The sequence below is a fragment of the Mesorhizobium sp. B2-5-7 genome (genome assembly GCF_006440875.1).
Lineage (GTDB): Bacteria > Pseudomonadota > Alphaproteobacteria > Rhizobiales > Rhizobiaceae > Mesorhizobium > Mesorhizobium australicum.
In genome coordinates, this window is sequence record NZ_VFUO01000010.1 from 1 (window position 1) to 115,343 (window position 115,343).

The following is a 115,343-nucleotide window of genomic DNA, read 5'->3' on the forward strand; positions in this document are numbered from 1 at the left end:
CCGCTAACCATCGGAACCGGAAGAAACCGGCACGTCATTATCAACCGAAGCGCCTCACCGATTTCCGTGAAGAGCACGTCGCCTTTCTCACGAACACCCAACCGGCGCAGACCGTAACCGCCCAGTGAGCCAGCAATGATCTGCCAGAGGTCTTCCAGGCTTCGCATTTGTGTGGCCAGATCGTTGTCATTGCGTCTGGACGATTTTGCGCTACGCCAGCCGATCTTGCCGATTGCGGTGCGGGGGAACACGACGACAGTGAGGAAATGGTCGTTGCGAAAGAGCTTGCCCGACAGGACACGGCTCTCATACGCCTCGCTCAGACTGCCAGCGAATGCACTTTGAAACTGGCGCGATGCCGGCTCCGGCACATCGTTGTTTCGCACAAGATGGGCGTACAGCGTGACATTGTCGTCGGCGATGTTGCGCAAGAGAGTGTTGAACGCGCGGCAGCGCGAGTTGCGCATCTCAGCGTCTTCCAAATCAAATGGCAGCCCGTTCAGATGTGCCATGGCCATAATCGATCCGTCTTCCAGAAGGACAACCTGGTCGCTCAGATGACCGACATACGGAAGATAGATCTCGCCAGATCTCTCGGTCCTGCCACTGGCGCCAAACATCACACCATTCCTCTTCCGCGCTTCGGCACTCTGATCGGATTCGCGCTGACGCTCGCCCCGCCCCAGACCGACCCATCCACGCTTCTGCCGGCGGTCTGCAAATAGAGAAACGCCACGCTTGCGGCGTTATAGTCACGCTCAACAATCAGCCGTGCTCCGAACCAGAGTGGCACGAGCACGACTTCATAGAGCGGGTTCTTAAGGATGATGATGACGAGTCCCGCCAACATCATGAGCGCTCCGGCCAGCGTCAGCGGCACCCCCAAAAACAGTGCGGGGCGTGTCGCCGCCACATAGAGGGTGCTCACTTCCAGCCGGTCGCTCATCAGCCGGCGCCTATCAGCGCCTTGCCCAGGAAGCTGGCGCCAAACATGATGACGATTCCTCCAACGACACCCGCAACCAGGCCAAGTGAAGCACGACCGAACATCCAGGAGATCCCGATGGCCACGAGTCCGAGCACGGCCAGTGATTGTCCGAAGGGACCAAGTATGAAGGTGCAGATATTCTGGACCATCTTGGCGGGATCCGTCCCTCCGGTCACCTGTGCCGCGGCCGGCCCGCTGGAGAAGACCGTCCACGCCACGCCCGCAGCAGCGGCCGGCGCGTATTCAGCCGCCATTCGCAGCATGGAAAAAGGCGAAGGAACACGCGTTTTAAGCGCACGAAGTATTTTGAGTGGCTTGATCATTGTATCTCCATGTTTCAATCGAATACGAGTTTGTTCGGGTTCGAGGGTTCCCGCTCATCGGCAGCCCGGCTGTCTGTCGGACCGGAGGGATCGGCCCCGGAGCGGTTTGTCTGATAGGAGCCCCAGATGGCCCAGGAATTTTGGCGGGGCTGCTTTTGGTTGGCCTTTTGGTTCAGCTGGAGCAGAGGCGGCACTGCTTTCCGACCCGGTGCCTCAAGGTGTGGCGCATCTTGGGCGGTCGGCTCCTGCGTTGTCTCTGACATGTCCTTTGCGGCCAACTCGACCTTGCGTACATAACCGTTGGCAAAGCCACGCGTGACGTCACCCGTGTTATAGGCCGAGATGGCACGGCGAAGCGCCAGTTGCTGCGCTGGGGCAGTCGTGCCGCCGGCATACCGGCTTTCAAGCAAGTGGGCGGCGGCCGAAAGCGAGGCGCAGGGCTCGAATGCCTTTTCCGGCGTGAGATTGAGCGTGGGAAAGTTGTTGCTGTTTATTTGCATCAATCCAACATCGACGGAATGTTGTGCTTCGAGTCGGTCCTTGATGCCCCGCGTGGCTTGCAGGTGGTCTATCCAGCGAAGCTGCTCACCTGTGGTGTTGTCATGAGCCACCAGCGTTTCAAAGCCACTTTCAATCTTGGCAATCGCGGCAAGGGTGGACGGCGCGACCCAGGGAGCGCATTTGCGCGACAGGCGGTGGAACTCACGGGGCGAAAGTGGCGCGGGCTCGGCTGGGAGTGACATGGATGTCAACAGAACGATGGCCAGCGGCCAAACTGCAATAAACATTCCTATCACCTACCTTTCCAAGCCGCCCGACGGGTTCTGGCCCTGTCCGGAACACGCTTATCGGGGCGGTTTGTTACTGTGTGATGTTCAAGTTCAGCTTTTCGGCTTCAACTGAAACAAAGACCTTGATCGTGGCAGTGTGGGTGAGCATCTTGCGCAAGCACGGGTTGGCGGATCCGATTAGCCAGCAGCGACATGCAAAGGATCTTGGTACGACGAGTCCTGTGCGGGATTGCCCGTCCCGGTCGCCTGTTGCTTTTGGACTGTAATCCGCGGCTTCGGCGGCAGGATGGTGATGGAATCTTCTGCCAAGGTCGAATCAAGGAGAAAATGGAGGCTAGTCCAGGCTGCGGATGCCGTGGGTCGGTCCAGCGAGAGGACCGAAGAAGGCGCCGGTGCCCACGTTGCGGTATGCTGCCAGCTCTTTAAGAGACAGCCATGCGCGGCCCCGCACGGGCAGGTCCATCGCGCGAGCTCGTCTGCGCTGGCTGGATGGGGCTGTCCGCGGGGCGCGGAAACGCAGCAGCGCAGCCCATCTTGGTGCGAGCCTGATTCAGCTGTTCGGCGAGCCGCACCCCATTTGGCGGCGTCCGAGGCCGCTGCCGAGAATAGTGACCAGCTCAAAGGGAGGTGTCGCGTTCAACTGATAAATGCTAGCTCGGAACCGTAACCGCAACCGACCTGCCGGTCGCGCGGACCAGGGTTTGGAACGCCGGGCCCCTCCCCCCGGAAGAACTCGCTTGGAAGGAGACATACCATGGCCCAAGGCTACAGCAGCGACACGGCCGCTCTTGCGCCACCGCCTCTGCGATCAATCAAACGCCGCGCTCCGCCACCGCTTCGGAGCCCGGACGCACGAGCGGCAGGATTTCGAGTTGATGCAGCTCCGCCGTCGCCAGAACCGCGGCGACTCAAGGACACGTCAGGAAACTGGGCGTCCGTGCCGTCGAAGTCGAGTGCTGTTGCCGGGCCTGCAGGTGAGCTCGAGCTTGAGCTGAAGGATCCCACGGCAGGGTCATGCCGGCGACTGGACCTGGTCTCCTGGTCACGGACTGACTTGATGCGGTCATTTGGCTGTGGATGAAAGACCATGACGAGCAACGGCCTCACATTGGCCGCACGCAACGGCGCGTGGCAGCGGGGGCAGCTGTGGTGGGTCGATCCAGAAGGTTGCCGGGCAACAGCTTTGGAATCAAGGGGATTCAAGATTGAAGGTGAGCCGTTGAAACATGTTCTTGTCATTGACGATGATGCCGCAATGCGACGCCTCATCGCCGAGTATCTCATGATGCATGCCTTGAAGGTGACTGCAGTCAACGATAGCAAGCAGTTCAACCACGTCCTATCTCATGAGCCGGTCGACCTTGTGGTCGTTGACCTCAACCTGGGCCGTGAGGATGGGCTTGCGATCGTCCGCAAGCTGGCGACAAAATCGGATTTGCCTATCATAGTGATCAGCGGCGACCGGCTCGATGAGGCCGAAAAAGTCGTTGCACTGGAGCTCGGCGCAACCGATTTCATTCCCAAGCCTTTCGGCCTGCGCGAGTTCCTGGCCCGCATTCGCGTAGCGCTACGCCAGCGCATTTCCAGTCCGCGAACGAAAGATCATCGCTCATTCCGGTTTGGAGCTTGGAAGCTCAGCGTCAAACAGCGGCGGCTGATCTGTGCAGAGCGTGGCGAGGTCAAGCTTACCGCATGTGAGTTCAATCTCCTGATCGCGTTCCTGGAGAACCCCCGCAGCGTACTATCCAGAGAACGGCTTTTGCTCGCGAGCCGTGTGCGTGGTGAAGAGGTCTACGATCGAAGTATCGATGTCCTGATCTTGCGCTTGCGCCGGAAGCTCGAGGCTGATGCGGCCAATCCTCGCCTGGTCAAGACGAGTCGTGGTGCGGGGTACTTCTTCAACGCTGACGTGGACGTTAGCTACGGAGGCACCTTGGCCGCGTGACAGGGGCGATTCTGGCGATTGCTGACAAGGAGGCTGATCAAGCCAAAGCGGTGTTCTCAGGCCACGGCCTTTAGCTCGGCGCCGGGGTACAGGCCAAAGGCGTAGGTCGTCGATCTGGCTGTTGGGATGGCTGTTGACGATGCTGGTGAGGACGGCGGCGAGATAGCCGAGTGGCTGGACACCATTGAGCTTGCGGGTCTCAGCGATGCAATCACCGCCCCTTATTTCGGCACCGCAGTTCGAGCCAGCGAAGCGCGCGTTCTTGTCGTTTGAGCCCGATCGCACGGATTGAGCGCTCGACGGTGTTGCTGTCGATCGCGATGCGACCCTCCCAACGAAGCGCGAGAGACCCAATTTGAGAAGTGTGTATCGCCTGTCGAGCGTAAGCGCCTCGCCGATCGCCTATGGATTTGGGCTTGACGTTTTCCGGAATCGCCAGGGCATGAGTTCCTCGATCTGGCTCTGCGGATGGCCGTTGATGATGGCGTCGAGAGTTTCGGCGAGGTAGGCAACGGGATTGACGTCGTTGAGCCTGCAGGTGGCCACGACGGATGAGAGCTGTGCCCAGTTTTCGGCCGCAACTTCATGGCCAGCAAACAGAGCATTTTTTCTGGTCGCGCATACTGGACGGATGGCGTTTTCGACTGGGTTGGTGTCGGGCTGGAGCCGGCCGTCGTCGAGGAAGCGGGTGAGCCCCTCCCAGTGAGCGAGCCCATAGCGGGTGTCTTCCGCCAACCTGGAGCCGGAGGAGATCATCGACAGTTGCTTTTCGAACCATGTTTCAGGGCGGCGATGATCGGCGCGGAATAATCCTGTCGAGCGGCAAGCCGGACTTGAGGCGATGCCGCGCACTGGTGGCTCGATGGCGTAGAGCGCCGCGATCTGGCGTATCGCCGCTTCGGCGATCGGGGACTTGGTGTTACGCGCCAGCTTCACAAACCGTCGGCGCAGGCGGCTCCAGCAATGGACGAGCAGCCACGGTCGTTGCGGCCGTTCCAGGCATCTCAGCCGGTCATAGCCCTCATAGGCGTCAATGAACAGGCGATCCGCGTCAGACAGATGCCTGGGCTTCGGCTTAAGATGGAAGCAGGCCCGGCCTGCCCAATTGCCCAGTGTGGCGCGATCCAGTTGGATGCCCCTGGCGGGCGTAGATTTCGGCCTGCCGGTAGAACGGCAAATGACCACCGAACTTGGCGACGATGACCTGGGCGATTAGCGCCTCGGTCGGCAGGCCGCCGGACACGATATGCTCGGGCGCATGCGCCTGCACGACCGCGCTCGAGCAGCGCCGGCAAGCGTATTTCGGGCGGCGCCTGACCAGCACGCGCAACTGCGCCGGGATCGCGTCGAGCCGCTCGCTGACATCCTCGCCGATCCTTAGCCATCTCGCCGCAGCCGCAGGGGCACAGCGTGCTCTGGGCTCGATGATCCGTTCCACTCGCGGCAGATGAGCCGGCAAGTGACCACGGTTGCGCGGGCGTGAACCGGACGCGCCGTCCGAACGACCCTGGATGACCCGCTGCGCCCTTTCCTGCGCGGCGTCGAGCACGCCCTGCGCGATCTCCACGTCTTCGAGCGGCAGGTGGTATTGATCGGGATGCAGCTTCTCGGACCTGGCGCCGAACTTCTCGTGATTGAGCTGACCGACGATGGTCTCCAGGCGACGCCGCGCCTCTTCGGATTTAGCCAAGGCAGCCTGGCGCTCGGCCAGGGTCGCTTGCGCCGATTTCGGTGGCCTCATCGTCCGCTGAGGCGCCGACGATTCATCCACCATCAGCGGCGCGAACATCGGCGCCATGCTTTCTGGCAGTGCCAGTTGTCCCTGACGAAGGCGACGCCGCCAATCGGTGGGTCGCGCCATGCTTGCGGGCGACCGCCGCCACCTGCACCTCCGGCATCAGGCTCTCGGCGGCAATCCGGGCTCTGTCGGCCTCCGAGCGCACCCGCCGTCCCGTCCGACCGTCCAGAACCTCGAGCCGGCCTGCGCAGCCAGCTGTTGGGACGTGGTCGCCAAAAGAGCTGTTCTGCTTCATCGCGGCCATCGAGCTCAACGCCCCGCGTCGGAGCGCTCTCTGCTTCTGTAGGAAGTCATGAGGTCCGCTCGGGCTTGATCGGGGTCTTGCCTGATGGACGACGTGTTTGCTGCACGCGCTTGCCGCTCCGTGCTGAGGATTTGCGGATTTTCAGTCCTCTGCCTCTTCGCCGGTGTCAACAGCGCTGTGTAGTGTTCATTGTTTATGATGACTCCCCCGCTGTTCACGCGGTTGCTCCTTTCAAGTGCACTCGTCAGCTCGGCCTGGACGTGGCGAGTCCTGCTCACGTGCCGTTCAAACGAGGCTGGCGCGACTTGTCGGGCTTGCTGCGCTTGCAACACCGCGTGTCGCACCTGCGACCCGGCTGCTCCAAACACTTCCGCGGGGCTTGCAACCTCGTGGGGCAAGCGCCCCTGCCACAGTCGGTTTTGCAGCGCCTGCCGATCGGGGACGAGGGCCTCGAGGTGCAGCGGCCGCTGCGGGTCTGGCAAGTCCTGGTTCGCCAATCTCTCAACCAGGGAGCGCGTGCCGTCCACCACGAACACGCCGCAATCAACACCGTTGTTCTGCAGGGCCATGGCGGGTGTCACCACGGTGGTCACGTCCAGTCTGGCTGCGAGCTCTCGTGCAGGCGCGTCATTGTATGGCAGTCCATCGCGACGACGGATGGAGTCGTAGTGATAGGCAACCGCTTTATCCCGGTCGCTGCGATCTACGAGCAGCAGCGACCAATGCTCGTTGCGTCCATCATTCCCCGCCGCAGCCATGGGATCGCCACTGTTCACAGGCAGGAACACGAAGTCGGCTGCGACGTCGTTTTGATGATAGATGGACAGCACTATGGGGTCCGGGTCCCGGTCGTGACGGCGCAGTTGCTGGGAGACCAAGGAATCCACAAGCCGCGTTCGGGCGGCGAGTGCTGGGTGGTGCATCTGCAGGCTCTGCGCCAGCAACTGGTAATCCCTGCTGATATGGGCGTCACCCAGCAGGTCGGGGCCGAGCACCGCCCCTTCGGGGAGGTTGAACGAGCCTGACGGAAGGGCTGCGATGTGTGCCTCGGAGGAGGTGGTCAGATCGACCAACGGAACACCGCGATAGGTGTCCGACTGCGTCGCTGGCAAGGCGGGTTCTGGAGCCCTTGCCGGTACTGCTGCCGCTGCAGCTTCCCTCATCGCACCGCGATGGACGAGCCAAACGGCGTTGCCGCCCTCCGGCGTCAGGGCGGTGTAGCCGTGACCTTTGATATCGAAGTTCCATTCCGGCTTGTCGGCATCCGGCAAGAGGCCATGGTGATTCAGCAAAGGGAGCATCGCCTCTGGGAGGCGTTGAGTCCCATGGGAGAAGCCGTCGGGGACTGCGGACGAAAGGTCTATAAAGTCCTCGATCGCCGCGGGGGGCGCCTCAGACCTTGCGGAGGGCGCGGCCCGCTGCGTCCTTCTGATGGGCTCGGCCCCTGTGCCTGGAACGGGTATCCCAGCCAAGGGCAATTCACCGAACTGCTGCATGGGGGGCTGCATTGGCACGCGGCCGCCTGAATTGCCGATTTGGCTCGGCTGCTGCTGAAAGGCGACGACTTGCGGCGTATTCAGGGCCGTCAGCCTCTCCGCTGGCCACAGCGCTGTGGAATGTTCATTGTTGGTGGCGACCCACCGGGGTGGCCGGTGGGCGCCCTGATCAAGCGCATCCGGCAAGGGCTGTATCTGCTGTTGGCTGGCAGCTAGGACTGGCGGAGCGGCGGCCTGAACTCCGGCCCATCCAGAGTTTGCGAAAGCGTCCGACATGCTTGTGTTGAGGTTATCCCGTCCAGCGGGCGTGCTTGGGTTGTTGAAAAAAGACGAGGCGGCTTGATCATTCTGCCCTTCCTGGAGCGCGCCGTGCAACCCCTGCTCGATTCGCACAAGCGCCTCTGTATTGGTTGGCACCACGTCGGCTCGATCATCGAACAGCGATAGGTTCGCCTTGGCAAGCGCGTATGAGTCCGCTTTGCGAATCCGCTCTAGCGCGTGGCTGAGATAGCGATCGTTTGGGTACAAGCTCTCGGCGATTTTCGCCCGCTCATTGTGATCCAGCCCAGTGATCGTCTGACCCTGTTTGTTAAGCGCCGCAGAAAATTTGCGAAGACTACGACTATAGATAACACGGGTGCTTGAAGCCAACCCGCTGTCACCGGCCGCTTTTTCCAGGAGGTGCGCGTCCGCCTTTGCGGGCACCGGCCGGTCAGCAACTGAATAGTCCGGCTCATGATACGCACGCAGGACGTTCAACGCCGTCTTCATATCAGGGTAGTCCGGAAAGAAAGTATCGAGGTGGTCGACCAGGGATTGGTGATTTGTTAGATCATTCGCTTGGCCGCGCTCGCCGAAATGATTCGCTAATCGGCGAAGCGAATAAGCGTGAGCTTGAAGCCTACTCTTGCTATAGCCTTGCTGAGAAGCCGCAGCCTGGGCGATCGCCTTATCAATAACGTTCCAGTGTTCGTCGGACACATGGCGATAGCTGGGGTCACGACGTACTCGAGGCGCGACAGGAGCCGGATTGGAGCGGCGCGGCGCGGCCACGTGCTGCTCAATGCCCACTTGCCGGGCCGGACCCGCATCAGGCAAGCGGCCATCGCGGTCCGAGGAAGAGAGCATCGCCTGTGGGACGCGTTGAGTTCCATGGGAGACGCCTTTGGGGAGGGCGAACGAGACGGTTATGGAGCTCCCGATCGCAGCGGAGGGCGCTTCAAATTTTGCGGAGGGCGCGGCCTGCACATGCATCCTTCTGATGTGTTCGGCCCTTGCGCCTTGAACGGGTAGCCCTGCCAATGGCAATTCAGCCAACCGCTGCATGAGGGGCTGCATCGGCACGCGGCCGCCCGAATGGCCGATTTGGCTCGGCTGCTGGTGAAGGGCGACGGCTTGCCGCGCATTCAGGGCCGCCAGCCTCTCCGCTGGCCACAGCGCTGTGAAATGTTCACCATTGACGATGACCAACTGTGGCCGGTGGTTGCCCTGGTCAAGCGCATCCGACAAGGGTCGGATCTGCTGTTGGCTGGCTGTTACGATTGGCTGAGCGGCTTGATCATCCTGCTCTTGGTGAAGCACGTCGCGGAGCCCCTGTTCCACTCGCAGAACGGCCCCTTCATTGTGCGCCTCGTCGGCTCGATCATCGAACATCGGCCGGAACGCCTCGGCCACTTGCTGCGCCACGCTCACTCGCCGGGCCTCGCCCGCTTGCCGCCCTTCCAAGCCGGCGTCCTGCGGCAAAGCTGTTGCACGGGATGGATTTTTTCGCGGGTCCACACTAGCCTCACATCAAACGGTATCGTTAAATTCCTGCGCCAATCCACGCGGCGGCTCATCGAGTCGAAAGTCTGTGGAGAGTTCCTCCTCTGCTTCCGTCAACGGTGCCGGCTCCGGGAGGGCGCCTGTCTGGCCTTCAAAGATGCGTTTCAGAATGCGGTCCGAAAAATATCGCACCTTCCTCAATTGCAATGGTGGCAGACCTTTGATGAGAACGATCTCGTAGTCGTCGTCGAGCAGCCGAACCTGTTCGGGACGCAACAGCGGTGCACCTTGATGCGAATTCTGAATGTTCCAGTCGAATCTTCGCGCCTGGCTGTAGGAAATCGATTTGGCTTCAAACGTGTATTCACCGATGGCTTTGGAAATGTAGTTCGGGGTCTCATCATCGGCCGTTGCCATGAACACTTGCAGGCCGGTATTGCTGAGAAAATTCTGCTTGCCAGCCTCTCCATAAGCCCCTGTCAGTGCCGAAAGGCTTTGGATGATGAGCATGAAACGCCCCTTGTAGCCCGCGATAGTCGTAATTGCGGTCTCGATCGCCTCCAGCTTACCCAAGTGCTTGAACTCATCGAGCAGGAAGAGAACCTCGTGCTTTTCCTCCGGGCGGGGCAGCGACCGCTGTAGAATTGAAACGATTTGCTGAAAAAACAAGCGTATCAGAGGCGCGATCACCTCAAGGTCGTTTGGACCAACACAAAGATAGATGCACGTTCGGCGACGGCGAAGATCATAGACCGAAAAGTCCGAGCGACTTGTGGCCGCCTTAACAGCGGGATCCGCCCAGAGATTGAGCCCGCCATCGCCGAGCACGGAAGTGTAGGAGGTCAGGATTTTTGTGTCGTTCCCGGCCATGTCGTCGAAGATGCGTTGAGCCTCTTTGTTTCGCGTCTCCATGGCGAGTTGCGCGAAGAGCTTAAACTTTTCCCCCGGCTGGGCGAAGAGATCATAGACGGCGCCGATTGTCGGCGTGCCCCGCTCGATGCAGGCAAGGATCCCCGCGACAAAGATATCTCGCGCGCCGCTGACGAAACCTTCCGCGCCTTCCCCCTTGGCCGTAATCAGGTTTGCGGCCAAGCGGCGGGCTTCGGTGAATTGGAGCTGTGGAGGCAGCGCAATAAGGTCCAACAGTGGATTGTAGCAGTTCGTGCGCCGCTCCGAATCCAGCGGCGCGAATTTGAACACGTCATCGCCTGCGGCTTTGCGCGCCCTCGAGGTGAGCTCGAAGAGCTCCCCCTTGACGTCCAGAGCTATCACTGAGCCTTTGAATGTAAGTAGCGTTGGAATGACTACGCCGACGCCCTTGCCAGCGCGGGTCGGTGCAACGATGAGGCTGTGAGGCTGCTCGCCATTGGTCAGGTAGTAACCAGGCCAGAAAGGGCCACTCGTCTTCCCAAATACCGGTCCTTTCACGCCACGGTATCGTCGCAGATATCCGGTGCGTCGCATTTCATCCACTCGAGCCCAACGAGCCGTCCCGTGGTGTTCGAGCTTGCGGCGCAATACGACCTGCTGAATCAGCAAGACGACCGCGGATGTCGAGAGCACGATAGCCGCGCCCCGATAGAAGACGGGGGTTGCGAAACCCAGATAGAAGGGCGTCTCAAACCAAAAGGCACGGACATCAAACGCCATCAAGGCCTCGCCGCCACCGCCGTGGAGGAAGGTTGCGTACAGACTTGCCGCACAGAACCCCACGGCGAGCGAGCAGGCGATGCTAACGGCTATGTTGGGGGTCGTCGTTTTGGTTGAAGGCATTGTTCCATTGCCTGCCGCAGCTCATGGTGCGGCTTCAGACACCGAACCGACGTCGTGATGTCGCCGCTCGACAGATCGATGCCGAGGCGGGTGGCGCAATGGTTGCATCGCACCACCCGGCAGACGTGGTTTTTTGAAAGTTACACAAGTTAGTGCGTCAACGGCCAGCGACTTGGAAACAGCCAGGCCGTGAACGCAATTCGGGAGAGAAAGCGTCTACTGTTGCCGAGATCTCAACGGCCCCCGCGATCCCTGTTCCTGGTGGACTCCTGCAGGTCCGCTCGGGCCTGACTGTAGCTGCGGTTTATGGCCTGCCCTACTAGACCACCCCGCTGCAGCTGTTCATAGGAGATTTGCGTGCCTGTCGCATGAACCGCAGCCTCAAGGCCTGCTATGTGGGCGTCCAGATCCGCATGCCGTTCCTCTGCATGCTGCGGCGGAGGCATTTGCCGCAAGAGGGGTTCCAGGCCGGGAACTGCGTGAGCTTGGGCCTGCTGATTTGGATCCATCTGGTGATACGCCTGGATAATTGCATTCTGTGCCACCATCCTGATGTTGCCGTTCGGATCAGACATCAATTCAACGGCTTGATCAAGAATGCGAGATTGGTTTTCGTTATTGAACTTGCCGAAGTTGGGCGCAACGTTAAGAGCTCCGAGAGCTTGCGAGGCCGGATCCATGTTGCCAATGCGATTGACAACAGCATCTTGCATGTGTGGCGTTAGGTAATTGGCTATATTGCTGACCGCTCTGACTTGCTCCAATGCAACGTTGTCCGGCCGGTACCCCAATTCGGATGTCAGCTTCCAAGTCAGCTCGACGGCTGATCGTCCGAGCTGATTGCCCCGCCTTTCAAATTTTGCGAGTTCAGTTTCTTGCCCGGGTTGAGTACCCCGAATGGCTGTTCGCGCTTCCTTCCCGAGGCCTTTGAAGCCTGCAAGGTTTCGCGCTGTATCGCGCGGGTTAGCGGTTACCAGCCGTTCTGCTACCTGCGTTAATGGCCCCTCTGTAAGGGACAGGATGGTAGAGGGTTCCCTGGCTTGTTCCCTGGCTTGGGATGAACTTGCAGCTGCGCGTGCCCGTTTGTTATCGCGATCCATTGCTCGGTCTCCAAAGTCGTTATTCTACGCATGAGGTTATCACCCAAGCCTGACCTGCTGAACCGATATGGTGTTACAGTTGTAGTCTGGCAGAAGGTTCCAGTCTCGTCCCAGCCAAGATGACGAGGCTGGCATCAAATGCCGTGAGTGACTTCTGCCAAAGCGCATGAATGGTACGCCCCGGCTCTGTCGCCTCCTCCTTCCGGTCGTTGCAAGAGCCCGGGGTGATATCCTCGCGGCAGCTTCTCCTTTGAGCGCAGGGTGGATGATCGAGCGTTGCTACAACGACCACCGCCCGCTCCGGCTGATCAGCCGCGGCCCGGCAATTTGCGCGGCCGCCAATAGCACCACCGCGCTTTGCCACCATCCGGCCTTCCTGCTGCAGGCTCATGGCAATCTCGCGACGGGGCCGGTGACAGGCGAGGTGCAAAGGACGGGCGGGAAAAATCGCGCTGGCGGGCAGCGCGGCATCGCACAATGCCGCCCCTTCTCGGCCCGGCCGCCTGTCGCCTATGAGTGCCCGGCGTTAGCCCCAGCCGCTGGCGAGTCAACCGTCAGCTGGGCGACAGCGACATGTTCAACGCCTTCGTGCCCGGGGTTTTCTCAACGGGAGGTCGCCTGGCGCAGTCACCCCGGAACGGACGGCCTATTCAGCGCCAGCTCCGCAGCAACATGACCAGCTGCAATGGCCACGCAGCCTTGCGCTCCAACCGCATTGATGCAGGCGCACCATCGACATTACTTGCTTTGGCTGCAACATCCCCTCTCCTTCCCCGCCCCACGACGATGCAGGACTCAGGAAAACTTCAGTTACGCAAAGACGGTCAGTTTCTTCAGCTGCACCTCGATCGGATGCAAGGGGATAAAGGAGGGTTCAAGTGGCGCCGAAGCGCAGACGCGATGGCATGACTCGCGCACGCAGCCGTCCTGGCCGACAGGCCTGTTCTTGGGCACAAGCTCGAATTGAGCGCCTTATCAAGGCTCAAGGAGTTTTCAGGTTACCGTCGCGATCGCGGCGCTATTACGCTCTGAGCACGCACACTTCCGCGCGATGCGAAGGCAAACGATACGCTAACTGTCACGCCTGACGGAGTGAATCCGACCGCCATCAAGTATTCTCCAGCGTGCATGTGCAACACGGTGTTTGTTACTCTTTTTGCCGATGGCCCTCGCCTCGTCGCCGAGCCGGCTCTGTGCTCGTGGTCGCAACTTCAGGTCCCACGCCCTAGGCCAGCCAGGACGTCAGTGTCGGCTGTGGAACAATGTCGGGTTCGGATGGCATGGGCGGCCCACAACGGTTTAGTCAGAGGCTTTTTCTCTTGGCACACTTAGTGCGGCAGATGATCCACAAACGCTGCATGGATCCGCGATACAAGGAGAGCAATCGCAGGGACGAACATGAGAGGGATACATTGCGTGGCCCGCGCCTTCGATCCTGCAAAGCTGCATTTCACATCCTGGGCGGGCGACCGCACGTGGAGAGCAACATCGACGGTCAGCGTGTTTTCACGTGGGGAAGTCCGGGACGCGGTTCCAACTTATTTCGGCCTATGGGAATAGTGAGCCGATCTGCAGCCAGAGCCGAGGCGCAGCGACCGAGATCTAACAGGATCACTGCAAGTCGATGAGATCGTAGGATAATCAGGCACGGTTGAAGACACCAACTATTATAGGAGCATCGACAGCGCCGACCGGTATGCAGGCTTGCTTTCTGACTAGCGTCAGTTTGCTACTTTGAATGAGTCGCACACTAAAGCATCGTAGAGCTGGCCTAAGTCGCCTCAAGCCGATGCGCGCCGCAAACCATTATTGCTGTGCAGGTGTTTGCAGCCCTGTGCGATTGGGAGACCGCCTCGCCATGAAGTGGACCAGCTTACTTCTGCTGAGCACATTCAGGCTCGGACCTGTGTCCCGCAAGAAGAGGGTGGTTCGATCCGGCACTGACCCTAGGGCGGGGGGCTTGTTGAGCCGGTGCCGGACCGAACCGTCTAGGGCAACGCCGGCTATGTCGTGGGAAATTGTGGCTTCGGCGCGGCTAAACCGTGGCGGAAATGTGTCGACGATTCACCGTTTCCAACACGCGCGTTGAAAACGTGACTGGACGTTTCGGAAAGCGCCTAGCGCTGCTGGGTTTGGCGGGAGCTGTGCAGATGGGAGGCTATCCTGGCTGTGAAAATTAGTCGCCCGGTCAGTGTGGCCGGATTTCAGGAAGGGAAAAGCGCGCAAAGTCAATTCGGCGGGACGCGGGGCGACACACAATCGCAAGCCAGCAGGCGCGGCTCGGCTGCGAGGAGTTCGGCCATCTCCTTCTGAAGGCTCAACAGAGGACAGATCAGTCAGGACATGCGGATCCGAAGCAGAAGTCATGCGCTTCAATCTTGCGGCGTTAGAGACGCCCGCGATTTTCATGACCGGGCAAGGCCGCTTTCATGACCGGGCAAGGCCGCGCCGTTTGTCAGCGATGCCGGAATGTCGGGAGTACTAGGTGAGGCGAGCGCCGCTCGAGAAAATGGAAGCCGCCGCAGGTCATCAGTGCCTTCAAACCAGCTGGCGCGCTTTGACCAGTTCGGAAAGCGGCGCCAACAGCCAAGTCTTCTATCCGCCGGTACAGCGCCAGAACGCCGCCGGCACCTGTTACGCGGGCGTGGCGACGATCGCAGCAGTCGCAGTGGACACCGCCTCAGGGGGACGTGAAGCTCCTTTCGCATCATTCCATCCTCGAAGGCGGCACCAAATCGTGCCGGAACTCGTCTCGTGTCAGCTCCAAGGCAGCCTGGCCATGGGCGTCGGCCACGCCCTGCTCGAGGCTTTGCCGCTCTATGAGGACGGACCCGACCGGAACTGGAACCGGTATTGCCTGCCGCATGCCAGGGATGTCGGGGTCTGGACACAGACATCGGAGGTGCGACTTCCTGCACGAATATCTCAACCTTACGGGATCGCGGCTTGGCTGCGGCCAAGGCATCTGCCACGCGTGCGCGATCATTCTCGAGGACCCGGAAGGACGTTACCGTCAGATCCGCAGCTGCATCACCGCAGCGCATTTCTTCGATGGCAAGTCCGTCCGCACATAAGAAGGGCATGCCGAACGCGACGCGAATGGCGATGTCGTCCGGCTCTCCGCGATAAGGCCTTCGTCGAACGTTTTTCATTCCAGTGCGGCTATTGCACTCCGGGCTTTGTCACCGGTGCAACCGTGCTGGTTGAGCGTCTCAAAGAGAAGCCGGTCCACAGGGCGGATGTCGAAAGCACGATCGAGCAGGCGCTTGCGCCGTTGTCGTTGCACTGGTTAGGTCCGTTACCATGAGGCGGTCCGTCACGTGATCCTGAGCACGCCCGGCCTGGTACAGACTGAAATCCGGCGATGAAGCGTTCCTCGATTGGCCTGCGGCACGCATCTGGTCGACTTGCAGCGCCTGATCGGCTGCCGCACGGTTTGCAGAGTCAACGAATTCCCTCGAAGTGAGCAAAGCTCTTCCTTGGCTCAGTTCGTACGCACTTGAACCGCCTGTGTGACCCGTTCGATGGCACTAGCTCCTGTCAGCGAGAGGATTGGAGTTTCTGACCGAATTGTCTCTCGTCACATTGATTGGGAAGAACAGTTAAGATCGGCTATGGACAATCTGGACGCTTTGACCCATCCAAATTATGCTGCGGCCTGCCTGTCGATAACGAAAGTCTGGCATTGAGCTTTTGGAACGGACCAGGGCTGCCGCAGGTCTTCGAGCCGTCCTGCATGGGCGAATGGGAGTCCCGGGTCAGGCGACTGCGGAAGGTGGCCAAGTCATTGCCGCCTTCGCCCAGAAGCGCGGAAGGCGGCTATACTCAGATTGGCCGATACATCAAAACCCGACCCTTCGGAATTAACTGCAGCAAATAGTCGAAATCACTGACGTTGCCCGTTAGAACGGAAAATCCCATTTTCTGCGCATGCAGGAACAGCACGCAGTCTTGAAGCGCCCGAAGCTTGGAATCATGCTTGTAGCCCTGGAGGCGACACAGCATTCCTGAGAGAAGGGCGGCTCGGCCCAAGACATCGGGATCTGGTGCAAAAACCCGATGGGACGGCATGTCCTTGATCATGCTCCCGATCTGCTTGACAGCTTTACTCGTGCCCGAGTGTTTCGGATCAAGCACGCCTACAGTGTGCATCAGCTCCTGGATCGCTACGGTGCTATGGTTGACCTGCCTGACATCGAGGAGGTCGGCAACTGCGTCAGGCGCCCGGCCTTGCAAACCGTCGATATAGACGCAGGTGTCCAGCAGCAGTTCTTGCCCCGCCCCGCCGAGGTTGCCGATGATCGGCAGCTCCGTGTCGGGGCGGCGGCTCAAGGTTTTTTGAGGATCAAATCGCGACCACCTTAAGGCCGCACCAAAGTCGAAATCGGCCAATTCAGAATCCGAGCTTCAGCGTCGGATCCACAGTCCCCCGTGTTTTCCTGAAGGTCTCGGCGAAGTTGTCTTCCAGAGCCACATTGGCCAATGCAAATTCGACGAGCTCGGTATCAGACGTCAATCCGGTTCGAGCCTTGGCTTTCTTGATTAGATTAGCACTCACCCGCCCCGCAATCCTGCCGTCCTTCTCAGCGCGCAGGCCAGATTCTTCCGCCCTCTGCAGGACCGCGTTAATCCTGGCCAATCGACGCATCTGCAATTTCTCAGCCAGCTTGGGATGGGTTCTCGTCCGCTTGCCCACTGGCCCTTGGCCGCGACGCATCCGTACAGCTGTCTTCGTCATAGGGGTTCCCTCAGGTCCGTTTAACAAAAATGGATTCTAGACAACATAGCAGGCAAGGTGAATTTTTCAAATGCACCAAGACAAAGGGCGGTTGTTGGCACCCGGAATTGCGTGCTGAAGCTCTCCAAAAGGAGGGATGTCACGAAGTAGGGATGTCACCGCTGCAATCGACCGAAACAGCCACTCAGGTACAATTTTTCCGGCATTAGATGCTATGGGGGTGGAAAGCCGCTTTGGGCCCCTCACGCCCGAACGATTGTTCACGGTGGATCACCTCCACGAAAGTATCCACAATTGGCGACGTTTGCGAAATATTATCGCTGCCGCGGCGCCAAAATACCACGTAGTCGTATCTCGCTGACGGCTCAAAAGGAACGATTTTCACATCAAACATTTGATATTGCTGTGCAACAAATTCATTATCTATTGCAATACCTATACCATATGCGACAAAGGAAGCATCCAAGCCTATTGTGTCCGAATGAACCTTCGGCAATAAAGGAAGTTCTCTCCGCCCGTATGTCAATAGGCCCAATTTGTTAGAAGTGTATTCTCTCTCTAGAACGATAAGGGGCTCCCCTGAGAGGTCGTCAACAGTTATGATGTCCTTTTCAGCAAGGCGATGGTCGGGTTGCAACACGCAGACACTCTTGCTTTCGGCGACTATCTTCCACTCAAAGAAGCGTTCATCTAACGGCAGTCGGGAAATCCCGATATCGGCCTCTCCCGTCACAACGCTTTGTGCTATCTCGTCGTATCGCTGGGCCCTATAATGAAATTCTAGAGTCGAATCTAGATTATTTAGCGCAAGAATTATTTTGGGGATGAGTCTCAACGAGAATATATGCGGTGCGGCAATCGTCAGGAGGTTTCGCTTGGCGCTGAAAGAATCGGTGATTTCCCTCTCGATGTGGCCGAGGGTCTCAAAGTATCTGTCTATGCGGTTGTAAATTTCGATGGCGCGCGTGGTTGGAACAAGGCCGCGGGGATCTCGCGCAAAAAGCTTCTCACCAACAGCTTCTTCAAACAACTTGAGATGCTGGCTTACGGCCGACTGGGTAATCCCGAGTTCTCGGGCGGCCCGCCTCGTAGAACCGGTCCTCATGATCTCCCGAAAAATCTGAGCGGACCTGAACCCAGCCTTGCTGTTTCGGCCGGAAATCTCTTCCATTGCCTTTGTCCGAATTGGTGGCCGCAGGGCCAGAGCTCCGTTTGGCCGCTATATCAGTAAAATTAATAGGGTGTCACAAAAACTTAATAAATTGACCATTTTCCCGATTCTCCCCATCGTCTGGCGTAACAAAACCAGTGGATCAGACGCATCAGAGAGAACGCTGACATGACGCATGCAGCAACACCCATCCCCTGGCAGAGCGGATAGTTCACAATCGAACACAGGGGACACAGCTCTAAAAATTGCGGACTATAACGTTAGAAAAGCACATATGCGGCATTCGTATTTCCGTGCCTCTGGCAGGAACTGTTCCGACCCCAGCTCGGACGTTGCGCACCCGCAACCAACTACCCGCGCTTGTCGTAAATCCGCACGGCCGATCCTTACCGGATCAAGGAACTAGCCAACACTTTCTCCGCAGTCGATCGGTTGCCACAAAAAGTGGCCGCTAATGACATTTGCCCATACAGGGGTTGATACTCAATCATGCCTTCGCCGTTCACCCTCGCCCTCACCGGACAGTCCCTCATCTACCACGATATTCGGCATGTATCGGACGACGGCTTCGCCACGATCAAAGAACTGATCCGGCAAGCCGATGCCTCATTCACGAATTTAGAAACCACGATTCTCGGCCGGCATGGTGGGTGGCCGATGAAAGGCACCTATTTCCAGTGCTCTCCACCTGTCGTGTTGGATAATTTGAAGGATATTGGCTTTAGCGCACTGGCTCTTTCCAATAATCATGCGTTCGATCTTGGGCCCGCAGGAGTGCTTTCGACACTTGAGGAAGTAGACGAGCGTGAGTTTCTGCGTGCAGGAATTGGCGTTGACGCCAGTGACGCGAGCAAAGCCGGCATCAAGCAACTCGGCAAGAGGAAGGTCGCCCTCATCGCGATGGATGCCGGACCAGGGCCAGCCACAATGTACGCTGACAATGCGGCAGGTACCCGTCCCGCTCGACCGGGGGTGAACAAACTCGATGTCTCGCGGGTATTCGAGGTTGACGATGAGAAATTCGCGAACCTGCGTTCCATTCAGGAAACGTTTTTAAGCAACTCTATGGAGCGCGGAACCTACACGCAGCCGGACGATCCTCGCGAACTGACATCGTCCGATGAAATCGACTTTTACGGAACCATTTTTCGCCGATCCTCCGAGAACTGCCGAAGGATCATCTTCAACGAGCAAAGTTTACGAGGTCAGCTCGCCGCAATCCGGAAGGCCTCGTTGGCCGGTGCCTTTGTCATCGCCTATCTTCATCATCATCATTGGGAACCAGATTGGCGCGAGGTTCCCGAATGGGTTCAATTCTTCGCGCGATCCTGCATTGATGCGGGAGCGAATGCGTTCGCCAGCCACGGCGCACCGGTGCTGCAGCCGATCGAAATCTACCGCGGGGCTCCGATCTTCTACGGATTGGGAAATTTCCTGTTTCATCTACCCGAAGGTGAGGACGAATGGAGTTCACCAGATATCTGGAAAAGTATCGTCGCGACGTGCAGCTTCGATGGCAACAACCACTTGGAGTCAATCGACCTCGCTCCAATCGTGATTGGAGGGGAGCAGCGGCTGAGCAGCAACAGGTATCATGAGCGTCTTGTGCCCGTGCCCGCATCAAAAGAGCTGGCTGGTTCAATGCTCGAAGACCTATCTCGACGCTCGCAAAAGTATGGAACCGAAATAGTGCTGGAAGATGCTCGCGTTCTTCTGCCAAAAGCTAATTCCCGCAGCGTCGAGGTCGCCGCCAACAGGTAGCGTCGTCCATGCACGTCAACCTGGCCCGCATCCTGATGATCGTGTCGTATAGTGCCAATGCACTGATGACGGGGCGCCCCCTTACAGCCGAACGGTTCCAAATGCGCATTTGGACAATGAGGAGAACCGAACATGCATAACGATGGGCTGGGCGTCTATGAAATCGCCCGGCGCGTGGACACCAAGAGCGCCGACTACTGTGCGCTCAGCGACCGCATCTGGGCCATGCCGGAACTCGCCTTCGAGGAGCATCGCGCGGTCGCCGAGCAGATCGCCTTGCTGGAGCACGAGGGCTTTCGCATTACCAAAAAGCTCTGCGGCATGGCCACTGCCTTCGTGGCGGAACATGGAAGCGGTAGCCCAACAGTCGGTTTTCTGGGGGAGTTCGATGCGCTGCCGGCTCTCGGGCAAGTTTCGGGCATTACCGAGCGCATGCCTACCACGGAGGGCGCATCTGGGCATGGTTGCGGGCACAATCTTCTCGGTTCCGGATCTGCGCTCGCAGCCGTGGCCTTGAAGGATGCGCTTGCATCGGGCGCCATCGCGGGCACGGTGCGCTATTACGGCTGCCCGGCGGAAGAGAGCGGATCGGGCAAGACTTTCATGGCACGGGCCGGTCTCTTCGATGATCTCGATGCCGCCTTCTGCTGGCATCCAAACGTCGTCAACGAGGTGCAGTCCACCTCGTTTCTCGCGTGCATTCAGGCTAGCTTCCGCTTCACGGGTCAGGCGTCGCATGCGGCGGTTTCTCCCCATCTTGGCCGCAGCGCGCTCGACGCGGTGGAGCTGATGAATGTGGGCGTAAATTACATGCGCGAGCACATGGCCTCGGATGCGCGCGTCCACTATGCCGTTACGAATACGGGTGGCGATGCGCCGAACGTGGTACAGGCTTTTGCGGAATCACTCTACCTGGTGCGTTCGCCGCATTTGCCGGATGCAGAGCACCTGTTCCAGCGCGTCAAGAAGATCGCCGATGGCGCCGCGCTGATGACGGAAACCACCGTTGAGGTGCAGATCATGGATGCAAACTCGAACGTTCTGCCTAACAAAGTGCTGCAGGAGGTTATGTACGAAAACATGAGTCGCCTCGGCGGCCCGGGCTTCGACGATACGGATTATGCCTTCGCCGAACAACTGCGGAAGAACGCGTTTACGAACGAGGAGATTGTGGCGAGCGTTGCGCTCTACGACCGTTCGCTGGCGAGCCAGGTGCTGCATGACGGGCTACTTCCCATTCCTGCGCGCGAAGGGATGATGATGGGCAGCACTGACGTCGGCGACGTGAGCTGGATCGTGCCCACGGTTCAGTGCAGCACTGCCTGCTTCGCTATAGGTACGCCGTTCCACACTTGGCAGCTCGTCACGCAAGGGAATCTGCCAGCAGCCCATAAAGGAATGGTGCTCGCGGCGAAAGCAATGGCGACCACCGCGGCAGATTGCCTGCGCAATCCCGATCTTATCGCCCGGGCAAAAGCGGAATTGAAGGAGCGTACTGGCGGGCGACGCTACATTTGCCCAATTCCGCCCGAGATCACGGTCGACAACTTGCGCGGTAAGGCAGCGGCTTTTGCATAGGTGCAAGAAGACCTTACGCTCGGCGGCCTCGCTTGCAGAGTTTCATTATCTGGCGGACAACGCTCCGTCACAGTTGGGTTCATCAAGTTCCGCGAATGGCGTCGCAATGACATCGACTGTCTGCTGCGCCCCGGGGGTTAGCAGAACAGGGAACCGCAGCGCGTTCAAGCGATGAATGTCCCCAGGCCTTTCCTTCTCTGCGCTCGCGCAAATGGTCCGTATTGAAGTAGCGGTTCGCCTCGGCCACCTCTCATGAATTTCTCACCCCAGCTCTGCGCCAAGCTTCGAGTTTTTGGTTTTCCGCTTGGCGAACCACAGCGCTAGGCTAAGTCGTGCACATGCTATCCGTTGGGGCCGCACTTCCTGAACGCGCCCTGAGGGCCGGATGGCCGTCGGAGACCGCGAACTCGACATTGGCAAGTCCGCGCTGCTTGAGCCCTGTCGTGAACCCGCGCCTGTAATGGTGCTGTCACTCCCGTAGCCAGCTCGACCACCAGCACCTAGCGCAGCCCCCAGTCCATTCTGATCGCCCACAGCACCGCCTGGCTGGATGACCCGGCCAGGCGGGCCCGAAGCGCCGCGTCCATAATGAGGAACAAGCAAGGTGTCGGCAAGCCGTCGCTCAAAGATGCTTGCAGGCTGCTGATCAGGCCTGCCAGGCAGCAGCCCTGCATCGCGGAGCGTCATCCAGCCATTTGCCTGCCTCGTGTGTGTGGCCATATCAGTAAAATTAATAGGGTGTCACAAAAACTTAATAAATTGACGGTTTTGGCGATTCCTCGCATCGTTTCGCATGCAAACAAGCAATAAAAAGCGGTTGGGAAAAACGTCAGAACCTATGTGCGCGTTAACGTCTATTGCGACGGTGCAGAGCAAAAAGGCGGCGTCCCGGGAGGCCTGCTACGAGATCGACCTCGGCGCGATCAGGCACAATTACCGTCAGCTGCGTAGGCATCTTCCCCGGACAGTGAAGATTTTCGCCTGCTTAAAGCGCAATGGATATGGCTGTGGAGCGGGACCTGTCGCCCGCACACTGGCAACAGAGGGGGCTGACGGCTTTGCTGTCGCAACCTTGCCCGATGCTATGGCCATCCGGGAAATGGGCATCGATCTCCCGGTTTTGCTTTATCCCGGTCCCCTACCGACATCGGCGAAAACAATTGAAGCGCTCGGACTCACCGTTACCGTTTCCAGCCTCAATGAGCTGGAGTCCTGGCGCGCCGCCATGAGCGTCACCCGTATTTTCGTCAAGGCGGATCTCGGGTTCTTCAGGGCTGGGGCCACGCCGCAGGAGATAGGCCGGCTTCTCGCAGCCGCGCACGTCTGCAACGACGTTGAAGTACAGGGGCTCTACGCCCATCTCAGCGAGCTGCCCACATCAGTGACTTCGGATGCTAGCGAGCAATTTTCCCGCCTGCAGCGGATTCTACAGGATGCCGAGGCGTCCGGCACCCGTCCCCCGATCATTATGATGTCGAGTACTGCCGGTGTGCTTCGGCATCCCGCGATGGATCTCGATGCCGTCGATCCCGGGGCCCTGTTTATCGGTCTTCCCGAGACGGATCGACCCATGCGGGCCGTCACCCTGCGGCCGGCGCTCAAGGCCATTTCGACATGCCTCGTTTCCGTCAAGCGGATCGACGCTTCTCTCGGTCCTATACCAGACATACCCGGTTTTCGGTCGGGAATGACCATCGGCGTCCTAGGTATGGGGTGGGGGGATGGCCTTCCGCGTCACGTGCCAGCCCAGGCCGAGGCGCTGGTGAGGGGGCAGCGCGCGCGCCTGCTCCCTCCCGCGCATCTCGAGCACCTGCGCATCGATCTGACGGACGTGCCTGATGCAAGATTTGGCGACCAAGTGCTCCTGCTCGGACAGCAAGCGCACCAGACCATCACTCACGAGGAAGTCGCCGCTCAATGGGGCACGGACCTCATCGGTCTCTATGCCCAGCTCCGCGACCACATCCCGCGCGTCTATGTCTGAGACATTGGCGCAGAAATAGAGGAAACGAAATGAAGGCGCTCAGAACAGTGCTGTTGGTCTCGCCCTTTCATGTTGTGCTCGGCGATACAGGCGCACAGCAATGACGGCCACGATCATGGCAATTCCTCGCCACGCGGTGACGGACACGGCCGCGGAGGCGATCCATGTCGAGGACTTGCACAAGAAGTTTGGCGCCCTTCATGTGTTGAAGGGGGTCTCGCTATCTGCGCGCGACGGCGATGTGGTGGCGATTATCGGGGGCAGCGGCTCCGGCAAATCCACTTTACTTCGCTGCATCAACTGCCTGGAAAACCCCACCAGCGGCGTTATCAGGGTGAACGGCGAGGAAATACGTCTCAAGCCTGACGGAAATGGCAGCACCCTCCCGGCGGACCGAAAGCAGATTGAACGTGTACGTTCCCGGCTCGGCATGGTCTTTCAGAGCTTCAATCTCTGGACCCACATGACCTTGATCGAAAATGTGATCGAGGTTCCGGTCCATGTGCTTGGCGTCAAGCGTGAAATGGCGATCATCGAAGCCGAGAAACTGCTTGCGAGAGTGGGGCTTCTGGAAAAACGGCACGTATACCCGGCATTTTTATCCGGCGGACAGCAGCAGCGCGGCGCGATCGCGCGCGCTCTCGCGGTCCAGCCACGCGTGATGCTCTTCGACGAACCGACTTCATCACTCGATCCCGAACTCATCGGTGAGGTTCTGGGCGTAATCGGCGATTTGGCCCGCGAAGGTCGCACCATGATCCTGGTCACGCATGAAATGAAATTTGCCCGCGAGGTCGCGACCCGCGTGGTATTTCTCCACGAGGGCCGCGTCGAGGAAGAAGGGCCACCAGACGCAATCTTCGGATCTCCGAAATCGGAGCGGCTTCAACAATTCATCCGCAGAGTGGGCTAGCGCCTGAAAAACAGACTAAACCATCTGACTTATAGGGGAAAACAATGAGAATACTTTCCAAATTGACGGCCGCAGCGGCAATCTTCTGCGCATCTACTTTGATGGCGCAAGCTGAACAGGTGAAGGTCGGAATCGCGGCCGAGCCCTACCCTCCATTCTCGTCCCTGGACGCCTCTGGAAAATGGGTCGGCTGGGAAATTGAGATCATTGATGCGATCTGCGCCGAGGCAAAACTCGATTGTGTCATCACTCCGGTCGCCTGGGACGGGATCATTCCTTCCCTGACGTCAAAGAAAATCGATGTCATCATGAGTTCGATGTCAATCACAGAGAAGCGCAAGAAGACGATCGATTTCTCCGACAAGTACTATAGCGATAACGGGTACACGATTGCCGGTCCCAAGGGCGTTGCAGTGGATCCTACCCCTGAGGGCCTCAAGGGCAGGATCCTCGGTATTCAGGTCTCGACCAATGCCGAGGTCTATGCCAGCAAGCATTTCAAAGACAGCTTGGCCGAGATGAAGACGTACCAGACACAGGATGAGGCCAACCAGGACTTGGTCGCCGGCAGGATCGACGCCATTCTGGCTAGCCCGCTTACCATTGATCAATTCATGAAGACTGACCAGGGTAAGGCCTGCTGCGAGATAAAGGGCAAGGTTGCCAATGACCCCGAGATTTTCGCGCCGGGCGCGGGCGCGGGTCTGCGCAAGGGAGACACCATGCTCAAGGAAAAGATAAACGCCGCAATCAAGGGGATTCGCGCGAACGGGAAGTACAATGAAATTACGAAAAAGTACTTCTCATTCGACATTTACGGCGAATGACAGACGAAATTCTCCTGTTACGTAGACCCTCGAAATACTTCTGCCTGTTGAGTCGGAGGCAGGCGGCCTCCTTCGTCACGCACCAGTGAACGGCAGGCTCTTGGCGAGGGTCAATCCTCAAGGTGGAGGCGTTCTTGACCGATTCTGTCTTTTTGTCGCTGGCGCAGACCAGCATGTTCGAGTTGCTTGCACCTACGCCGCCTGGCTGGGGCGGAAATCTGGTTCGCGGATTCATTAATTCAATTGGGATCGGTGTCGGCGCATTCGCCTTGGGATTGGTTATTGGCATTGGCGGTGCTTTTGGCAAGCTTTACGGCGGACCTGTGCGCCGCGACTTGCTTCAAGTCTACACCACCCTCATCCGCGCGGTACCGGAACTTGTGCTAATTCTGCTTATCTATTTCGCGGTTCCGGACCTGATCAACCGCCTCCTGGAAACTCTCGGTTACGGACGGATCGACGTCAGCGGGCCGATGGCAGGCATCGTTGCGCTCGGCTTCGTACAGGGCGCGTACGCAACGGAGGTGCTGCGCGGCGCGATCCTCGCGGTGCCGCAAGGCCAAATCGAGGCCGGGCGAGCCTTTGGTATGAACCCAAGGATGCTGATGCGACGCATTACTCTGCCGGCGATGCTGCCCTTCGCGATCCCGGGTCTCGCAAATCTCTGGCTGGTTGCGTTCAAAGGCACAGCACTTCTGGCCGTTGTGGGCTTCAATGAACTGACTCTGGAAACACGGCAGGCTGCGGGCACTACAAAGGCCTATTTCACCTTCTTCATGGCCGCTGGCGTGCTTTATCTACTGCTCACTTTGATCTCCAACGTCCTCATCGGACGGGTCGAGCATTGGGCAAGGCGCGGCCGGCAGCCGATAGCGGAGAGCCGCTGATGGCCTATTTCACGACTGTTGCGGCAAACTGCCGCCCATTCGCACGGTTGGAGCCACACCGCGTCGTATTGATCGTGATCGGCCTTGTCTTGATCACCGCAGCAGCCGTCTTCATGCGTTGGGACTGGTTGGCCGACTACTACATGCTTGCGATTGCTGGTTTATGGCGTTCGATCTGGATCCTCATCGTGACCTGCGTCTTCGGCTTCGTTCTGGCATTGCCACTTGGGCTCGCTCAAGTAGTGGGCCCTAGTTGGCTCAGTCTTCCAGCGAAAGCTTTCTGCACCGTCATTCGAGGCACACCGTTGCTTCTGCAAATTTGGCTGCTCTATTACGGGCTTGGCTCGCTCTTCCCGCAATATCCATGGATTCGCGAATCCGATATCTGGCCTCTCGTTCGCCAGGCGTGGCCATACGCTGTACTGGCTCTAACGCTGTCCTTCGCAGGCTATGTAGGCGAGGTTATGCGCGGTGCTTTTGCCGGCGTGCCGAGCGGCCAGCTCGAGGCGGGACGCGCTTTCGGTATGAACCGCTGGAAGCTTTTTCGCCGGGTCTGGTTGCCGCAGGCAATCCACAAGGCGTTGCCCACGTTGGCCGGTGAAACAGTAATGCAACTCAAATCGACACCGCTCGTCGCTACTATCACGGTTGTCGACCTTTATGCAGTTTCAGCTCGCGTTCGCCAGGATACATTGGTGATATACGAGCCATTGCTTCTGCTTGCATTGACATACATGGTTCTCACGGGATTGCTCGTATGGATTTTCAGCCGTATCGAGGCTCGCATCCCGGTTCGAGTGGGGTGACGCGCCGAACCAGCGCGCTGCCAGCAGCAATAGGGAGCGGCGACATGCTGTGTAGGATCGTTGGCGCGGCGGTCCAGGACGGGGCCGGACGCATGGGCTGTGATATGGGACCGAGCGCGTTGCGCGCCGCGGGACTCGCGCAGGCGCTGACGGAACTCGGCCATGAAGTGGAGGACGCAGGGGCGGTCGCGCCCGGACCGCTTCCGCCCGTGGCGCATGAGAACCTCGGCCTGAAGGCGCTGCCGCAGGTCTCGGCGTGGACCGGAGCGATCGCCGAAGCTGCCTATGCGGCGAGCCGAGAAGCAATGCCGATCTTTCTCGGCGGCGATCACAGTATCTCTGCCGGCACGCTGTCCGGAGTTGCCCGTCGTGCCAAGGAGTTGGGCCGGCCGCTCTTCGTGCTTTGGCTGGATGCCCACCCGGACTTTCACACGCTCGACACTACGGTCAGCGGCAACTTGCACGGCGTCCCGCTCGCCTACGCCAGCGGGCAAAAAGGCTTTCACGGCTATTTCCCAGACCTGCCAGCTGCGGTCGATCCGGCGCGCATCTGCACGCTTGGTGTGCGCAGCGTCGATCCGGCCGAGCGTGAGGCGCTGAAACTCGCCGGGGTGACAGTCCACGACATGCGCATGATCGACGAGCACGGGATCGCTCCTCTGCTACGCGCTTTTCTCCAGCGCATCCTGGCTGAGGACGGCATGCTTCATGTCAGCCTGGACGTCGATTTCCTAGACCCGTCAATCGCCCCGGCCGTGGGCACGACCGTGCCGGGCGGGGCGACCTTCCGCGAGGCGCATCTGGTGATGGAGATGCTGCACGATTCCGGCCTCGTCACCAGCCTCGATCTCGTCGAGCTCAACCCCTTCCTCGACGAGCGCGGCCGCACCGCGATCCTGATGGTCGACCTCACCGCCAGTCTAATGGGCCGCCGCATCATGGACCGCCCGACAAGGAACCACTGAACCATGCCCGAGAAGCTAAACATCGTTCCCTTCGTGAGCGTGGACAATATGATGAAGCTGGTTCTGACGATCGGCGTGGAGCGCTTCCTGACCGACCTCGCCGGCTATATCGAGGAAGACTTCGGCCGCTGGGAGCTGTTCGACAAGACGCCGCGTGTGGCGTCCCACAGCGTGGACGGCGTCATCGAGCTGATGCCGACGAGCGACGGCGAAACCTACGGCTTCAAATATGTCAACGGCCATCCCAAGAACACGCGCTCCGGCCGCCAGACCGTCACCGCCTTCGGCGTTCTGGCCGATGTCGGAAGCGGCTATCCAATGCTGCTCACGGAGATGACCATCCTCACCGCGCTCCGCACCGCGGCCATGTCGGCGGTCGCGGCGAAGCATCTCGCGCCGAAGGGCGTTCGCACCATGGCGATCATCGGCAACGGCGCACAGTCCGAGTTCCAGGCGATCGCCTTCAAGGCCATCGTCGGCGTCGATCGACTGCGCCTCTACGACGTCGATCCTGCTGCCACGCGCCGCTGCGCGAAGAACCTCGCCGGCATCGGCCTGGACATCACCGCCTGCGCCTCCTCGCAGGAGGCCGTGGAAGGCGCCGATATCATTACCACCGTCACCGCCGACAAGCAGTGTGCCACCATCCTTACAGACAACATGGTTGGCCCCGGCGTCCACATCAACGCGGTCGGCGGCGACTGTCCAGGCAAGACCGAACTGCACCGCGACATTCTTCTGCGCTCCGACATCTTCGTGGAATACGCCCCACAGACCCGCATCGAAGGCGAAATCCAACAGCTCGCGCCCGAGCACTTGGTGGTCGAGCTCTGGCAGGTGATCGCCGGCAACGAGCCCGGCCGCCGCGACGAGCGCCAAATCACTTTGTTCGATTCCGTGGGCTTCGCGATCGAGGATTTTTCGGCCCTGCGCTATGTGCGCGACCGCCTCAAGGACACCGGACTCTACGAAGAACTCGATCTCCTCGCCGACCCGGATGAACCCCGCGACTTGTACGGCATGATCCTGCGCGCCGCCCAACCGGCTCCAGTGCGGCTGAGCGGTGCATTGGGATGAGCAAAGTATCCATGCAGGCGCCGAGGGCCGTCGTGATGATCCGCCCTCATCACTTCACGCCGAATCCGGTCACTGCGGCAGACAATACGTTCCAGGTGCGCGATGAAACGCGGAAGCCGGATGATCTGGTCGCTCTGGCATATCAAGAAGCCACGCGTATGGCGGACGGCCTCGCTGAGGCCGGGATCACTGTCCACCTCTATGAGGATGAGTCGGCCGCAACACCCGACTCCGTCTTTCCGAACAACTGGTTTTCGACCCATTCTGGCGGGCATGTCGCGATCTATCCGATGTACTCGGAGAATCGAAGGCAAGAGCGCCGGACCGACATCATCGAGATGCTCAAGGCTGAGTACCGGGTTCAGGATGTCATCGATTATTCCGGCCTCGAGAAGGACGGGGTCTTCCTCGAAGGGACCGGTGCGATGGTGCTCGACCACATTGCCCGTGTCGCCTACGTGGTGCGTTCCAACAGGGCAAACGAGGTTGCGCTCGAACGGTTCTGCACGCACTTCAATTTCGAGCCAATGATCTTTGACGCAGTCGATCGCAGCGGCAAGGCGGTCTATCACACCAATGTCCTGATGTGCGTCGGCACCGATTTCGCGTTGTTAGGGGCGCAGTCGATCCCTGATCCCTGGCGGCGGCGGGAAGTCGTCGCGAGGTTGGAGGAAACCGGTCGTCAGATCGTGGAGCTTTCGATCGAGCAGATCGAAGACTTCGCCGGCAATGCCATTGAACTGGAGGGCACGGATGGTCGCATTGTTGCCATTTCCGGGCGAGCACATGCGGCGCTGCAGGCGAAGCAGATATCGGCAATCGAGCAGTCCGCGCGACTATTGCCGTTCGATGTCTCGACAATCGAACTCGCGGGTGGATCGGTCCGGTGCATGCTTGCAGGGATTCACCTGTCGAAGCGCAGGGCGCAGCCCGCACAGACGTCATTCACCGCCCAAGCAAGCCGCACAGCGAAACACTACTGACAAATAGGATTGGAAATGTCGCAAACCAGATCGGTCTATCAGTTCAACTCGGCAATCGTTCGCGAACCCTCGATCTCGGTCGTCAACGGCCTACGCGCCGATGATCGGGGCGGTCCTACCTATGAAGGCGTCAAGGGCGAGCACGACGCATACGTTGCGGCCTTGCGGCATGCAGGTGTCGAAGTGAGCGTCCTGCCGTCTCTTGAGGCCTTTCCAGACTCCCTGTTTGTCGAAGACCCGGCGCTCGTTTTCACCGGGGGCGCCATCCTGCTCCGTCCCGGCACGCCAAGCCGGGTCGCCGAGACCGCGGAGATCGCGCCGATCCTGCGCGATATGTTCGACACCGTGCTAGAACTCCCTACCCCGGGACAAGCGGACGGCGGGGATATCATGTACACCCCAAATAGCGTCCTGATAGGCCTTTCCGATCGCACCGACAAGGCCGGGGCAGAGGCCCTTGTCTCCTGTATCGAGCAACTCGGCGGGAAGGCCCAGATTGCCGAGACTCCGAAAGGCGTTCTGCATTTCAAGACGGCCTCCTCGCTGCTCGACGATGAAACCGTGATTTCGACCGCTGCCCTCGCGAAGGCTTCCGTATTCAAGGAATTCCGCCAGTTCATCGTCCCGGAAGGCGAAGAGCCTGCGGCGAACGTGCTGCGCGTCAACGACATCGTCATGGTCAGCGCGGGCTACCCGCGCACGATTGAGATGCTCGAAAAGGCGAGTTACAAGGTCGTGCCTCTGAAGACCGCCGAGATCGAGAGGATCGATGCCGGGCTTTCCTGTATGTCGCTGCGCTGGTACCGGGATTGCAGGTAGGTCATTCAACCCCCCTTGTTACCCCAGACGTCTAGACGACAAACAGAACTCGTGCTTTCCCCTCGATCGTGATTGTCGCGCCGCCACGCTTTCTCTCCGGGTAAAGCGACGGAGTATTCGGCGACACGCTCGAGGCTCGGGGCGACTACCAGCTAAGGAACTCAGGCCGAAAGATGACCGTGTCGGGGATTCGACAAATCGGCACTGAGTTCAGGTACCCGGCGCATTCCCAAAACTGGTGCAGACTCACGCACTCTTTGTAGGCGACGGAATTGGCAGGCCGGGTCTCTAGCGCTTGCGTGCCTTGGCACCATTCTTGCTGCTTCCCCTTCGCAAGCTGCAACACTCATTCGCTCGTCTCAGAGGATTGACAGGCAGCCCTACAATGCGCGCGACGCCCTCGATCGCTGTTCGCGATGAGATCGTTGGCTTTTATTCACCCACCATAGGGGTTTAGAGGGTATTAAAAATGCACGAAATCCCATCCCGCGCTCACGCAGATTCCCAGGTTCCCAACTGGCATTTCAGAATGATGCGCGACTCCGCACGAAATGCAGCAATAGAGGCGGCCATTGCATCCTGTAATCTCAGAGGAAAGACCGTCGTGGAAATCGGGACCGGGGCTGGCCTTCCGGCGATGCTCTTCGCCAGGCATGGCGCCCGAAAGGTATTCACATGCGAGATGGATGAGCGAATTGCTGAGGCGGCGCGGGAGATTATCCGGAACAACGATTTGCAGGATCGCATCGCGGTGATTGCAAAGTCCTCAAGGCAAGCAATTCTGGACGGCGACCTTCCTTCGGCGCCTGACATAATTTTTACGGAAACATTGGATTCTGGGGTAGTTGGTGAGGGATATGAATCGATAGCGGAAGACATCCGCCAAATCGCCAGTCCTGCTACAGTAGTGATGCCATATCGGATTCAGCAATTCGGGTTCCTCTGCACCGACGTGCAAGCCTTTGAGGAAAATTCCGTCTTTAACCAATGCGGATTTGATCTTTCGGGATTTAACCTGTTTGCTGAACGTTCATATTTCTCGGTGATCCAGACGCTACACGATCCGGTATGTCTCTCGCCAACCGTGCTTTTCAGGAGCTATGATTATCTAGACCCAAGCGCTCTGGACCCGGTAGAACACCAAGTTACCGTTCACAGTTCTGGCCTCTGCCATGGAATGACCTCATATTTTGTCGCCCAATTTGGGAAATTTCTCATCTCTTCTAGGGAGCGGAAGAGTCATTGGCGAACGGCTTTTCACCCTCTACGAGTACCTATGCCGGTCGAATCTGGGCGGAGATATTATTTGAGAGGCGATAAATCTGGGTCGATCGATTTGGTTTCGACATGAAGTTCAGGGCAAGCGACAAGCGGCTCTTGGTTCATGTGTGAAGGTTCTGCTGACAGGGCGGCTGCAGGGGGGCTGGTGATGCTAACGTTACCTGATCCCCCGTGAGCACAGGCCATCACGATCCAGTATTGAATATACGACCTCTGACCGGACCTTTTACCGGGCAGACTCGGCTACCGCTCCGCCTGTTTGGGTCGCATGCTGATAACGGGTCAACATGCTGGGATTGTCGGCGATGCAGGCGCCGGTCGCTTCTCCGGTGTCGAGCTCAATCAGTGCTTCAACGCGGAGGATGCTGACGCGGGAGATCAAAGCGATCACCCCATGTTGGCGACAACGTGATCATTGCCCGGGACCGGCAAGCTCGACCAGGCGATACCGGTCAACGCGTGAGTAACTCATGTGCACATCCAATTTTGAGGTCTGCGGACTAAGTCTAACACTCCTTGCGCAGATTGTTAATTAATGTCCAGAGTGTGTTGTTTCCAAGTCGCGACCTATATTTGATTTTAGCTTAACTTTTACATTAGTACTTATTGTGATGTGATATAACTATGGCGAAGCCGGCCTGCCTCGGATGCGTCTAGTGACGGAGCCATGCGCGAAGTACCGGAGCTGTGCGTCGAACAATTCACTTGGGAAGAGCGGAATGGAACAGCGGGTGGGAGACTTTTTCAAGGACTGCGATAAGGCACCACGATTGAATGAAATGGCCGATTTCTTTTCGGCGACCGCAGCAGGGCGATCAGGAGCCCCGATCAAAGTTCCGAGCGTTGATGCGCGCCTTTTCCAAGGGGATGCGTCGCTGCAAAGCTTCACCGGCGCGCATCGCCAGATCTGGGGCCGCTTCGACCCTCACTATCATGCCAGCATTCCTTATCGTCTTGAGGAGGAGGTTCGAGTTGGCGATGCCTTCTTGCGATATGCAGACGCTATCGCGGATGAGACCCTCCCGGCTCGGTTCTATCTGCTGGGGGCCGCCGAAGGCACACTCGCTCGAACGCTTGCCCAGCTGGGTAACGGCAAGATTCAGACCCTTTCATGCAGTCCCAATAAGGAAAACGAGGAAAGCTTCTTTCTGCACGGACGGCCCGCGCATGCAACATTCTTCCTCGGCCCATTTCATCACTTGACCCGGAGCCGAATGGTTGGGACGTTGGCGCTCAGGCACTTTGCCGACGGATTCGACATCATCTTGGAGGACACCACATTTCAAATGTATTCGCCCAATCGAAAGGCGCAGATTGGCTTTGTGAAACGTCACTTGAAAGACGGTGGGATATTCTTCTTCTTCGAAAAATTTCGGCAAGACGACGACATCTCATACTTGAGCCGGGAGCTCCAGAAAGACTACGGATATAAAGCGCGCTTCTTCACTCAGGATGATATCAAAAAGAAAACTGAATCCATTCTTAAGCAAATGAACCTCAATGAGACGACGCTATCTGAAATGTCAGAGTCGGTGGCCGCGCACTTCAAATACGGATGCGTGACATGGAATTCTGGCAATTTCTACACACTTGCCGCTAGCAACAACGCGGACAATCTTCGGCGTGTAATTTCGGCGATGGCCCCACCCTGCATTCCAAATGAATACGTCTATACAGAAACCCCGGCTTCGCTGCCGGGATTGGCCTTCGAACCCCCGCCGTTCCGCCGCCTGGCAGCGTCCGGAAGCTGAGCGAAGCCGGCCAACGACCAACGCGTCCTAAAATGCCATTGTTACGACCAGTACATTCTTGGCCAGTGGCTTGCCTCCAATATCGGCAGGTACTCGTATTTCATGTCCGCGACATGGCTCGCGCTTCTTGAAACCAACAGCGTACAGACAGTCACCTCATTACTTTGTCGGGAAGGATGATCCAATTGTTACCAGCGGCGCAGTCGGCTTTATTGCGGTTCCCGTCGATCGGCCAGCGCGCATCCAAACCCTTGCAACGGGGTTTGGATTGGTTGTGTATGGTTTGACTGCACTTGCCGGCGATACGCTGTTGCCCTCGGCCGGGCTCCCGTATTTCGGAGTTGTCATCGTCGTGGTTTGGACAGTCGGTATTCTCATCTGTCCACCAAGCAAAACGGTAGCCCAACAGCCCACCGGATGACGTGTTATGAAATCGCCATCTCCAAAACCCGTCGCTGAAGCATTGGTTTGGCTTATGCCACACATCTCGCGTTACTCGACGCTTCCGACACGTGCGTATGCGCATGCCGCTTATGACGCTAAGCCCGCCGCCGCCGATCCTGTCCGTATGCATGCTCTAGAGCAGATGGAGTTACGACTTGCAGATTGTGCCTCTCGTCTGGGCTATGGGCATCAGCAGATTGAAAAACTCGGTGCACAGCTTCGAAGCCGACCGGTCATTCAGACCGGCCCACACTGTTACCTGGCTTTTGAACCCGATGCGTTCTACACGCATATCTTTAGTGCCATGGGGCTGCGCTCCCATAAAGACAGCTGGTATGTGACTCATTCGAGTTCAACTGTAAAATTCCAAGAAAGCGACAAGAAAGGCCCCGGTTGGCTGCGGCTTGGAGGTCAGCACTTCAATCTCTTCGGGCTGTCAAACAGAAAAATGGGTCGACTCAGTGTTTGCGGACGTCATGCGCCGCAGCGCTTTGCTCTGACGAGCGCCAAACAGACGAGGATCGCGAGCCAACTGGCCGCGCAATTGAAAAGAGCCCTGCCCGATGATGAGTTTCTCTCGGCCGCCGATGCTATCAAGACAGCCAATCAGAGCCTCTGGCGCCGTTTCTTCGCATCGGATCTACAGTTGTTGCAGTTCGATGATTTGGACGTGGGCGACCTAGTCGCCCAGCATCTTCGCGACCCGTCATCGTGGCTTTCGTCAACGCTGTTTGGACCAAGCTCTTTTGCGAAGAGGCTGCTCAATCATTTCGTGTCGTTTGATTGCGGCCAATGGGCCGGCTGGGCAAAGACGACAACCGACTTCTTTTGGCATTTTTTAGGGGGGCGCATATTTCCCCTGCGGCTGCGCGATGGCCTGTTTTTGAACGAAAGCGGGACCTTCTCTGTACAGTGCGCACCTGACGCGCTTCTCCAATCGTTGAACGAGCATGAAATCATACCCAGTATGCTCCTGTCATTCTTTGTAACATCGATACTCCCTGGAGTGCGGGTGCTCGGCGGCAGTCGCCAGATCGTTTACTATCCGATTATGCGCTATGCCTTGCTGTCTACTCTCTCTGAGTTTCCGTCACCTGCAAATAGTAGCTTGTCCGTCTCGCTGGGGTCTGACCAAGAGCCGAGTCTGTGGGGGCATCGCACGATCTCGCCGGGTCGAATCGATCCGTTCAGTCTTATGACCCAGCTTGGCTGCGATTTTGGGCGGTTAATCGACTGCTATGGCGAGATACCTTTGAGGGAGGCATGGGGCAGCTTGCCAGCATTCGCCGGCGATCCCCTCTGGCAAACGTTGTGCAAACGGCTTGCAAAGGAAACAGCATTGGAGGATCGCCCCATTTGGCTCGCTGGCGCTCAGCAGCCAGAACAGGATGTAATTGGACCCTCCCGTTGATCTGTGAGCGCGAAGCTGACGCCGTTCAGATTTGGTCATTTCACTGAAGGCATGGACATCGCTGTTGGGCCTTCCATCGCCGATGCGCTTTGAAGACCTGTGCGAGCCATGCGTGCGCATTGGCGATTGCCGACGGCCGAATTATGCTGACAGCACTTTCCGATCGAAGTGGCCTTCGGCGTCAGGTGGTCAAGTGCTTGCAGGAAGCCAGCGAGGTCGTTCGGCGCGCGATCGAGTTGTTAAGGCATCGGAGTTCGTGAGCCGCGCTTGTTCGCTGATGCACGTTCGCGCTTCGCGCTGCTGACTCCTACAGACCATATTGCGAATAGGTAGAACCGATCATAGACTCTTATGCCGCCAAGCTCGCTTGTTCCGCTCACATCAACCTCACGGTCGTTTCAATGAGGCTCTGCCAGGCTTTATCACCCGCCCGGGGGGGGGTTGCCTTACATTAGTTGGAGATAACTCATTTTATAGACCGGTCGTCGCTCGGCGGTAAACAGAGATATGACGTTTGGACTGTTCGGTGAACGCACCTCCTGCCCAATCTCCCCAACGCTCCGCCAGCTTGAGCCCTACGCATTCGGCCATGGTATCGAGTTCCTGATGATAGACGTAACGAACGCGATTGGGCAATCGTTTGACCGACGTACCAGAAAACCAGAGGAGGGTTGAGACCAATTTTTGGGTTAGCGGATCGTGCACATCAGCAGCGATGATCGTATTCTCATGATCCACAACGAGCGTGGAAATTTTCTGGCCGTTGACGAAACCATCCAAGGGCGGCACGCCTACATCTATCACCAAATTCCCTCCATCATCTAACGCCTCCACGGCAGATCGGAGGCAAGCTATTTGCGCTTCGCGCGTGACGGCCTGCGTGAATGTATTCCAAACGCAATACACCAAGTTGTAGCGGTGCTCCGATCTAAATCTTGAAATATCTGCCTTCCAAAACTTAATCAGGCCAGTACGCTTGGCGAGAAGGTTCAACATGCTGTCCGAATTGTCGATACCTTCGACCTTGACGCCTCGCTCGCTCAACGGCACCGCCACGCGTCCGTCGCCAATGCCGAGTTCAAGAGCACTCCCTCCGCTGGAAAATCGCTGAAGAAAGGCGACAGTCTCGCCGACCTCATCATTCTTACCTCGCAGCAATGTAAGTAGCTCATACATTGCCGACCAATTTTCGTCGTAGATGAATTCGTCAGCCATTTCTCCTCCTGTGAGATTGATTTAAAGATTTTAGCAATTACTTCGTATGCAATCGGCTCGGAAATAACGCCGCTCGTTCCGCAACAGGAAATGGTCGAAGGGTGTCGCTCTGGTCGGGCTCCGGACATCGAACGGCTCCGTTGCGGAATGAACGCCGATTCAAAATGCAAGAGCCAAGCCAATTCAAAGAGTCGGTTTAGTTCACTATATTGGCTCTTAGTCTCCGCTTCTGTCTGTTTGCAACGACACGGCTTTGTCAGGGTTCCGACAAAAGATCAGACGATTCTGGTCGCGAAAGGCGCCTCTGAGGGACACCGCGTGCGGGGAGTGGCAACTCTGGCCTGACCTTTACGTCATCACAAACGTTTTGGCCCATAACGAGGCGGTTCCTTTGAAGTCGCCGTGCCGAAGATACATCCATAGTCCCCGGCGGATTCCGATTTCAGCCGTGAGCACTTGCTCAAAAGCTTCGGTTGCACTTTGCGACTGTTCCCCATCGAGGTGCGGATCGCAGGGTTAAATCCTGCTTCCGAGAGCCGGGGGCAAGGACTCGAACCGCGTCCCAGTCTCCTGGCCCGTTCCTGGCTTGGACGAAATCGTTCTGGAGCGGCCGTGCTGCCACGGCCGTAGTGAATTCGGCCCGAGTGTTCTTGCGCCCAGTTTCCCTCTCACGAGGTCGTTTCGACGTATCCCGAATCCACCAGGAATCTCAGGGTGTAGTGATGGACTCCAAGGAAGGGGGGCGGCCTCCGTCATCGTCATGACGCCCTCCGGGTGCGGGGCCTGCGCCGCTGTGACGCGCCTCCAGCCCACGAGCACGGCACCCAGCCCGTGCCTGCCCTCCAGGAGTCCTGCGGGGGGCATTTTCCTGCAACCTCAGCACCACTCCGCTTGAATCGGCGGGTCGGGCCGGCGCAGCGCCGCACGAGATCGTCGAGGTTCGCCTTCATAAAGCGTCTGCTACAATAGACCGCTGTATTGATTGCGCTGCCCGCGAGATTGCAGCAGGCAGGTCCAGCCACCTCCGGCGAGGTCACGGCCGGGATATCAGCGGCCTCTTCGTCTGCTGCGACAGCCAATCCAATGACATGATGCATCAGGAACACGTCCACGAAGTACGCAGCGTCGTCCCGTGAAATCGGCAACATGTCTGCGGTGATTTCATTATGGATATAGGACTCGGCATCCCAAAGGGTGCGAGTCAGCTTCTCGTTGGCGGGCTCAATGCGCTTATGGCTCTTTCGAGCGCGGTGTTGGCGGCCTCGATAAGGACAGTACGGTCGGCCCCGGCGACTGGCAGGGACGCAATAACGGCATGGGAATGCATGACGAACTTTTCATTCTGGAGTGGCGGTCTCTTGCCTCAGCATTTCGGTCGCCATCCCGACGCTGGTTTTTGTGGGGTGGCTCGTCGAAGCGCCGGCGCCACCTTGTGCTCACATGCGCGGCCGCAGGATACGCGAGAATTCGGCAGATTTAATCAAAGAGCACGGCAGCGCCAGGGACAGAACGGTGTCGGCACAGTAGGCGAAAGGGCGATCTCGAGCTTTAGCTCCCCGCACGAAGCGGTCTGGAACCAAGCCTGATCTCCGGAGCCGCCGTCGCGCGTCCCGCCATGCGCAGGCGCGCGCAGTCCGCAAGGGCTTGAGCGGAGCGTCCCTTGCGGACGAGCACGGCTGGGCGAGAGACAGAGCGCGTCGGAGGCAGCGGGTTCAGGCGCCTGATCCTTGGTGAGTCCAGAGCGTCTTCTTTGGTCGACCGCTCGGCCGAAACGCCGTTCCTGGGGTGGCAACCTGGCCCTACCATCTCGAAAGCAGGGAGCTAACGGGATAGGCCTTCCGGTTTAGGCACGCGTTGTCTGGTCGGCGGATAGATGAGTGTTCTGATGTCTGCTAAGATCGAAACCAAGAGTCGAGGGGGCGACAATGGTTGAAGTGTTCCGCGGAAGGGGCGGTAAACTCGAACACGAAGGGGCCGCGCTCGGTAGAATCCATGCGCAGGCAAATCACCGGAAGGCGTTGGGGTACTGGCTCGGGTTCTTGAAGGGCGTGATGGCCAGCGAGCGGGTCGAGAGCGCGGAGATGCCGCCACTCAGGGTCGAAGCTGAGCAGTTCCTGTCCCTTCTTCACGACGACGATGCTGCCGAGCTCATTCGCGATCTGGATGTGTGGGGTAACGCGCCCGAAGAGATCTACGCCATCCTTGAAACAATAGTCGGCATACGCTCGCGGGAGTTTATCGCCGCTGACGAGAAGGACGAAGTCAACGAGTTCTACGGGTTCTGTGCCGGTATCGCCTGCGACAACTCCATCACGCCCGCAGAGGTCGAAAGACTGCTGTCCAGGTTGGACTCGAGTGTGGTCCTGCAGAGAGACAGCCGCGTGGCGTCTCTCGGAGAAACTGCCAGAAGGTCTATTTCTGACCGTCGCATAACCGCCGAGGAGGCAGAAGACATATGCGGGTGGATTGCCCATCTTGTCGGCGACAGCGCGACAGATACGGGGCTGCCTACCTTCGGCAATGTGGGTGTCATTGACGGCGCCTTGGAGGATGCAAGCCGGCTCGTAATTCCGAGTCGGATGTTCGTCCTCACGGGAAAATTCGCCATTGGCCCGCGAAAGGTAATCGCTGAGATGATTTGCGAACGCGGCGGTGATTGGAAGGAAACCGTCTGCGGCCAGACCGACTACCTCGTCGTCGCGGCCGAAGCGTCTCGGGACTGGAAGCACAGCCATGAAGGCACGAAGATCATAAGGGCAATGGAGCTTCGCGAAAAGGGAGGTCGGCCGGATCTGGTTCTTGAACCGATGCTGGCCAAAGCGTTGGATTTCTGACCGCCTCCATCCGGCGAAGGAAAACCTATTATCTTGGAGGTGCGGCTTCAGAGCATGGTCGCGTCGGAGGCGCGGAGCCTGAATACCCGAGCCTTAGTGGATCCTGATACGGGTCTGGGCGCTCGCCACCTTTCTTGACAGTTTTTAAGGCGGGCAGCGGCCGCACCTGCACGAACAATATCTCCCACAGCATCGCGGCACGGTCGTATCTCCCACAGCATCGCGGCACGGTCGTGCTTCACTGGTTCACCCGAAGCAAAAGCGAGGCTCGATGTGCGCCGATGCTATGCTATTTCTCCGTCATGCCGAGATGACCCGTTCGCATCGCGGCCGCTCTCTCGCCTGCACTTGCCCAGATCGACCGCATAGTGACGGAGACAGACGCTCCTTTCACTCAGGTCGTCCGAACGAGCTTCGATGACGTGATGACCACGCTCGCCGCGATCGCCGACGACTGGGGGGTCCCGTCGATGCCGTCACGACGGCGGTAATAGAACTTCGTTCTCCATTGAGATGAGGCTTCAAGGGCTAGATGAATTGTAGTCTTCGTGCTACATAACGGACCAATCTGTAGCGCGAAGGTGACATAATGCCCACTCCACACAACCCTCCGGCTGCGGTGCGGCGCGTGCTGCGCAAGCTTGGGGCTGACATTCATGATGCCCGTCGACGCCGACGGCTGCCGATGGCGGTGGTAGCCGAGCGCGCCTTCACTTCTCGCTCGACTCTGCAAAGGGTCGAAGCCGGGGACACCAACGTCAGCGTCGGCATCTATGCCGGCGTCCTGCAGGCCCTCGGCCTCCTTGAGGGCCTGGGCCAGGTCGCCGACATCAGCAACGACAGCGTCGGTCAGGCGCTCGCCAGTGCCGACCTGCCCAAGCATGTCCACCTCCAGCGGCCAACCGGATCGTCGCGCGATGGCTGACTTCGAGGTCCATATCGATTTGGACGGCCGCACACGCCCGATCGGACTGGCGAGGAGCAATCGCGTCCGGGGAACCGAGACCATCCTCTTCGAGTATGACGGAGCATGGCTTGAGGATCCGGACCGCTTCTCGCTAGAGCCAGCTCTTGCTTTGACCCGCGGAGCCTTCGCCCCCCCTGCAGGTCTTGTGACTTTCGGCTCCATCGGCGACTCAGCGCCGGATACCTGGGGCCGGCGCCTCATGCAGCGCGCCGAACGCCGCCTCGCCGACCAAGAAGGCCGCGCGGTTCGCACGCTTGTAGAAAGCGACTACCTGCTCAGCGTCGCCGACGAGACGCGACTTGGCGCCCTCCGCTTCCGCTGGGTCGGCGAAGAGATTTTCCAAGCGCCGATCCGCACGGGCGTTCCTGCTTTAATCGAGCTTGGCCGTTTGCTCCAGATCACCGAACGATCCTCCGAGACGAGGAAACGGATGAAGACTTGCAGCTCATCTTTGCCCCAGGCTCCTCCCTGGGCGGTGCCCGACCGAAGGCCTCGGTTATCGACCAACATGGTCACCTCTCCATAGCGAAATTCCCGAAGGAGACCGACGACTACAGTATGGAGACCTGGGAACAGATCGCGCTGCGGCTGGCCGGCCAGGCAGGTATTGCCACGCCTCAACACGAGCTGATCGAGGTCGCCGGCAAGCCAGTCATGTTGTCGCGACGCTTCGATCGTGACGGTGCGAGCCGCATCCCGTTCCTGTCGGCGATGGCGATGATGGGCGCCAAGGACGGTGAGCGCGGCAGCTATCCGGAGATCGTCGATGCCCTTGCTCAACACGGCGCCCAGGGGAAGACGGACGCGCATGCCCTCTATCGGCGGGTCGTCTTCAATGTGCTGGTTTCCAATGTCGACGACCACCTCCGCAATCACGGTTTCCTATGGCTGGGAAAGGCGGGGTGGTCTCTCTCGCCGGCATACGACCTCAATCCCGTCCCGACAGATCTCAAGGCCCGGGTGCTGACGACGAACATCGATCTCGATGAGGGCACCTGTTCGCTCGATCTGCTTGAACGCGTCGATATTTTTCGCGCTCACCCTGCCGCAGGCCCGCGCGATTATCAAAGAGGTCGCGACCGTGACAGCGACCTGGCGCGATACAGCCAAGGCGGTCGGCGCTCGATCGGCGGAAATCAGCCGAATGGCCAGCGCTTTCGAGCATGACGATCCCAAGCTGGCGCTGGCGCTATGACGAGGACCTTCCTCCACAATTTCGATCCGCCAACATTCAGCCCTGTCGCGGGCGCGACCGTCGACCTCGACGTCTCGGAGATCGAGGACGCCGGGATTCGCGAAGTGTTGCAGACGCCAGGGGCTGCATATGGCGCGTGGTCTATCCTGGACGCGCTGTTGACGCCAACCGGCGCGGGTACGCCCTTCATCTTCCGGGAACCGCTTGGGCAAGCCCGCGAGGTGAAGGTCGCGCTATCCGGCTTGTTCGGCCGCTTCGTTGCCCGCGCCTATCTGGAACGCTACTTCAACCTTTCGATCTTCGCGCATCTCGGCAGCCGCATCATCGACCTCGATCGCCGCCGGCAGGTCAAAGTCACGCGCTTGTCCCGCGGCGATCTGCCCGACTGGATCGCCTGCGCATCCGACCTGTCCTCCTTGACCGTGGCCGAAGCGAAAGGTTGCCACGATAATGGCGGCCCGGCCAAAGCGTTGAACCGCGCCTGGGCTCAGGCCGGACGGATAGATATCACCGCTGGAGGCCGCAAGATCACAGTGAAGCGCATTGCCATCGCGACCCGCTGGGGGATGGCGGCGCCAAATCCGACGGACGCCCACCTCTCAGTCCGCGATCCGATCGATGAAGGCGAGCCGATCAAGCCGGAGGAGAAAGACGCGCTCTTCATCGGGCTTCTCCGCCTCCATATCGCCAATCTCATCAAGTCGCTTGGGCACGCTGAGCTAGCCAGTGCGCTTCGCGGCCTCACACACCAGCCGTTCGCGCGAAGACTCCAAGGGGATCTCCAACGCGCCCGAGCGCTGCTGGATGCCACGTTGGTGAGAGAGCTGGAAAAGGCCACGACCATGGGCGGACTGATCGGAGGGATCGTCACCCGTGCCGGACCCGTCGCTGACACCGACGTTGCGCCCGCCGATCAGGAGGCGCTCGCTCGCCTCAATCTCCGGCCGGTCTTCGTCGGCATCGAGCGCGATCTCATCCGTGCCGCTATCGACGCGGAGCTGCAAACCGTTCGCATCCGCCTGACGCAGATAGGGGGTCCCGATGATTTTTCTCGGCCTGACCGCGCTGGCGGCTGGATCATCCCGATCGGTGAGGAGCGACGCATCAGAGGAGGCAACTGATCCGGTGACCACCGAACATGAGCATCGTGGGGAAACGGCCGGCGACACCAGACACGGCACGATTAGGCAGAAAGATGGAACGCAGGAGACTGAACGCGGCCACGCCGCGCTGATGCCCACTATCACCACCGACAGGGGACGAAAATTCAGATCGTCTGCCGAAACGTATTCGGCCCCGTCCGGTAGTGTCGTATACCGATACGCTGGGGAAGGCCGCGCCTTGAGGCCAAAATGGCGGCCGCCCGGGTTCAGGCTAGATACGAAGCCTCGGAGGCTGACATCAGTTATCCGAGGAGTTGTATCGCCAGGCCCCGCTCTCTCCGCCATATTATCAATAAAATCAAAAACTTAGAGTAAACTTCCGGAATTTACCCGCCAAAACGCCCATCATGCGGGATGCTATTGATTTAGACGGCATGAGACATCCGGCCGGGGTGTCCCATCGAAAAATACGATTCGGCGCGATCCCACCAATGGCTCAACCTGGATGCAATCCGATTTGGGCTGCTGGGACTAGCCGCTCTTGCCACAAGGACCACGACGATCTGCTGCGCCCCGGTTCGTGTTGTCACCGGCGTAGAGCGGGAGGACAAATTCGGACTCGACCACTCCGGTGAGGTCGCGCAACTCCTTCCCAGGTTTGTTCTCTTGGGCGCTTCTTGAAGACTTTATCGCAGGCACGCCTAGTGAAGATGCGGGTTGCTCCTCGACTACGAACGCCATGCGCTCGCGCCCCGTGTAAATGCTGGGGCGTAAGGGGACCATGAGCGTTTGCGATCAACTTCTGCCCTGCAGAGCCCGAGATTTTCGATCTCAAGCCCTTTCATCGCATCGCCTGTATAGGTCTACGCCGCGGGCTTCTCGATAGGCACCAGGAACGGCCATTGCGGTGGCCAGCGTCCGAGGCGAATTAAACGACGGAACCGGGGTTTGCGCTGCGCCAAAAGCAGGCGTGACGGTCCGCGTGTCAGAATTCCATGGCCTGTCTTGCGTTCTCCGAAACTGGGAACAACTTGAGACTGCCGCTGGCATCTACTGGCCGTTTCAACCGGCGGACATGCCGAAAACGCCAGCCAAAGGCTTCGCCTGGCATAGGGCCAGGCACCATATGCTCCGACCTGAGACGGCTCCAGCTGGCATGGGTGAACAGTTCGACGTTCACCAGCTCGGCCACGCCGACGAACCCACCCAAGTAGCTTGCGTCGATATCGGGATATCGAAACAGGGCTTCCAGCTCCGGCTTCTTGCCGGTGTGCAAGATCAACGGCCCCCGGAAGTCGGTCGGCCAGCTTCTCACTTCGATGGTTTTGCGGCCCAGCAAAATCAGTTCCGCCCAGGGCTGCTTGATGCTGAGTGCTACAAGAAAATTCGGTAGGCCGATAATGGTCATCAAGGCACCGGAAACGTCTCGATCAACTCGCGGGCGAAGCGTTGCTCGATGTCAAAAATCTCTGCCATCGTCAGCTTGCCCTGGGAATGTGTAACCGCCTCTCGCACGATCTGCGGCGCTTCGAACGCGAAGCGCTCGGGTCCATAGGACGATGCGGTGAGCTTTCGTGCCCATGCCAGATAAGCGTCGATATGGATACGCGCATCGCCGTCAGTGAAGTGCGGGTCCTTTTTGGATGTCAGATCGACCGCGTGCGGGACATCTCGGCCGCGCAAAGCGGTTCTGCGCACCGCGCAGGGAATGCAAAGTCCGCATGGTTGACCGATGCGCTTGGTAATGGCGCCGAGCACCTGGCGCGACGCCAGGTTCCAACAGGTCTCGGTTTCGAGGATGGCCTTATCGAACCGCTTGGCACCAAGATGCGCCTTCATCGCCTCGGCGGCTTCGCGTTTGGTTGTGGTCAAAAACGGGTTCTGAACCGACAACGGTTCGCCGAAGAGGTTTGAGAACAGACCGCTCGCCAAGGTGTGCAGCATGGGATGTGCATGGCGGGTCATCCGATAGGTCGCCGCCGGTGGCATCGCGATCGCCAAAGGGCCGTTTTCGAACTGGAGCAACGTCGTGGCGCCATAGGAACGCGCGACCAACGCGCCGAGCGCAAGGAACAGGAAAGAGCGATATTGAAACTGCCCGCCGATGCGTCGTCGTCCATTGGACCACGTGCATCCTACCTGGACATGGCGTTTGAAAGCGAATTGATCGGCCAACTCCGTTTGCCTTGCCTTGGCGCCATAAAAGGAAGCGAGCGCAGCGTCGGTGTCGTTGCGGCGCAGCCAGTCCAGCCCGCTGGTGCTGTCGAGGCCCGCCGAAAACAACGCGGTGGTCTGAACGCGATCTGTGTGTGAGCCATTCAACGAAAGCCGATCGAGCGCGTTCGAGGTCTTTCGCTTGGAGACCGCGAACGTCCATTCAGCGTTGCCCAATAAGCGCAGGATCGCCGTTAGGGCTGCATGGGTTGCGGTCGTCCATGCTGAGGGTTCGCGCACCGAAACAGCCACCTTTACCGATCGAACGCGCTGGCTCGAAATACGCTTGGGAATATAGCGCTCCACTTCCCAGACGAGGCGCGCCACTTCCAGGAGATCAAGCGCTCGGGGATCGAGCCCAAGCGGACCGAGGCCGGCCGCGTTGTGCCACTGGATGCTTGCAAGGTCGAGGTCGATGACCTGTGTCTCCCGCCGCGGCGCCTTGACGATCTCGATATGGGCGGGAATGGTCCGAGGCGTGCTCATCATCCGATTACCAGTTTCGAATAGTTGGCACCTATGGTCGCCAGCAGATCGCCGCTGGCAGCCTTGCGGGTGCGGACGAATTTCTCCTCAAAGCGTTGCTGGATAGCGGCGGCGATCGTATTGGCGGCGCGCTCGACCGACAACTCCGACGCCCCGAGGTCTATGCAGGATTCACCGACAATGCTTTTGGCAATGATTTGCCCGAGAAAGCCGCGACGAATGTCATTCGGGTCGGCGAAGCGGGTCCGATCGAAGGCCACTTCTACCGCTGCCGCATCGCCTCGTTCGGCCACCGCCAGGTTATCGCCCGCAAGGGCGGTTGCAAGAAACGAGCGAAACGCCAGACCGACGCGGTCGATATGCCTTTCATCGACGGCGTCGCCATGCTCGCGCAAAGCTTGGTCAATCGCCACGTCGCAATAGGCGGTGATCGATCCTGAACCTTTGGCAACGCCGCTCTGATCCAAGATGCCAGACCATCTTTGCCCTTGCATTGCCCTGCTGAGTTCTATCAACCTGTCGAGCAGTGTGGTCGCAAAGGGGTCTTGAAATAGCCCCGCCATGAAGCCCGCGCGTCCTCGTTCGCGTAGCAATGCATTGATCTCGCGCGTTAGTCGTGCCTGATCGCCGTCGGCCGTCAGCATTCGTGCGATGTCGCGCAGATACGTGATGGCCCGCAACAGGGAACCGCCCGATCCTGCCGACCCGGCGCCTCCGCCGCCGAGCGAGCCGCTGCCGCCCCCAAATCCCCCCGTTCCCATTCAGATCCTCCCTTGCCAGATTTCTTCGGCGGTCCCCCGCTTCCACGGCTCGGGCACCTTGGCGGCCAGGGGGGATTCTAGAAAAGCGGCCCAAACCGTCCCCCCGGACGCGGTGAGGACATCCAGGCCGGCATGGGTTTTTGCCGCGCGCTGCGCGTCTTCGTCTCCTGTCAGCCCTGGCAGGCGTCTGATGTCGGCCACATTGTCCTTGAGCAGCTCGATCGCGGTCTCGCGATCCGGCGCGCCCCTTGCTGCCAGACAATCCGCGCAATCTATGCGGTTCCTTATGACAACCCGTTGCGCCCAGGCATGCTCGAACAAGCGCAATGTCCGAAGCCTGGCGCGCGCATCGTCCCAACTGAACCGGCGATGACCGGTGCGCATCTCGTTCCAAGCCAACCTGTCCGCCGCGATGGCTGCGAGAAGCGGATAGCGGCGTTGCGCCTCGCCATCGGACAGTCCGGCTAGAATAAGGGCAGCGGTCTGATCGTCATTGGCGGCCTCCGCGATGCGTGCCCTAGTGTAGCGAAGTTCCATTTCCACTTCAGCAAGGTGAAGCGCTCGGGCCACCTCGAGGCCCTGCTGAACAAGTGCTTCGGCGCGGTCGCGGATAACCGGATCGAGCGGACGCATGGCTGGATCGAGAACGCATTCGGCAGCATTGCGGCTGGCCGCCGCAAAGAGGTGCCCGAAGATTGGATTCGCGAAGGCTGAGGGCCCGACCTCCTTGAGGATCGTGTCATAGACCGCAAGCGCGCCATCATAGTCATGATCAAAATACTGGCTGATGCGGGCAAGGTTGTTGCGATACTGTGACAACTGGACGGCGGCATCGGCGATACCAGCGTCGACGGCCGCCTGGGCTTCGGCCACCGCTGCCGCAGCCTCGCGGCGCATCGCTTGTTGCGCTGGCGGTTGCGTGGCGTCAGCCTTGAAACACTCCGACAACATCGCATGTTTTCGCGCCTTTTCGACAGGCGTGGAAAAGTTACGGCCGCTAAGCATGGTGCGGACCAGTGCGAATTGCTGCAAGACAATGGCGGCTTCGCAGATTGAGAACCACGGGGCGGCGGCGAGCTCGTCGACCAAGACGCGGCTTTGCGTTGCTTGATCAAACAGTCGTGCCCGATCCGAGATCGACCAGCCAGCGCCAGCCGCAAGCCAAGCGGCATTGATCGCTTCTGCGGCCTGACTTCCCTCTCTTAGTGAAGCATAGTGACGAACAACTTCGACCAGCGCGCCGAAATCGTGCTCTACCGGCCGATCAAGCAGCATTGTTATGCAGGAGCGATGGGCTGCATCAACTGTTTCGGACGGCAACAATCGCAGCATGGTGCGCCGAACCGTCTCTGCAAGCACCCGTTGTCCTGCAACGCGTACGCAAAAGGGATCGAGCCGGGTAAGTCGGGCTGCTTCCACGCCAGTTATGCGCCCGACATCACCCATGGCCAGCGCCCGCTCGGAGACGCTCAGGATAGCCGACACCAATGGCTCCGCGCGCACCGCGGCTTCGATCTCTTCGTTGGCCATGTCCATCATAAGCTGATCGATCGCCCATTGCCGGGCCGCGTCAGGGACAGCGGAACCTGCGACTACCACCGAACTCAGCGCCGCCGCAGTCACAAGCACGTCCCATGCGACCGCTGAATCGGGAACTTCCCCCAGCAAAACGACAATGTCGGGGATTGCAAGGAGTCGGGCAAGCCCGTTTAGACCTGTGTCCCGAATGGCGGCAATTGCCTGGGCGATCTCGCGATCATGGTGCCGGGGGTCAAGCTGGCGAAAGGCGTCCTCAGCCCACAACCGCAGGCGTTGATCAAAAGTCGCGCCTGAGCGTGGCAAAACCGGAACGACCGGCCGACCTGTATCACGACGCAGGGCTGCGCCAACTGAAAGCAGCCGCGCGCGCGATCCCGGATCGATTGACGCGGAACCGGTTACCGCAAAATATCGACCGGGCCGGGTCCAGGTGCGGGCGAGCGCCGACGACGTCTCATCGATCGGAGCCACCCCGTTTGCAAGCGCGGGAAGTTCGTTGGCGCCTGACAAAAGACGCACTGCCACCCAGGACGCCGGAAACGCTGGCTCGTCACCCCAGCTGACGGCGTCCACGGGCTCGCTAAGCGACCAGACGGCGGGCGCGGCGTAGTCCATCCGGCCGTCAGAGATCACATCGGCGTTGAGAGCCGCAGCACGGCTAACGGCGGCCGCCACCTCCAAAGGCTCTCCCGATGCGAAAGATCCCAAAAGCGCCTCGATCATGATGCGTGCCGCGCGCACGCGGATACGCGAGCGCATGGCGAGGACCGAAATACCCCCGCTTTGGCGCAGCGCTGTTAGCGCCGCACCTCCCTCGACACTTTGGGAGGTCTGCTCATCATGTTCGCCGAGTGAGCAGGCCCAGAAAATCCAGAACGGCGGCGCCGAATGAGGTGTTGGAAACAATCGTTGCGCTAGCGCGGAAACGGCCATCCAGCCGTCGTCGCCATCTGCCGTGCGCAGTTGCGGCGCGGGTGCCCTTTGCCCGATGCCGAAGAAGATGACCACATTCGGCCTCAACGTCCGTGCCAGCGCCACTGCTGCGTCGAGGTCATCAGCGCGAAGCTGGAGCAGGTCGTATTCGTCGATACGGCCGCTCGCGGTAGCGGCTGCCGCAAGGGTTTCAGCAAGGAAATCATGGGCTGCTTGCGGGTCAAAAGCGCGTTCGGGTCCTGGATGCCCGACCAATGCAAGCACTCTCATACGTTCCGGCACCGCCGCGAACCCGAAGCTGCGATCATCATCGACAGTCCGCACGGGCGCGAGCTTGTGGCGGTTGAGCGGACTGATTTCCGCCTGGAACGCTTCCCACGGGACGGCGGATTCCCTGGCGCCCGCGCCGATCCTTAAGAAGAGCGGTTCGCGATCCTCAAACATGCGTTCGTCGAGCGCCGCGGCAATCTCGCCTGCTGGAAAAGCAGACCTGAGTGCCAATCTGGAATCTCGCGACCAAAGGTCGAACGGGCGGTCCAGGAATGGCAGCCGCAACCAGGGAAGCCCAATGTCGCGATCCGGACCTGCACCCGTCAATCGAATGAAGCGCCGAAAAAGGTTTGACGGGGAGGAAGCTTCAGCGAGCTTCACGAACCCCACCAGGTGCGAATCTGGCGTATCAGGCTCGCCTCGTCCGCGCCTCCCAGATGCTTCTCCTCAGTCTGTCCCACGACCTGTGTGAGGAGTGCGAACGAACTGGCTCCGTAGGCCAGCGCTTCCTGAGCGGTTCCGGCATGAGCCGCTATCGACGCGACCGCACCGATGATCGCCAACAACACCACACTGAACCAATAGTAGCTTGATTTGATATATGACGGCGTCGACTCAAAGCGCTTGCGAATGGCCTTGATGATATCCGGCAGAATGCCGCCGACGGCGCCCAGCGCTGCTGTCTCGATGATCCCCATAAGCTCCCTCCCAGCTAAACATCCTCTACTATATCTTCGGCACTCTGACCAGCAATTTAAGTCTCAGTGGCGCTGTGTATTAATGCTGTGTCTTTCCGCGAATAGAAGCGACCGAACCTGACTCCACTATATTCTCACATGGCTCGAAGCGCCGTTTCAGCGTCTTCCGCTGATTAGATCGAGGACAACCACCTCGATCAGTGGCTGGCGCGCCTCGGGAATCGCGGCCTTCAACATTTCTTTCATCTCTTGGGCGCTCGCGGGCGCGGGAAGCCCGTTGGGCCTGGCCTTCAATCGCCTACCGCTCGCCGAGGGCATATTGCCGAACCACAGGACGCAGTAGATGCCGCGTTGTTCGGAGCGCCAGTCGACGAGATATTGAACATCGAGCTGGTCGGTCGCCGCATCCCAGACATTCGGGTGCCACTGACCTTTGACCTCGATGGGCAATTGCATCGTGCCGCGCGCGAAGGCGAGATCCGCCCGCTTGGTCTGAGGCATGTCCGCCTCCGTAATCCGCTGGATATCGTAGCGGGCCAATTCCGGTCCGATCATCGCCGCCAGCCGGTCGCGGCAGCGGTTCTCGTCGCGCGGAACGCCAGCATCCGTCCAGAATTCTACAACCGTATCGAGATCATCACCGGCGAGCTTGCGCCGCGCGATGTCCATCTCTTCCAGCACTATCGCCTTCAAGTCTTCGATATTGCCGGGCGGTCCGTCGTCGAGGAGCGCTGTCAAATCGCTCGGCGCCAGCCCTGAAAAATCCTCTTCCGCCCGCTTCTGCCGCTGTTCTGCTGCCATGTGCCGGATCAGCTCGGCATAGCCGTCATTGGATCCGGCAACGAGGCGCGCCATGGCTTGGCTTGCTTCGACGCTGGTGTCGCCAGCGATCAGACCAAGCAGGGAGCGCAGAAAGTCAGTTGCGTCATAGTCGTTTGTGTCGCCCGAGCCGACGCCGTTGAGCACTGCGTAGGGCCAATGCCCACGAAACTCGGTAATGATCCATTCCGCCTGTGCGACCGACAGCGGCATCATACCGCCGCCCCGCTCGAATTGGATTCGGTTGCGCAGGAACCAGATGAACCTAGGATGACCTGCACCGATCGTGTTGAGATCCGGCCTCACCAACTCAAAACGCACCAGCACATCAATTGCAAGCCACGACAGCATATGATCGAAATTGCGAAACACCATCGCGGCGCGCGCCTCTGCGATATCGCGCAGTGCATCGACCGCGCCAGCCTGGGTCAGGCAGTCGACCAGCCCTACTTCGACCTGCTCGGGAACGTTGGGAAACGCCGTCAGCCATTCAGCGGCCAGCGCAGCTCCGGTCGCCTGCCAGGCAGGATCGTGGGCGAGCTTGTAGAGCCCGCTGACATGATCGCTGCCGGCTGCCAACGCCGGTTCCATCCAGAGCCGCGCGAATGCGATGCGGGATTCGGCAGTGGGGATGACCTCGGCCTCCAGCGCGGCTTGCAGCCGCTCCTGTTCATTCTCAACGCTCCAGCCGTGATCGTCGTAGCTGAGCAGCAGGGCCGCCAGTTTGAGAGAACCCGGAAGGTCGGCCAAGCTCTTCCCGGTGCGCAGACGCTCATAAAGTCCGGCCATGATCGGGCCGCTGTAGTTATAGAACGTCCCATGTGCGAAACCCTCAGCGATTTCAGCGGCGGTGGGCAGATCGGGGCGATGAAGAACGGCCTCGAATCCGGTCAGTGCGTCGTCACCCAGCGCCGGTCCAAGGAGGCTGACCAGACGCTCGGCCGGCGGCAGGTCATTCGGCAAATCGCGGGATGACATGCCAAGATAGGCTTCGGCGGGCTCGAAGATTGCCGTGAGTCCGCCGGAGCGCAGATCGTCGCGCACCTTTTCCAACTGGTGGCGTACCACTTCGAAGGCCGCCTTCTGCTCGCGCACCCAAATGGCTTCCTTCTTGTCGTGACGGACCTTCCAGGCGGGCTTCTTGGGATTTTCGAGCTTGCGCAGGAACCTAGCCAGTTGCTTGTCGCCGCGCCGGAACGCTTCCGCGGCCAGCCGCACATTGGGATCGAGCCCGCTTGGGCCCCTGGCAATCTGCAACAAGTCCTTCCAATCTTCACGCAGGCCAGCGTCTTTTGTGTCGCCTTCGGCCAAGCGAGCGAGCGCGCAGACAATGTCGCCTGGTCGTGTTGTGAGCCCGACCAAACGGTGTTGTAAATGGTGCTCGGTCGCCCACAGGCTATCCTTGCGGCGGTCAGTCGCAAGAACGTGCTCCTGGACCGCGCGTCGCAACGCATCGTGCGTCGACAATCGGTCGGCCAGGCTCTGGTATTCTTCACGATGGGAGCGATGGGACCGTTCAATGATCTTGAGCCAGCGCCACAGCGCAGGAGCTTGGGCCGGTCCGGTAATGCCTTTATCAATTGCCTGGACGATCAGCTGAGCCACGATGTCTGCTACTTCGCCGGCCTGCCGCCAATCGTCGTTGGTCAAGAGTTCCGCATATTCGGCGATCAAATCCAGTATTCCGGCCAGTCGTGCCGTAGCTATCGTGTCGAACAGGCGCCGATATGGGCGGATTGTGTGGACGCGCCGATCCCTGCGGCGTGGCAGCGGACAACTTGTTAAGCCTAATTCGCCGAACAATGTTGCGACCAGCACCGCGTCTGGCACATCGCCCTCAATGGCTTGGATCAGCTTGCGCGCAAGGCGCGAGGTGTCGCCGCCCTGATCAGCCAAAGCTGCCACCGTCGCCTGCCACCAGGCGCGGTCGCGATATGGCATGAGGGCGTCCGCCGCGTCGGCGCGCTCGGCGTAAAAGCGCTCTCTCGACAGGACGATTACTTCGAGCGTGTCGGCCAGCTCGGCGGCCAGGGATGTGCCCTTCAATCCTTCTATCAAGAGCGAACGCAGATGCACACTGCTCGTTGCCGCCGCGATGATATCTTTGATCTTGGGCTTGAGGGCCGCGATCATCAGGCCCGCCGCCGTCTTGATGTCCCAATCGGCCGACCGGAAATACGGATCGTCGTGAGCGAGCCTGCGCAGCGCCTCGAAAAGACAATCGGCCAGATGCGGGGTCAGCGCAGCGGTCTCCCCATAGCGAAGCACACCGTAGGGGTCTTCGGCGATGATCCGCTCGGCCATTGGCGGGCTATGGTAGCCAAGCCAGGCATGAATGCCGCGCAGACTTGCGGAAACGCCGCCGCTGCCCTGCAATTGTGCCAGAACGCGGCGCTGCGTCCGCGGAGTGGTGGCCTGTCGCGAGAGCCAACGTGCGCCGAGATACTCTGCGATGACGCGGTGAATAAGTTTGGCCCGCGAAGGACCAACGCTGTGAAATAGCTTGCAGGAAAAAATCGCCCGCGCGGCCTTGGCGCTCGGCAGCTTTTCCAAATCTGACAGTCGCAGATCACCTTGCTGAACCTGCGATGCGCCCGCAGCGCTCGCAGCTTCAGCGCCCGAAAACAAAAGGCCAGCAGCAATTGCCCCTGCAGCATCAAGCGCTTCATCCTGAGTGAGTTGGGCCAATCCCATATTCTGGCGATCCGGATCGTGCTCAGGCCAGACCAATGTACAGACGCGCTCGAACAAGGCAGCCCGCGTCCCCGGCAATTGCACGTCGGTCTCGGCGACCCGTCCAGTCAGGCCAAGCGTCAAGGGATTTCGATAAAGCTCTTCCAATCCGTGTAAGGCGAGATGGTCGAGCACATGGTTGGGATCCACGGTTGAATACCGCGCAACGAGATAGGCGCGCGCTTCTGAACGGTTGAAGGGTTCGAGCGTCAGCACAATGGGATCGGCACCGTAGAGTTGGCGCAGGTCCGTTATGCTGCGCGCCTGCCATTCGCGCGAGCGGCACGAGAGGATGAACGGCGGCGAACCGGCCTCTTCGAGCTGGGCGAGGATTGCATCGACGGCGTCGCCCTCGCGCTTGGACATGGCCTCGTCGAGGCCATCAATCAAAATCGGCTTGCCCATCGCCACCAGCTTGGCCGGGTTCTTGCTGTTGATGAACCGGATCGCGGTCACCGGTTCAACGATTAACTGCCGTCCGAGCTCGCGCATGAGCTCGCTCTTGCCCATGCCAGGCTCGCCAAGAACGATCTTGTTACCGGCAAGAGCGAGAAGCCCCGGCTCATCAACCCCGGGGTCGAGTTTGGAAGTATCGCTGATCGTCAGCCGGCGCTTGAAATAGGCCGCGGCCGCATCTTTTGCAGAGGGCTGGGGAAAACCGCTTGTCATCTAAAGTTTCCTGCGGAGAAATTTCAGCTTCAAAATCACCATGAGTCGCCCTGACGTCAGTGACGCATAGCAGGCTGCCGTTGTCGACGCTTTCGCGTTAGCAGGCCCTAATGTTGGGCCGCAAAAAGGCCGTTTCCGCAGCTTAATTGTACCATAAATAGGTCGCAAAGTTATTTTTCGTCCTATTTATGAGACTCCGTGACGAGCAATGGCTTGTCAGAGGGATTTTTGCGCTATAAATGGAGCGCAAAGCGGTAAAAAGTACCATTAATGGAACATGATCATGGCTAAGCCCGCATCGAGGTCTTATTCGCGTTATAGCCGCGACGCCGCGCTGCTCCTAGGGCAACTCATCCGGCGCGCACGCATCGAGCGTCGCATAACTGTCGAGGAGCTCGGTGAGCGTGCCGGTCTATCGCGTGGTCTCGTCCACCGTATTGAACGGGGCGACCTCGGCTGCGCTATCGGCGCTGTCTTCGAGGCCGCGGCCGTCGTGGGAGTAAGGCTGTTCGATAGCGACCTGGCAACGTTTGCCCAGCACATAGCGGCGAACACCGCAACGCTGACGCTTCTTCCCCAGGCCGTACGCACGTCAACCGGTCCGGTGAAAGATGACTTCTGAAAACGCACCCCGCGAGGCTTTTGTCTGGATTTGGCTGCCACAAGCGACGGAGCCGGTTGTTGCCGGACTGTTGACGCGTGACGGCGACAAGCTGCTATTCAATTATGGCCGTTCCTACCTGGCCCGCGAAGACGCGATCGCGATCTACGACCCCGAATTGCCGCTGAAGGCAGGCGGATTGCCGCTGTCGCCTGGTCTTTCGATGCCCAACAGCATTCGCGACGCAGCGCCTGATGCCTGGGGCCGGCGCGTCATCATCAACCTTATCCTGGGCAAAAAGGGCAACGCGATCGATCCCGCGGCGCTGGACGAGCTCACTTACCTGTTGGAGTCTGGATCTGACCGCATAGGCGCGCTCGATTTCCAGGCGTCGCCCAGCAGATACGTTCCACGCCAATCGCGAAGCGCATCGCTGGAGGAGCTTTTGAGCGCTGCCGCCCGCGTCGAAGAGGGTGTGCCGCTGACGTCCGAGCTGGACCAGGCCTTGTTTCATGGAAGCTCCATCGGCGGAGCCCGGCCGAAAGCACTGATCGCCGACGCGGATGCAAAATTCATCGCGAAATTCTCCTCTCAAGGCGACGTCTACAGCGTGGTAAAGGCTGAGTTCATCGCCATGCGGCTTGCCGGCATGGTCGGGATCAATGCGGCACCGGTGCGCCTGACACAGACCGTAGGGAAGGATGTCCTGCTCATCACCCGTTTCGACCGGCAAAAGTCAGGCGATCAATGGCGCCGCCGCAGCATGGTTTCTGCACTGACGATGCTCGGCCTCGATGAGATGATGGCGCGCTATGCCAGCTATGAAGATCTGGCGCCGATCATCCGCCATCGCTTTAGCGATCCAAAGAAAACGCTGAAGGAGCTGTATTCGCGGGTAGTCTTCAATATCCTTTGCGGCAACACGGACGACCATGCCCGCAATCATGCCGCATTTTGGAATGGCTCCGAGCTGGAGCTGACCCCTGCCTACGACATCTGCCCGCAGGCGCGCGCCGGCAACGAGGCGGGCCAAGCGATGTTGATCCTCGGCAACAACCGATCAAGCCAGGTTGCGGTCTGCCTTCAGGCACATGCGGTGTTCCAGTTGTCTAAAGAGGACGCCACCGCGATCGCGGCGGCACAGATCACAACGATCCGCGATCAGTGGGATCGCGTCTGCGAGGAAGCCAATCTTAGCGTCATTGATCGTCAGTTGTTTTGGCGAAGGCAGATCCTCAACCCCTTCGCGCTCGAGGGCGCTCCAGAAAGCCTGAGAGCCCTGCTTCAGTAGAGCAAATTCGCCGTCGCGCGGAGTTCGCAAGACCCGCGATCCGATCAGTGTTGACACGACCCCCGCCTTGACTTCTCACAAGCCTAGCGACGATCGGGCGGCGCGGATTTGAATTGGTCCGTTGCGGTTAAGGCAAAATCGGTTGGTAGCTGCAGTCCGAGCGAGGATGTCAATCGCCTCGGCAGCATGGTCCGCCAGAATTCGCTCTGTTGATCGAGCGATGCCGTATCGCGCTCCAGGTGAAGCTTTGGGCAAGCCCCCCAGCACAGCGGCAGAAAGGAGCATGTGCTGCACTTTTCGTTGCGTGTCGGATCGAACCCGTCCCACCATTGTTCCTGCGTGGCTTGTTGTGCGGTGGATTCTCGATCGAGTTGTCCGACAGCGCGGTGCGGTTCGGTAACCTGGAGGCCGCAATTGTACAGGGATCCATCAGCGCCGATGACGATCGAATCCTCGGCAATCGCAGCACACACGGATCTTCTTGGGTGGGGGTAGCGATCCAATGCGGCTGTCTTGTCGAGATAGATTTCTGGGACGATGGCGCGCACGACATCCCTGGCGGCCTCGAATTCCGCATAAGCCAGCTCAGTCTTGCGGATGAAATCGACCTCGGTTGAGTAAGGCGTCAGTTTAGCGATCTGCAGCGTTGCCTTTGACCCCTTCTCGAACCAGCCGTTTGTCATCCCGAATTCGGCGAGCAAAACGAGATCCGCACTGTTCTTCGTACCCAGGTTGAAACGGATATCAACGGTCACATCCCGTTTGAGAGCTTCAATCAGTCTGATAGCGCCCTGAAACTGATCCTCGCCGGAAAATCCGCGACGGTAGCGCCGTACCTTGTTATGGGATTTGCCAAATCCGTCGAAGGTGACCTGAACGCGCTCAATCATGTGGATGCGGGCGAAAGCCAAGGGATCGCCAGGCCACAGTGTGCCGTTGGTCAAGATCGACGCTGAGTACCGCCGTCCCAACTGATTGCAGAGTGCCTGGAGCCGTGACGATGCCTTTTCCAGAAAGGCCCGATTCAACATCGGCTCGCCGCCATACCAATCAATGTGTAGGGCTGGCTTGCCGGAAGCAGTCAGAATGTTTTCAACGCGCTCGACGATCTTATCGACATTGCCAAACTCAAGCGTGGATTCGTCCCGCTTCTGAAAACAGTAGAAGCACCCTAGATTGCAATTGTTGGTCGTAGTGATGGTCACAATGATTGGGGACTCTGCCTTGGTCTGCAGGAAGAGCTCCCGAATTTGCTTTATTTCGTCGAACCCCGGCTCAACAACAAATCCACCGCTCAGCAAGGATTGCGACAGCGCTTCCCCTAGATTGGTGAGATCGATTTTTGCGGGGTGCCTGCAAAGAGCGAAGCCGAGATCGGCAGCATCGCTCCCCGCAAAATGACGCGACGCTCCCGTTCGCGCATTGTAAAGAATGATACTGCCGGTCTTTGTAGGGATCGAGAAATTGTAGCGTGATGTGGAGTACATGGCACGCTGCCAACCGTCAGCTCTGCTCGATCAGGGCCACGCAGTAGGTTGCGTCATAGCCGCAAAGTGTCGCAAGCGGCTTTGAATTGCCCTTTTCGTCGGAAACGCTGACTTCAACCTGCTCTATGGTTACGCCCGGCTTGACCTTGATTGTAGGCTCGCGGTCAGCAGATTCGATGAGAGTAATCTTCGTCATGACTTACGATCCCTCCTCGTGAAGACCCACACCCGCATAGTCTGCCCGAACTGGCGACTTGGCAAGTAAAATCGAGTCGCGCTAATTTCGCGATGCAGAGCCCCGGACGGCTAATGCTTCGTGGATCGTCGAAGATTGTTAGCCGCGGAAGAAATCGGTCACATTGGCTCGGGGTGAGCGAGCCGTTTCCGCGCCAGCGGCCCCCGCAATGACCTTTTGCAGGATTAGCGGGGTCAAGAGCCCGATCTGGAATGCAGTCAATGCTTGCGCCTGACTGCCAAAATTCAACCAAGTGAAAGCGCCGGATACAAATATCATCAGCGCTGTGATAATCCAGTAGAGTGCACTTTTCAGGTATTCTGGAAATCGCGGATTTGTCCTTAGGCCATACCAATGAACAAGCTCAGCGACGAACCCTCCGAAAATACCAACCAGGAAAACGCCGAGCGCAGTGGTCAAAGCTACTCCGCCGCTCATGATCAATCCTCCAGCGATGTGCATCCTTCCGGAAGCGTTTGTAGTATAGCTGCCGATCGCTTTTCCAGCCCTATCTACATGAGTTCACGGTCTCGGCTTCGCTATTCTGTGGAGGGAGCCTCCGCGCTGGCCAATGCGATCGCCGTTCTGGCTTCCAGCGATGCCCCCACAGGGCTTTACGACGAGAACCTTACCCGCAAGTCGCTTGAAGCGATGTTTCGAGAGATTGGCGCGAGTGAAGAAGTCGGAGGCTGCGAACTCATCCTGGTCCTTTCGGGTCATGGTGACCAGAGCACGGACCAGACCTGGTTCTGCACCTATGAGGCTAATCCTGACCAAATAGACCTCACCGGCGCCGGGCTTGCCGATCTTGTCATGCTTGCCAGACCGGCGAAGGTCTCGGCGGTTTTTGACTTTTGCCATGCCGGCGGCGTTGCGAAGGACTTTCGGGCAGCGCTATCGGGTCGACTTGGCGACGACAACATCCTGGTCCTCTCCGGCGCCACTTCGCAGCAATTGGCTTACGAGCACCCTGCTCTCGGCCGAGGCCTGTTCACGATTGCCCTGCACGAAGCGCTCGTAGACAAGCGGCTCTTTGCACTGGCCGCAATGCCCGGGACCGCTACGCAGCCGTCGCCCGGGGGATCGGCGTCGAGCGACCTGGCGCGGCTCTTTGTTTTCGCGAGGGAGCGTACCGAGCAACTTGCCTACCTCTTCGCCGGCGGTCGCAGGCAGTCGCCGGAGCTTTGTGGCTCCGGCCATCTTGCGCTCGAATGGTCCGACAAGACCATTGGGCCGCCCTTAGCCCCCGAACCCAGACGAGCCTTGGCTGGAAGGGTACGGCGCGTTTTCGGTTGGAGTGCAGCGCTTGTAGTCGCCATCTGCATGCTCCTGTACTTCCTGCAATATCACATCGCCGTGCAGCCGAACGGCTGGATCGAGGTACGCCCCGGCCCGCCATGGATGTCCTCATTGCTTCCGAGCGCGATGGGATCGGGAGTGCAGTTGGCGATTGCCGCCGACGATCTCGAACCTGCTTCGCCGCGTTGGGACGAGCAACGCATCAAGGCGCGGACAGCCCTGATGCGCGGCGGTGTAGGTGGGCTTGTCAGTCACCCGATAGGCGACCAGGAAAACTGGGAATTCCGGCTATCGTCCGAATTGTCTAAGGACGCCGGTCGACGGCTGCATTTTGTCTCTTCGCGCAGCGGTGTGATTGACGTCTGTGATTCCAAGGACGTCAAGCGCGACCGATTGTGGGATTACCAGTTTGCGCTCGAAGCTGCGCTGCTTGATCGAGCGCGGTCTTGCCCCGCGACATATTTCCTTTTGAACGGTCCAGAAATCGATGATCTCTACAACGTCGACGACGTGCGAACGGTCGCCGACTATGGCCTATCGGAGCTTTCCGATCAGGCTGTGCGGACTTACCTCGCCGGGCTTGCCCTGGCTTTTGGTGAGCTCCGGGACGAGGACGCGCGGCGACGCTCGTTGGAGGCCGCTATCCTGTTGACCTCCGTTCGGGCAGAACGCGACGTTGTCAGACCATCGGACTGGCTCGCCTTTCTACGGTTCGTCGAGGATGTGGCGGGAAGTCCCAAACTCACCTTGGCGCCGAACGCCGCGGTCTTTCCACGCTTGGCCAGGTGCGCGGCGAGTTGGTGCGAGCTTTCGACAAAAATCGTCGAATACTTCGCTGCTGGCCCGCAAGCGTCGGGCATGGGCAACGGAGCCGGAATGATGATGTGGTTGATGGCAAAGGACTCCGAAAGACAAGCCGCAGAGGGCTCCGCCACCAGCTCCTGGTCACTTCCACCAATATTGCTGCTCGCCCGCCGCGGCGAACTTAACGGACGTGATCTCGATCTGATCATTCGGCGATACGGCTTGCTCGTTATCAACCACGACATGTTCTGGGTGGACCCGACCTGGTTGCCACGTTTCGCGCGCGTGCTTCCGCTAAGCGAGGAGTGGAGCACACCGTTGTGGGGTTGTGTACTTGGCACGTCTGGTAAAAATTCGTCCTGCTTGCCGATTGATGCCAGCCTTGCTGCGCGCGTGCTAGCGGCTCAAGGTCGCTTCCTCAGTGCCGAGGCGTTAGCTCAATTGGTCCTTCGACTGGACAACGGCATCAAGCAAGACCGTGATGTCGCGGCATACGCGTCCGAGATGGTAGACCTAGCATGTTGGACGCCCATGCCAGATCGATGGGTTTCAGGGTTGGAAAAAGGCGTTGAGTACGACATTCAGATAGCACCGCCACGCAGCGCCGATCCGCTTACCGGGGTCCAAATCGTTGAGGTGACGGATGTGTCAGTCGCGCAGGCGCTGTCGGCGGCTTTGAGGAGCGATCATGGGAGTTCGCCAGCAACGATCAACCTCCTCGTAAGGTACGCCTCCAACCACTTCTCTTACGCAGGCCTTGATGTCCTTTATCGCGCGCTGGCGCACAAACTGCGACCGACGGGCGACCCAAGCGGATTCGACCTTGTGCGCTCGCTCCAGGACTTCGCACCGGACGCACAAGCAAGAGCGGTCCTTTTGCGGGCCCTGTCAATTACAAGACCGCGCAGTCTGCTTACCGACGCGCGCATCGCGGATGGATCGGTCTTCTGGCGTCTCGATGCGGTTCTTGCCGCGCGCCGCCAACTTGGCGACTACCAATTTGAAGAAGACCAATATTGCGAGTAGCAACGGCGACGATTTTGGCCGCGCGCCAGCCGAAGGAGCTTCATCCCATAGGGATCTGGCTCGCCCCGGTTTCTCCCAGTCAAAGCGATAATGCATCAGTCATAAGGAACAACGAATGCCATTGCTCTTCTGCAACATTGCATGGATGAACCACTATGCCGGCAGGGATCCGAACGATCCTCCGAAAGGCGGCGGCGGGTTTCCAGTTCTGGAAGGCTTTTGCGGTGAGGAGTTGAACTTCGTTGCCTGTGAAGATGGGTATGTCTACGGCCACTTCGAAACCATCAAGGGCGAAGAGGATCGGCAGGTCAACATCCAGCGCCTTGGGGCCGGTCCCGAGGACGACTTCCTCGATGGCGTCGATATAGTCTGGACGGCTCCGACACAGGGGAGCGATCCGCGCTGTGTGGTCGGTTGGTACCGAAACGCGCGCATCTACCGTCATCGACAAAAATTCAACGGCCAATTCCCATCGGTGCGGCACGTGGAGGATGAAATCACCAGCTTCCGTGTCAAGGCCAGGATCAAGGACGTCAGGCTGTTGCCTTCATCGGAACGACGCATGAAGCTTGAGCGAGGTCCCGGTTGGAGCGGCCAGGTCAGTTGGTGGTACGCGGAAGATACGAAAAACCGCAATGCGCGCGATTTTGTCCGGTCTGTCAGAAAACTTCTTGAGGGCGAGCGTGAAACTAGGCGCCCGTCGTCGGCAACCCGCAGAAAACGACGAGCTGGGGAAGCTGCATCCAATGCGTATTCGCGTTATGTGGAAAAATATGAAGCCGTGGTCCATCCCCGCCACAACAGATTGCAAAGACGGTTCGAAGCCTATCTTAAGGATCGGTTTCCTGGCGTGACCTTCCCGGCCACCTTCTGCGACGACTTAAGGTACGTAGCTGACAAGCGAGATGAGGTCATGGTTGAGATCAAACCAACCGAACCGTCGACCCTTAGGTTCGCGATTCGAACAGCCATTGGGCAACTTCTTGACTATCGGCAGCACCAGCGGTGGAACGGCAAACAGTTGATAGTTGTAGAGACTGAAGTGACGAACGCTGATGATCGAGCGCTGGCGTTCGACAACGGTTTCGGCCTAGCGTGGCCGATCAAGGATGGCGGTTTCGCATTTGCTTGGCCACCCAAGCGTCGGCAGGCTGTCATTTAATCAGCAAGGTTCACGCCGGGGACACTGCCAGCCGCATTTTGGAGTGTGCCGGCGCGGCGACAAGCTGGTTCACGTTTATCACCCCAAACGCAGCAAAAGCGATATCGGGCAAGATGCGAAGGGTTTGTCCAGAAAGAGGCCAGACACGCTGCTTATGCCAAACTCATGGATGCCATCTTGGCGCCAAAGCGGTTGTCATCTCTGGGCAAGCAATCCCAAGCGCCTGCCAAAGCGCCGACGTCAGCGCGGGGTCATCAACGGAACCGCGCTTTCGTCGAGGGACAATGGCGTACAAGACGGAAGCACCGAAATGACCGCGATAGCGACCAAAGGCAGTGCGGTGCTGGAGAAAGTTCGTGACCCTGAGACGGTTTAACAGGGCGGCCGAAGGAGCATCAGCATAGCGCCGACGCAAGGCGGGATGCGGGACCGACAGCCCCCGGCGAGGGGCGCCAAATGAAACGCCGCCAATGCCGACTCGCCGACCCATCTTTGGTTCGACCGAGCAATTCTACATGTGCGCATCGCTCCCATTGGCTTCTGCAAATGACCGCGCTGCTTTCACCAACCATCACACAGCCTGCGCGCACAAGTACGGCAGAGGCCGACTAGGTCGGCCTTAGGGGATAGACCGCACCTTTAGGAGGTTCTGGCTGCCGCGATTGGCGCGCGCTCAAACTTGCACTACATATTCACCCTTGGGCAATTGCGTATCATCAGGAGAATATATTTTGAGCGAGGAAAAAGAAGCTGAGCAAGCCGATCTGGTCGGACTGACCGCGGATATCGTCTCGGCATACGTTGCCAAAAATGCCCTGCCAGTGACCGGTCTCCCAGATCTCATCAGTCTAGTTCATTCGACACTGTCGGGCATCGGTCATCCAACGGCAGCCCAAGAGCCGATCGCGCAGCCTGCGGTCAATCCAAAGAGATCGGTGACGCCTGACTTCATCATTTGCTTGGAGGATGGGAAAAAGTTCAAGTCGCTGAAGCGCCACCTCAGTGTTCATTACGGGCTGACGCCTGAGCAATACCGTGAAAAGTGGGGGCTGGCGCGAGAGTACCCGATGGTCGCGCCGAATTACGCGGCCCAACGCTCTGCATTGGCAAAGTCCAGCGGGCTTGGGCGGAAGCCGGGGGCCAAGGCGACGCAAAAGGCAACGACCAAGCGAACATCACCGCGCCGTTAGCGCTACGCGAACGGTCTTGATAGGCCGCAACGAAAATTTTGCGGCCCGCGGGACCAATCGCTTCAGAAGGTGCGCAGACGTGCAGGTGGCGCTCGCCTGGTGAACGCTTGGGCCCATTTCAGGTCAAATCACAGGCAGCTTCTTTTCGCCCTTGAATATGTCGTGATCGTCCGGTGCCGCCTGGCTCCAACTTGCGTCCGGATCGGCGAAGAACATTTGTCGCTTGTGACACTTGGCATTGTCGTCGGCATAGTAGGCGATGAGCCATTTGCCCGATGGATCAAGTATCCCAACCTTGGCTTCGCCACCCAACTTTTCGATCTTGTTGATGATGTCGCGAGAGTAGAAGTGGCGAAATATCCGGTCAAACTCTGTCAGGTAGATATCAGCGACCCGGGTGTCGCCGCGGATCAACAGCATGTTCTCGTCATTTGCGGTAAGGGAGCCTCCGGAAAAATTCGCCGATCCTGTGCAGATCAGCGGATCCTGAGATAGAGGATCGATCAGCAGGAATTTGGTGTGGATGAAAAAGACGAATCCATCGCCGCTCTGGCGTTCCAGTTCCTCATCGAGAAACCAACTTTCGATCTTGAAATGAGGTATCGGCACGATCTTGGTGACTTTTTTTCCCGTGGCGCTACGCCCAGTCCGCTCTTCAACTTCCATCTTCTCTTTGCCAAGGATGGCGCCGTACGAGAATTGCAGATCGGCTGGATTCTCCTGCTGTGCCTTTTCGATTGCCTCGGTCGGAGGCCGCTCGAGCAAAATGAACCGCATCGACGGCCCTTTCGCGGCCATGGGCGCCAGAATCTTGGGATCGACGGAAAAGGCACCCGTAAACATGGAGGACGTTTTTGCGTCCGCGATACGCGCGCCGTACCAATCGAGCATTCGCGTGCTGGTGCGCGGTGAAAACACAAGCGTGACGCCAGGACCGACAAGATTGGCTGGGTTGGGGGTCAGACCGACAGCTGCAACCGTTGCGTGGTCGTCATCGGGATCGCTGGTGAGACCGGTCCAGAATTTAAAATAGGTTTTTGCAACCCCGGCATCGGTCACCTTATGTCCGACGTTCGTCTGCCCCAGAAAGCCGGAGGGCGTGAAGTTGGTCGAGCCTGTCCAGACCGAGACAGGGTCGGTCCCGCCAGCAAGACGCACGATGAACTTGTTGTGGGGGATTTTGGTTTTCGTGCGCCGAAACAGTATCGTGCGGTTGCCAACCTTCTCCGCTAGCCCAGCCAGTTCTGCGTTCGCGTTGTTGACCTTTGTGTCGTGGAACACTATGCGTACGTCGACGCCACGGTCGATAGCAGCCTTCAACTCCTTCGCGAAGCGCAAATATGTGAACTCATAGGCCGCCACGCGCAGCCCATCGCCCGCGGGTGTCTCCCGAATATGGGCGATACACGCTTCAAGCAGGCCGCGCGACAACCACGCGACCTCCTTGTTTTCCGGATCGTTATACTCGTCGTCGCCGAGCGCCTTGTTGCCGAACTTTTCGGCGAAGGCCTGGCTGGCGATGGCACCACGATTGAACCAGATACCATGTCTGCCGTCGTCTTCTGCCTCGGTGGTAATGTCGATACTTGCGGTATGGCGGGCTTCAAGCGCACCCGGCTCGCCGAACATGGCCGAGACTTCAAATTCATATCTGGTCTGCGGATTGGCCTGATAGTCGCTCCACATAAAGCTTTGAATCGGATGCTCGTTCGTGAAGAACCGCGGTATCTTGCCATCCTCCGCAGCCTTGACGCCCTGCGGGAACAGCTTCTCGAATATCTTCAGTCCTGTCAGCCACGACCATTCACCACCATTGACGCGGCGTCGAAACGCGAAGCCTCTCAACCCCCGCGCATCCGCCTTGGACAGATCCAGCGCCAGCAACACGACGCGTGTCCCCGCAATGGCGTGCACTTTCAACTTGCCGTTATCGGATGCCCCCATTTTCCGCATTCTTCCCTCCTCATGGCAATGCTGAACGGGATTATCTCTCCCAAACCATGACATTGAATTTCAAGTTCTGAATGGAATCAATCATGCTTATGGCAAAAATTTGTGGCATGTGACCACATGTTAGTTAGCCAGATACTTGATGGCGCAGAATATGGCGACACTACAGCGGGCTCACACTTCAACGTCAGCAATAATTGCCGCCGCTCGGCATGGGTGGTGGCGGGCAAATTTTCATTGCGGTTGCGCCGAAACAGGTTTGTGCGTGCGATTGCCGGTTCTTTCCGGAAGGAACGACGATCGATGAAGGCACAGATTCAGGCCAACTATGAAGAGCGCCTCGGGCGCTATGCCGCGCTTGTCCATGGGAACAACCCACCGGGTCTGGTGATCAAGCTGGCAACGTATTCGTCCCTATTGAAACAATGCGAAGAGCACGGGGACAGGCTCTGGCGAATAGAACCACTACTTTACCAGATCATGCGCTCGATCGAAGTCGATCTCCATCTTGCCACTGCCAAGCTGCTTGAAAGTCCAAGGCGCAGCGACCGCAGCTTATTCAGGTTCCTCGAGTTTTGCCTCGACAACCAGATGCACATCGCCTGGAAATCGGGGACACCATCTCCAAGCCTGATCAAGGAACAGCTCAATGAGCTGGAAGCCCACAGGACGACGATTGCGATGATCATGGGCCGGCGGGACAAGTTCTTCGCGCATCTCGATAAGCGCTATTTCAGTGATCCGAATGCCATCTACGCCGACTACCCCTTGGACGAGTCCGCTGTAGTCGCTCTGGTGAATTGCGTGATCGGCATCATTTCATATCACCAACGAAACCTTGATGGTGCCATGGCCTTCCATGTCGGTGAGTTCTACCAGATCGCAGTCGAAAATATCGTGCGCAATCTCGAAGCTGGGCGAAAAGTGAATTTTCCGGGCCAGTTGGACTGAGAGCGATCGGCTCGACGCCAATGACGCCTGGGGCGGATTTCAAGAAGGCGCTCAAAATCATGACATTCGGAAAAGTACCGCACCTATCCGCGTATCTTTGACTACGAGGCAATGGCCAAAATTGCTTCGGAGGTGAACTCCTACCTGGTGGCCGACATCGCCCACATCAGCGGCCTCGTTGTCGCAGGAGTGCACCCCAATCCTGTAGGCCATTGCGATGTGGTCACCAGCACCTCTCACAAATCGATACGCGGTCCCCGCGGTGGCTTCATACTGTCAAGGAATGAAGACCGCTATCAGGCACTCTATCATTCCAAGAGCAAACACAATCTGGCCAAACGCATAGACCGTGCCGTGTTCCCTCTCCTGCAGGGCGGACCGCACATGAATACGATTGCAGCGCTAGCTGTCGCTCTGCACGAAGCAGGGAATCCGTCGTTCCGAGTGTACGGTCAGCAGATCGTCAACAACGCCAAGGCTCTGGCCCAGGCGCTTCTGGAGCGAGGTTATGAACTCGTCACGGGGGGCACTGACAATCACATGCTGATCCTTGATCTACGGGACCGGCCGCTGTCCGGGAAAGCCTATGCCGAGCGCTTGTCGCAAGCAGGTATCATCACGAATTTCAACATGGTGCCGGGCGACCGGCGGCATCCCGCGCTCACCAGCGGCATTCGGTTAGGCACGCCAGCAGTGACGGCCGACTTCTGCGCTGCGTTCGACGTACCTGGCATCTCCGACAGATAAGATGGCCGGATCAGCTGTCACATTTAATTCCAACGTTTGAAGCGAGGATATTCCATGACCAGACAATTCGTGTTCTCCTCCGAATCCGTCGGCGCGGGACATCCCGACAAGATGGCCGACAATATCTCAGATGGCGTCCTCGATGCGATTCTTCGCAAGGATCCTCAGGCTCGCGTTGCTTGTGAAGCGTTGGTGAAGTCAGGGATGGTCGTTCTGGCTGGCGAGATCACCAGCCACGCGCAGATCGACTACAGCCAAGTTGCCCGCGATATCATTTTGGACATTGGATATGACGACGATGCGATCGGCTTTGACGGGCCGTCGTTGCGCGGTGATCTTGGCCCTGACCGAGCAGTCGCCTGACATCAGCCAGGGGGTCGACGAGGGACGAGGGCAGGATCTCGAGCAGGGAGCGGGAGATCAGGGCCTCATGTTCGGGTACGCATGCAACGAGACCGAAACATTAATGCCTTTGCCAATCCAACTTGCTCACGATTTGACGAAAAAACAGGCAGAGGTGCGCCAAACTGGACGCCTTGGCTGGCTCCGCCCGGACGTTAAATCTCAGGTGTCCGTCCGCTATGAAGGTTTGCGACCGGTAGCGCTCGATACCATAGTCCTGTCGACGCAGCATGATGATGAGGTCTCACAGGCCACCGTCCGCGAAGGCGTCATTGAGGAGATCATAAGGCCGGTCTTGCCCCATGACCTGGATACGACGGGAATAAGGTTCCTGGTCAATCCAACCGGCCGGTTCGTGGTCGGCGGGCCGCGAGGCGATTGCGGGCTTACCGGCCGCAAGATCATCGTCGATTCCTACGGCGGCATGGGGCGTCACGGCGGCGGTGCCTTTTCGGGCAAGGACCCGTCCAAGGTTGATCGGTCGGCCGCCTATGCCGCGCGGTACGTCGCAAAAAACGTCGTTGCCAGCGGACTTGCGGAGGTGTGCGAGGTTCAGCTTGCTTACGCGATCGGTGTGGCCGCACCGGTCTCAGTCCTCATCAATACATTCGGAATCGCAAAGATTGATGAAAAACGGATCGAACGCGCCGTCCTTGAGCTTTTCGATCTCCGGCCGAAAGGCATCATCAAGGCGCTGGATCTCTTACGGCCGATTTACCGCAAGACCGCGACATACGGACACTTCGGCCGCGAAGAGCCGGAGTTCACCTGGGAAAAGACGGACAGAGCTGACGACCTGTCGCGTGAGGCAGGACCCGCAGCTGCTTGATGCGTCGGTATTGGATCCTTTCGGCAAAGGACGACCCATTCCACACTCGAAAGAAACACCCCGGGCCGGCGTGGCAAGAAGCCGGCTCGGGTTTTTGGCGGAGATTTTGATGCCGGATTATGACGTGCTTTGCATCGGCAATGCCATTGTCGACATCATTGCCCAGTGCGACGAGGAATTCCTGGAGACCAACGGCATCATCAAGGGCGCGATGAACCTCATCGACACCCACCGCGCCGAACTGCTCTACAGCCGCATGGGCCCGGCGATCGAAGCCTCCGGCGGCAGCGCCGGCAACACGGCGGCCGGCGTCGCCAGCTTTGGCGGCCGCGCCGCCTTCTTCGGCAAGGTCTCCAACGATGCGCTGGGCGAAATCTACGCGCACGACATCCATGCACAGGGCGTCGCCTTCGACACCACGCCGCTCAAGGGCGAGCCGCCGACGGCGCGGTCGATGATCTTCGTCACCCCTGACGGCGAGCGTTCGATGAACACCTATCTCGGCGCCTGCGTCGAGCTTGGGCCGGAGGATGTCGAGGCCGATAAGGCTTCTGGCGCCAAGGTCACCTATTTCGAAGGCTATCTGTGGGACCCGCCGCGCGCCAAGGAAGCGATCCGCCAGACGGCGAAGCTGGCGCACGCGGCAGGCCGCGAAGTGTCGATGACGCTGTCGGATTCGTTCTGCGTCGACCGCTACCGCGACGAATTCCTCGAGCTGATGCGTTCGGGCACGGTCGACATCGTCTTTGCCAACAGCCACGAGATCAAATCGCTCTACCAGACATCCTCGTTCGACGAGGCGCTGGCGCAGATCCGCAAGGATTGCCAGATCGCCGCCGTGACCCGCTCGGAAAAAGGCTCCGTGATCGTGCGCGGCGACGAGACGGTGGTGATCAAGGCGACCGCCATCAAGGAACTGGTCGACACGACGGGCGCCGGCGATCTCTATGCCGCCGGCTTCCTGCATGGCTACACGCAAGGCCGCGACCTGCAGACCTGCGGCGACCTTGGCTCACTGGCGGCCGGCTTGGTGATCCAGCAGATCGGCCCCAGGCCTCGGCAGAATCTGTGCCGCGAGGCTGAGCAGGCGGGGTTGTTGTAGGGGGCATATCGGCAAGGTGCTGCCGGGCATCTCCCCCTCAAGGGACCCTCAAGGGGGGAGATCGGCTGTACCTATGGAAACATTATCTCGGCTGGGCTGTCGAATGCTTCGGCCTCGCTTCTACCGGCGTGGAGGACGCGACCCAAATTCACAGCATATGTGCTACTCGGAGTTCAATGATCATCGATTCTATCGCTGAACTGGACGCGGACGTCATCTCGATCGAGACGTCGCGCTCCAAAATGGAACTGCTAGACGCCTTCACGAAGTCCTAATATCCGAACGAAATCGGTCCTGGCGTCTACGACATTCACTCACCACGTGTCCCAGAAGTCGGCGAGATTTTGCATCTCGCCCAACTTGCCCGCGAGCGACTGTCGGATAGCCAACTGTGGGTCAATCCGGACTGTGGTCTCAAAACAAGGAAATGGGAGGAGATCCGCCCTGCCCTCATCAACATGGTCGCTGCAGCAGGGGCGCTGCGGGAGAAGGCCCAGGCGCAGGCCGCTGGGTCCCTGTGACGGCAAATATGTGACCAGCGGGCTTCGCGGATAATTTGAGGCAGAAAGGACGCCATCGAGAAGCCGCGCGCAGGTCGGTAGACACGAGGGGGGCTCGGCATTGTCGTCCAGCCGAAGGCCCGCTGGACGACTGAGCGGCGGGGCTATCTGGGAAGCCGCTTCTGGTCAGAGGACGGATGATCTAGAGCACGAGGTGGGAGAAGGCGGCTTCGTCCATGAGCTTCTGGCTCTGACACAGCCAGCGGTCAGCAGACACTTCACCGAGGGGCACGTTTGCGGATGCCGCCTGTGCGTCCGCACTATTGAGATATCGCGGTGAGATCGACCATCGAGAGCATCGTGTAGAGTGATTGCGCCGCATGTGGCGGACATCGACAACATAGCCCGAGCCGCAAGCTACTCTCATTCCTCATCGTTTGAATTGAAACTTCGCTGCATCTGGCGCGGCGCTTGCTCGGTTTCCGCTGAGGTTCGCTGGAACTGGATCTTCACGCGCCGCTCGCGGTGGAGTGTTGCTTCGACACCATGGCAGCCTCGACATACCCATCGGTCCAGAAATCTCAGCTGTGCTCTCCGAACCCCACCTTTCCGTTGTGCGGCTACCAGAGGAGAGGCGAGAGTGGAATCAAACCAAGGTGTAAGGAGCATCTGATGTCGAACATGATGAAGGCGCTGGTGAAAGCCAAGGCCGAACCGGGCATCTGGATGGAAGAGGTGCCGGTGCCGGAGATCGGCCCCAACGACGTGCTGATCAAGATCAAAAAGACGGCGATCTGCGGCACAGACGTGCATATCTACAATTGGGACCAGTGGGCGCAAAAGACGGTGCCGGTGCCGATGGTTACCGGCCATGAATTCGTCGGCACCGTCGCCGATTTCGGCGCGGCGGTCACCGAATACAAGCTCGGCCAGCGCGTGTCGGGCGAAGGCCACACCGTCTGCGGTCATTGTCGCAACTGCCGTGCCGGGCGAGGGCATCTCTGCCGCAATACGCTCGGCGTCGGCGTCAACCGGCCGGGTGCCTTCGGCGAGTATCTGGCGATCCCGCAGCACAATGTCGTGCCGATCCCCGATGATGTGCCCTACGAGATCGCCGCGATCTTCGATCCGCTGGGCAATGCCGTTCACACCGCTTTGTCATTCGATCTGGTCGGCGAGGACGTGCTGGTCACCGGCGCCGGGCCGATCGGCATCATGGGCGCGCTCGTCGCCCAATGCGTCGGCGCGCGAAAAGTGGTCATCACCGACATCAATCCGGTGCGGCTGGCGCTTGCCAAAAAACTCGGCGTCCAGCATGTCGTGGATGCTTCGAAGGAAAAGCTGCGCGATGTCATGCCGGCACTCGGCATGACCGAGGGTTTTGATGTCGGCCTCGAAATGTCGGGCGCAGCCCCCGCCTTCCGCGACATGATCGACACCATGAACAATGGTGGCAAGATCGCCATTCTGGGCATCGCGCCGACCGGCTTCGAGATCGACTGGAACAAGGTCATCTTCAAGATGCTGCATCTCAAGGGCATCTACGGCCGCGAGATGTTCGAGACCTGGTACAAGATGATCGCGCTTGTGCAGGGCCCGCTGGATGTTTCCGGCCTGATCACCCACCGCATCGGAATCGACGATTTTCAGGCCGGCTTCGATGCGATGCGCAGCGGTAGTTCGGGCAAGGTGGTGATGGACTGGTGAGGCGATTGGCCGGCCTAATGCTGACGGACAGCGCCCTGGCCTGCCGAAGATCTCCAAGAGCGGGAGCATGGCTGGTGCAAAACCATGGCTCCTGCCATCAACGTGCGACGCTCAATCGCGCCGCGACCTATCACGGCCCAATCGGACGGCAGCGCCTGTGGCAATTCGCCAGATGGGTCAAGGAACGCTCACTGGCTCCGACGCGATCACCTGTTTCGCAATGCCTAGGATCGAGGTCGAGGTGTTGTGGGCGTTTCAGTTGGCAAGACGGGATTTGTGATCTCCGGTCGCTTTCCGGTCACCGAATGAAGGTAGGCACCGATCCGATCGATTTCGATTTGCGCTAGCTCTTGGCCAAGCTGGGTGGTGCCCATGATGGCGACCGCCTCGCTCAGGTCCCAGACCTTGTCCGAATGAAAGTATACCGCGGTGATTGCTACGTTGCGCAGCGATGGCACGCGGAAAACATAGGATCATCTGGTACATTGGTGACGGCAAATCGTCCCTTGTCGTTCTCCGGCAGGATGTCGGCGCCAGGCTACTCTACGAGGCCGAATGGATAATAGCCTTCCCCACCGGAATGGCAGGAGGAGCAGTCCTTTTCCATAAAAAGGGCCAAGCCCTGTTTCGCTTCGGGATCAATGGGGGTGTCATCGCCATTGAGGTAGGCGTCGAAGGGGGCCGGCGCGACCAGTGTCGCCTCGTAGGCTGCGAGTGCAATGGCCACGTTTTCGAGGGTGATGGGATCGGCTTGCTCCGGGAAAGCAGATTGGAACAACTCCACATATTGCGGCATCGATTTGAACGTCTCGACCACTCGATGCGGTGTGTTGGCCATTTCGACACCGGCCTGTATCGGCCCTTTGGCCTGAGCTTTCAGGTCTTCGGCGCGACCGTCCCAAAAATGTGATTTGTTGAAGACAGAGTTAAACACCGTCGGCGCGTCGCGCTGCCCCTTCTGCCAACCATGGCCAATCGAAGTTTCACGATTGTCGTCGCCCCGGTGGCCAGGTTGTGGCACGAAGTGCAGGAGAAAACGCCTGGGGACGAGAGGCGTGGATCGAAGTACAGCGCCTTGCCGAGGGCAACCTTCTCCGGTGTGCTTGGGTTGTTGGTGACTGCCAGTATGGATGGCAAGGGCTTGAAGATGGCCAGTGCCGTTTCCCTGAGGTCTGGCGGAAGGGACTGCTCAGCAAAGCTGTGGCCGCCACAAGCGCAACAGCCACCGCCAGGCAATAGAATTTTCATAGATAGAGTCCGACTATGTGCACGGAAACCATTCTCCACATGCGGCCTGCGAACGCCCTGCGCTAGATCCGTGGATCAAGGGAATGGTGCCTGTCGACCAAGATGATCGAGCGGCGAAAATAGTGACTGCGATTTATCCCCGACGGCCCCCGATACCAACAGTGGCGGGCGCGCAATCGCTATTTGTTCGCTGAGGGCTTGGTCGGTTCTGTTGCCTGTCGCCCCACGCTGGCGCAACGCCGACCTGTTTCGTACGCGCAAGGTCTTCCAGGTGCACGGCTCTTGGTGCTTACAATTTTTCTGCGTCGTCCTCTCGCAACTCAACCGACAAGATCGCGACTGAACGGCGGATACCGGGCGCTTATGGACGGCGATTTCCGAGGAGATCAGCGTCGCGACAGCTTGTAACTGGCGCTATAGACCTCGATGTTGGACGAGCACCGAACAATCCTGTCGCGAGATTTGTTGCGTTCGTCGGAAATCATCACTAGAAGGCCACGCTCCGCAGACCAATCCACTGGAGAGTTTCATGCCAGAAGAAGACTTCGAAAACGCCAACAACCTCATCGACCTTACCGCGGATGTTGTCTCAGCCTATGTTTCCAACAATCCCGTCCCGGTGGGGGAGTTGCCTGCCCTGATCGGCCAAGTGCACGAAGCTTTGAAACGCACGGCGGCCGGTCGCGTCTCCGCACAAGAGCCGACGGCGTTGACGCCGGCCGTCCCGATCAGAAAATCGGTGACGCCGGACTACATTATTTCCCTTGAGGACGGCAAGAAATTCAAATCGCTAAAGCGCCATCTGTCGACCCATTACGGGCTGACACCCGATGAATATCGCGCCAAATGGGGTCTGCCGGCGGACTATCCCATGGTCGCGCCGAACTATGCGGCTGCGCGCTCTGCCCTGGCCAAGACAATGGGACTTGGGCGCAAACCGAAAGAGCCTGAAGTCTCGGCGCCCGAGAAGCGGTCTAGAAAGAAGGTACCAGCGTGACTTCCTCAATCCAGACCCGTTGAGGGGCTGGCAGCTCGATCGGCATGATGCGAGCGAAACATAGAAAGGCGGGATCAAATCCCGCCTTTTCCTTGCAGGGCGTGATTACACGCGCGAAGCGGAATGGAATTGACATAGCGCAGGGACACAGGAGACCGCGGCGGTAAAAGGACCAACTTTTCAGCTTGGGACGGAAACTGTTGCAGACCTCTATCCTGAAAGAATATCGCGAGGCTCTCCTGCCTTGGTACACCATCTATCCGACTGTGCCGGAGTTCACCGCCACCGTCAGGCCCGAAAGCTATCAGGAATGGCTAAGAGGTCTGCCGGCTGACGATCCGGTGTCTCTCTATCTCCACATTCCGTTCTGCCGATCGATTTGCTGGTATTGCGGCTTCCCAACCACGATTGCCCGCAATCAGGGTCCGATCCTCGATTATCTGGCCGTTCTGCGTGACGAGATCCGTTTGGTCTGGCAGCAAGTGCAGCAGGGGCTCGTCGTGAACGACGTGCATTTCGGCGGTGGAACCCCGACCCTGATCGGAGCAGCGGAGTTCTTGGCCATGATCCAACTCCTGCGCCGCCGCTTCGCGTTCAGGGAGTCCGCGACAATCGCCGTCGAAATTGACCCGCGCACCTTCACGGCCGAGATTGCCGAAGCAATGGGAGCAGCCAATGTGAGCCGCGCGAGTCTCGGAGTGCAGAGCTTTGATCCGATTGTTCAAAAAGCGATAAACCGCGTCCAGAGCGAGGCGCAGACGGCCGCTGCCGTCGAAGAGCTGCGCCGGCATGGGGTAAGCGGCATCAACGTCGATCTCATTTTCGGTCTTCCGAATCAGACAGTAGAGTCCTGCGTCCAGACTGCGGCGGCAACTGTCGCCATGCGCCCCAACCGGCTTGCGGTGTTCGGCTACGCGCACATTCCATCGGTGATAAAGAATCAGCGCCTGATCGAGACGACTGCGCTGCCGGACAGCGTCGCCCGCGCCGAACAGGCTGCGGCCGTGGCCGAGACGCTGGTCGCCGCCGGCTACCAAGAGATCGGCCTCGACCATTTCGCCTTGCCGGACGACGAACTTACGCTGGCGCAGACCAGTGGTCGGCTACGGCGTAACTCGCTGGGTTACTCGGCCGACACCTGCAAAACCCTGATCGGTTTCGGCGCGTCGGCTATCGGGCGGGTCGGCGAGGGTTACGTCCAGAACGAGGTAACACGTGAGTCCTACAGCCGGCACATAGCAGCTGGCCGTTTGGCGACGTCAAAAGGCTACCGGCTCACAGACGACGACCGCGTGCGAGCCGTGATCATAGAGCGGCTGATGTGCGATTTGCGGGCCGATGTGCCGGCAATTTGTGCGGCCTTTGGATTCGATCCAACTCGCCTTCTCGATTCGGCTGCTGAACGCTTGGCGAAGCTGGCTGAGGATGGGATAGTGGACATTGAAAACGGTTTCATCCGGGTGCGGCAGGAGCATCGTTTCGTAGTTCGCGCTGTTGCTGCCGCATTCGATGCTTTTCTCGACCGGGTTGTTCCACAGCACAGCCAATCAGCGTGAGGTGCCAAAGCGATAAGCTCGTGCCGAACGGCAAGCTCCTAAAACCGCCGCAGGCCCCGGTCACGGCGCCCCCTGCGCGGATTGAAGTGTTTGACGGTCCCGAATGGACGAGCGTGTCGCCGATAACGCGACACAGTCATCGATGGTGACTTGTTTTGCGAGATGCCCGGCCGGTCGACGTCTTGTGCTTATGAATACTACTTTCGCAGGCAAGAAAACTGAGCGAAAACGACAAGATCGTCGGCGCGATGATCTCGTGGACGCGCGGCACGGTCGTGTCTTCTCATCAGTGATGAGGATCAACAGTTTTGGAGTTATGGGCAGAAACTACCCTAGCCTTAGCTAATAGCAACGTGGGAGGACCCGAGAATTCTAAAGCCATCAATATCCGCCAACGCAGCCAGCGCCGGGTGCGTCAAAACATGGCCAGCGACATCGATGACATATTTATGGGTGTCCAGCCGCTCGCATGTCGGACGCTCATAGACATTGAGAACGGCTAAATTATCCTTCGAGAACATGTTCAGGACACAACTGAGATTGCTCTGAAACGCGGAGGTGAAGTGTCGTCCGGTCAAATCCTGTCGGCGCAGGGGTCCTGCCCCCGAGCACCCACCACCGCTTAACGTTATGCAGCCCTTCTTCAATTCCTGTTCGCAATATCTGCAGATTGTACAGCTTGGCACCAAGCGCAGGACCAAATGCCGCTGTCGAGGGCGAGGCTTAGCGACTAAAGATGTCGCTCCCTTACGGCTCTCTCGCTCGACATTGGGCATGTTCTCGTCGAGCGACCCGGCCACCTCCTGCAAGGCTACGGCGTGGCCAAGCACCTTAGTGACTCATCGAGAAACTCGCATCCTTGCTGGCCATCAGGCTATAGCTCAAGACCTTCGGGTACTCGGCGATGACCCTGGGAGACCTCAAGCGCAGGACTTGGTCGAGGTAGAGAGTGGTTCCGACCAGAGAGGTCGTAGCTGGAACGCATGCAACGTCGACGCAGCCATTCTCATATGCTTCGAACAATCCGTCGTTGAACGGAACGAGTTCAACTTGGTCGCCAAAGAGGTCTAGCGAGGCTTGATGTGTCCAGGTCCCCTCAGGGCCAATGTACCCTACCCGCTTGATCGCGGAGGTGTCGACCGCTGGAGGCTGGCTGAATTGCTGGTTCATTTCCTCGGCACGCTCGATCGATAATGCGTCAGAGCCCTCATTCATGAAAATCACACGCACGGGTTCATGACCGAAAATATAGCATTGATCGGTGGAAGCGAGCGGACCCACAAGAAGCTCGCAGCTTGGTCTCGTTGTCCAGATTCGTTCTGATGCGCGCGGTCGCCGTCGGCATCTGCTACGTGAGAATCTACAGCAGAAAAAATAAGAGGGCTGGGACCCGCCCCTCCTCACTTGCAAACATCTTATTTCAGTAGAACTTGGCAGCTTCCCGCAAACCGCCGCCCGGTCAGCGGGAGATCCGTTTCTTGCCCGCTCCTATGGCGCGGTCAGTGGCACTTCTGCCCGGCTCTTGCCGGGCAGAGGCAGAAAAAGATCAGCCAGCTTTGCTGAGACTGCCTGCGGAGGACTTGCCGGTACGGCGGTCCTGTTCGACCTCGTAGTTGATCTTCTGGCCCTCATTAAGGGTCGAAAGGCCCGCTCGTTCGACAGCGGAAATGTGAACGAAAACGTCCTGACCTCCGTTGTCAGGCTGGATAAAACCGAATCCCTTGGTGCTGTTGAACCACTTCACCGTTCCAGTCGCCATAGTCGTATTCCTTTGTAACCATTCAATGTAGGCAGGCCATAGGCCAGGTCCGCTTCATATCTGAGATTTTAGGGGCAGCAAAAGCGAAAATAGCAAAAGCCCCGGTCAAATCGCAAATCGGCTCGCAAGCTCCATCATGACCGCCTCTCGCGGAAGCGTCTCCCCGCGCTGGCGTTCCGAATGGCAAAACAAGTCCTGCAACGCTCCGGTAAATTCCAGACCGCGTCTATCGCTGTTTGGAGTCGTGTTAGGGGACCAGCGATCGGCCGATGTGGGCAGGAGTACGCGGACGACCAGCAACTACAGGCGCGCGCTAACGCCACGATATTGGACATCTCCGAAGGGTAGCTCACCTAGCCACCTTTTTAAGCGGCGAGGGCTTCCCATTTCGGGCGGTGTAAGATGTCCGACAATGTCGGATACGTCACATAGCTGAGTCCGACAATCACATCGCCGAAACGGGGTTTTCTCATTTGGCACGGTTCGTGCGCAGTCATCGCAAACACGTCACGAGCCGAGGAGAGTCATCCAATGATCCCCAAAAAAATACCGTCTCACGTTTCCCAGATTAGCTCAAAGATGACGCTCGTGTCAGGCCTCGAAACATGTTGATGCCTCATCTGGCTCGGGGCTACCCACCGCTCCACTATCTCCCACTAAAGGGACGAGCACGCAGCACCCTCAACATAAGGGACAACTCACTTTGCCTCAAAACTTGCCCATCGGCCGGTCACCAAGAGACGCCGTCAGCAAACCTTCAGTCTGGCTCTTTTTGCGACCGCGCTGGCCTTCGTGAGCACCGCTCCGGTTCTGGCGGCTACCGATGACATCAAGGCGACGGCCAATCACGTCGCCGGCGAGTTTGACCGCGCGGTGGCCGAGATCGGTGGCTCGCACGACGCCTTCACCTCCTATGACTATACTGCCTACCACCCTGGCGCGCGCCGGTCAGATCAGCCAGCCAAGAGGTAACTAAGATGGACGTGCAAGAAACCAAGACAGCATGCCGGGACGCCTTCGCCGAACTGGCGTCGCCAGCGTGCATCCACGACCCGTATCCGTTTATGCGGTGGTAGCGCGAGCACGATCCGGTGCATCGCGCGGCCTCGGGCCTCTTTCTGTTGAGCCGCCACGCCGACATTTACTGGGCGCTCACGGCCACGGGCGATGCATTTCGGGGACCGGCGCCTGGCGAACTGGCGCGCTATTTCCCGCGTGCGGCGACCAGCCTGTCCCTCAATCTAATGGCGTCCACGATAGCGATGAAGGACCCACCGACGCATACGCGTCTGCGCCGGCTGATCTCTCGCGATTTCACCATGCGCCAGATCGACAACCTGCGGCCGAGCATCGCGCGCATCGTCGCAGCGCGCCTGGACGGCATGGCGCCCGCGCTGGAGCGCGGGGAGGCGGTGGATCTGCATCGGGAATTCGCGCTGGCCTTGCCCATGCTGGTCTTCGCCGAACTGTTCGGCCTGCCCCAGGACGACATGTTCGGGCTCGCCGCCGGCATCGGCGCCATTGTGGAAGGCCTGAGCCCGCACGCCAGCGATCCCCAGCTCGCCGCGGCGGACGCAGGCAGCGCCAGGGTGCAGGCCTACTTCGGCGACCTCATACAGCGCAAGCGCACCGATCCCCGCCATGACATCGTGTCGATGCTGGTCGGCGCACACGACGACGATGCCGACACGCTATCGGATGCAGAGTTGATCAGCATGCTGTGGGGCATGCTGCTGGGCGGCTTCACCACCACTGCTGCGGCCATCGACCACGCGGTCCTGGCGATGCTGGCTTATCCCGAACAGCGGCATTGGCTGCAGGGAGACGCCGTGGAGGTGAAGGCATTCGTCGAAGAAGTCCTGCGCCGCGACGCGCCCGTCCTGTTCAGCGCCACTCCGCGTATCGCCCAGCGCGACATCGAACTGGGCGGCGTGGTGATCCCGAAGAACGCGGACGTTCGCGTGCTGATCGCGGCCGGCAATCGCGACCCGGACGCCTTCGCCGATCCCGACCGCTTCGATGCCGTGCGGTTCTACGGCACCAATCCGGGCATGTCGACCGACGGGAAGATCATGCTCAGCTTCGGCCACGGCATCCACTTCTGCCCCGGTGCGCAACTGGCCCGGATGCAGTTGGCCGAGAGCCTGCCGCGGATCCAGGCGCGCTTCCCCACGCTGGCATTGGCCGAGCAGCCGACCCGGGAGCCCTCCGCGTTCCTTAGGACGTTCCTCGCGCTGCCGGTGCGGCTGAATGCGCAGGCAGGGGGCTGAGATGCGCGTCGTGGTCGACCAGGATCTGTGCGGAACCACCGGGCAGTGCGTGCTTACGCTGCCGGGCACCTTTCGCCAGCGCGAACCGGACGGCGTGGCTGAAGTGTGCGTGGCGACGGTCCCGCAGGCGTTGCACGTCGCCGTGCGGCTCGCGGCCAGCCAGTGCCCGGTCGCCGCCATTCGGGTCATCGAAAGCGACGCTGGCGATGACGAGCGCGCCAGCGCCGACGCTGCGCCTTCTCGGCGGAACCCGAGCGGCATGCCGCGAAAGACCAACAATCCAGAAGGACACGATGGGACGGTTTGAAGGCAAGGTGGCCGTGGTGACCGGCGCCAGCGCCGGCATCGGCAAGGCATGCGCCCTCGCCATCGCGCCGAGGGCGGCAGAGTGGTGGTGGCCGACATTGATGGCTCGGCGACCATCGCCTGCACCGCGCAGATCACGGCCGAAGCGGGCCACGCGCTGGCCCTGGCCATGGACATCGCCGATGCGCAGGCGGTGGCAGCGCTGTTCCAGACGGCGGAGCGGCATTTCGGTGAGGTCGGCTGCGTGAACAACGCGAGCTATGCATCTGACCCCGCGCGAGCGCGCGATGCTCGACCTGGATCTGGCGGTCTGGATCAGACCATGGCGACCAATCTGCGCGGCACGCTGCTCTGCTGCCGGCAGGCCATCCGACGGCTGATCGCCCGCGGCGGTGGCGCGATCGTCAACATGTCGTCGTGCCAGGGCTCAGCGGTGACACCGCCCAGACGTCCTACCCCGCGTCGAAGGCGGCGATGAACATGCTGTCGGCCTCGCACGCCATGCTGGCGCATGTGCGGACGTACGCCGACGGTGGCAACAGCCGCGCCGCGCGGCCTGCCGGCGACACCGTCGAAGCGGCCGCGGCGCCGCGCTGCTGATGGAGCTGATGAACATGCTGCTCAACCCGCTGAACCGTCGCCACCGGCTGCGGCACGACATCCCGGTCGTGCCCGGCGCTTTCCCCCTGGTCGGGCATCTTCCCGCCATCATCTGCGACCTGCCGCGCCTGCTGCGGCGCGCGGAACGGACGCTGGGCAGCTACTTCTGGCTGGATTTCGGCCCTGCCGGACACCTGATGACCTGCATGGATCCGGACGCGTTCGCACTGCTTCGGCACAAGGACGTGTCCTCGGCGCTGATCGAAGGGATCGCGCCCGAATTGCTTGGTGGAACGATGGTCGCCCAGGACGGCGGCGCGCACCGGCAGGCGCGCGATGCGATCAAGCCGGCGTTCCTGCCCAAGGGGCTGACCCAGGCCGGCATCGGCGACCTGTTCGAGCCCGTCATCCGGGCGCGTGTGCAGGCGTGGCGCGACCGCGGCGACGTAGCCATCCTGCGTGAAACCGGCGACCTGATGCTAAAGCTCATCTTCCGCCTCATGGGAGTCCCCGCGCAGGACCTGCCGGGATGGCATCGCAAGTACCGGCACCTGGTGCAGTTGATCGTCGCGCCCCCGATCGACCTGCCCGGACTGCCCTTGCGGCGCGGCCGCGCCGCCCGCGACTGGATCGACGCGCAGTTGCGCCAGTTCATCCGCGACGCGCGCGCGCATGCCGCGCGCACCGGGTTGATCAAGGACATGGTGAGCGCCTTCGATCGCAGCGACGATGCGCTCTCCGATGACGTCCTGGTCGCCAATATCCGCTTGCTGCTGCTTGGCGGTCACGAGACCACCGCCTCGACGATGGCCTGGATGGTGATCGAGCTGGCGCGGCAGCCTGTGCTGTGGGACGCCCTGGTCGAAGAGGCGCAACGCGTGGGCGCGGTGCCGACCCGGCACGCGGACCTAGCGCAGTGTCCGGTCGCCGAGGCGCTGTTCCGCGAGACGCTGCGCCTGCATCCGGCGGTCACGCTCCTGCCGCGTCAAGCGCTGCAGGAATTGCAACTCGGCCAATGGCGCATTCCCGCGGGTACCCATCTGTGCATCCCGCTGCTGCATTTCTCGACCTCGGCGCTGCTGCACGAGGCGCCTGATCAGTTCCGCCTGGCGCGATGGCTGCAACGCACGGACCCGATCCGGCCGGTGGACATGCTGCAGTTCGGTACCGGCCCACACGTCTGCATCGGCTACCACCTGGTATGGCTGGAACTAGTGCAGTTCTGCATCGCCTTGGCCCTGACCATGCACAAGGCCGGGGTGCGGCCGCGGTTGCTGAGCGACGTCGAAAAAGGCCGGCGCTATTACCCGACCGCAAATCCGTCCATGAAAATCCGCATCGGATTCTCATGAGCTGGCATCGCATGCCCCGTGTGGCGAGGCAGCGGCGAGCGACGCGCAGCATTGCTGCACTCGGCGCGCGCGCTCGGTGCGACGCCGGCAACAGCGCGGCGGTCGCCGCTCTCCGAGGCCGTCTCCTGTCAGGCACAAGGACATGAACAACATGCAAGCCGGTTCCAAGCCACATGACGACCGAACTGGCGTTTCCGCGATCGGGGGATTGGGCGCGCAGGCGCGCGGCGCATCCGGCAGGCTGCTGCCGGAGATCTGGATGCAGGACGGCGCAAAGGGGGTCGAACAGGCGCTGGCGCGTCTTCTGTGCGCCGAAGACGATGGCGAGACCGAGCTGATGGCGGCGATGCGCTACGCCACCTTGCATGGCGGGAAGCGCACGCGCGCCTTGCTCTGTCTGGCTGCCGGCGCACTGGCCGATACGCCGGCGCACGTGCTCGAGGACGTCGGCGCCGCCATCGAGATGATCCACGCCTGTACCCTGGTCCACGACGACCTGCCCGCGATGGACAACGACGTGCTTCGCCGCGGCCTTCCGACTGTGCACGTCAAGTTCGGCGAAGCCACTGCGATCCTGGTCGGCGATGCGCTGCAGGCGCACGCCTTCCTCACCCTGGCGAGCCTGGATGCGCCGGGCGACAACCGTATCGCGCTCGTGCACGAACTGGCACAGGCGGTGTCCGCCGAGGGTGCCGCAGGCGGGCAGGCCAAGGATCTGTCGCTGGTCGGAAAGCATGTCGAGCTGGACAGGATCGTGGCGATGCACCGGATGAAGAGCGGAGCGCTGGTGCGCGCGTCCGTTCGCATGGGCGCGCTATGCGCCATCACGGAGGATGCCGCGCACGCCGCGCTGTACAGTGCGCTCGATCGCTACAGCGCCTGTTTCGGCCTGGCGCTGCAGGTGGTTGACGACATTCTCGACGCGACAGCGGATGCCGCGACGCTGGGCAAGACACCCGGCAAGGACGCTGCGGCGCAGAAGCCGACCTGCGCGTCGATCATGGGGCTGCAAGCAGCGCGCCAGTTTGCGCTGGATCTGTTGCGCGACGCCGGGGAGGCCATCGCCCCGCTGGGGCCGCGTGCGGAACCGTTGGCGCAGATGCTGCAGCGGGCCACCGCGTATCTGTTAAAGCACGCGCCATGCGCATGAGGCGCCCCGTCCGCATGGAGTCGCCCCTGTGCCGCGCGATCGGCCGGCGACAGCGGTGGATGCTGCACTCTGTCCGAGTCCGCGGCGCCGATCGCAGCGGTTGCCCAGCACGGCCGTGTCACGCGGCGCGCGGCGCTAGCCTATTGGGCGAACCGACGCCAGCCGCGCGTCGCCGCGCCGGAGCAGGGCGGCCGTCCGGCGCTGCCCACGCGCCTGGCCGCGACGGGCCTGCGGCGACGTGCGCGGCGTCTGCCCGATCTTGGTTCTCGTCAACCTTCTGCAGAAGGAACATCCCGCGTGAACGCGCTGTCCGAACAGATCCTTTCCGAATTGCGCCACTTGCTGAGCGAGATGAGCGACGGCGGCAGCGTCGGTCCGTCCGTCTACGACACGGCGCGAGCGCTGCAGTTCCACGGCAACGTCACCGGTCGGCAGGACGCATACGCCTGGCTGATCGCGCAGCAACAGGCCGATGGCGGATGGGGAAGCGCGGACTTCCCGCTGTTTCGCCATGCGCCCACGTGGGCGGCGTTGCTGGCATTGCAGCGCGCTGACCCTCTTCCCGGCGCTGCCGACGCAGTCCAGGCTGCAACCCGGTTCCTCGAACGCCAACCCGATCCCTACGCGCATGCGGTGCCGGAAGACGCGCCGATCGGCGCGGAGCTGATCCTGCCGCAGTTGTGCGGCGAGGCCGCATCCTTGCTGGGCAGCATGGCGTTTCCGCGCCACCCGGCGCTGTTGCCGTTGCGGCAAGCCTGCCTGGTCAAGCTGGGGGCGGTGGCGACGTTGCCGAGCGGCCATCCATTGCTGCACTCCTGGGAAGCCTGGGGGACGTCGCCGACCACCGCATGCCCGGATGAAGACGGCAGCATCGGCATCAGTCCGGCGGCCACCGCCGCGTGGCGTGCGCACGCCGTGACACAAGGGAGCAGGCCGCAGGTCGGGTGCGCCGACGCGTATCTGCAGGCGGCATCGCGGGCGACGCGCAGCTGCATCGAAGGTGTCGTTCCCAGCGTCTGGCCGATCAATGTGTTTGAGCCATGCTGGTCGCTGTACACCCTGCATCTGGCCGGGCTGTTCGCGCATCCCGCGCTCGCCGAGGCGATGCGCGTGATCGTCGCGCAGCTCGACGCCCGCCTGGGCGTGCGCGGTCTGGGCCCGGCCTTGCACTTCGCGGCCGATGCGGACGACACCGCCGTTGCGTTGTGCGTCCTGCGCCTTGCAGGCCGCGACCCGGCGGTCGATGCGTTGCGCCATTTCGAAATCGGCGAGCTGTTCGTCACCTTTCCCGGCGAGCGCAATGCCTCAGTGTCGACCAACATACATGCCCTGCATGCATTGCGACTATTGGGAAAGCCCGACGCCGGCACCGGCGCCTACGTCGAGGCCAATCGCAACCCACACGGTCTATGGGACAACGAAAAATGGCACGTTTCGTGGCTGTATCCCACCGCGCATGCGGTCGCTGCGCTGGCGCAAGGCAAGCCCCAGTGGCGCGACGAGCGCGCGCTAGCGGCGCTGCTGCAGGCGCAGCGTGACGACGGCGGCTGGGGCGCCGGTCGCGCGTCCACATTCGAGGAAACCGCCTATGCGCTGTTCGCGTTGCACGTGATGGACGGGAGCGAAGAGCCGACAGAGCGCCGGCGCATCGCGCAGGCGGTGGGGCGTGCGCTGGAGTGGATGCTCGCCCGCCATGCGGCGCATGCCTTACCGCAGACGCCGCTGTGGATCGGCAAGGAACTGTATTGCCCCATCCGGGTCGTGCGCGTGGCCGAACTCGCCGGGTTGTGGCTGGCGCTTCATTGGGGGCGGCGCGTCCTGGCCGGGGGAGCAGGAGCGTCGCCATGATCCAGACCGAACGGGCGTTGCAGCAGGTGCTGGAGTGGGGGCGTTCCCTGACCGGGTTCGCCGACGAGCATGCGATGGAAGCGGTCAGGGGCGGCCAGTACATCCTGCAGCGCATCCACCCGAGCCTGCGTGAGACCAGCGCCCGCACCGGCCGCGATCCGCAGGACGAAATGCTGATCGTGACGTTCTATCGCGAACTGGCGCTGCGCTGGAGGCCGATGGACTCATCGTCCATCTCAATCCGCTGCAGGAAGCGGTACAGCCGGAGGGCGACAGCGACTGGCGCGGCGTCCTGGCGCAGATCGCTCGCGCCGCGCGTTGCGTGGGCGTGCCGATCGTGGCCAAGGAAGTGGGGTCGGGCCTGTCCGCCTCGGTGGCCTGTGTGCTCGTCGAGGCGGGCGTGGCGGTGATCGATGTCGCCGGCGCCGGCGGCACCTGTTGGGCCGCGGTGGAGGGCGAGCGCGCCCGCGATGCCGCCGACCGTGCAGTGGCGCTGGCCTTCGCCGATTGGGGGATTCCGACCCCGGCCAGCGTGCAGGCGGTACGTCGGGCGCTGCCGGCGGTGAAGCTGATCGCGTCGGGCGGAATCCGCGACGGCGTCGACGTGGCCAAGGCCATTCGCCTGGGCGCGGACATCGCTGGGCAGGCGGCCGGCGTGCTGCGCGCGGCGACGGTGTCCACCGAGGCGGTTGTCGCGCATTTCGAGATCGTCATCCGCCAGTTGGCCGTCGCCTGTTTCTGCACCGGCTCGGCCGATCTGGCGGCATTACGTCAGGCGCGCTTGTTGCCCTCGGCGCATCTGCCCGCCGGTTGATGCGGGCGTCGTCCGCACGTGGCGGCGGGGCACCTAGAAGGCCGCTGAAATACCTACGCCAGCCCGATCCGGCTTATGGTCAATGAAGCGCGAATACGTGCACATCCAACTTAAGAGACGGCAGGAAGCCGCCGCGTCGCAGGAAGGAGCCGGGTAATCTTCGCCGCCCTGCCCTGTCGGTTCATTCAGCGGTGGCGGCGCACACTGCCACCTGCCCGAACGGAGATTGGCTCCGGCAAGAGCTTTTTCCGCTGCGAAGTGGCGAGCGACGCGGAAGCATGATTGGGAACGCGAACACTCGGCGACGAAAATCCTGAAGCAGCGGGCGAGCATTCATTGTCCCTTTCCTAGGCAGTTAGCAGCAGCAGCAGTCCTAGGGCCAACGCGATGGGACCCAAGAGAAGGCAGGCCGGAACAACGCTCCTTCCAATGCAATTGCGAATTTTGGACGTTTGCTTTGGCCGCATTCTGACGACGGTTTCCTGTCAAGCGACGCACGCGTGGGCGGCGCATTCAGACATTGAATGGTGATGGCTCGAACGAAGTTCTCGTTGTACTGACCCTTCCGAGCCCGCCGCCGATAAAAAAGCGCGATCTGAGCCGACGGATTTGCAAGCAGACACGGGCCCCCTCGCCCCCTTCGGATGCTGCCAGCCGGTGATGGCCACGAGTGCTGTCTAGGTTAGCAAGATCCTCTTCCATGCTCCCGACGGATTGTGGCCAGGTAGCGCGATTTACGCTTGGTCATGCACTCAGGACTTGAAGATCCTGCACTCAGGATATGACAGTGCATCCTTGGCATCGCGGGCGCATGAATAAGGCGGGATTTCGATGATGAGGGCCGCAGCGGGCATTGGCAGTTCGCTCGTGCTGATCATATTTCATCCACGAAGAATAACACCACTAGGCCAATCTCGAGGCTACAGTGGAACAATCCTAAGACAGGGCTTCCAGACATTGTAGGTGACGCATCGCTTTATCCTTAGCCCCCTGCGCCGGCACCACCCACACGCGCGAAGCTACGCGGTCGAAGTGCGTTTCGACGGTTGCCCATCGACTCGACGCCATCTGACCCGCCGTCTTCCCTCTAATCAAACGGAGGTGCCTTTGCTCCGCTTCAGGCTTGGTCAGTACGGCTTGGCGCGGTTGCCATTCGGCGATCCCAACCTCTAAGTTCCCGGCGGCCGGTGCAGCACCGACGATGGTCGCATAAAGAGAAAGTGCCGTGATCAAGATGACGTTCATAACTTGCCTCTAATCGGTTGTTATAATCACCGCCCTTCTGGCACGCGCACCTGACGGCAGCCTGAAAGCCGCCGGAACATTTGCGCTACGGCGTTCAGCCTATTGTCAGGTTCCGTCAATAGGGCACGAACCCTGCCCAATTATTGGAGCTCGGCATGCGAATTTTGCTCATTGAAGACAGCGAGGACTTTGGCAGCGCTGTACGAGAACATATGATAGCTGATGGCCACGCGGTTGAATGGGCCAAGGACCTGTCCGAAGCGCGGTATCACGCAAGTGGGATTCCCTACGGGCTTGTTCTGCTCGATATTAACCTGCCAGACGGTAACGGCCTGGACTACTTGCGGGAGATGAGGAAGGGGCGTGATTCGACACCCGTCATCATCGTGACAGCTCGCCATACGGTCGAGGACCGCATCGAGGGGCTCAATGCTGGTGCCGCCGACTACTTGGTCAAGCCGTTCGATCCCCGCGAACTTTCCGCGCGCATTCATGCCGTGGCGCGTAGTCACGGGAACTTCCCGAAGCCATATTCTGTCGGGGCGCTGTCCATAAACGCGGCTGAGCGGCGCGTCGCCCTCGACGGGCAGCCGGTCAACCTGACTGCACGCGAATGGGCGATTCTCGACTGCGTTCTATCCCGACCCGGAGCGGTAGTTTTGAAGAGGAAGATCGAGGAAGAACTCCTTTCCTTAGGTTCGGAAAGTGAGAGCAATACCGTGGAGGTTTATGTTAGCCGGCTCCGCAAGAAGATCGGCAGGGACCGAATAGCGACACTGCGTGGCTTGGGGTACAGTTTCGTGGAAGAATCACGGAACGGCCTCGGAGACCCTGTCGATCTTGTCCAAAAGGTTCGGTCAGTCGTTGATGACTTCTTGAAAAAGCCGTGGTTTGCCGGACGGCTAATCCTTGACGTCGACGGCTGCCCCGCCTGGGAGTGCAAAGCAGACCACGCCGTTAGAATTCCCGTCGTGCTTCGATGCCTCATCGACAACGCACTCACACATGGACTGCCCGATATCCCGACGACAGTTTCCGTCAGAGCTGATGGAACCATCGCCATTGTAAACGCAGGACCGGTGGTGCCCCTCCCAGACCTTGACGAGATAACAGAGCGTTTTGTGCGTCTGGCGACTCGGGCAACTGTCCCAGGCCAGGGTCTACCCGTCGCTAATTATGTTATCAAGAAGGTCGGTGGCAGCCTTGAACTTGCCTCGCCTGCCACGGGTCGCGGGGATGGTTTTGAGGCGATTATTCGAATCCCTCGATGACCCTGGTTTGCTGCAGCGACCAGGTTGGGCGTAGGAAGCATTGTACGCTGCTGGGCAACGGGAATGTCAAACAGGGGCGGTAACCAAACCCGCGGTGGGCCGGCTCGCCAGAGGAAGGCAGCTTTGGCGGGGCACACCACATCCCAATCCACTGGCGTGAGACAAGCATGCCACGGCCCCGCCCCAAGCCAACCCGTTCGGCAGAGCTCGGCGCTTCCTTGAGCTAATCATAGTCTTCCATATGGCTGTTGCCGGAGAACCGAAGACGGCTTGCTGAAATGATCCAGTTGTTCCAGACCTCGGCCTTTAGCCCTAGTCAGCACCGGCGCGCCGGTTTCCCAGATCAATTTGCTGACACGATTGCCCCCTTCGTCATAGACAAACTCGTTGCCCTTCGGCCAGGTGTAGCCAACGCCACCAAGAAACACGACGCTCCTGTCGGGCACTGAATAGATGGTCGAATGCGCCGCCATTTGTGCAGAACGTGCCGAAAGCAAGAATAGCAAATGATGATGTGCAGCGATTCATGGGGCCGCCTCCTCAGGATAGCCGTTGGTGATCTCTCGTTGAACGACGGCGGCTCTCAGCGACCGTTCGCAGACGTTGTTTGTCGCGGCGACCATTCCTGGGCATTGGTGCAAAGACGTTGAACTCCGATGCGATGTTCAGGACGGCTTAGTCATTGCCCTTTGCCCGGTGCGTTGCATAGCACCGCGCGGGCCGCCCACTACCGCGTTGCCGGGCCATATTGAGATTTGGCCCGGCACGAGAGGCGGCACTCGTGGCCAGAGAGGTTGCACCGGCGGCCAGCCCTGTCAAAATGCCGAAGTTGGTGATCCGGCAGGACGCCTATGCTTTTCCCGCTCGTTGGCGAGGTAGCGGTCCAAATAGTGCATGTTAGCCGCACCTGAAACCACTCGTTTGCCGACAACGACCGCCGGCCCGCCGTGGATGGACAGCTTCTTGGCGAGCGCGGAATTGTGCTTGACGGTGTTTACGATTCCGGGGTCCTTGATGTCCCGCTTGAGTCGCTCAACGTCGAGGCCCTCGTCTCGTGCGATATCCAAAATGTCGGATCCGCTGAGCCGGAGGCTAGTAGCCATTAGGCGGTGATGGAACGCCTCAAATTTTCCCTGTTTGCTGGCGGCGAGCACCGCCCGTGCAGCAAATTTGGAACCCGGTCTCGTGCTCGAATAAGGTATGTAGTAAACCTTCAGCTCGGGATCATGCTTGAGGGCTTGCTGGATCGTACGGTCTACCGCGCGGCGCTGCGGGTCGTTGGAGTCCAAAAATACGGCGATATGGTGGTCGCCATTTGGGTTGCCAGCAGTTGGCGCAGCTGGGTCGTTGAAGAGTGCGTCGTGCCGGTCTGAAATGACCTTCTCCCTATCCTTGCGGAGCTGGCTATTGTATTCGTGCTGGAGCACTAAGTGTGTGACAGTTGGACCATATTTCGCCAGCAGGGAAACCAGCAGCAGTAGGGCTGAAAGGGCGATCCGGCCGGCTTTTAGATTAATCATGGGGAGTTCCAATTAACGGTGAATGGCAGGGCAGTAACAGCCGGCTTGTGACACCCGGACCTGACAGCAGCCTGACAACCTCAGGACATTTGCGTCACGCGGCGTTGAGCGTAGAGTCACGTTCAGAAAGACTCCGCCCTCGAACTGTCGCCCGGCCCCCCTGATGCCACTACGCTCGTCGAAGACGGCAAGGATCTTGGCCGCGGCTGTACGCGAACTTACGATGGTGGCCACGCGGTCGATTGGGCCAAGGTCCTGTCCAAAGCGCGGTTTCGCGGGCCCAGCGCTAGCCACGCGGTCGGCGATCCTTCTGTCGTGAATTTTACTCATGCTGCCGGCGAGCGCCGCCATGCCCCGGTGACGCCGACGATATCACCTTAAGCGGCAAGCGCTTCCCGTAAACTGGCGTTCGATGTCGGACAATGTCGGATCGGCAACATAGCAGAATCCGATTACTCACGTTGCCGAGACGAGTTTCTTGTTTGGCACGGCATGTGCGCGATCCCGCAAACGCCTCACAGACTAAAGAGAAGTCATCCGATGATCACCCACCAAAGAATGCCCTCACATTGATTCACTCAAGATGACGCTCGCGTCTGGCCTCGCAAAATACTGATGGCTCAGTTGGCCCTGCGCTGCCCACCGATCCAGTTTGTCCCGCAAGGGCGTCGAGGACGCAGCATCGGCAAAATGAGGGGCAACTCCTTTGCCTCGAACTTTGCGCATCGCCCGGCAACTACAAGCTAGGCGGTCGATGAACCTTCGGTCTGGCGCTTCGGTTATGGCGGCCAGCGATGACATCAAGGCGACGAATTTTCTGCTCGACAAAGGCATGGAAGTGGTCCTAGTCCCCGATCACCGCGCGCCAACTATCACCCATATGGTGCGGTACAAGATCGGCAGCGCCGACGAGCCCGCCCGGGAAATTCGGCGAACGGGCATTTCCTCGAGCATCTGATTGGCGGCGGCGATCAATCATGCCGCCGGCGAGTTGGACCGCCCGGCGGTCGATATCGGCGGATCGCTGCATGCTTCCAGCTCTCACGCCTGTACCGCCGCGCGGTGTTGCAGCTCGGCGCGCCACATGGCGATGGCGACGGGCCGTGCGCAATGTAATGACATTCGACCGGTTCTGACCCGCTCGGGAAAGGATGGCATTCGAGATGAACTCGCTGGCATTGTCGCTGGCGAGGAGCCGGCCCAATTCCCGGGCAGTCAACTGCCCTCGACCGTGCCGATTAGCGCGCCTTTGCCATGCCGGCGGATTAGCGTGGCCGACCTTACTTCGGCGTGACGCAAGCAATTTCTGCACCAGACGCGCAAGGTATGCCACTCCCTCAAACCGCTCAGCGGCACCTCTAGTCTATGCCGGCATGTAGGCTGCTCCCATCGCGACGGCGTGCGGCAACTCTTCTGGGTCTTGACCCTGTCGGCGATATTATCCGACCGAGGCCAAAAACCTCGCGGCTGTACGCGAACTTACGATGGTGGCGACGCGGTCGATTGGCCAAGGTCCTGTCCGAAGCGCGGTGTTGCGGGCCCAGCGCTAGCCACGCGGTCGGCGATCCTTCTGTCGTGAATTTTACTCATGCTGCCGGCGAGCGCCGCTATGCCCCGGTACGACGATATCACCTTAAGCGGCAAGCGCTTCCCTTAAACTGGCGTTCGATGTCGGACAATGTTGGATCGGCAACATAGCAGAGTCCGATTACTCACGTTGCCGAGACGAGTTTCCTGTTTGGCACGGCATGTGCGATCCCGCAAACGCCTCACAGACTAAAGAGAAGTCATCCGATGATCACCCACCAAAGAATGCGCTCACATTGATTCACTCAAGATGACGCTCGCGTCAGGTCTCGCAAAATACTGATGGCTCAGCTGGCCCTGCGCTGCCCACGCATCCATTTTGTCCCGCAAGTGCGTCGAGGACGCAGCATCGGCGAAATGAGGGGCAACTCACACTTCGCCTCGAACTTTGCCCATCGCCGGTAACGTGGAACTTCGGTCTGGCTGGGTGCACAAGGCCACATTTTGCGACGGCGCTGACCTTCGCGACCACCGCTTCGGTTCTGGCGGTCACCAATGACAGAGCCGGTCGATCGCAGCCCGGGCCAGCTTCTCTCCGGAATGAGCGTCAACGAGCGCGACTCTGCGGCAGGCAAAATGTCAGGTTCACTACAACCTATATCTGAGCACCGTCGAGGTTTTCAAAGCAAACGGCGCTTATTGGGCGCTGAGGTGTTGGCACGGCCTTTGCAAATTGGAGGTGGCAACATCGAGCGAGGTGTTTCGCCTTGTTGCCGGACAGCGAAGTCAAAGCTTCGGAAGGTTTCAGCGGGAAGGAACTCAAAGGATAATTGCGTTCTCTCTGCCGGCAAGGATGAAGAGAACGAGCACGGTAGCATACGCGGTTGATTACGTTGGCGTAATTTACTGCACAATTTTTCTTGTCTTTTGGTTACCCATCTCTCGATGAGAGCATAAACAGAAGAGAAAACAATGAGTGCTGAAGGTAAAAAGAGACGCGGTGTATCTGGCCTCTCAAATGCGCGGAATATTGCATTCCGCTATGGTGGTAGGCCTTCAAACTACAGTTTGGCGATAGGGCACACGACTCATCCGCGTCTGGGCGGTTCGCTGTTCCTCAACGCTATGATCCTGGGGCAAATGCTGCCAGGATTTAACCCAAGTGAACGTATGTTGAAGGCTGCGGACGCTTGTATTGAGGTATGCCCCGCTCTTGGTGCGCCTTTCCACTGAAAGAAGCCGAGAAACCGCAAATGACTTGGCAGATGGTATGAACCCAATTGTAGGCGGGCTGTGCCGCCCTTCGTCTTTGGCATCGTCCGTCTTGTACTCCCAGAAATGGAACAGTGATTGGCTTCCATAACAACAACATCGGACCGTCCGGCGTCGAGATAGCCTGCCTGGCGCCTCGCAATCGCCGTATCGACGTCGGCGGTGAAATAGCTCTCCTCGCCAAAGAGATCGAGGAGGATCTGGCGGGGATAGATCGCAAACAGCGCGAACTTCGGTGGCATCAACTGTCCCGTGCAGCCATGCCTCCATTCGGCCCGCGGCGCGGCGCGTAGGTTGTTGAACAGCGACAGCCATTCCTTCTACCCGTTCCTTGGTCGCTAGCGTCAACTATGCGCTCTCTCGGCCTCGAGCTCGCGGCGGCAGGTATTGCCGATTGCGCCACGGCGCCGCCTGCCTTGGGCAACTGGGCGAACCCGTTGCGCGACTTCACCCGATGTTCTCGATTAGCGAGGGTGAGAGAGCGGCCACATCGTCGCCGGTTCATGATGGCGCGCAGGTCTTCCCGGCTTGCGCTCATCGGCGATTTGTCTTTGCGGCGTGGTGACGCCGCCGTCCGGCGACGATGTCGAAAGTGTCTGGACTGCCGTTTTTGGGACCAACAGCGACTGGAGGATGCTGCGCCGGCGGATGGACGGCACGACATCGGATATGTCCGGCGCCCGCTTGCCGTCTCGCACGTCGAAAGGTGACAAGGTGAGCTCGCCAACGCCAATATAAGCGAGTTGCATGTGATGGACTCCGCCTCCGTCCGAACCTCTGCCAGACCGCCGAGGGAGCCGGTTGCGCCAAGTAGCGCAGGTTATCCGTCAGGCCACTGAGGGATGCCGAGACTGCTGATGGCTTCGGCATCCAAGATGTGACCTTCACTGTGGGCCCCTGCGGCGTAGACGCAGAGCGGAAGAGCGCCACGTAATACCTGCGCTTGGGCAAGCCCATATCCACTGTTCGGTTTGTCTCCTAATGAGACCACCAACCAGACTAAAGCCTTGAGCAATTCGACCTTTCAAATTCGGGGATGGTCTACTAGCTGTCTGGCGGAGGCCCTATAAGGAACCCGCAGGTGCGGAATAGACCGACACCCGCCCGACAACTCATCCGCCGCGTTTAAGAGGAACCCGGTATGCCCCTATGCCTACCGATGATCCGCCACCTGAAATCCCCGGACCTGTTTGGCGCCATCGATCGCTTGCCGGCGCTTGGCGCGCCGGCTAGCGAGCGCACATTCGAAGTCATCAATCCATCGAGCGGCGAAGTGCTGGCGGTGCTTCCCGACATGGGTGTGGAAGAAACGCGCGCTGCGATCGAGAAGGCTTACCTGGCGCAGCCAGGATGGGCGGGGCTGGCCGCCCGAGAACGCAGTGACGCTTTGTGGCGTTGGCATCAGCTGATCATTGACCACACCGACGATCTTGCCGCGATACTCACTGCAGAGATGGGCAAGCCCGTTGCCGAAGCCAAGTCGGAGGTTTCGCACGCGGCCGCGTATCTGCAATGGTACGCCGAAGAGGCCAATCGCATCTATGGCGAGACGATCCCCGCGCCGTCGACAGACCGTCGCATGCTGGTGATCAAGCAGCCGATCGGTGTGGTCGGCACGATTACGCCTTGGAATTTCCCGGCGTCGATGGTGGCGCGCAAGATCTCGCCAGCCCTGGCGGCGGGCTGCGCGATCGTGCTTAAGCCTGCTGAACAGACGCCGCTTGTGGCAGGTGCAATGTTCGCCCTCGCGCACCAGGCCGGCTTTCCCGAAGGCGTCGTCAACCTAGTTTATGCATCTGAAGGTGATGACGTCGGACGCGAACTTTGCTCTAATCCCAAGGTTCGAAAGATCAGCTTCACAGGCTCGACCGAGGTTGGCCGGCTGCTCATGCGCCAGTGCTCGGACCAGATCAAGAAGGTCAGTCTCGAGCTCGGCGGCAATGCCCCTTTCATCGTCTTCGACGACGCCGACATCGACGCTGCGGTTGACGGCGCGATCCAGGCGAAGTTCCGCAACGCCGGCCAGACTTGCGTTTCAGCGAACCGGCTTTACGTCCAATCGAGCGTTCACGATGAATTCGTCGAAAAGTTCGTGGAGAAAGCCCGGTCCTTGTCGGTCGGCGACGGCTTCGCTCCGGCAGTGGACGTCGGACCGCTCATCGACTTGCATGCTTTGGCCAAGATCGAGTCCCACATCGCAGATGCCGTTGCCAAGGGTGGGACAATTCGATGCGGGGGCGAACGTATTGGCAAGGATGGGACCTTCTTCAAACCGACAGTCCTCACTGAAATTTCCAGCAGCATGGCGGTTGCGCAAGAGGAGACTTTCGGGCCACTGGCTCCGATCATTCAATTCACCGATGCGGATCAGGTAGTGCGTGAGGCCAACGACACGATCTACGGCCTCGCCGCCTATTTCTATGCCTCCAATCTGAAGCGTGTCTGGCGCGTTGCCGAGGCGTTGGAATACGGCATGGTTGGCATCAACACGGGGCGTATGTCTTCGGAAGCGGCGCCCTTTGGTGGCATCAAGCAGTCCGGCATTGGGCGAGAGGGTTCCCGCCACGGGCTCGAAGACTACCTCGAAATGAAATACCTCTGCATGGGCGGCATCTGATCTCTATGGGATGGGCCGCCTCAGGCGCAGAATGAACCAAAGGGATGATCGAACGCTTTGGCGAACCTTCTTCCGGCTGGTTTCGGGTCGTTCACCGCGCCCCTGGCCTGCGCGCCTTAAGTGAGATCTAGACGCCGTGCTACGTGAACCGCCTCTACAGCGACGAGGCAAGGTGCCACAAGCGGACGGCAGGTTGCGCATCCTGATCCAAGCGCGGCACGTCTCGCCAGGCTTGTGGTTCGCTGGGAACTAGAGACGCATTGTCCATCAGCTGCGTTGACGCAGCGAAGTCGGCAGCCGACGGCGCAGGGCGTCGGCACGGCGAGCGGTGCGCCCGACACGTTTACGCCGCAACCTCCTTATTGCCGCACGGCCAACTGGGCGCCCTTCGCGCATCGCTCTCAATCGGTACAGTCGCCGGCATTCTCGCCTGGAGAAGATCAGTGACACAAGCCGTGCTCAGGCCGTGCATGCACGAAAGACATCGAGGGTTGATATCCAATGATCACAGCGCATCTGCTCGACATGGACGGAGTCCTGGTCCGCGGCGGCCAACCGATTGCTGGCTCGGTCGGCTATGTGGCCGGGCTAATCGCCACGGGTGAGCCGTTTCAGATCTTCACCAACAACTCGCGCTTCACACCCGAAGATCATGCCGAGCGTCTAAGAGCGGTTGGCTTCGCCGTGCAGCCAGAGCACATCTACACATCGGCGCTCGCCACTGCGCGGTTCATGGAACTGCAAAAGCCCGGATCATCTGCCTATGTCATCGGCGACCACGGTCTGGTTGAGGCTCTGCGGCAGGCAGGCTGCCGGATAACGGAGTTTTCGCCCGAGTTCGTGGTCCTCGGGGATACAATTTCGTACCACTATGAGCAGATCGCAACTGGCGCCGAGCTTGTGGCGAAGGGAGCGCGTTTTCTCGCCACCAATCCAGATGCGACTGGCCCGACCGAACGAGGCTCCCATCCGGCGTGCGGGGCAGTCGCAGCACTAATAGAGAAGGCCACCGGCCGTCAGCCCTATTTCGTCGGGAAGCCGAACCCGTTCATGATGCGCAATGCGCTCGACCGGCTGGGAGTGCGAGCTGTCGATACCATCATGGTCGGGGACCGCATGGATACCGACGTGCTCGCAGGGCTGGAATCGGGCCTGAAAACAGCCCTTGTGCTTACTGGAGTGACCAAACTGGCTGACATAGAGCGGTTTCCATTCAGACCGGATTACGTGGTCGATTGCCTTGCGGATCTGGGCCAGATCATCTGAACCAACAAGCCGAAGGCACCCCGACACCAAGCCTGAACGTGCTCCCTCTACGTTCCGGGCCGTCAACCCAGCGCAATCTGGTGGAAAGCTGGCCGCAAAAGAAGTGATAAGCATGACAAGTTAGTCGAACTACACCCACGTAGCCATGCCGGCGGTCTGCCGTTGCTGGGAAGAACTGGCTCGGCCGCTGCGTATAGCGTATACCCGACGCGGCAGCTTTTTTCTCCGTTGCGTACTCGACATTGTCACCTGTGGAACATTCGAACGTGCCTCTCGGCATCGACTGACGGGTTGAACCAGAGCGCACCTGTAAGGTCTTTCCCCGCCAAGTGGGACCGGGCGAACTGACGTTCTGGATCCGAACTGTTCGCCGGCTGATGTACGGGGCGGACCGTCACTTTTCAAAAAAGGAAATCCCTGTACCCTCCATGCATGAGGGCGCGGCCACGAGAGACAGCGCGGCGAATGCGGTCGCGCAGATGATCGCGAGGATCCCTCCAGTCGGCATGGACGCGCTGTTGACCAATCAGCGCTTCGGCGAGCTCGCGATGTGACGCCCCAGCAAGTGAGCCGTCGAGCGCACGAAGAACGAAGGTCAAACGAGGACCCCGCTTTTCTGGCGGGAATAAGCGGGCAGGAAGCTGTTGACCCACATTTAGACGATTGAGGGACTCGATCGCCCTAAGACGGTGCTTCGAAAGGGTCTCGGGCCAGATGGCCTCGGTACGGAGGCAAACGGGGTGCAAGATATCCGCGCCAGAGACGGCGAGTTGGAGCGTGTGCTTGGTATCCCGAAGAAGAACATGCTGGCCCTTGTCGGGGGCTAGCAGAACCGTCGAACGGCACGGCAATGCCGAGAGCTCGAACGGCGCTGTGCCCGACCACGCGGACAGCTGTTCTGCAATGACCGGCAGCACATGAGCGCACCATAGCGGAGACCAGAATACGACCGAATTGCGCCCATGAGACTCGGCGAAACAGAACACCCCAGCGTGACAGTTCGCAGGCCACGGTGACCACATTGAGAAAAGGTCGGTACGACAAAGTATTGGCCTGCCGGCTTGCTGTGGTCACATCAGGCTGGAATGCTGGATTCCGGCGTAAGAACTCCCAGGCCCATTCGCGCGGCGTCAGAGCTGAGGTGTAATCGTATGATCTTTCATCGCGCCAATCAGCCCCATCGGCGCCATTCACGAGAACTGCAGGCATCATTTTGCTCCCCTGCCAGCCCCCAGGCAGGTCGAAACATCATGCCGGTTGGCAAAGCACCGGCGCAGGGGCCACCAGACCTCGACGAATGCGTTTCGTCGAAGCTGTTGCGGTCGGCACCGTTCAGGGCCGAACACGCCGGCAAATAGCGGCGACATGACCGAACCAGCGCAGCCAGCACGGCCCGAGCTGGCCAAGTGAGTTGGCTCGCCGCCAGTGGCCGGTTCCTGCGCCGCATTCCTGACGTTCCTTGAAGACCGCGTGCCGCAGCGGTGGGTTTCTAGTTGATTGTGCGCAGGTCGTCGTAGCGCCAGCGATATAAGCTTGGCCATGGAGGTCTCCTGGGGGAAGTTCCCCGCCATTGGAGACCAAGATTCACGCTAGGGCATCCTGTATAGTTGTACAGGTGAAGGCGACTGCTCAGAGGACCGAAAAACAGACCGGCGAGGCCCGCAATCGCTTCTTGGGTGGTGCTCACGCCGGGGTTTTCAGAGCGCTGTGGAATGCAGCGGCTGAGCTTCGCTTGCCCCTGGATGCCGCTGATTTCCGAGGCAGACTTGTCCCCACTGCCCTTGGTCCGGGTGTACTGTCAAGCGAAGTAAGGATTCGGCTCCTTGGGCGAAACGAAGACTGATCTCATCTGCTTGCGGTTTCGTGGTCTCGAGGCCGTCGCAAGGCCGGAGTGACGCTTTTCGCGACGTCGGGAGCTGTGACCGCGGATGGTGATCACCGAAGCGGGCGAGCAAGGCGTTTGCTGTCACGCAATCGCGAAACACAGCTGCGCGCCCACCGAGCGGTCGGAGGTGGGCCTATGCCAAGGGCGTCGTTCTCCATTTCTGCGCAAGTACGCAACCTCATTGTGTGACTTAAGATAAATCTTCGTGAAAATGGATGCGCCTCTCGGCGGGTTTTATCAGCCTTCTGCATTTCTGAAACAATATTTTTGCAGAGATTTACCAGAATTTTATCCAAGTAATGAGTATTCTTGGAATCAAGCTGCACGTTCCATCTAGGAACCATACTGCACCTTCTTTAGGTGCCCCTAACTTTAAGTTTTTAGAAACAAGGCATCTGCTTATGCACATCTTAGAAACGCCACACCTATTCCTGAGGCCGCCGTCGCATAGCGACGAGCTTCTTTTGCATGGCCTTCGTAGCGATCCGTTCGTGGTTAACGCCAGGGGTGGACTCGCTCCGACGATTGAGCAGTCGAAAGCTGCACTATTTGAGTTCATTAATCATTGGCAGAACAATCGTTTCGGCTTATGGATGCTGTTCGTCAAAGATCCAGACCAAGGCAACAAATTCGCTGGCTACTGTGGGTTGGCTCGCAGCGGCCTGTACCTTCCAGAAGATCCGAATAATGTTGAAATAGTAACTTGTCTCAACCTTGCGGCTTCGGGAAAGGGGATAGCAGTCGAGGCCGGCAGGGCGGTTGTCCAATTTGCTTTTGAATATTTAAAACTGGAGAAAGTGACTTCATTCGTTCGACCAACGAACATACGTTCGCTTCGTAAGAACATTAAGATAGGATTTTTCTATGTTCGCGACCGTATACATGACAACAATACAATGAGATATTTAGAGGTTTACCCAGAAACAGCCGTAAAAGCTGATCAATTACTTTTTTTCGATGACGCAAAATAGACTTTATGCCGAACAGTAGCGCTGCGACCGAGTCGGCATTTCGGTGTTCGCTTAACCTCGAAGGACTTGGGAACGTGCTTCATACCGACGTGTCCGCGGGCAAGCCGTTGCGAAGAACGGGTTGAATGGGATTGAGTGCTCCCGTGCAGCCTGGGCCGGCCTCTGGACCTTTTCAGCCAATGCCGGCGCTGAGCGCACCAGACCTCGATAGAGGCATTTCGTCGAACCGTGTGCCATCGGCACTGTCGAGAGTAGAAGGCGCGCGCACCACGCATCCAGGCCGTCGCATCCGCATAGCGGCAGCCACCCCGGCCTGTGCAGGCCAACGCAATTGATTTCAAGTCCGTGATCGGCTCGTGAGACCCGTGCCAGATTTTCCTTGAGGGGCAGTGGGCGCCGCGGTGGATTGCACGCTGGTTATGGGCAAGTTGTCATAGCGCTAGCGCTATAAGGTCAGTGATCGGGAGGTCTCCTGGGGGAATTTTCTCTCATGGACTCTACCGCCCCTCCTGAACCCGCGTATCGCATATCGGACGGCGGCCCGACATCACCCCAACCTGCCTTGGCGACCAGTCCACTGCATTCGCCCGAACAGCTTGCTGGCTTGATCGACAGACTTCAAGAATCCAATCAAGGGGACGGTGCAGGCCGAGATTGCGGTAGAGCTTGGGCAACCCTCAGATCGCCCAAGCGGCGTCCAATTCCTTGCCTGGCTCCGGTTTTTGCCGCCGGCGGGGTCTAAACCCACAGGTGGCAGCCGGTCTTCGTCGCTCACTCGTCCATCGCATCATGGTGGCCGCCATTGACTCGCATACGCGAAGCCTTCCGGAGCGAAGATGTCGGCGGCCAACCAAATTCCTTGTGAGCTGCACGGTGTCAGCTATCGGGCCTGAGTTGATCCGGTGATTACGCGGTGCACTCGTTGTCGCATTCGCGACGATGTCTGACATCTGACACGGCGCTGTCAGAGCGATCGCATTGTTCCGTAAGGGCTTCCGAGTTGGCACGAGAGCTGCGGTCCTATGTGCAGGAGCACTGCGACGCCACCGGTTGGGAAGAACTCATCCATGATCACGCTTTTCGAACATGCGGACACCGCCGCAAACATTGGGCCGTCTCGAGCGGACGAGAGCCCTTCCGCTTTCATTTCTCAGGTCTTTCGGTCATGAGCGAATTCGATTTTCGCCCAACGCTGAATGCGCCCGACGATGACCCCCATCTTTGGCTCGAAGATGTAGAAGGCGAACGGGCACTTGCGTGGACCGCCAGCCAGTCGGCAAAGACCCTGAAGCACTTCGCGGGAACGCAGTTCGAGCGCGACCGGGCGGCGCTTAGAGTGATGTTCGACCGTTTCGACAGGATTCCGCTCGTCACGCGCCGCGGTCAGTACCTCTATAATTTCTGGCAAGATGCCGGAAACCCGCGCGGGTTGTGGCGCCGGACCACCCTTGCCGCTTACATGAATGCGGATCCCCAGTGGGAGCTACTGGTCGATCTGGACGCCCTGGCCGCTAGCGACGGAGAAGACTGGGTCTGGGGCGGCGCGTCGATCGAGCCTGAGACGCGCGAAAGAGCCGTCTTGCGCCTGTCGCGCGGGGGCAGCGACGCGGTCGTGCATCGCGAATTCGACCTTAGCTCTTTGAGCATTGTCGCCGACGGGTTCAATCTCCCAGAGGCCAAGGGCGGGATAAATTGGCTCGACCCTGACACGCTTCTGCTTTTCAGTGCGCTTGGTCATGACATGGCCACCCGTTCCGGCTTCGCGCGGGCCGTGCGGTTGTGGAAGCGTGGCGCCGATCCCCTCACCGCGCCGGTAATCTTCAAGACGGGTTCCGAATCCCTAAGCGTGTCTGGTCATCTGGACCGCACGGTCGAGAACGAGCGCCTTTGGTTCATCGAGAATACTGGCTTCTTCAAGCAGATAGTCCAAATCGGCGACAGGAGCGGGCCGAAGCTTGAGATCAACCTTCCTCGGGATGCCTGGTGGGCCAGCTTCGGTGATTGGCTGGCGGTAAAGCCGCGCAAGCCCTGGACAGTGAGAGGGACCACCCATCCCGCGGACGCGCTGATCGGCATCTCGCTTTCTTCTTTCATCGGTGGCGAACGCCGTTTCAGCACCCTGTTTGAACCGGGCGAGAGGCGCTGTCTGCAGTCATTCTTCTGGAATGACGGGAAGCTCATTGTCGCCTACCTCGAGAACCTCGCTCCGCGTTTCGAGGTGTTCACCCCGGGTCGCCAGGAATGGACGCGCCGAGCCCTGGACACGGTGCCCGCGCAAGGGACCGTCCACCTCTGGTCCCTCGATGCGGCAGATCACGAGACCAATGGAGAGGTCCTCGTTTCGGCTCAGGACCCGATCACACCGTCGCAACTGCTCCTACTCGATCTCAATGATGCGCCGCCTCTTGGCGCTCCAGTGGTCCTGAAGCGCAGCCCGGAGAATTTCGACGCATCCGGACTGGTGGTCACGCGCCACGAGGCAGTCTCGATCGATGATGAATTGATTCCCTATATGCAGGTCGGTCCGGCGAACGGGAACGGAGATGCCCCGGTTCACCTTTCCGCGTATGGCGGGTTCGGCATATCGCTCCTGCCCCACTACAACTCCTCGCTCGGCAAGCTGTGGCTCGAACGCGGCGGCACGTGTGTGGTGGCAAATATCCGCGGGGGCGGCGAGTTCGGCACCCGCTGGCACGATGCCGGACGGAGGGAGGGCAAGCGTCTCGCCCATGACGATTTCGCTGCCGTAGCAGCCGACCTCGTACGAAGGGGCATCACACTACCGAGGCGGATTGCCGCTGAGGGCGGCTCGAATGGCGGCCTGCTGATCGCCAACATGCTTACTCGCTATCCCGAGCATTTCGGCGCGCTGTTCTGCACGGTTCCGCTTATCGACATGCGCCGCTACACCAAGCTCCTGGCCGGCGCGAGCTGGATCGACGAATATGGCGATCCGGACAAGGCTGAGGATTGGGCTTTCCTGAAGGAAATCTCCGCCTATCACGCCGCCACGCCGGGACAGCCCTATCCGCCGATCCTGCTCGCCACCACGAAGCGTGACGACCGCGTTCACCCGGGCCACGCGCGCAAGATGGCCGCAAAGCTGCAGGCCCTCGGCTATCCGGCTTATTTCTACGAGCCCGTCGCAGGCGGGCACGGGCACGGTAAAGACAATCGGGAGCGCGCTGGATTCATTAGTCTTGGCATCAATTTCCTTCGCAGCGCGATCGGCTGGCACGCCGATAGCTTTCACAAAGGATCGGGAGCTCGGGGAGAGCGAACTTCGGATGACTGAGTACAGGTCGAGGGGTGCGGCAAAGGTGCAAAATAATGCGAGCACGGTTTGCGCAAATGCGCCCCCGTACGCTGTCGACCTCAATCAATACTGCAGGACTATCGCAGTCTACCATTTTCTGAAGAGCAAGGAGCAATATCATGGGATCAAATAAATGAAACTGGCGCAGGGAGTAGTAACGGCCGTTGTCCTGATGCTGCTGGCACAGCAGGTTGTCGCGACGAGTCATCCACAAGTACCTGCGCCTCCCCGCCTCCCCCGTCCCGTTGCGCTTACCCGTGCCCGTCTACGACACCAATCTAGGAGTCAAGCTCTTGGCATATCCGCCTGCGCTCCTCGGGGGACCACATTCGGCTAGGTTAATACGGTGCCTATCCGGTTGCTTCTGCGGGACCAGCCCGGGCGGGCACAGCTACGGCAGGAATCCGACCCGGGCGCGTTCATTGGCTTAGGCGACATTTTGCTTGGCGGCGCGATCGGCTGGCACGCCGGTAACGTGTATGGACGACCGGGAGCACGACGAAAGCAAGCACGAACGAAGGAGCACAGGTCGAGGACTGCGACAAAAGCAATAACGCGATCACAGTTGGTCAGAATGCGCGCACAGCTCCATCTATCTTAATCAAATAGACTAGTTGCATGATAATTCGTTAGTTCTGAAGAGCAAGAGATATCAGTCAACAAAGCGAATGAACCTGCGCGGGCAGCAACAGCGGCTGTCGTCCTGATGCTGATCGGACAGCAGGCGGTCGCGTCAGACCTTCCAGAACCGTGCGGCCCCGACGAGGGTCCTTCGGTCGCGGAATGGCCAAGCCCTGGCAGATCCGCCTGCGCGCTTTGGGGGTCATCACTGGGGATTCGGGCTACGTCAATGGGGTGTCTGGCTCCGGTCTTTCCTATTCGAACACGGTGACGCCTGAACTCGATATTCTCGGACAACGTCGCCGCCGAACCCATACTCGGCGCCACCTTTGCCAACATCAATGGCCAAGGCTCGATGGGGCTAGGCAAGGTTGGTAAGGTTTGGCTGCTGCCGCCCACGCTCACATTCCAGTATCATTTTACCGATTTCGGCGCCTTCAAGCCCTATGTCGGCGCCGGCGTGAACTATACGATCCTTTATCAAGGCCGGCAGCGCCGATGATCTCAAGGTCAAGAACACCTTCGGCACCGCGCTGCAGGTCGGGTTCGACTACAAGCTCGACCAGCACTGGGGCGTCAACTTCGACGTGAAGAAGCTTTTCCTGAAGCCGGACTTCGAAGTCACCGTGGCCGGTAACAGCCAGACGGGCAAGGCGGAGCTCGATCCCTGGCTGATCGGCGCAGGTGTCACGTACCGATGATACCGCGGCCTCGTGAGCGCTTTGAGCCAACGGGCCCCCTCAGGCGCCCGTTAGCGTTCCCCCTTCCTCGGGTTAGTTTCAGTTTCCCGTGACGACTTCTGCAGAACGCCCAGCACAAGGACGCCTGTCGAGGTACGCGATCAGCATGCGTCGCGCCCACCTTTGATCAGAACGTCGTAACCTCGACTGTAACGTCGTAGCGCTGGTTCTCTCAGTCACCTTGCCCGCGAGCCCCGCCGAACACTCATCGGCAAAGGGCTGGCGGCGATAGCTGGTCGCCCCGGGGGAGATCGGACCTCCAGTGAGAGCCAGTGAGCGCCGTCAGGCGCTGGCTCCTAGTAATTACATGAACCGCCACTTCAGGCCTGTTTGTCGGGCCGTACCAGATCCATGTGGCTGACGCCGAGCGCCAACGCCAGTTCATAGATCGTGATGATCGTCGGATTTCTTCGGCCCTTCTCCAAACCGCTGATGTACTGCTGGCTGAAGCCGGAAATGTCGGCAAGCTGCTCCTGGGTCAGACGCTTCCTTTGCCTGATCCGCTGCACATTCCGTCCGATCAACTTGCGCATATCCATGCACGCAAGCCACCGGATCAGGCGACTTGAGTTTATCAACTATAATATGTAATTCACATTTTGCCGGGAGAGAAGTCGCCGAGGCGATCATCTGGAGCTAGGATCAGCAATGTTACAGCCTAAATCGGACATGGCGATTACCGACGAAGTGCCCTGGTCAGACGGCATCACAGCCTACGACAAGGAGCACTTTACAACCTACATGAGGCTCCTCGATGCATCCGGCGACGATGCTAGCGAAGAGGAAATGGCACATCTGATCCTCGGCATTGATCCGAGACGAGAACCGGAGCGTGCGAGGAAGGCTGTTCGCAGTCATCTCGACCGTGCAAACTGGGTGATGACAAGCGGGTACAAGGAATTGTTCGACAGCTGAGAAATTGCGCAGTGCTCGCCCAGTGGCCGCCACTGCTTCGGCTACAGCCCCCTCCTCGGCGCCTGATGAGGCATCCAGGAACGGCCAACGGCAGCCTCAATTCGGTTCATGGGCATCGGTTTTGGCCGGTTGGGGGTCTGATGCGACAAAAGGAATCGCGTTCCGTTTGGATGGGCAGTAGCCACAGCAGCACGTCATCGAGTGCCGCTCCTCCCACGAGTAACAACTGTGTAGGTTTTCGGCGAAGCTGGATGTTCAAATACCGGGCGCCCGCCACGGTTGACGCTTGACGTCAGCAGTATGGGGCGAGCTATTCTCATAGCCATGCAACGCGGACTAGCGTCGGAACGAGACGCCGACTGAGCCCTTTGAGTGCAAAGTGTGACGGGAATATACGACTGCATCGCGCCTGACTGCGCCGGGCGGCAAAGGGACTCAGCATCCCTTCGCCGCTGTTAAAATGCTGCGACCGATGACCCGAGCACAGCGGACCAAAGAGCTACTCAGAGGATCGAGCTCCCTTGGGACCCCAAAAGGGCTATGGCTTGATTTTGCGTGCGCACGCCCAGCTTCTTCTTGGCATTCTCCAAATGGAATGCGATGGTGCGCGGCTTAATGCCCAAGATGCGGCCGGTTACCCAGGCCGAATTGCCGCGCGCTGCCGACCGCAGGCACATATATTCGCGCGATGTCAGCAAGATCCCATCCACGGTTCGATCGCCCGGCAGTTTGCGGCGAACGCAGCGATGAAAGCAGGTGGCCATCAGCTGAAGAGCTTGTTCGTACCGCTCGATGACCCGAAGAAATACTGGACGAGGCTCATCGGCGGCGAACGTAACCGCGGCAGTGCGGCCTCGTAGATCGACGATTGGGATCGTCAATCCGCAGCGGATGCTGAATCGGGCCGCCTCATCAAATAGCTGCTGTTGAGCCGGCGACATCTTACCGCCCCACAAATCCGATCCCCATTGAAACGGGCGGCCGCCATTTCGAGCACGCAAGATGACAGGATCGAGCTTCTCATACTGATTTTCCAGATACTGCATGGCCCAGCGAGGTGGGTAATTCGAAATTAGCCTTGGCTTGCCGGAAGGCAGTGATGGCAAAGACAGGTACGCAAAAGAGAGTAGGTCAAATCTTGCCGCCGCCTCAGCCAAGGCTTCCCGGAAATCTGCTTCATCGACACTCTGTGACAGTCTTTCAAGGAATGTCTCGAAAACAAGTGGCATGTCCCTCGTCATAGTCGCGCTCGCTTCTTCCTCTTTCTGCACGCCTCCCGGCCGCCGCGTGCATGGCCGGACAACTGTCATTGACTTCGCAGGCGTCTCGGAGCTGATCAGCAGATATGGCCACACTGGGTTTGAGGTGTGAGAATTCACCGCCGCGATTGTTCTGCTGCAATCGATGATTGAGGACGATATCTTCGGCGTGGCCGCTCCGTTGAATGGTGGGGATGGCGCGCTGCAATGGTGTAAAGTCGCGTCTAAGTTTCGATCTGCATCCTAATACGCAAATCATCTTTGAACGCCTGATTTCCGGCCGCCCTTAATGATGGTGATGGGGTGAATCAAAAAGGGCGCCCTGCCGGCGGGGAGGTACACCGGCAGGGCGCGCCGCACAAAGGCCCTGGTTGTTGGGGGACAGGACAGTGGCGGCAGAACTGGTCGGTTACAACTTGCGAGTAAAGTGGTCCGGAGCATGCTCAGGATCAGATGTCTTGAATTCAACTATTTGGTTTGCTCGGCGCAACAGAATGCAGTCAAGCCAGCATCACCCAAGGACGGCCCCTGACGCAGCCGGATCTTTACGACTGGTCCGTGCAGAGTTTTCATGGGATGATATGACAGCATTCTGGCACATGGTCACGCCAGTGCTCAATCCCGTCGCCTTTGGAAGATCATACGGCACCCTCAGCCTTCAGCGCGCGATATGTGGCATCGACTGATTTCGCGGTCGCACCGACGATGATGTCGATCTCTTTTCGGGTAATGATCAGAGGTGGCGCATAGCCGAGGATGTCGCCATGCGGCATGGCCCGTCCGATCACACCATTTTCAAACAGAGCAGCTGCAGTGCGCACCCCGACCTGAAGGTCAGGATCGAATGGTATCCTTTGTTTCGGGTCCCGCATCATCTCTACCGCGGATAGGATACCCACTCCGCGAACTTCGCCGACGATGGGATGTCCCGCCAGTTCGGCTTTCATGCGGGCCTGCCAGTACGGTCCGACATCCTTCACATGTTCCAGGATGTTTCTTTCTTTTAGCAGTCGAATATTGGCAAGCGCGGCCGCAGCACAAAGCGTGTGACCGGAATATGTCCATCCATGGCCAAGTGCGCCGTGCTTCTCAGTTCCTTGTTCCAAAACCGACCAGACTCGGTCGCCAATGATCGACCCGGAGATGGGGAGGTAGGCGGAACTCAGCCCCTTGGCGATGGTCACGAAATCCGGACGCATGTTATACAGGTGAGAACCGAACTTCTCGCCGGTCCGCCCGAAGCCGCAGACCACTTCATCAGCGATCAGAAGGATATCGTACTTATCGAGCACCGCTTGAATGGCCGTCCAGTACCCTGTGGGGGGCGGCACAATACCTCCTGTCCCAAGTACCGGCTCTCCGATAAAGGCTGCAACCGTTTCTGGTCCTTCAGCCAGGATCAAGGCTTCAAGCTCATCGGCACAGCGCCGGGAGAAAGCTTCCTCGCTCTCCTCGATGCGCGCCTGGCGGTAGTAGTGTGGCGTGGTGGTATGGCGCACCAAATCCAGAGGCAGGTCGAAGAAATTGTGAAAAAACGGAAGGCCGGTCAGGCTACCGGTGACCAGCCCAGATCCGTGATAGCCGCGATTTCGCGAGATGATCTTTTTCTTTTCGGGCCGGGCGAGGATATTATTATAGTACCAGACCAGCTTGATGTTGGTTTCGTTAGCGTCGGAACCAGAGAGGCCAAAATAGACCCTTCGCATGTTCTGACCGAAATACTCGACCACGGCCTCTGCCAAAAGGGCGACCGGCTCCGTACCTTGGCTGGCATAGACGTGTGCGAACGGCAATTCGTGCGCTTGCCTGGCAATAGCCTCGGCGATCTCCGTGCATCCATAACCCATATTCACGCAGTAGAGGCCTCCGAAACCGTCGAGGCTCCTTCGGCCTTCGGTGTCCCAGATATAAACGCCTTCCGCACCGGCCATGATCCTATTTGGCGTTTCGCCTCGGCTGTGCTTGGCCAGATGCGTAGAAGGATGAAAGACGAAGCTTCTATCCTTCTCCCGGAGTTGCTCGGTTCCCAGATTGCTCAAGCGCATGTCCCTCTCCTCGCGATACAATGGCGGGGGCATTTGGCCGGCCAGCTCATTGGCAAGCAGTATACCGGAAACACCGCTGGAATTTCGCGGGAATGGATGTTTTTTGCAGACGAATTCGCGGAATCGGGATCAGATGCCGTGGAAATCAACTGAGCTGGTGTACCTTTGCCTGGACTGGGCCCGTTTGGACCGGACAGTCGGCTAATGTGGGAGGCTTAGATATACTCAAGCACAGGCGGCTGACGAATATCGACGGATTGAATTGCAGCGGCTGCGGTGGGATCTGACGAATCTTTGGAGTTCAGAAGTGCGGGGCTTGAAGAGCACGTTCGCGACCTCGAGCGGCTTCCCGGCCGCAAGACCATGCAAGTGGAGATCCTCAAGGACGCGCTGGCCGGGTCGGACTCAAAATAAACCGACTTGCGGCGCTTGTTGCAGCCGAGGGACAGTTCCCGATGAAGGCCGTTGCCGAGACCCGCGGTGGCGCGGCCCATCTCCATGACAAGGGTGCGTCGCCCGGTGAAGCCGCGCGGGCCTTACCGCAAACGCGTCCGCGGCTCCAGGACCCACTCTAGAGATTTCTTGCGTATATGTCTGGTCGGGCTCGCCAAGGCTCGACACCGGTGTCTTCACACCAATAGACTTTCCCGTCGCTGAGCCAGAAATGGCTTAGGCATCCTTTGGTTCTCCAAACGGAGGGATGCAACGTTGGCCGGCCCTCCACGCTCACCTCAATGCGCCACCTGGGGTTATGTGGCGCGTGGGTTGGCAATGAAACCACATCGCCACACCCACAGGGACACCTAAAGAGTGCCCAGTATGGTCGGCCTTTATGCACGACGCTTATGAACTGTCCCGGCCGAACCGCGTCATTCGGCGGCGTTTTTTCAACCACATCATTGCGAGCGAAAGATACGTCCGCGAGCGATGCCTCAGAAGGAACTCGGTCCGCCGGTGTTTTTGGACCACGTGGACCGAGAATGATTTCCTCTGCCCACCGTAGGAAACTTAACAACCAAGACCACATGCGAATCAACACAGCTTGCCGAGTGACGGCATACCGAGCCGGTAGCCATTCTCGCGTGCGAGCAATAAACCGTCTGGACCGCAGCAAAAACAACCAGCGTTGTCTTTTGGCATATTGCTGTAAATTACCATGTGCACGAAATCGTACCATATATTGTCGCGGCGAATGTCGCTCGCAAGCCGCCGATAGGGGCGCACCAGATCAAACAAGGTCGCTACGGCCATGTCGGCGGTCGCACTGGTGAAGGGACCTACTCCGGGCGCCCGCTCCCCGCCCCCGATCAGATAATACTCTTCCCGGAGCGTCTCTGGATCCAGCTCCGCCAGCTCCGGACGCGCCTTCAGTGCACTCTCGTAATCGAGCTTTTCCTCGGTGACGACGCCTTGGCATCTTAAGCACCCACCAGATTCGGGAAGAACTGTGCTAACCCGCCCTCTATGATCACGTAGGTACGGCTGACGGTCCTGGTCAAGACCAATATTGCCTGTGAGCCCGCAGTCGATGAGTCCTTGGCAGTAATAGTAAACCGCCTGATTGAGAATTTCTCTCCCAGCGACATCATCAGTACAACCGAACACCAAGTCGGCGCTGGAAATGGCATCGACCGCTTCTGGAGACTCGTTCACATACCCCTCAATGGCAACGACAGTCACTCTCAGGCCCAGATCCCGAACATATCGGGCTAACGTAGCAGCTTTGCTCTCGCCTACATCGCAGCGGCGATATCCGCGAACGCGGTTGAGATTGCTAGCTTCGAGCAAATCGCCGTCTACAATGATGAGTTCGCCTACACCCGCGCGAGCGATAAGTGTGGCGACTGAAGACCCTGTTCCCCCTCCTCCGACGATTGCTACGCGCAACGATCTGAGCTTCTCGTTGAATGGTTCGCCAAATGCAGCTTCTTGTCGCTTTAGCACTTCCGATGGTGCAGCATCGACCTTCTTGCCGATGTGAACTGACAGCTGCGTCCCGAGCACACACACATGCCGGACGTCAGCCACTCCGTGAGGGGCCGCACCCGTCCGAACTCTGGCACGCCAATGTCCGTCGGCCAAAATCATCGCGACAAGTGATACCTCAGGGCCATTGCAGCCAGCGTATCCCCTCAGAATGCTTTGTTCGTTCTGATCATCCTTCGTCGAGAAATCCAGAGCGCCCCTTGGGTGACTGTGGACAAACCCCAGCTCAAGCCGCTCCTGCTCGCAGCGAAAGTAGATATCTTGGAACTTGCGGAGATTGATGCGCAAGTGCACCGGGGAGCTGTCCAGCACCCAGTCGCCATCCATCTCAATCGCGTCAACGGCCACAAAACGCGTTGACGGCGGCAGACCCAGTACGGTTCTCTCAATTTTGCGGAAGAGGACGAGCGCGCCCCGCTCGTCACGGTCGGGGTGCCCGGTCAACCAGCTCTTGAGCCTATCGTCGAGGGAACCGATAATCGAAATCCGATATCCGTTCATGAACGCCTCGCGTCCGGGTACTTAAACGCCCATGAGATCCGGTCCATAATTGTCTGGACGTCGTCGACCTTTGGCTTCCAGGCATTTTTATGCCAGTGTCTGGACCACCGGCAAAACACTGTCGCCTTGTGCGTACGCGAATCCTCATTGGAACCAGGTCCGCCAGTATTTGGTATTGGCTTGCCGTCAGCCCGGTGAAGTCGTGGGTGAACCCAGAACATGTCCCCACCCGAGCTATTGTAATTCTGCGGAATCTCATACAACACATCGACAGCGTTTGCAGATTTTGCATCTGCCAGGTAAACCCCTTTCGGCAGCGGAAATCTTTTGAATATTAGGAAACGGGCGCCCTCCTCTTCTTCAAAATTGACGCCGGCTTTGTGGAGTGTCTCGTAATCAGAATCGAACAACAGGGGCATTATTCAATTCCGGCTTCGGAACTTGCATCCTGCGCGTAGAACTTTTCGATCCCCGGTGGCAGCAAGTCGATCGGGTCCTCGTGCCCAACTAACTGGCCAGGCTGGCCTGGCCTTTTCACATAAAGGTCCATGCTATCCGGTATGCCAGGGCCTACGCCTCGCACCTCGGCGCCGGTTATGAACCGGTTGTCCCAATCGTAATTTTCGTTTTCGATTTTGAACTTGAACTTCTCTTTGGCAGCCATGGATCCGTCTCTCGCAGTTGCTTGGTTTCAAGATATCTCAGGCGCGCACATCCCTCTTCTCCCGTTGATTACGGGCAGGCTCGACCAGTTGCCTCTTATACGGGAAGCGCTCCTTCGGGTTTCACGGGAATGCGCGTGTTTCGCCACGGAATTCGCGGAATGGAGGTCCAAACCCGCGGAATCAGGCCTGGGCGTCTACCGCTGTCTTAGTGAGGACAAGGGGATCGGTGCATTCGATTTCACAGGTTTGGTCACCACAAGGCTGTAATATTGATCAATCCCCAGCCCTGCCTGCAGCAGCCCCTCCATAAAATCTTGATAGGTAGCCATGGAAAGTGTTGCGACGCGCATCAGATAATCGATCCTTCCCCCAATTGCCCAGCAATCCAAGATTTCGGGAAAATCTTGGATCGCGACCTCGAAGTGTCTTTGGTCCTCAAGGCGATGACGGTCCAGCACGACCTCCACCATTACAAAGACCATGCCGCCAATGAGGGCTGGACTGAGCCGTGCGTAGAATCCCTCAATAATTCCTTCGGCCTCGAGTGCACGGAGACGTTCCGAGCAAGCCGACGCCGAAAGATGGACGCGCTTCGCAAGCTCGCTTTTTGAAATCCTACCGTCTGACTGAATCGCTGAAAGAATGCGGATATCCCAGGCGTCCAGGCGCAGAGGATTGGGTTTTGCCTTCATGACTTCAGCTCTTATGCCGTTGCCGACACTGGAATTGGGTTGGAACGACCGGCTCTTGGTCACGAAGGGTTCAAACGCCGATGTTGCGTGCGATGCTGTCCGCAGCCATGCGCTTTCGCCACTCAAGAGGTCCGGAATCATGAATGGAGTTTCCCTCGACATCGACAGCTGCGATGACAGGCATGTCCTTCACCTCGAATTCATAGACAGCTTCCATGCCAAGGTCTTCGAAGGCCACAAGCCGCGCTGACTTAATTGATTTTGAGATCAGGTAGGCAGCCCCTCCCACCGCGATGAGATACGGCGTTTTGTATCTTGCAATCGACTGTATTGCCGCCCGCCCTCTCTCCGCTTTGCCCACCATCGCGAAAAGCCCGGTTTCGGCTAGTACCTTTTCCGTAAAATCGTCCATTCGGCTGGAGGTCGTTGGCCCAGCCGGTCCGACGACTTCATCTCCCACCGCGCGGACGGGTCCAACGTAGTAGATAACGCGTCCCTGCAGATCGAACGGAAGCGGCTTGCCGGCGTCGATCAACTCGACGATCCGCTTGTGGGCTGCGTCACGGCCCGTCAGCATCGTTCCGGATAAAAGGAGGGTTTCCCCGCAGCGCCACGATGCTGTCTCTTCCTTCGCCAGCGTATCAAGATTGATCCTGCGTACGCCGGCTGGCCTCAATTCGTCCGTTCCAATTTCGGGCCATTCGCTCAGATCGGGCGGCTGGAGTCGGATGGGTCCATAGCCGTCCAAAGTAAACTTCAGGTGCCGGTTGGCGGCACATTGCGGGATGAGGGCAACGGGCTTGGACGCCGCATGAGTAGGATAGGTCGCAACCTTGACGTCAACGACTGTCGTCAGACCACCAAGGCCTTGGGCCCCAATACCAAGCGCGTTGATCCGCTCATAAAGCTCAATCCGCAGCCCCTCCTCTGGGCTGGACGCTCCCCTGGCAATCAGTTCCACCATATCGATGGGCTCGTTCATGGCCTCTTTGGCCAGCAGCATCGCCTTTTCAGCGCTACCACCGACGCCAACAGAGATCAGGCCGGGGGGGCACCATCCGCTGCCGAGGGTCGCCACCGTGTCGACCACCCAATCGGCAACGGATGCGCTTGGGTTCAGAGTGGTGAAACGGGCCTTGTTCTCCGAACCGCCGCCTTTTGCCGCAATGGTGATCTCAATCTTGTTACCTTGCACAAGGTCAACGTGGACGACTGCCGGCGTGTTGTCACGGGTGTTCATCCGTCGGGCAAGCGGATCGGCAACAATTGATGCCCGAAGCGGATTGTCCGGGTCGAGATATGCCTGACGGACACCGTCATTCACGAGGTCTGCGAAACTGGCTGCTGAGTTGATGCGGACGTCCATACCGACCTTGGCGAAGCACACCACAAGACCGGTGTCCTGGCACATCGGCCGCCGTCCGAAGGCCGCCATGCGGGAATTAGCCAGGATCTGTCCGATGGCATTCTTCGCCGCTCGACTCTGTTCACTCACGTAGGCCTGCGAAAGAGACCGGATGTAATCTGGAGGATGGTAATACGAGATGTACTGAAGGGCGTCGGCAACGCTCCTTGTGATATCCTTGCCGGCGATGGTCCGTGTTCTACTTCCCACCGATTTCATCCAAATGAGCTGAGACCGTTGACCATTTTGAGGATTTGGAAGCTTCGCACCCCCTGTTCGCCGCCTTCATATCCGTAGCCACTCTGCTTGACTCCCCCATAGGGCGCGTCTGCCGAGACCCCTTTCAGGTAATTCACACTGACAGCGCCTGCCGAAAGGCCATTAATCAGCTTTCGCTGCGTATTGGCAGCGTCCGTGAAGAAATAAGCGGCCAAGCCATAATCGGTGGCGTTGGCCTCCTCAATCGCCTCCTCGAGCGCATCGAACGGCGCCACAGTGAGGATCGGTCCGAACGGCTCTTCATGAAGCACTCTCGCTTCCTTCGGTACGGCCGTCAGGATGGTTGGCGGCCAGTAAAAGCCCGGTCGGTCAAGGCGGGCGCCACCGGTTTGGATGCGGGCGCCTCGTTCGACCGCATCCTTGGTCAGGCGCTGCATTGCTTCTATTCGCCGGGCGTTCGCCATCGGACCCATGTCCGTTGCAGCGTCGTCTGGTAGGCCGATCCTGATCTTGCGGACCGCCTCCGTCATCCGGGACAGAAATTCCTCATAGAGGGACCGCGCGACAAGAATCCTGCTGGGCGCATTGCAGCTCTGGCCCGCGCACTCGAACTTGTATTCCGAAATAGCCGGTACGGCCTTTGCCAGGTCGGCATCCTCGCACACAATAACCGGGGAGTGCCCACCGAGTTCGAGGATGCAGCGCTGCAAATTATTCGCCGCGAGCATGGCCAGCTGTTTTCCAACAGCGGTTGAACCGGTGAAAGTTAAAACCTTCACGATTGGCGAACTGAGCAAATGCCGCGATATATGCACCGGCACACCGAAGACCAGATTGACCACGCCGTCCGGAACGCCTGCTTGGCGCAACGATTCAACAATATGGACTGCCACGCTCGGTGTCTCTTCAGCCCCTTTGAGGATCACCGGGCAGCCTGCCGCAAGCGCAGGGGCGAGCTTGCGGGCGATGAGAACGGCCGGATAGTTCCAAGGGGTAAAGGCAGCAACGACGCCAAGGGGCTCCGGGACGACCATCCGGTTCGGACCCATCGGAATCGGGGTCGACAGCTCCTCGGCATGTCTGCCGTTCCATTCCAGCGTTTCGACAGCGCGCACATACTCACCTGTCGCTTCGGCAATCGTCTTTCCCTGTTCGGCCGACAGGTCCCTGGCCGCGGCTCCAGCCCTCTCTGCTAGAATCCTGGCGGCTGCTACGAGGATCTCGCCACGATGTTTGGCTGGCCGCGAGGACCACGCCTTGCGGCTCCGTTCTGTCGAAGCGAGAGCCTCATCCAAATCCGACACGGTCGCCGAGGCCACCGAAGCAAATACCTTCTCCGTCGCCGGATTAACCACCGGCAATGTGGCTCTGCTACCGCCGGCTCGCCATTTGCCGTTGATAAAGAGGTGGTGGCTCCTAGCGTCGGACATCGCGCGCTCCACTTAGTGAAATATTCATGCCATACAAGCGCCGTTCGATGTCAAAAACACTGAACTCGCTTGAGCCAGTTTCATCGCGATGGTCGCGGAGGGTCAAATATCGATTAGTGCCGAAATCCATCTGGAATCCAGATCGATCTGATGTTGATGGCGGGAAGCGGTCATGTCCCAGCTTCGTAGTTGAACGGTTATCAGGTCGGCTCAGCAGCCACTGCAGCCCAGCCGCGGCTCTCAATCAGTTCTCTGGCCACATTGGTGATGAGCTTACGTACCGCGCAAACGGATGCAGAACGCTCATCTTTCGGATTCACAGCAAGCACGACGGATCGGGTAATCGCCGGATCAACGATCTTGACGGTCCGGACCAGCCCTTGAGAGGCTTCTTTCTGAACCGCGGACGGAGCGAGAATAGAATAAGCCTTTCCGTCTATAACCATGTTGATGATCGTTGAGAGCGAGTCCACTTCAAACTTGACGTCCAGCGCGCAACCGTGTTGTGCGACGACGTCAGCGACTGAACGTCTGACGTTATTGCTGCGCATGGGGACCGCGAGCGGGAATGCATGCAGGTCAGCAAGAGATATAGCATCTTCGAAGGGTGGCTCACCGGACGGAACCACCAGACAAAGGTTTTCGCGCGCTAGCACCGTCATCCGCCCTACACTGTCCGCGGTGCGGTAGAGAACCGCCAGATTGAAGCGTCCAGCAGCCATCCACTCCTCTAGCGGT

82 protein-coding genes and 13 pseudogenes (1 of these 95 running past the window's edge) are annotated in these 115,343 nt (G+C 59.4%); 52 read left to right on the forward strand and 43 right to left on the reverse strand.

The genetic code is table 11. The features are described from left to right. The 4 genes and pseudogenes from FJ543_RS29465 to FJ543_RS29480 all read right to left on the reverse strand — a co-directional run. Positions 1-620: pseudogene (locus FJ543_RS29465) on the reverse strand (type IV secretion system protein VirB4); the annotation flags it as partial. Next, complete coding sequence (locus FJ543_RS29470) at positions 620-946, reverse strand: type IV secretion system protein VirB3 (protein WP_013533342.1); 327 nt, start codon at positions 944-946, stop codon at positions 620-622. The gene FJ543_RS29470 and the pseudogene FJ543_RS29465, both read right to left, overlap by 1 nt. Beyond that, complete coding sequence (virB2, locus tag FJ543_RS29475) at positions 946-1,311, reverse strand: pilin major subunit VirB2 (RefSeq protein ID WP_013533343.1); 366 nt, start codon at positions 1,309-1,311, stop codon at positions 946-948. Before virB2 ends, FJ543_RS29470 begins: the two co-directional genes overlap by 1 nt. Positions 1,312-1,325: 14 nt before the next feature. Next, the gene (locus tag FJ543_RS29480; protein WP_064993315.1) at positions 1,326-2,099 is read right to left on the reverse strand and encodes a type IV secretion system lytic transglycosylase VirB1; all 774 of its coding nucleotides are present in this window, start codon (positions 2,097-2,099) and stop codon (positions 1,326-1,328) included. Positions 2,100-3,321: 1,222 nt separating this feature from the next. Between FJ543_RS29480 and FJ543_RS29490 the strand changes: the two genes are divergently transcribed. After that, the gene (locus FJ543_RS29490) at positions 3,322-4,047 is read left to right on the forward strand and encodes a response regulator (RefSeq protein WP_013533346.1); all 726 of its coding nucleotides are present in this window, start codon (positions 3,322-3,324) and stop codon (positions 4,045-4,047) included. Between the two features lie 102 nt (positions 4,048-4,149). On the opposite strand, the pseudogene FJ543_RS32050 reads toward FJ543_RS29490, so the two are convergent. The 7 genes and pseudogenes from FJ543_RS32050 to FJ543_RS31650 all read right to left on the reverse strand — a co-directional run. Then, positions 4,150-4,419, reverse strand: a pseudogene (locus FJ543_RS32050) (transposase); the annotation flags it as partial. 30 nt (positions 4,420-4,449) lie between these two features. Then, positions 4,450-5,232: a transposase gene (locus FJ543_RS32055; protein ID WP_224655956.1), complete on the reverse strand. Its 783-nt coding sequence runs from the start codon at positions 5,230-5,232 to the stop codon at positions 4,450-4,452. Continuing rightward, positions 5,123-5,845, reverse strand: a complete 723-nt coding sequence (locus FJ543_RS32060) for an IS66 family transposase zinc-finger binding domain-containing protein (protein WP_245321939.1) — start codon at positions 5,843-5,845, stop codon at positions 5,123-5,125. The genes FJ543_RS32055 and FJ543_RS32060 overlap by 110 nt, the downstream gene beginning before the upstream one ends. Positions 5,846-6,094: 249 nt before the next feature. Next, positions 6,095-9,271, reverse strand: coding sequence for a Ulp1 family isopeptidase (locus FJ543_RS29505; protein WP_224655958.1), 3,177 nt, complete (start codon positions 9,269-9,271; stop codon positions 6,095-6,097). Between the two features lie 105 nt (positions 9,272-9,376). Further along, a complete protein-coding gene (gene virD4 / locus FJ543_RS29510) occupies positions 9,377-11,122 on the reverse strand; it encodes a type IV secretion system ATPase VirD4 (RefSeq protein WP_064993317.1) in 1,746 nt (581 codons plus the stop codon). A gap of 233 nt (positions 11,123-11,355) precedes the next feature. Further along, a complete protein-coding gene (locus tag FJ543_RS29515) occupies positions 11,356-12,222 on the reverse strand; it encodes a hypothetical protein (protein ID WP_064993318.1) in 867 nt (288 codons plus the stop codon). Positions 12,223-12,295: 73 nt separating this feature from the next. Next, the gene (locus FJ543_RS31650) at positions 12,296-12,613 is read right to left on the reverse strand and encodes a hypothetical protein (RefSeq protein ID WP_064993319.1); all 318 of its coding nucleotides are present in this window, start codon (positions 12,611-12,613) and stop codon (positions 12,296-12,298) included. A gap of 2,388 nt (positions 12,614-15,001) precedes the next feature. On the opposite strand from FJ543_RS31650, the gene FJ543_RS32065 reads away from it, so the two are divergent. Further along, positions 15,002-15,529, forward strand: coding sequence for a 2Fe-2S iron-sulfur cluster-binding protein (locus FJ543_RS32065; protein WP_318013636.1), 528 nt, complete (start codon positions 15,002-15,004; stop codon positions 15,527-15,529). A gap of 518 nt (positions 15,530-16,047) precedes the next feature. On the opposite strand, the gene FJ543_RS29525 is transcribed toward FJ543_RS32065, so the two are convergent. The 3 genes from FJ543_RS29525 to FJ543_RS29535 all read right to left on the reverse strand — a co-directional run bounded on the left by FJ543_RS29525 (position 16,048) and on the right by FJ543_RS29535 (position 18,131). Continuing rightward, entirely contained in the window at positions 16,048-16,614 is a 567-nt protein-coding gene (locus tag FJ543_RS29525; RefSeq protein ID WP_064993320.1) for a DNA-binding protein, read from the reverse strand. 1 nt (position 16,615) lies between these two features. After that, positions 16,616-16,960: a hypothetical protein gene (locus FJ543_RS29530; protein WP_064993321.1), complete on the reverse strand. Its 345-nt coding sequence runs from the start codon at positions 16,958-16,960 to the stop codon at positions 16,616-16,618. A gap of 205 nt (positions 16,961-17,165) precedes the next feature. Then, the gene (locus FJ543_RS29535) at positions 17,166-18,131 is read right to left on the reverse strand and encodes a LysR family transcriptional regulator (protein ID WP_064993322.1); all 966 of its coding nucleotides are present in this window, start codon (positions 18,129-18,131) and stop codon (positions 17,166-17,168) included. 489 nt (positions 18,132-18,620) lie between these two features. Between FJ543_RS29535 and FJ543_RS29540 the strand changes: the two genes are divergently transcribed. From FJ543_RS29540 to FJ543_RS29610, 14 genes are all read left to right on the forward strand, one after another. Next, a complete protein-coding gene (locus FJ543_RS29540) occupies positions 18,621-19,892 on the forward strand; it encodes a CapA family protein (protein WP_064993323.1) in 1,272 nt (423 codons plus the stop codon). Between the two features lie 132 nt (positions 19,893-20,024). Then, positions 20,025-21,470: a M20 family metallopeptidase gene (locus tag FJ543_RS29550; protein WP_064993324.1), complete on the forward strand. Its 1,446-nt coding sequence runs from the start codon at positions 20,025-20,027 to the stop codon at positions 21,468-21,470. A 793-nt stretch (positions 21,471-22,263) separates the two neighbouring features. After that, complete coding sequence (gene alr, locus FJ543_RS29555) at positions 22,264-23,454, forward strand: alanine racemase (RefSeq protein WP_224655959.1); 1,191 nt, start codon at positions 22,264-22,266, stop codon at positions 23,452-23,454. Positions 23,455-23,554: 100 nt separating this feature from the next. Further along, positions 23,555-24,367, forward strand: a complete 813-nt coding sequence (locus FJ543_RS29560; protein WP_064993326.1) for an ABC transporter ATP-binding protein — start codon at positions 23,555-23,557, stop codon at positions 24,365-24,367. A gap of 44 nt (positions 24,368-24,411) precedes the next feature. Beyond that, a complete protein-coding gene (locus tag FJ543_RS29565) occupies positions 24,412-25,194 on the forward strand; it encodes a transporter substrate-binding domain-containing protein (RefSeq protein ID WP_064993327.1) in 783 nt (260 codons plus the stop codon). Between the two features lie 173 nt (positions 25,195-25,367). Next, positions 25,368-26,081 carry an ABC transporter permease gene (locus tag FJ543_RS29570; protein ID WP_198327675.1) on the forward strand — a complete coding sequence of 238 codons (714 nt, stop codon included), beginning with the start codon at positions 25,368-25,370 and terminating at the stop codon, positions 26,079-26,081. Further along, positions 26,081-26,887, forward strand: coding sequence for an ABC transporter permease (locus tag FJ543_RS29575; RefSeq protein WP_064993358.1), 807 nt, complete (start codon positions 26,081-26,083; stop codon positions 26,885-26,887). The genes FJ543_RS29570 and FJ543_RS29575 overlap by 1 nt, the downstream gene beginning before the upstream one ends. Before the next feature lie 44 nt (positions 26,888-26,931). After that, positions 26,932-27,852 carry an arginase gene (gene rocF, locus FJ543_RS29580; protein ID WP_064993328.1) on the forward strand — a complete coding sequence of 307 codons (921 nt, stop codon included), beginning with the start codon at positions 26,932-26,934 and terminating at the stop codon, positions 27,850-27,852. 3 nt (positions 27,853-27,855) lie between these two features. Beyond that, entirely contained in the window at positions 27,856-28,929 is a 1,074-nt protein-coding gene (locus tag FJ543_RS29585; protein ID WP_064993329.1) for an ornithine cyclodeaminase, read from the forward strand. Continuing rightward, positions 28,926-29,912, forward strand: coding sequence for an arginine deiminase-related protein (locus FJ543_RS29590; RefSeq protein ID WP_064993330.1), 987 nt, complete (start codon positions 28,926-28,928; stop codon positions 29,910-29,912). Before FJ543_RS29585 ends, FJ543_RS29590 begins: the two co-directional genes overlap by 4 nt. A 15-nt stretch (positions 29,913-29,927) precedes the next feature. Next, a complete protein-coding gene (locus tag FJ543_RS29595; protein WP_064993331.1) occupies positions 29,928-30,731 on the forward strand; it encodes an arginine deiminase family protein in 804 nt (267 codons plus the stop codon). Between the two features lie 469 nt (positions 30,732-31,200). Next, entirely contained in the window at positions 31,201-32,082 is an 882-nt protein-coding gene (locus FJ543_RS29600; RefSeq protein WP_064993332.1) for a 50S ribosomal protein L11 methyltransferase, read from the forward strand. A gap of 649 nt (positions 32,083-32,731) precedes the next feature. Beyond that, entirely contained in the window at positions 32,732-33,763 is a 1,032-nt protein-coding gene (locus FJ543_RS29605) for a class I SAM-dependent methyltransferase (RefSeq protein WP_064993333.1), read from the forward strand. A gap of 427 nt (positions 33,764-34,190) precedes the next feature. Further along, positions 34,191-35,618: a hypothetical protein gene (locus tag FJ543_RS29610; protein ID WP_064993334.1), complete on the forward strand. Its 1,428-nt coding sequence runs from the start codon at positions 34,191-34,193 to the stop codon at positions 35,616-35,618. A gap of 471 nt (positions 35,619-36,089) precedes the next feature. Here FJ543_RS29610 and FJ543_RS29615 read toward each other — a convergent pair whose 3' ends face one another. Further along, positions 36,090-36,833: a class I SAM-dependent methyltransferase gene (locus tag FJ543_RS29615; RefSeq protein WP_064993335.1), complete on the reverse strand. Its 744-nt coding sequence runs from the start codon at positions 36,831-36,833 to the stop codon at positions 36,090-36,092. 1,925 nt (positions 36,834-38,758) lie between these two features. Between FJ543_RS29615 and FJ543_RS29620 the strand changes: the two genes are divergently transcribed. The 4 genes and pseudogenes from FJ543_RS29620 (at position 38,759) to FJ543_RS29640 (ending at position 42,950) form a co-directional block, all read left to right on the forward strand. Continuing rightward, positions 38,759-39,667, forward strand: a complete 909-nt coding sequence (locus FJ543_RS29620) for a hypothetical protein (protein WP_064993336.1) — start codon at positions 38,759-38,761, stop codon at positions 39,665-39,667. A gap of 589 nt (positions 39,668-40,256) precedes the next feature. After that, positions 40,257-40,592, forward strand: coding sequence for a helix-turn-helix transcriptional regulator (locus tag FJ543_RS29630; RefSeq protein ID WP_013533370.1), 336 nt, complete (start codon positions 40,257-40,259; stop codon positions 40,590-40,592). After that, positions 40,585-41,829 (forward strand): annotated as a pseudogene (locus FJ543_RS29635) (HipA domain-containing protein). Before FJ543_RS29630 ends, FJ543_RS29635 begins: the two are co-directional and overlap by 8 nt. A gap of 158 nt (positions 41,830-41,987) precedes the next feature. Further along, positions 41,988-42,950, forward strand: coding sequence for a hypothetical protein (locus tag FJ543_RS29640; protein WP_224655961.1), 963 nt, complete (start codon positions 41,988-41,990; stop codon positions 42,948-42,950). 967 nt (positions 42,951-43,917) lie between these two features. On the opposite strand, the gene FJ543_RS29645 is transcribed toward FJ543_RS29640, so the two are convergent. The 6 genes from FJ543_RS29645 to FJ543_RS29670 all read right to left on the reverse strand — a co-directional run bounded on the left by FJ543_RS29645 (position 43,918) and on the right by FJ543_RS29670 (position 54,054). Continuing rightward, positions 43,918-44,340: an ASCH domain-containing protein gene (locus FJ543_RS29645; protein ID WP_064993338.1), complete on the reverse strand. Its 423-nt coding sequence runs from the start codon at positions 44,338-44,340 to the stop codon at positions 43,918-43,920. Continuing rightward, positions 44,340-45,635, reverse strand: a complete 1,296-nt coding sequence (locus FJ543_RS29650) for a hypothetical protein (protein ID WP_064993339.1) — start codon at positions 45,633-45,635, stop codon at positions 44,340-44,342. The genes FJ543_RS29645 and FJ543_RS29650 overlap by 1 nt, the downstream gene beginning before the upstream one ends. Then, on the reverse strand, positions 45,632-46,393 hold the full coding sequence (locus tag FJ543_RS29655) for a hypothetical protein (RefSeq protein ID WP_064993340.1): 762 nt from the start codon (positions 46,391-46,393) through the stop codon (positions 45,632-45,634). Before FJ543_RS29655 ends, FJ543_RS29650 begins: the two co-directional genes overlap by 4 nt. After that, positions 46,394-49,516 (reverse strand): hypothetical protein, encoded by a 3,123-nt coding sequence (locus tag FJ543_RS29660; RefSeq protein ID WP_140698298.1) that lies wholly within the window; start codon positions 49,514-49,516, stop codon positions 46,394-46,396. Then, entirely contained in the window at positions 49,513-49,833 is a 321-nt protein-coding gene (locus FJ543_RS29665; RefSeq protein ID WP_064993342.1) for a hypothetical protein, read from the reverse strand. The genes FJ543_RS29660 and FJ543_RS29665 overlap by 4 nt, the downstream gene beginning before the upstream one ends. 156 nt (positions 49,834-49,989) lie before the next feature. After that, positions 49,990-54,054 carry a hypothetical protein gene (locus FJ543_RS29670; RefSeq protein ID WP_064993343.1) on the reverse strand — a complete coding sequence of 1,355 codons (4,065 nt, stop codon included), beginning with the start codon at positions 54,052-54,054 and terminating at the stop codon, positions 49,990-49,992. A gap of 283 nt (positions 54,055-54,337) precedes the next feature. Here FJ543_RS29670 and FJ543_RS29675 point away from each other — a divergent pair, with 283 nt between their 5' ends. Continuing rightward, positions 54,338-54,676: a helix-turn-helix transcriptional regulator gene (locus FJ543_RS29675; RefSeq protein ID WP_064993359.1), complete on the forward strand. Its 339-nt coding sequence runs from the start codon at positions 54,338-54,340 to the stop codon at positions 54,674-54,676. After that, positions 54,666-55,946: a HipA domain-containing protein gene (locus tag FJ543_RS29680; protein ID WP_064993344.1), complete on the forward strand. Its 1,281-nt coding sequence runs from the start codon at positions 54,666-54,668 to the stop codon at positions 55,944-55,946. Before FJ543_RS29675 ends, FJ543_RS29680 begins: the two co-directional genes overlap by 11 nt. Positions 55,947-56,029: 83 nt before the next feature. Here FJ543_RS29680 and FJ543_RS29685 read toward each other — a convergent pair whose 3' ends face one another. After that, a complete protein-coding gene (locus FJ543_RS29685) occupies positions 56,030-57,433 on the reverse strand; it encodes a radical SAM protein (protein ID WP_064993345.1) in 1,404 nt (467 codons plus the stop codon). Positions 57,434-57,449: 16 nt separating this feature from the next. Continuing rightward, the gene (locus tag FJ543_RS29690) at positions 57,450-57,629 is read right to left on the reverse strand and encodes a hypothetical protein (RefSeq protein ID WP_064993346.1); all 180 of its coding nucleotides are present in this window, start codon (positions 57,627-57,629) and stop codon (positions 57,450-57,452) included. 393 nt (positions 57,630-58,022) lie between these two features. Between FJ543_RS29690 and FJ543_RS29695 the strand changes: the two genes are divergently transcribed. The 3 genes from FJ543_RS29695 to FJ543_RS29705 all read left to right on the forward strand — a co-directional run bounded on the left by FJ543_RS29695 (position 58,023) and on the right by FJ543_RS29705 (position 63,149). After that, positions 58,023-60,797, forward strand: coding sequence for a caspase family protein (locus FJ543_RS29695; RefSeq protein ID WP_140698301.1), 2,775 nt, complete (start codon positions 58,023-58,025; stop codon positions 60,795-60,797). 115 nt (positions 60,798-60,912) lie between these two features. Next, complete coding sequence (locus FJ543_RS29700) at positions 60,913-61,959, forward strand: hypothetical protein (protein WP_064993349.1); 1,047 nt, start codon at positions 60,913-60,915, stop codon at positions 61,957-61,959. Positions 61,960-62,690: 731 nt separating this feature from the next. After that, positions 62,691-63,149 (forward strand): MucR family transcriptional regulator, encoded by a 459-nt coding sequence (locus FJ543_RS29705; RefSeq protein WP_064993350.1) that lies wholly within the window; start codon positions 62,691-62,693, stop codon positions 63,147-63,149. A 123-nt stretch (positions 63,150-63,272) separates the two neighbouring features. Here the strand turns inward: FJ543_RS29705 and FJ543_RS29710 are convergent, their stop codons facing one another. Further along, on the reverse strand, positions 63,273-65,102 hold the full coding sequence (locus FJ543_RS29710; RefSeq protein WP_176479562.1) for a phospholipase D-like domain-containing protein: 1,830 nt from the start codon (positions 65,100-65,102) through the stop codon (positions 63,273-63,275). Between the two features lie 117 nt (positions 65,103-65,219). Between FJ543_RS29710 and FJ543_RS29715 the strand changes: the two genes are divergently transcribed. The 6 genes and pseudogenes from FJ543_RS29715 to tdh all read left to right on the forward strand — a co-directional run bounded on the left by FJ543_RS29715 (position 65,220) and on the right by tdh (position 71,337). Continuing rightward, positions 65,220-66,050 (forward strand): hypothetical protein, encoded by an 831-nt coding sequence (locus FJ543_RS29715; protein WP_198327536.1) that lies wholly within the window; start codon positions 65,220-65,222, stop codon positions 66,048-66,050. A gap of 84 nt (positions 66,051-66,134) precedes the next feature. Next, positions 66,135-66,797: pseudogene (gene glyA, locus FJ543_RS29720) on the forward strand (serine hydroxymethyltransferase); the annotation flags it as partial. A gap of 54 nt (positions 66,798-66,851) precedes the next feature. Then, positions 66,852-68,028: pseudogene (metK, locus tag FJ543_RS29725) on the forward strand (methionine adenosyltransferase). 109 nt (positions 68,029-68,137) lie between these two features. After that, entirely contained in the window at positions 68,138-69,130 is a 993-nt protein-coding gene (locus FJ543_RS29730) for an adenosine kinase (RefSeq protein WP_086081358.1), read from the forward strand. 74 nt (positions 69,131-69,204) lie between these two features. Then, a pseudogene (locus FJ543_RS29735) lies at positions 69,205-69,651 on the forward strand (5-methyltetrahydropteroyltriglutamate--homocysteine S-methyltransferase); the annotation flags it as partial. Between the two features lie 651 nt (positions 69,652-70,302). After that, positions 70,303-71,337, forward strand: a complete 1,035-nt coding sequence (gene tdh / locus FJ543_RS29740; protein WP_086081359.1) for an L-threonine 3-dehydrogenase — start codon at positions 70,303-70,305, stop codon at positions 71,335-71,337. A 224-nt stretch (positions 71,338-71,561) separates the two neighbouring features. Here tdh and FJ543_RS29745 read toward each other — a convergent pair. Next, positions 71,562-72,563: pseudogene (locus FJ543_RS29745) on the reverse strand (cytochrome-c peroxidase). Positions 72,564-73,114: 551 nt separating this feature from the next. Between FJ543_RS29745 and FJ543_RS29750 the strand changes: the two are divergent. Both FJ543_RS29750 and hemN read left to right on the forward strand, forming a co-directional pair. Further along, on the forward strand, positions 73,115-73,582 hold the full coding sequence (locus FJ543_RS29750) for a MucR family transcriptional regulator (protein ID WP_064994187.1): 468 nt from the start codon (positions 73,115-73,117) through the stop codon (positions 73,580-73,582). 200 nt (positions 73,583-73,782) lie between these two features. Further along, positions 73,783-75,138 carry an oxygen-independent coproporphyrinogen III oxidase gene (gene hemN / locus FJ543_RS29755; protein ID WP_064994188.1) on the forward strand — a complete coding sequence of 452 codons (1,356 nt, stop codon included), beginning with the start codon at positions 73,783-73,785 and terminating at the stop codon, positions 75,136-75,138. A gap of 831 nt (positions 75,139-75,969) precedes the next feature. Here the strand turns inward: hemN and FJ543_RS29760 are convergent. The 3 genes from FJ543_RS29760 to FJ543_RS31655 all read right to left on the reverse strand — a co-directional run bounded on the left by FJ543_RS29760 (position 75,970) and on the right by FJ543_RS31655 (position 77,794). Beyond that, positions 75,970-76,419 (reverse strand): prephenate dehydratase domain-containing protein, encoded by a 450-nt coding sequence (locus FJ543_RS29760; protein WP_140698304.1) that lies wholly within the window; start codon positions 76,417-76,419, stop codon positions 75,970-75,972. A 265-nt stretch (positions 76,420-76,684) separates the two neighbouring features. After that, a complete protein-coding gene (locus FJ543_RS29765; RefSeq protein WP_008874821.1) occupies positions 76,685-76,897 on the reverse strand; it encodes a cold-shock protein in 213 nt (70 codons plus the stop codon). Positions 76,898-77,605: 708 nt separating this feature from the next. Then, entirely contained in the window at positions 77,606-77,794 is a 189-nt protein-coding gene (locus FJ543_RS31655; protein ID WP_176479561.1) for a hypothetical protein, read from the reverse strand. An 80-nt stretch (positions 77,795-77,874) separates the two neighbouring features. Between FJ543_RS31655 and FJ543_RS29775 the strand changes: the two are divergent. The 9 genes and pseudogenes from FJ543_RS29775 to FJ543_RS29805 all read left to right on the forward strand — a co-directional run. Next, positions 77,875-79,167 (forward strand): annotated as a pseudogene (locus tag FJ543_RS29775) (cytochrome P450). 1 nt (position 79,168) lies between these two features. Further along, positions 79,169-79,474 (forward strand): annotated as a pseudogene (locus FJ543_RS31660) (ferredoxin). A gap of 48 nt (positions 79,475-79,522) precedes the next feature. Continuing rightward, positions 79,523-79,951, forward strand: a complete 429-nt coding sequence (locus FJ543_RS31665) for an SDR family NAD(P)-dependent oxidoreductase (protein ID WP_084015904.1) — start codon at positions 79,523-79,525, stop codon at positions 79,949-79,951. After that, positions 79,948-80,073, forward strand: a complete 126-nt coding sequence (locus tag FJ543_RS32255; RefSeq protein WP_263483495.1) for a hypothetical protein — start codon at positions 79,948-79,950, stop codon at positions 80,071-80,073. The genes FJ543_RS31665 and FJ543_RS32255 overlap by 4 nt, the downstream gene beginning before the upstream one ends. 8 nt (positions 80,074-80,081) lie before the next feature. Beyond that, the gene (locus FJ543_RS29785) at positions 80,082-81,425 is read left to right on the forward strand and encodes a cytochrome P450 (RefSeq protein ID WP_064994225.1); all 1,344 of its coding nucleotides are present in this window, start codon (positions 80,082-80,084) and stop codon (positions 81,423-81,425) included. A gap of 151 nt (positions 81,426-81,576) precedes the next feature. Beyond that, complete coding sequence (locus FJ543_RS29790; protein ID WP_064994191.1) at positions 81,577-82,575, forward strand: polyprenyl synthetase family protein; 999 nt, start codon at positions 81,577-81,579, stop codon at positions 82,573-82,575. Positions 82,576-82,872: 297 nt separating this feature from the next. Further along, entirely contained in the window at positions 82,873-84,423 is a 1,551-nt protein-coding gene (locus tag FJ543_RS29795) for a hypothetical protein (protein ID WP_064994192.1), read from the forward strand. Further along, positions 84,420-84,629, forward strand: a pseudogene (locus tag FJ543_RS29800) (hypothetical protein); the annotation flags it as partial. The gene FJ543_RS29795 and the pseudogene FJ543_RS29800, both read left to right, overlap by 4 nt. After that, positions 84,629-85,237: pseudogene (locus FJ543_RS29805) on the forward strand (alpha-hydroxy-acid oxidizing protein); the annotation flags it as partial. The pseudogenes FJ543_RS29800 and FJ543_RS29805, both read left to right, overlap by 1 nt. A 936-nt stretch (positions 85,238-86,173) precedes the next feature. Here the strand turns inward: FJ543_RS29805 and FJ543_RS29810 are convergent. Beyond that, the gene (locus tag FJ543_RS29810) at positions 86,174-86,482 is read right to left on the reverse strand and encodes a hypothetical protein (RefSeq protein WP_064994193.1); all 309 of its coding nucleotides are present in this window, start codon (positions 86,480-86,482) and stop codon (positions 86,174-86,176) included. A 155-nt stretch (positions 86,483-86,637) separates the two neighbouring features. Between FJ543_RS29810 and FJ543_RS32335 the strand changes: the two genes are divergently transcribed. Next, entirely contained in the window at positions 86,638-87,753 is a 1,116-nt protein-coding gene (locus tag FJ543_RS32335; RefSeq protein ID WP_064994194.1) for a response regulator, read from the forward strand. Between the two features lie 227 nt (positions 87,754-87,980). Here FJ543_RS32335 and FJ543_RS29820 read toward each other — a convergent pair whose 3' ends face one another. Together FJ543_RS29820 and FJ543_RS29825 are read right to left on the reverse strand one after the other, a co-directional pair. Continuing rightward, a complete protein-coding gene (locus tag FJ543_RS29820) occupies positions 87,981-88,226 on the reverse strand; it encodes a hypothetical protein (RefSeq protein ID WP_064994195.1) in 246 nt (81 codons plus the stop codon). A gap of 342 nt (positions 88,227-88,568) precedes the next feature. Further along, positions 88,569-89,273, reverse strand: a complete 705-nt coding sequence (locus tag FJ543_RS29825) for a DsbA family protein (protein WP_064994196.1) — start codon at positions 89,271-89,273, stop codon at positions 88,569-88,571. Positions 89,274-90,054: 781 nt separating this feature from the next. On the opposite strand from FJ543_RS29825, the gene FJ543_RS29830 reads away from it, so the two are divergent. Continuing rightward, entirely contained in the window at positions 90,055-90,231 is a 177-nt protein-coding gene (locus FJ543_RS29830) for a hypothetical protein (RefSeq protein WP_224655962.1), read from the forward strand. Positions 90,232-92,146: 1,915 nt separating this feature from the next. Then, on the forward strand, positions 92,147-92,365 hold the full coding sequence (locus tag FJ543_RS29835; protein WP_064994199.1) for a hypothetical protein: 219 nt from the start codon (positions 92,147-92,149) through the stop codon (positions 92,363-92,365). A gap of 171 nt (positions 92,366-92,536) precedes the next feature. On the opposite strand, the gene FJ543_RS29840 is transcribed toward FJ543_RS29835, so the two are convergent. Beyond that, positions 92,537-92,821 carry a hypothetical protein gene (locus FJ543_RS29840; protein WP_064994200.1) on the reverse strand — a complete coding sequence of 95 codons (285 nt, stop codon included), beginning with the start codon at positions 92,819-92,821 and terminating at the stop codon, positions 92,537-92,539. A 392-nt stretch (positions 92,822-93,213) separates the two neighbouring features. On the opposite strand from FJ543_RS29840, the gene FJ543_RS29845 reads away from it, so the two are divergent. Both FJ543_RS29845 and FJ543_RS29850 read left to right on the forward strand, forming a co-directional pair. After that, positions 93,214-94,689, forward strand: coding sequence for an NAD-dependent succinate-semialdehyde dehydrogenase (locus FJ543_RS29845; protein WP_064994201.1), 1,476 nt, complete (start codon positions 93,214-93,216; stop codon positions 94,687-94,689). Between the two features lie 501 nt (positions 94,690-95,190). Beyond that, positions 95,191-95,955, forward strand: a complete 765-nt coding sequence (locus FJ543_RS29850) for an HAD-IIA family hydrolase (RefSeq protein ID WP_064994202.1) — start codon at positions 95,191-95,193, stop codon at positions 95,953-95,955. A gap of 401 nt (positions 95,956-96,356) precedes the next feature. On the opposite strand, the gene FJ543_RS29855 is transcribed toward FJ543_RS29850, so the two are convergent. Continuing rightward, positions 96,357-96,977 (reverse strand): DUF2285 domain-containing protein, encoded by a 621-nt coding sequence (locus FJ543_RS29855; protein WP_084015906.1) that lies wholly within the window; start codon positions 96,975-96,977, stop codon positions 96,357-96,359. Between the two features lie 1,162 nt (positions 96,978-98,139). On the opposite strand from FJ543_RS29855, the gene FJ543_RS29860 reads away from it, so the two are divergent. From FJ543_RS29860 to FJ543_RS29870, 3 genes and pseudogenes are all read left to right on the forward strand, one after another. Beyond that, on the forward strand, positions 98,140-98,811 hold the full coding sequence (locus tag FJ543_RS29860; RefSeq protein ID WP_084015908.1) for a GNAT family N-acetyltransferase: 672 nt from the start codon (positions 98,140-98,142) through the stop codon (positions 98,809-98,811). Positions 98,812-99,976: 1,165 nt separating this feature from the next. Next, a complete protein-coding gene (locus FJ543_RS29865; protein WP_064994204.1) occupies positions 99,977-102,106 on the forward strand; it encodes a prolyl oligopeptidase family serine peptidase in 2,130 nt (709 codons plus the stop codon). Between the two features lie 727 nt (positions 102,107-102,833). Next, positions 102,834-103,449 (forward strand): annotated as a pseudogene (locus FJ543_RS29870) (OmpW family protein). 359 nt (positions 103,450-103,808) lie between these two features. Here the strand turns inward: FJ543_RS29870 and FJ543_RS29875 are convergent. Beyond that, positions 103,809-104,027 (reverse strand): helix-turn-helix transcriptional regulator, encoded by a 219-nt coding sequence (locus FJ543_RS29875; RefSeq protein WP_013533400.1) that lies wholly within the window; start codon positions 104,025-104,027, stop codon positions 103,809-103,811. Between the two features lie 109 nt (positions 104,028-104,136). Here FJ543_RS29875 and FJ543_RS29880 point away from each other — a divergent pair, with 109 nt between their 5' ends. Next, positions 104,137-104,403, forward strand: a complete 267-nt coding sequence (locus FJ543_RS29880) for a DUF2285 domain-containing protein (RefSeq protein WP_064994205.1) — start codon at positions 104,137-104,139, stop codon at positions 104,401-104,403. A gap of 503 nt (positions 104,404-104,906) precedes the next feature. On the opposite strand, the gene FJ543_RS29885 is transcribed toward FJ543_RS29880, so the two are convergent. Further along, positions 104,907-105,644 (reverse strand): LuxR family transcriptional regulator, encoded by a 738-nt coding sequence (locus tag FJ543_RS29885; RefSeq protein WP_064994226.1) that lies wholly within the window; start codon positions 105,642-105,644, stop codon positions 104,907-104,909. Positions 105,645-106,300: 656 nt separating this feature from the next. After that, a complete protein-coding gene (locus tag FJ543_RS29890; protein ID WP_064994227.1) occupies positions 106,301-107,707 on the reverse strand; it encodes an aminotransferase in 1,407 nt (468 codons plus the stop codon). A 315-nt stretch (positions 107,708-108,022) separates the two neighbouring features. Here FJ543_RS29890 and FJ543_RS32075 point away from each other — a divergent pair. Continuing rightward, positions 108,023-108,253: pseudogene (locus FJ543_RS32075) on the forward strand (IS3 family transposase); the annotation flags it as partial. Positions 108,254-108,739: 486 nt separating this feature from the next. On the opposite strand, the gene FJ543_RS29895 reads toward FJ543_RS32075, so the two are convergent. The 7 genes from FJ543_RS29895 to FJ543_RS29925 all read right to left on the reverse strand — a co-directional run. Then, on the reverse strand, positions 108,740-110,194 hold the full coding sequence (locus tag FJ543_RS29895; protein ID WP_064994206.1) for a ThiF family adenylyltransferase: 1,455 nt from the start codon (positions 110,192-110,194) through the stop codon (positions 108,740-108,742). Next, positions 110,191-110,613, reverse strand: coding sequence for an E2/UBC family protein (locus FJ543_RS29900; protein ID WP_064994207.1), 423 nt, complete (start codon positions 110,611-110,613; stop codon positions 110,191-110,193). The genes FJ543_RS29895 and FJ543_RS29900 overlap by 4 nt, the downstream gene beginning before the upstream one ends. Continuing rightward, positions 110,613-110,858, reverse strand: coding sequence for a multiubiquitin domain-containing protein (locus FJ543_RS29905; RefSeq protein ID WP_064994208.1), 246 nt, complete (start codon positions 110,856-110,858; stop codon positions 110,613-110,615). Before FJ543_RS29905 ends, FJ543_RS29900 begins: the two co-directional genes overlap by 1 nt. Positions 110,859-111,053: 195 nt before the next feature. Then, positions 111,054-111,692, reverse strand: a complete 639-nt coding sequence (locus tag FJ543_RS29910) for an Lrp/AsnC family transcriptional regulator (protein WP_224655964.1) — start codon at positions 111,690-111,692, stop codon at positions 111,054-111,056. Then, positions 111,622-113,175 (reverse strand): fumarate hydratase, encoded by a 1,554-nt coding sequence (locus FJ543_RS29915; protein WP_064994210.1) that lies wholly within the window; start codon positions 113,173-113,175, stop codon positions 111,622-111,624. Before FJ543_RS29915 ends, FJ543_RS29910 begins: the two co-directional genes overlap by 71 nt. Further along, the gene (locus FJ543_RS29920) at positions 113,172-114,605 is read right to left on the reverse strand and encodes an NAD-dependent succinate-semialdehyde dehydrogenase (RefSeq protein WP_064994228.1); all 1,434 of its coding nucleotides are present in this window, start codon (positions 114,603-114,605) and stop codon (positions 113,172-113,174) included. The genes FJ543_RS29915 and FJ543_RS29920 overlap by 4 nt, the downstream gene beginning before the upstream one ends. Positions 114,606-114,805: 200 nt before the next feature. Next, positions 114,806-115,343 carry the 3' portion of a LysR family transcriptional regulator gene (locus FJ543_RS29925; RefSeq protein ID WP_064994229.1) on the reverse strand. 389 nt of this gene lie beyond the right edge of the window, so 538 of the gene's 927 nt are visible here — the last part of the coding sequence; its start codon lies off the right edge, out of view; the stop codon is at positions 114,806-114,808.

What these genes read in the sequence shown, in the direction of transcription:
- FJ543_RS29470 (WP_013533342.1), bottom strand. Translation starts at nt 946, where the DNA reads ATGAGCGACCGGCTGGAAGTGAGCACCCTCTATGTGGCGGCGACACGC.
- virB2 (WP_013533343.1), bottom strand. Translation starts at nt 1,311, where the DNA reads ATGATCAAGCCACTCAAAATACTTCGTGCGCTTAAAACGCGTGTTCCT.
- FJ543_RS29480 (WP_064993315.1), bottom strand. Translation starts at nt 2,099, where the DNA reads ATGTTTATTGCAGTTTGGCCGCTGGCCATCGTTCTGTTGACATCCATG.
- FJ543_RS32060 (WP_245321939.1), bottom strand. Translation starts at nt 5,845, where the DNA reads ATGGCGCCGATGTTCGCGCCGCTGATGGTGGATGAATCGTCGGCGCCT.
- virD4 (WP_064993317.1), bottom strand. Translation starts at nt 11,122, where the DNA reads ATGCCTTCAACCAAAACGACGACCCCCAACATAGCCGTTAGCATCGCC.
- FJ543_RS29515 (WP_064993318.1), bottom strand. Translation starts at nt 12,222, where the DNA reads ATGGATCGCGATAACAAACGGGCACGCGCAGCTGCAAGTTCATCCCAA.
- FJ543_RS31650 (WP_064993319.1), bottom strand. Translation starts at nt 12,613, where the DNA reads ATGAGCCTGCAGCAGGAAGGCCGGATGGTGGCAAAGCGCGGTGGTGCT.
- FJ543_RS32065 (WP_318013636.1), top strand. Translation starts at nt 15,002, where the DNA reads ATGGGCGTCGGCCACGCCCTGCTCGAGGCTTTGCCGCTCTATGAGGAC.
- FJ543_RS29530 (WP_064993321.1), bottom strand. Translation starts at nt 16,960, where the DNA reads ATGACGAAGACAGCTGTACGGATGCGTCGCGGCCAAGGGCCAGTGGGC.
- FJ543_RS29535 (WP_064993322.1), bottom strand. Translation starts at nt 18,131, where the DNA reads ATGGAAGAGATTTCCGGCCGAAACAGCAAGGCTGGGTTCAGGTCCGCT.
- FJ543_RS29540 (WP_064993323.1), top strand. Translation starts at nt 18,621, where the DNA reads ATGCCTTCGCCGTTCACCCTCGCCCTCACCGGACAGTCCCTCATCTAC.
- FJ543_RS29550 (WP_064993324.1), top strand. Translation starts at nt 20,025, where the DNA reads ATGCATAACGATGGGCTGGGCGTCTATGAAATCGCCCGGCGCGTGGAC.
- alr (WP_224655959.1), top strand. Translation starts at nt 22,264, where the DNA reads ATGCAAACAAGCAATAAAAAGCGGTTGGGAAAAACGTCAGAACCTATG.
- FJ543_RS29560 (WP_064993326.1), top strand. Translation starts at nt 23,555, where the DNA reads ATGACGGCCACGATCATGGCAATTCCTCGCCACGCGGTGACGGACACG.
- FJ543_RS29565 (WP_064993327.1), top strand. Translation starts at nt 24,412, where the DNA reads ATGAGAATACTTTCCAAATTGACGGCCGCAGCGGCAATCTTCTGCGCA.
- FJ543_RS29570 (WP_198327675.1), top strand. Translation starts at nt 25,368, where the DNA reads ATGTTCGAGTTGCTTGCACCTACGCCGCCTGGCTGGGGCGGAAATCTG.
- FJ543_RS29575 (WP_064993358.1), top strand. Translation starts at nt 26,081, where the DNA reads ATGGCCTATTTCACGACTGTTGCGGCAAACTGCCGCCCATTCGCACGG.
- rocF (WP_064993328.1), top strand. Translation starts at nt 26,932, where the DNA reads ATGCTGTGTAGGATCGTTGGCGCGGCGGTCCAGGACGGGGCCGGACGC.
- FJ543_RS29585 (WP_064993329.1), top strand. Translation starts at nt 27,856, where the DNA reads ATGCCCGAGAAGCTAAACATCGTTCCCTTCGTGAGCGTGGACAATATG.
- FJ543_RS29590 (WP_064993330.1), top strand. Translation starts at nt 28,926, where the DNA reads ATGAGCAAAGTATCCATGCAGGCGCCGAGGGCCGTCGTGATGATCCGC.
- FJ543_RS29595 (WP_064993331.1), top strand. Translation starts at nt 29,928, where the DNA reads ATGTCGCAAACCAGATCGGTCTATCAGTTCAACTCGGCAATCGTTCGC.
- FJ543_RS29600 (WP_064993332.1), top strand. Translation starts at nt 31,201, where the DNA reads ATGCACGAAATCCCATCCCGCGCTCACGCAGATTCCCAGGTTCCCAAC.
- FJ543_RS29605 (WP_064993333.1), top strand. Translation starts at nt 32,732, where the DNA reads ATGGAACAGCGGGTGGGAGACTTTTTCAAGGACTGCGATAAGGCACCA.
- FJ543_RS29610 (WP_064993334.1), top strand. Translation starts at nt 34,191, where the DNA reads ATGAAATCGCCATCTCCAAAACCCGTCGCTGAAGCATTGGTTTGGCTT.
- FJ543_RS29615 (WP_064993335.1), bottom strand. Translation starts at nt 36,833, where the DNA reads ATGGCTGACGAATTCATCTACGACGAAAATTGGTCGGCAATGTATGAG.
- FJ543_RS29620 (WP_064993336.1), top strand. Translation starts at nt 38,759, where the DNA reads ATGGTTGAAGTGTTCCGCGGAAGGGGCGGTAAACTCGAACACGAAGGG.
- FJ543_RS29630 (WP_013533370.1), top strand. Translation starts at nt 40,257, where the DNA reads ATGCCCACTCCACACAACCCTCCGGCTGCGGTGCGGCGCGTGCTGCGC.
- FJ543_RS29645 (WP_064993338.1), bottom strand. Translation starts at nt 44,340, where the DNA reads ATGACCATTATCGGCCTACCGAATTTTCTTGTAGCACTCAGCATCAAG.
- FJ543_RS29650 (WP_064993339.1), bottom strand. Translation starts at nt 45,635, where the DNA reads ATGATGAGCACGCCTCGGACCATTCCCGCCCATATCGAGATCGTCAAG.
- FJ543_RS29655 (WP_064993340.1), bottom strand. Translation starts at nt 46,393, where the DNA reads ATGGGAACGGGGGGATTTGGGGGCGGCAGCGGCTCGCTCGGCGGCGGA.
- FJ543_RS29665 (WP_064993342.1), bottom strand. Translation starts at nt 49,833, where the DNA reads ATGGGGATCATCGAGACAGCAGCGCTGGGCGCCGTCGGCGGCATTCTG.
- FJ543_RS29670 (WP_064993343.1), bottom strand. Translation starts at nt 54,054, where the DNA reads ATGACAAGCGGTTTTCCCCAGCCCTCTGCAAAAGATGCGGCCGCGGCC.
- FJ543_RS29675 (WP_064993359.1), top strand. Translation starts at nt 54,338, where the DNA reads ATGGCTAAGCCCGCATCGAGGTCTTATTCGCGTTATAGCCGCGACGCC.
- FJ543_RS29680 (WP_064993344.1), top strand. Translation starts at nt 54,666, where the DNA reads ATGACTTCTGAAAACGCACCCCGCGAGGCTTTTGTCTGGATTTGGCTG.
- FJ543_RS29685 (WP_064993345.1), bottom strand. Translation starts at nt 57,433, where the DNA reads ATGTACTCCACATCACGCTACAATTTCTCGATCCCTACAAAGACCGGC.
- FJ543_RS29690 (WP_064993346.1), bottom strand. Translation starts at nt 57,629, where the DNA reads ATGACGAAGATTACTCTCATCGAATCTGCTGACCGCGAGCCTACAATC.
- FJ543_RS29695 (WP_140698301.1), top strand. Translation starts at nt 58,023, where the DNA reads ATGAACAAGCTCAGCGACGAACCCTCCGAAAATACCAACCAGGAAAAC.
- FJ543_RS29700 (WP_064993349.1), top strand. Translation starts at nt 60,913, where the DNA reads ATGCCATTGCTCTTCTGCAACATTGCATGGATGAACCACTATGCCGGC.
- FJ543_RS29710 (WP_176479562.1), bottom strand. Translation starts at nt 65,102, where the DNA reads ATGCGGAAAATGGGGGCATCCGATAACGGCAAGTTGAAAGTGCACGCC.
- FJ543_RS29715 (WP_198327536.1), top strand. Translation starts at nt 65,220, where the DNA reads ATGTTAGTTAGCCAGATACTTGATGGCGCAGAATATGGCGACACTACA.
- FJ543_RS29730 (WP_086081358.1), top strand. Translation starts at nt 68,138, where the DNA reads ATGCCGGATTATGACGTGCTTTGCATCGGCAATGCCATTGTCGACATC.
- tdh (WP_086081359.1), top strand. Translation starts at nt 70,303, where the DNA reads ATGTCGAACATGATGAAGGCGCTGGTGAAAGCCAAGGCCGAACCGGGC.
- FJ543_RS29750 (WP_064994187.1), top strand. Translation starts at nt 73,115, where the DNA reads ATGCCAGAAGAAGACTTCGAAAACGCCAACAACCTCATCGACCTTACC.
- FJ543_RS29765 (WP_008874821.1), bottom strand. Translation starts at nt 76,897, where the DNA reads ATGGCGACTGGAACGGTGAAGTGGTTCAACAGCACCAAGGGATTCGGT.
- FJ543_RS31665 (WP_084015904.1), top strand. Translation starts at nt 79,523, where the DNA reads ATGCGCCCTCGCCATCGCGCCGAGGGCGGCAGAGTGGTGGTGGCCGAC.
- FJ543_RS32255 (WP_263483495.1), top strand. Translation starts at nt 79,948, where the DNA reads ATGAACATGCTGTCGGCCTCGCACGCCATGCTGGCGCATGTGCGGACG.
- FJ543_RS29785 (WP_064994225.1), top strand. Translation starts at nt 80,082, where the DNA reads ATGAACATGCTGCTCAACCCGCTGAACCGTCGCCACCGGCTGCGGCAC.
- FJ543_RS29790 (WP_064994191.1), top strand. Translation starts at nt 81,577, where the DNA reads ATGCAAGCCGGTTCCAAGCCACATGACGACCGAACTGGCGTTTCCGCG.
- FJ543_RS29810 (WP_064994193.1), bottom strand. Translation starts at nt 86,482, where the DNA reads ATGAACGTCATCTTGATCACGGCACTTTCTCTTTATGCGACCATCGTC.
- FJ543_RS32335 (WP_064994194.1), top strand. Translation starts at nt 86,638, where the DNA reads ATGCGAATTTTGCTCATTGAAGACAGCGAGGACTTTGGCAGCGCTGTA.
- FJ543_RS29820 (WP_064994195.1), bottom strand. Translation starts at nt 88,226, where the DNA reads ATGGCGGCGCATTCGACCATCTATTCAGTGCCCGACAGGAGCGTCGTG.
- FJ543_RS29825 (WP_064994196.1), bottom strand. Translation starts at nt 89,273, where the DNA reads ATGATTAATCTAAAAGCCGGCCGGATCGCCCTTTCAGCCCTACTGCTG.
- FJ543_RS29830 (WP_224655962.1), top strand. Translation starts at nt 90,055, where the DNA reads ATGGCGGCCAGCGATGACATCAAGGCGACGAATTTTCTGCTCGACAAA.
- FJ543_RS29840 (WP_064994200.1), bottom strand. Translation starts at nt 92,821, where the DNA reads ATGCAACTCGCTTATATTGGCGTTGGCGAGCTCACCTTGTCACCTTTC.
- FJ543_RS29845 (WP_064994201.1), top strand. Translation starts at nt 93,214, where the DNA reads ATGCCCCTATGCCTACCGATGATCCGCCACCTGAAATCCCCGGACCTG.
- FJ543_RS29850 (WP_064994202.1), top strand. Translation starts at nt 95,191, where the DNA reads ATGATCACAGCGCATCTGCTCGACATGGACGGAGTCCTGGTCCGCGGC.
- FJ543_RS29855 (WP_084015906.1), bottom strand. Translation starts at nt 96,977, where the DNA reads ATGTGGTCACCGTGGCCTGCGAACTGTCACGCTGGGGTGTTCTGTTTC.
- FJ543_RS29860 (WP_084015908.1), top strand. Translation starts at nt 98,140, where the DNA reads ATGAGTATTCTTGGAATCAAGCTGCACGTTCCATCTAGGAACCATACT.
- FJ543_RS29865 (WP_064994204.1), top strand. Translation starts at nt 99,977, where the DNA reads ATGAGCGAATTCGATTTTCGCCCAACGCTGAATGCGCCCGACGATGAC.
- FJ543_RS29875 (WP_013533400.1), bottom strand. Translation starts at nt 104,027, where the DNA reads ATGGATATGCGCAAGTTGATCGGACGGAATGTGCAGCGGATCAGGCAA.
- FJ543_RS29880 (WP_064994205.1), top strand. Translation starts at nt 104,137, where the DNA reads ATGTTACAGCCTAAATCGGACATGGCGATTACCGACGAAGTGCCCTGG.
- FJ543_RS29885 (WP_064994226.1), bottom strand. Translation starts at nt 105,644, where the DNA reads ATGACGAGGGACATGCCACTTGTTTTCGAGACATTCCTTGAAAGACTG.
- FJ543_RS29890 (WP_064994227.1), bottom strand. Translation starts at nt 107,707, where the DNA reads ATGCGCTTGAGCAATCTGGGAACCGAGCAACTCCGGGAGAAGGATAGA.
- FJ543_RS29895 (WP_064994206.1), bottom strand. Translation starts at nt 110,194, where the DNA reads ATGAACGGATATCGGATTTCGATTATCGGTTCCCTCGACGATAGGCTC.
- FJ543_RS29900 (WP_064994207.1), bottom strand. Translation starts at nt 110,613, where the DNA reads ATGCCCCTGTTGTTCGATTCTGATTACGAGACACTCCACAAAGCCGGC.
- FJ543_RS29905 (WP_064994208.1), bottom strand. Translation starts at nt 110,858, where the DNA reads ATGGCTGCCAAAGAGAAGTTCAAGTTCAAAATCGAAAACGAAAATTAC.
- FJ543_RS29910 (WP_224655964.1), bottom strand. Translation starts at nt 111,692, where the DNA reads ATGATTCCGGACCTCTTGAGTGGCGAAAGCGCATGGCTGCGGACAGCA.
- FJ543_RS29915 (WP_064994210.1), bottom strand. Translation starts at nt 113,175, where the DNA reads ATGAAATCGGTGGGAAGTAGAACACGGACCATCGCCGGCAAGGATATC.
- FJ543_RS29920 (WP_064994228.1), bottom strand. Translation starts at nt 114,605, where the DNA reads ATGTCCGACGCTAGGAGCCACCACCTCTTTATCAACGGCAAATGGCGA.